Annotated in this window: 110 protein-coding genes and 1 pseudogene (2 of these 111 only partly in view); 64 read left to right on the forward strand and 47 right to left on the reverse strand. The window is 37.1% G+C overall.

The genetic code is table 11. The features are described from left to right. Positions 1–27, reverse strand: the 5' end (the start) of a protein-coding gene (locus ACFSQJ_RS08350) for an oxidoreductase (RefSeq protein WP_377766491.1). The gene continues 1011 nt to the left of window position 1, outside the view; only the first 27 of its 1038 coding nucleotides appear in the window; the start codon lies at positions 25–27; its stop codon lies off the left edge, out of view. Between the two features lie 51 nt (positions 28–78). Between ACFSQJ_RS08350 and ACFSQJ_RS08355 the strand changes: the two genes are divergently transcribed. The 6 genes from ACFSQJ_RS08355 (at position 79) to ACFSQJ_RS08380 (ending at position 7567) form a co-directional block, all read left to right on the forward strand. Continuing rightward, positions 79–1302, forward strand: a complete 1224-nt coding sequence (locus ACFSQJ_RS08355; protein ID WP_377766492.1) for an RsmB/NOP family class I SAM-dependent RNA methyltransferase — start codon at positions 79–81, stop codon at positions 1300–1302. Positions 1303–1377: 75 nt separating this feature from the next. Continuing rightward, the gene (locus ACFSQJ_RS08360) at positions 1378–2079 is read left to right on the forward strand and encodes a class I SAM-dependent methyltransferase (RefSeq protein ID WP_377766493.1); all 702 of its coding nucleotides are present in this window, start codon (positions 1378–1380) and stop codon (positions 2077–2079) included. Beyond that, positions 2079–2621, forward strand: a complete 543-nt coding sequence (locus tag ACFSQJ_RS08365) for a CIA30 family protein (protein WP_377766494.1) — start codon at positions 2079–2081, stop codon at positions 2619–2621. Before ACFSQJ_RS08360 ends, ACFSQJ_RS08365 begins: the two co-directional genes overlap by 1 nt. Positions 2622–2741: 120 nt before the next feature. Beyond that, positions 2742–6413 carry a phosphoribosylformylglycinamidine synthase gene (gene purL / locus ACFSQJ_RS08370; RefSeq protein ID WP_377766495.1) on the forward strand — a complete coding sequence of 1224 codons (3672 nt, stop codon included), beginning with the start codon at positions 2742–2744 and terminating at the stop codon, positions 6411–6413. Between the two features lie 29 nt (positions 6414–6442). Next, complete coding sequence (locus ACFSQJ_RS08375; RefSeq protein WP_377766496.1) at positions 6443–7099, forward strand: DinB family protein; 657 nt, start codon at positions 6443–6445, stop codon at positions 7097–7099. Between the two features lie 6 nt (positions 7100–7105). Next, a complete protein-coding gene (locus ACFSQJ_RS08380; protein ID WP_377766497.1) occupies positions 7106–7567 on the forward strand; it encodes a GNAT family N-acetyltransferase in 462 nt (153 codons plus the stop codon). Between the two features lie 80 nt (positions 7568–7647). Here ACFSQJ_RS08380 and ACFSQJ_RS08385 read toward each other — a convergent pair whose 3' ends face one another. Continuing rightward, a complete protein-coding gene (locus ACFSQJ_RS08385; RefSeq protein WP_377766498.1) occupies positions 7648–10248 on the reverse strand; it encodes a DUF6923 family protein in 2601 nt (866 codons plus the stop codon). Positions 10249–10484: 236 nt separating this feature from the next. Here ACFSQJ_RS08385 and ACFSQJ_RS08390 point away from each other — a divergent pair, with 236 nt between their 5' ends. The 20 genes from ACFSQJ_RS08390 to ACFSQJ_RS08485 all read left to right on the forward strand — a co-directional run bounded on the left by ACFSQJ_RS08390 (position 10485) and on the right by ACFSQJ_RS08485 (position 35430). Further along, a complete protein-coding gene (locus tag ACFSQJ_RS08390) occupies positions 10485–12254 on the forward strand; it encodes an AMP-dependent synthetase/ligase (RefSeq protein WP_377766499.1) in 1770 nt (589 codons plus the stop codon). A 355-nt stretch (positions 12255–12609) separates the two neighbouring features. Then, complete coding sequence (locus ACFSQJ_RS08395; protein ID WP_377766500.1) at positions 12610–13059, forward strand: MarR family winged helix-turn-helix transcriptional regulator; 450 nt, start codon at positions 12610–12612, stop codon at positions 13057–13059. A 9-nt stretch (positions 13060–13068) separates the two neighbouring features. Next, on the forward strand, positions 13069–15474 hold the full coding sequence (locus ACFSQJ_RS08400; protein WP_377766501.1) for a 3-hydroxyacyl-CoA dehydrogenase/enoyl-CoA hydratase family protein: 2406 nt from the start codon (positions 13069–13071) through the stop codon (positions 15472–15474). Between the two features lie 37 nt (positions 15475–15511). Next, the gene (locus ACFSQJ_RS08405) at positions 15512–15859 is read left to right on the forward strand and encodes a four helix bundle protein (protein WP_377766502.1); all 348 of its coding nucleotides are present in this window, start codon (positions 15512–15514) and stop codon (positions 15857–15859) included. Positions 15860–15897: 38 nt separating this feature from the next. Beyond that, positions 15898–17088, forward strand: coding sequence for an acetyl-CoA C-acyltransferase (locus ACFSQJ_RS08410; protein WP_377766503.1), 1191 nt, complete (start codon positions 15898–15900; stop codon positions 17086–17088). Between the two features lie 14 nt (positions 17089–17102). Next, complete coding sequence (locus ACFSQJ_RS08415) at positions 17103–18914, forward strand: acyl-CoA dehydrogenase family protein (protein ID WP_377766504.1); 1812 nt, start codon at positions 17103–17105, stop codon at positions 18912–18914. Between the two features lie 200 nt (positions 18915–19114). Next, positions 19115–21043, forward strand: a complete 1929-nt coding sequence (locus tag ACFSQJ_RS08420) for a tetratricopeptide repeat-containing sensor histidine kinase (RefSeq protein WP_377766505.1) — start codon at positions 19115–19117, stop codon at positions 21041–21043. Beyond that, entirely contained in the window at positions 21040–21675 is a 636-nt protein-coding gene (locus ACFSQJ_RS08425) for a response regulator (protein ID WP_377766506.1), read from the forward strand. Before ACFSQJ_RS08420 ends, ACFSQJ_RS08425 begins: the two co-directional genes overlap by 4 nt. A 108-nt stretch (positions 21676–21783) precedes the next feature. Then, entirely contained in the window at positions 21784–23598 is a 1815-nt protein-coding gene (locus tag ACFSQJ_RS08430) for a Kelch repeat-containing protein (RefSeq protein ID WP_377766507.1), read from the forward strand. 7 nt (positions 23599–23605) lie between these two features. After that, on the forward strand, positions 23606–25324 hold the full coding sequence (locus tag ACFSQJ_RS08435; protein ID WP_377766508.1) for a hypothetical protein: 1719 nt from the start codon (positions 23606–23608) through the stop codon (positions 25322–25324). 83 nt (positions 25325–25407) lie between these two features. Continuing rightward, positions 25408–25836 carry a hypothetical protein gene (locus ACFSQJ_RS08440; protein WP_377766509.1) on the forward strand — a complete coding sequence of 143 codons (429 nt, stop codon included), beginning with the start codon at positions 25408–25410 and terminating at the stop codon, positions 25834–25836. A gap of 171 nt (positions 25837–26007) precedes the next feature. After that, positions 26008–27438, forward strand: a complete 1431-nt coding sequence (locus tag ACFSQJ_RS08445) for a pyridoxal phosphate-dependent decarboxylase family protein (RefSeq protein WP_377766510.1) — start codon at positions 26008–26010, stop codon at positions 27436–27438. A 72-nt stretch (positions 27439–27510) separates the two neighbouring features. Next, the gene (locus ACFSQJ_RS08450; protein WP_377766511.1) at positions 27511–28701 is read left to right on the forward strand and encodes a nuclear transport factor 2 family protein; all 1191 of its coding nucleotides are present in this window, start codon (positions 27511–27513) and stop codon (positions 28699–28701) included. A 9-nt stretch (positions 28702–28710) separates the two neighbouring features. After that, positions 28711–29334: a TMEM175 family protein gene (locus ACFSQJ_RS08455; RefSeq protein ID WP_377766512.1), complete on the forward strand. Its 624-nt coding sequence runs from the start codon at positions 28711–28713 to the stop codon at positions 29332–29334. A gap of 1 nt (position 29335) precedes the next feature. Continuing rightward, positions 29336–30667, forward strand: coding sequence for a M28 family peptidase (locus ACFSQJ_RS08460; RefSeq protein ID WP_377766513.1), 1332 nt, complete (start codon positions 29336–29338; stop codon positions 30665–30667). A 10-nt stretch (positions 30668–30677) separates the two neighbouring features. After that, the gene (locus ACFSQJ_RS08465) at positions 30678–32291 is read left to right on the forward strand and encodes a M1 family metallopeptidase (protein WP_377766514.1); all 1614 of its coding nucleotides are present in this window, start codon (positions 30678–30680) and stop codon (positions 32289–32291) included. Next, complete coding sequence (locus tag ACFSQJ_RS08470) at positions 32291–33097, forward strand: arginase family protein (protein ID WP_377766515.1); 807 nt, start codon at positions 32291–32293, stop codon at positions 33095–33097. The genes ACFSQJ_RS08465 and ACFSQJ_RS08470 overlap by 1 nt, the downstream gene beginning before the upstream one ends. A 2-nt stretch (positions 33098–33099) precedes the next feature. Continuing rightward, on the forward strand, positions 33100–34029 hold the full coding sequence (locus tag ACFSQJ_RS08475) for a carbon-nitrogen hydrolase family protein (RefSeq protein WP_377766516.1): 930 nt from the start codon (positions 33100–33102) through the stop codon (positions 34027–34029). A 22-nt stretch (positions 34030–34051) separates the two neighbouring features. Then, on the forward strand, positions 34052–34846 hold the full coding sequence (locus tag ACFSQJ_RS08480) for an ABC transporter substrate-binding protein (RefSeq protein WP_377766517.1): 795 nt from the start codon (positions 34052–34054) through the stop codon (positions 34844–34846). A gap of 11 nt (positions 34847–34857) precedes the next feature. Beyond that, the gene (locus tag ACFSQJ_RS08485; RefSeq protein WP_377766518.1) at positions 34858–35430 is read left to right on the forward strand and encodes a YdeI/OmpD-associated family protein; all 573 of its coding nucleotides are present in this window, start codon (positions 34858–34860) and stop codon (positions 35428–35430) included. Here the strand turns inward: ACFSQJ_RS08485 and ACFSQJ_RS08490 are convergent, their stop codons facing one another. Together ACFSQJ_RS08490 and ACFSQJ_RS08495 are read right to left on the reverse strand one after the other, a co-directional pair. Beyond that, entirely contained in the window at positions 35431–36675 is a 1245-nt protein-coding gene (locus tag ACFSQJ_RS08490) for an MFS transporter (protein ID WP_377766519.1), read from the reverse strand. A gap of 7 nt (positions 36676–36682) precedes the next feature. Further along, on the reverse strand, positions 36683–36973 hold the full coding sequence (locus ACFSQJ_RS08495; protein ID WP_377766520.1) for a DUF1272 domain-containing protein: 291 nt from the start codon (positions 36971–36973) through the stop codon (positions 36683–36685). 95 nt (positions 36974–37068) lie between these two features. Here ACFSQJ_RS08495 and ACFSQJ_RS08500 point away from each other — a divergent pair, with 95 nt between their 5' ends. The 4 genes from ACFSQJ_RS08500 to ACFSQJ_RS08515 all read left to right on the forward strand — a co-directional run bounded on the left by ACFSQJ_RS08500 (position 37069) and on the right by ACFSQJ_RS08515 (position 44098). Further along, on the forward strand, positions 37069–40356 hold the full coding sequence (locus tag ACFSQJ_RS08500; protein WP_377766521.1) for an amidohydrolase family protein: 3288 nt from the start codon (positions 37069–37071) through the stop codon (positions 40354–40356). Positions 40357–40506: 150 nt separating this feature from the next. Beyond that, complete coding sequence (locus ACFSQJ_RS08505) at positions 40507–41274, forward strand: CDP-alcohol phosphatidyltransferase family protein (protein ID WP_377766522.1); 768 nt, start codon at positions 40507–40509, stop codon at positions 41272–41274. Positions 41275–41309: 35 nt separating this feature from the next. Next, complete coding sequence (locus ACFSQJ_RS08510) at positions 41310–42725, forward strand: amidohydrolase family protein (RefSeq protein ID WP_377766523.1); 1416 nt, start codon at positions 41310–41312, stop codon at positions 42723–42725. Positions 42726–42727: 2 nt separating this feature from the next. Further along, positions 42728–44098: an amidohydrolase family protein gene (locus ACFSQJ_RS08515; RefSeq protein ID WP_377766524.1), complete on the forward strand. Its 1371-nt coding sequence runs from the start codon at positions 42728–42730 to the stop codon at positions 44096–44098. A 72-nt stretch (positions 44099–44170) separates the two neighbouring features. Here ACFSQJ_RS08515 and ACFSQJ_RS08520 read toward each other — a convergent pair whose 3' ends face one another. The 6 genes from ACFSQJ_RS08520 to ACFSQJ_RS08545 form a co-directional block, all read right to left on the reverse strand. After that, entirely contained in the window at positions 44171–44968 is a 798-nt protein-coding gene (locus ACFSQJ_RS08520; protein WP_377766525.1) for a DUF6090 family protein, read from the reverse strand. Positions 44969–45475: 507 nt separating this feature from the next. After that, entirely contained in the window at positions 45476–46528 is a 1053-nt protein-coding gene (locus tag ACFSQJ_RS08525) for a S41 family peptidase (RefSeq protein WP_377766526.1), read from the reverse strand. Between the two features lie 97 nt (positions 46529–46625). Further along, the gene (locus ACFSQJ_RS08530) at positions 46626–47618 is read right to left on the reverse strand and encodes a helix-turn-helix domain-containing protein (RefSeq protein ID WP_377766527.1); all 993 of its coding nucleotides are present in this window, start codon (positions 47616–47618) and stop codon (positions 46626–46628) included. Positions 47619–47808: 190 nt separating this feature from the next. After that, positions 47809–48405, reverse strand: coding sequence for a mobile mystery protein B (locus ACFSQJ_RS08535; RefSeq protein WP_377766528.1), 597 nt, complete (start codon positions 48403–48405; stop codon positions 47809–47811). Continuing rightward, positions 48396–48857 carry a mobile mystery protein A gene (locus tag ACFSQJ_RS08540; protein ID WP_377766529.1) on the reverse strand — a complete coding sequence of 154 codons (462 nt, stop codon included), beginning with the start codon at positions 48855–48857 and terminating at the stop codon, positions 48396–48398. Before ACFSQJ_RS08540 ends, ACFSQJ_RS08535 begins: the two co-directional genes overlap by 10 nt. A 212-nt stretch (positions 48858–49069) precedes the next feature. Then, positions 49070–49756 (reverse strand): DUF6090 family protein, encoded by a 687-nt coding sequence (locus tag ACFSQJ_RS08545; RefSeq protein ID WP_377766530.1) that lies wholly within the window; start codon positions 49754–49756, stop codon positions 49070–49072. 97 nt (positions 49757–49853) lie between these two features. Between ACFSQJ_RS08545 and ACFSQJ_RS08550 the strand changes: the two genes are divergently transcribed. After that, a complete protein-coding gene (locus tag ACFSQJ_RS08550) occupies positions 49854–50459 on the forward strand; it encodes a methyltransferase domain-containing protein (RefSeq protein ID WP_377766618.1) in 606 nt (201 codons plus the stop codon). A 166-nt stretch (positions 50460–50625) separates the two neighbouring features. Here ACFSQJ_RS08550 and ACFSQJ_RS08555 read toward each other — a convergent pair whose 3' ends face one another. Beyond that, the gene (locus tag ACFSQJ_RS08555) at positions 50626–51159 is read right to left on the reverse strand and encodes a hypothetical protein (RefSeq protein WP_377766531.1); all 534 of its coding nucleotides are present in this window, start codon (positions 51157–51159) and stop codon (positions 50626–50628) included. A gap of 157 nt (positions 51160–51316) precedes the next feature. Here ACFSQJ_RS08555 and ACFSQJ_RS08560 point away from each other — a divergent pair, with 157 nt between their 5' ends. The 10 genes from ACFSQJ_RS08560 to ACFSQJ_RS08605 all read left to right on the forward strand — a co-directional run bounded on the left by ACFSQJ_RS08560 (position 51317) and on the right by ACFSQJ_RS08605 (position 62811). After that, a complete protein-coding gene (locus ACFSQJ_RS08560; RefSeq protein ID WP_377766532.1) occupies positions 51317–54553 on the forward strand; it encodes a WD40/YVTN/BNR-like repeat-containing protein in 3237 nt (1078 codons plus the stop codon). 3 nt (positions 54554–54556) lie between these two features. Further along, the gene (locus tag ACFSQJ_RS08565; protein ID WP_377766533.1) at positions 54557–55261 is read left to right on the forward strand and encodes a DUF2490 domain-containing protein; all 705 of its coding nucleotides are present in this window, start codon (positions 54557–54559) and stop codon (positions 55259–55261) included. Further along, positions 55258–56475 (forward strand): bifunctional alpha/beta hydrolase/OsmC family protein, encoded by a 1218-nt coding sequence (locus ACFSQJ_RS08570; RefSeq protein WP_377766534.1) that lies wholly within the window; start codon positions 55258–55260, stop codon positions 56473–56475. The genes ACFSQJ_RS08565 and ACFSQJ_RS08570 overlap by 4 nt, the downstream gene beginning before the upstream one ends. Next, a complete protein-coding gene (locus ACFSQJ_RS08575) occupies positions 56475–56960 on the forward strand; it encodes a YdeI/OmpD-associated family protein (RefSeq protein ID WP_377766535.1) in 486 nt (161 codons plus the stop codon). Before ACFSQJ_RS08570 ends, ACFSQJ_RS08575 begins: the two co-directional genes overlap by 1 nt. Positions 56961–57028: 68 nt before the next feature. Then, positions 57029–59863, forward strand: a complete 2835-nt coding sequence (locus ACFSQJ_RS08580) for a M16 family metallopeptidase (protein WP_377766536.1) — start codon at positions 57029–57031, stop codon at positions 59861–59863. A 134-nt stretch (positions 59864–59997) separates the two neighbouring features. Beyond that, positions 59998–60597 carry a superoxide dismutase family protein gene (locus tag ACFSQJ_RS08585; RefSeq protein WP_377766537.1) on the forward strand — a complete coding sequence of 200 codons (600 nt, stop codon included), beginning with the start codon at positions 59998–60000 and terminating at the stop codon, positions 60595–60597. A gap of 71 nt (positions 60598–60668) precedes the next feature. Then, complete coding sequence (locus ACFSQJ_RS08590) at positions 60669–61199, forward strand: RNA polymerase sigma factor (protein ID WP_377766538.1); 531 nt, start codon at positions 60669–60671, stop codon at positions 61197–61199. 1 nt (position 61200) lies between these two features. After that, positions 61201–61992 (forward strand): anti-sigma factor, encoded by a 792-nt coding sequence (locus tag ACFSQJ_RS08595; RefSeq protein WP_377766539.1) that lies wholly within the window; start codon positions 61201–61203, stop codon positions 61990–61992. A 2-nt stretch (positions 61993–61994) separates the two neighbouring features. After that, positions 61995–62561: a cysteine hydrolase family protein gene (locus ACFSQJ_RS08600; protein WP_377766540.1), complete on the forward strand. Its 567-nt coding sequence runs from the start codon at positions 61995–61997 to the stop codon at positions 62559–62561. A 64-nt stretch (positions 62562–62625) separates the two neighbouring features. Further along, a complete protein-coding gene (locus ACFSQJ_RS08605; protein WP_377766541.1) occupies positions 62626–62811 on the forward strand; it encodes a hypothetical protein in 186 nt (61 codons plus the stop codon). A gap of 1 nt (position 62812) precedes the next feature. On the opposite strand, the gene ACFSQJ_RS08610 is transcribed toward ACFSQJ_RS08605, so the two are convergent. Next, positions 62813–63805: a VOC family protein gene (locus ACFSQJ_RS08610; protein ID WP_377766542.1), complete on the reverse strand. Its 993-nt coding sequence runs from the start codon at positions 63803–63805 to the stop codon at positions 62813–62815. Then, positions 63802–64521, reverse strand: coding sequence for a TIGR04283 family arsenosugar biosynthesis glycosyltransferase (locus ACFSQJ_RS08615; protein ID WP_377766543.1), 720 nt, complete (start codon positions 64519–64521; stop codon positions 63802–63804). The genes ACFSQJ_RS08610 and ACFSQJ_RS08615 overlap by 4 nt, the downstream gene beginning before the upstream one ends. Positions 64522–64662: 141 nt before the next feature. On the opposite strand from ACFSQJ_RS08615, the gene ACFSQJ_RS08620 reads away from it, so the two are divergent. Next, positions 64663–65451 carry a DUF547 domain-containing protein gene (locus tag ACFSQJ_RS08620; RefSeq protein WP_377766544.1) on the forward strand — a complete coding sequence of 263 codons (789 nt, stop codon included), beginning with the start codon at positions 64663–64665 and terminating at the stop codon, positions 65449–65451. 1 nt (position 65452) lies between these two features. On the opposite strand, the gene ACFSQJ_RS08625 is transcribed toward ACFSQJ_RS08620, so the two are convergent. From ACFSQJ_RS08625 to ACFSQJ_RS08640, 4 genes are all read right to left on the reverse strand, one after another. Next, positions 65453–66556 (reverse strand): BamA/TamA family outer membrane protein, encoded by a 1104-nt coding sequence (locus tag ACFSQJ_RS08625; RefSeq protein WP_377766545.1) that lies wholly within the window; start codon positions 66554–66556, stop codon positions 65453–65455. A 110-nt stretch (positions 66557–66666) separates the two neighbouring features. After that, positions 66667–67950, reverse strand: a complete 1284-nt coding sequence (locus ACFSQJ_RS08630) for a tetratricopeptide repeat protein (protein ID WP_377766546.1) — start codon at positions 67948–67950, stop codon at positions 66667–66669. Between the two features lie 80 nt (positions 67951–68030). Continuing rightward, entirely contained in the window at positions 68031–68672 is a 642-nt protein-coding gene (locus ACFSQJ_RS08635) for a DUF4331 family protein (RefSeq protein ID WP_377766547.1), read from the reverse strand. 22 nt (positions 68673–68694) lie between these two features. Next, positions 68695–69378: a DUF4331 family protein gene (locus ACFSQJ_RS08640; RefSeq protein WP_377766548.1), complete on the reverse strand. Its 684-nt coding sequence runs from the start codon at positions 69376–69378 to the stop codon at positions 68695–68697. A 179-nt stretch (positions 69379–69557) separates the two neighbouring features. Between ACFSQJ_RS08640 and ACFSQJ_RS08645 the strand changes: the two genes are divergently transcribed. After that, the gene (locus tag ACFSQJ_RS08645) at positions 69558–70748 is read left to right on the forward strand and encodes an LETM1-related biofilm-associated protein (protein WP_377766549.1); all 1191 of its coding nucleotides are present in this window, start codon (positions 69558–69560) and stop codon (positions 70746–70748) included. Between the two features lie 79 nt (positions 70749–70827). On the opposite strand, the gene ACFSQJ_RS08650 is transcribed toward ACFSQJ_RS08645, so the two are convergent. From ACFSQJ_RS08650 to ACFSQJ_RS08675, 6 genes are read right to left on the reverse strand one after another with little or no spacing between them, the layout of a single operon-like run. Continuing rightward, complete coding sequence (locus tag ACFSQJ_RS08650; RefSeq protein WP_377766550.1) at positions 70828–71583, reverse strand: LytR/AlgR family response regulator transcription factor; 756 nt, start codon at positions 71581–71583, stop codon at positions 70828–70830. A gap of 41 nt (positions 71584–71624) precedes the next feature. After that, positions 71625–71975: a 2TM domain-containing protein gene (locus ACFSQJ_RS08655; RefSeq protein WP_377766551.1), complete on the reverse strand. Its 351-nt coding sequence runs from the start codon at positions 71973–71975 to the stop codon at positions 71625–71627. After that, a complete protein-coding gene (locus ACFSQJ_RS08660; RefSeq protein ID WP_377766552.1) occupies positions 71972–72358 on the reverse strand; it encodes a 2TM domain-containing protein in 387 nt (128 codons plus the stop codon). Before ACFSQJ_RS08660 ends, ACFSQJ_RS08655 begins: the two co-directional genes overlap by 4 nt. Then, positions 72295–72597, reverse strand: coding sequence for a 2TM domain-containing protein (locus ACFSQJ_RS08665; RefSeq protein ID WP_377766553.1), 303 nt, complete (start codon positions 72595–72597; stop codon positions 72295–72297). Before ACFSQJ_RS08665 ends, ACFSQJ_RS08660 begins: the two co-directional genes overlap by 64 nt. A gap of 44 nt (positions 72598–72641) precedes the next feature. Then, positions 72642–72929 (reverse strand): 2TM domain-containing protein, encoded by a 288-nt coding sequence (locus tag ACFSQJ_RS08670; protein ID WP_377766554.1) that lies wholly within the window; start codon positions 72927–72929, stop codon positions 72642–72644. Positions 72930–72984: 55 nt separating this feature from the next. After that, positions 72985–73263: a 2TM domain-containing protein gene (locus ACFSQJ_RS08675; RefSeq protein WP_377766555.1), complete on the reverse strand. Its 279-nt coding sequence runs from the start codon at positions 73261–73263 to the stop codon at positions 72985–72987. A 162-nt stretch (positions 73264–73425) separates the two neighbouring features. Here ACFSQJ_RS08675 and ACFSQJ_RS08680 point away from each other — a divergent pair, with 162 nt between their 5' ends. From ACFSQJ_RS08680 to ACFSQJ_RS08690, 3 genes are all read left to right on the forward strand, one after another. After that, positions 73426–74301, forward strand: coding sequence for a helix-turn-helix domain-containing protein (locus ACFSQJ_RS08680; protein WP_377766556.1), 876 nt, complete (start codon positions 73426–73428; stop codon positions 74299–74301). Positions 74302–74407: 106 nt separating this feature from the next. Next, positions 74408–75853, forward strand: coding sequence for a nuclear transport factor 2 family protein (locus ACFSQJ_RS08685; protein ID WP_377766557.1), 1446 nt, complete (start codon positions 74408–74410; stop codon positions 75851–75853). Positions 75854–75880: 27 nt separating this feature from the next. After that, positions 75881–76321, forward strand: a complete 441-nt coding sequence (locus tag ACFSQJ_RS08690; protein WP_377766558.1) for a cupin domain-containing protein — start codon at positions 75881–75883, stop codon at positions 76319–76321. 16 nt (positions 76322–76337) lie between these two features. Here ACFSQJ_RS08690 and ACFSQJ_RS08695 read toward each other — a convergent pair whose 3' ends face one another. The 4 genes from ACFSQJ_RS08695 to ACFSQJ_RS08710 form a co-directional block, all read right to left on the reverse strand. After that, entirely contained in the window at positions 76338–77660 is a 1323-nt protein-coding gene (locus ACFSQJ_RS08695; RefSeq protein WP_377766559.1) for a 2TM domain-containing protein, read from the reverse strand. Between the two features lie 3 nt (positions 77661–77663). Beyond that, positions 77664–78287, reverse strand: coding sequence for a hypothetical protein (locus ACFSQJ_RS08700; protein ID WP_377766560.1), 624 nt, complete (start codon positions 78285–78287; stop codon positions 77664–77666). Positions 78288–78403: 116 nt separating this feature from the next. Then, on the reverse strand, positions 78404–79822 hold the full coding sequence (locus tag ACFSQJ_RS08705) for a C-type lectin domain-containing protein (protein ID WP_377766561.1): 1419 nt from the start codon (positions 79820–79822) through the stop codon (positions 78404–78406). A gap of 115 nt (positions 79823–79937) precedes the next feature. Beyond that, positions 79938–82100, reverse strand: a complete 2163-nt coding sequence (locus tag ACFSQJ_RS08710; RefSeq protein ID WP_377766562.1) for a TonB-dependent receptor — start codon at positions 82098–82100, stop codon at positions 79938–79940. Positions 82101–82231: 131 nt separating this feature from the next. On the opposite strand from ACFSQJ_RS08710, the gene ACFSQJ_RS08715 reads away from it, so the two are divergent. The 8 genes from ACFSQJ_RS08715 (at position 82232) to ACFSQJ_RS08750 (ending at position 88621) form a co-directional block, all read left to right on the forward strand. After that, positions 82232–83530, forward strand: coding sequence for a DEAD/DEAH box helicase (locus ACFSQJ_RS08715; RefSeq protein WP_377766563.1), 1299 nt, complete (start codon positions 82232–82234; stop codon positions 83528–83530). A gap of 21 nt (positions 83531–83551) precedes the next feature. Further along, entirely contained in the window at positions 83552–84265 is a 714-nt protein-coding gene (locus ACFSQJ_RS08720; RefSeq protein WP_377766564.1) for a Type 1 glutamine amidotransferase-like domain-containing protein, read from the forward strand. Positions 84266–84486: 221 nt separating this feature from the next. Further along, on the forward strand, positions 84487–85884 hold the full coding sequence (locus ACFSQJ_RS08725; RefSeq protein WP_377766565.1) for a glycoside hydrolase family 113: 1398 nt from the start codon (positions 84487–84489) through the stop codon (positions 85882–85884). After that, entirely contained in the window at positions 85881–86006 is a 126-nt protein-coding gene (locus ACFSQJ_RS08730; protein ID WP_377766566.1) for a hypothetical protein, read from the forward strand. The genes ACFSQJ_RS08725 and ACFSQJ_RS08730 overlap by 4 nt, the downstream gene beginning before the upstream one ends. 176 nt (positions 86007–86182) lie before the next feature. Further along, positions 86183–87040 carry a DUF4382 domain-containing protein gene (locus ACFSQJ_RS08735; protein WP_377766567.1) on the forward strand — a complete coding sequence of 286 codons (858 nt, stop codon included), beginning with the start codon at positions 86183–86185 and terminating at the stop codon, positions 87038–87040. Positions 87041–87138: 98 nt separating this feature from the next. Further along, entirely contained in the window at positions 87139–87753 is a 615-nt protein-coding gene (locus ACFSQJ_RS08740) for an FMN-binding negative transcriptional regulator (protein WP_377766568.1), read from the forward strand. Positions 87754–87760: 7 nt separating this feature from the next. Beyond that, a complete protein-coding gene (locus tag ACFSQJ_RS08745; RefSeq protein ID WP_377766569.1) occupies positions 87761–88135 on the forward strand; it encodes a hypothetical protein in 375 nt (124 codons plus the stop codon). Between the two features lie 3 nt (positions 88136–88138). Further along, complete coding sequence (locus tag ACFSQJ_RS08750) at positions 88139–88621, forward strand: GNAT family N-acetyltransferase (protein WP_377766570.1); 483 nt, start codon at positions 88139–88141, stop codon at positions 88619–88621. A gap of 1 nt (position 88622) precedes the next feature. Here ACFSQJ_RS08750 and ACFSQJ_RS08755 read toward each other — a convergent pair whose 3' ends face one another. Continuing rightward, the gene (locus tag ACFSQJ_RS08755; RefSeq protein ID WP_377766571.1) at positions 88623–89831 is read right to left on the reverse strand and encodes a hypothetical protein; all 1209 of its coding nucleotides are present in this window, start codon (positions 89829–89831) and stop codon (positions 88623–88625) included. 145 nt (positions 89832–89976) lie between these two features. Between ACFSQJ_RS08755 and ACFSQJ_RS08760 the strand changes: the two genes are divergently transcribed. Together ACFSQJ_RS08760 and ACFSQJ_RS08765 are read left to right on the forward strand one after the other, a co-directional pair. Continuing rightward, positions 89977–90393: a DUF2141 domain-containing protein gene (locus ACFSQJ_RS08760; RefSeq protein ID WP_377766572.1), complete on the forward strand. Its 417-nt coding sequence runs from the start codon at positions 89977–89979 to the stop codon at positions 90391–90393. 138 nt (positions 90394–90531) lie between these two features. Then, positions 90532–91275, forward strand: a pseudogene (locus ACFSQJ_RS08765) (LysR substrate-binding domain-containing protein); the annotation flags it as partial. A gap of 36 nt (positions 91276–91311) precedes the next feature. Here the strand turns inward: ACFSQJ_RS08765 and ACFSQJ_RS08770 are convergent. Further along, on the reverse strand, positions 91312–91686 hold the full coding sequence (locus ACFSQJ_RS08770; RefSeq protein WP_377766573.1) for a lipocalin-like domain-containing protein: 375 nt from the start codon (positions 91684–91686) through the stop codon (positions 91312–91314). Positions 91687–91766: 80 nt separating this feature from the next. Continuing rightward, entirely contained in the window at positions 91767–91964 is a 198-nt protein-coding gene (locus ACFSQJ_RS08775) for a hypothetical protein (RefSeq protein ID WP_377766574.1), read from the reverse strand. A gap of 150 nt (positions 91965–92114) precedes the next feature. Here ACFSQJ_RS08775 and ACFSQJ_RS08780 point away from each other — a divergent pair, with 150 nt between their 5' ends. Further along, positions 92115–93386 carry a D-alanyl-D-alanine carboxypeptidase gene (locus ACFSQJ_RS08780; RefSeq protein WP_377766575.1) on the forward strand — a complete coding sequence of 424 codons (1272 nt, stop codon included), beginning with the start codon at positions 92115–92117 and terminating at the stop codon, positions 93384–93386. Here ACFSQJ_RS08780 and ACFSQJ_RS08785 read toward each other — a convergent pair. From ACFSQJ_RS08785 to ACFSQJ_RS08800, 4 genes are all read right to left on the reverse strand, one after another. Beyond that, on the reverse strand, positions 93361–93882 hold the full coding sequence (locus ACFSQJ_RS08785; RefSeq protein ID WP_377766576.1) for a peptide-methionine (S)-S-oxide reductase: 522 nt from the start codon (positions 93880–93882) through the stop codon (positions 93361–93363). The genes ACFSQJ_RS08780 and ACFSQJ_RS08785 overlap by 26 nt on opposite strands. A gap of 21 nt (positions 93883–93903) precedes the next feature. After that, positions 93904–94488 carry a GDP-mannose pyrophosphatase NudK gene (gene nudK, locus ACFSQJ_RS08790; RefSeq protein ID WP_377766577.1) on the reverse strand — a complete coding sequence of 195 codons (585 nt, stop codon included), beginning with the start codon at positions 94486–94488 and terminating at the stop codon, positions 93904–93906. 17 nt (positions 94489–94505) lie between these two features. Further along, positions 94506–95159, reverse strand: coding sequence for a DUF2461 domain-containing protein (locus tag ACFSQJ_RS08795; protein ID WP_377766578.1), 654 nt, complete (start codon positions 95157–95159; stop codon positions 94506–94508). Between the two features lie 76 nt (positions 95160–95235). Beyond that, positions 95236–96033: a TIGR00266 family protein gene (locus ACFSQJ_RS08800; RefSeq protein WP_377766579.1), complete on the reverse strand. Its 798-nt coding sequence runs from the start codon at positions 96031–96033 to the stop codon at positions 95236–95238. 188 nt (positions 96034–96221) lie between these two features. On the opposite strand from ACFSQJ_RS08800, the gene ACFSQJ_RS08805 reads away from it, so the two are divergent. Continuing rightward, the gene (locus ACFSQJ_RS08805) at positions 96222–97670 is read left to right on the forward strand and encodes an SEL1-like repeat protein (protein WP_377766580.1); all 1449 of its coding nucleotides are present in this window, start codon (positions 96222–96224) and stop codon (positions 97668–97670) included. A 115-nt stretch (positions 97671–97785) separates the two neighbouring features. Here ACFSQJ_RS08805 and ACFSQJ_RS08810 read toward each other — a convergent pair whose 3' ends face one another. Beyond that, on the reverse strand, positions 97786–98115 hold the full coding sequence (locus tag ACFSQJ_RS08810) for a YegP family protein (protein WP_339333520.1): 330 nt from the start codon (positions 98113–98115) through the stop codon (positions 97786–97788). 74 nt (positions 98116–98189) lie between these two features. Then, positions 98190–98645: a DUF4442 domain-containing protein gene (locus tag ACFSQJ_RS08815; protein ID WP_377766581.1), complete on the reverse strand. Its 456-nt coding sequence runs from the start codon at positions 98643–98645 to the stop codon at positions 98190–98192. 200 nt (positions 98646–98845) lie between these two features. Between ACFSQJ_RS08815 and ACFSQJ_RS08820 the strand changes: the two genes are divergently transcribed. The 6 genes from ACFSQJ_RS08820 (at position 98846) to ACFSQJ_RS08845 (ending at position 103355) form a co-directional block, all read left to right on the forward strand. Continuing rightward, on the forward strand, positions 98846–99328 hold the full coding sequence (locus ACFSQJ_RS08820) for a DUF4870 domain-containing protein (RefSeq protein ID WP_377766582.1): 483 nt from the start codon (positions 98846–98848) through the stop codon (positions 99326–99328). Positions 99329–99483: 155 nt separating this feature from the next. Beyond that, a complete protein-coding gene (locus ACFSQJ_RS08825; protein WP_377766583.1) occupies positions 99484–99828 on the forward strand; it encodes a PadR family transcriptional regulator in 345 nt (114 codons plus the stop codon). Beyond that, positions 99825–101564, forward strand: coding sequence for a PspC domain-containing protein (locus ACFSQJ_RS08830; RefSeq protein ID WP_377766584.1), 1740 nt, complete (start codon positions 99825–99827; stop codon positions 101562–101564). The genes ACFSQJ_RS08825 and ACFSQJ_RS08830 overlap by 4 nt, the downstream gene beginning before the upstream one ends. 95 nt (positions 101565–101659) lie before the next feature. Beyond that, complete coding sequence (locus tag ACFSQJ_RS08835) at positions 101660–102379, forward strand: head GIN domain-containing protein (protein ID WP_377766585.1); 720 nt, start codon at positions 101660–101662, stop codon at positions 102377–102379. A 169-nt stretch (positions 102380–102548) separates the two neighbouring features. Further along, entirely contained in the window at positions 102549–103001 is a 453-nt protein-coding gene (locus tag ACFSQJ_RS08840) for a hypothetical protein (protein ID WP_377766586.1), read from the forward strand. A gap of 231 nt (positions 103002–103232) precedes the next feature. After that, complete coding sequence (locus ACFSQJ_RS08845; protein ID WP_377766587.1) at positions 103233–103355, forward strand: hypothetical protein; 123 nt, start codon at positions 103233–103235, stop codon at positions 103353–103355. A 52-nt stretch (positions 103356–103407) separates the two neighbouring features. Here the strand turns inward: ACFSQJ_RS08845 and trxB are convergent, their stop codons facing one another. The 11 genes from trxB to ACFSQJ_RS08900 all read right to left on the reverse strand — a co-directional run. Then, complete coding sequence (gene trxB, locus ACFSQJ_RS08850; RefSeq protein WP_377766588.1) at positions 103408–104385, reverse strand: thioredoxin-disulfide reductase; 978 nt, start codon at positions 104383–104385, stop codon at positions 103408–103410. 143 nt (positions 104386–104528) lie between these two features. After that, positions 104529–104942, reverse strand: a complete 414-nt coding sequence (locus ACFSQJ_RS08855; RefSeq protein ID WP_377766589.1) for a RidA family protein — start codon at positions 104940–104942, stop codon at positions 104529–104531. A gap of 9 nt (positions 104943–104951) precedes the next feature. Beyond that, on the reverse strand, positions 104952–106304 hold the full coding sequence (locus ACFSQJ_RS08860; RefSeq protein WP_377766590.1) for an FAD-dependent oxidoreductase: 1353 nt from the start codon (positions 106302–106304) through the stop codon (positions 104952–104954). After that, positions 106301–107566, reverse strand: a complete 1266-nt coding sequence (gene kynU / locus ACFSQJ_RS08865; RefSeq protein ID WP_377766591.1) for a kynureninase — start codon at positions 107564–107566, stop codon at positions 106301–106303. The genes ACFSQJ_RS08860 and kynU overlap by 4 nt, the downstream gene beginning before the upstream one ends. Then, the gene (locus ACFSQJ_RS08870) at positions 107566–108636 is read right to left on the reverse strand and encodes an amidohydrolase family protein (protein ID WP_377766592.1); all 1071 of its coding nucleotides are present in this window, start codon (positions 108634–108636) and stop codon (positions 107566–107568) included. Before ACFSQJ_RS08870 ends, kynU begins: the two co-directional genes overlap by 1 nt. A 6-nt stretch (positions 108637–108642) precedes the next feature. Beyond that, on the reverse strand, positions 108643–109158 hold the full coding sequence (locus ACFSQJ_RS08875) for a 3-hydroxyanthranilate 3,4-dioxygenase (RefSeq protein ID WP_377766593.1): 516 nt from the start codon (positions 109156–109158) through the stop codon (positions 108643–108645). Further along, entirely contained in the window at positions 109151–110629 is a 1479-nt protein-coding gene (locus tag ACFSQJ_RS08880; RefSeq protein WP_377766594.1) for an aldehyde dehydrogenase, read from the reverse strand. The genes ACFSQJ_RS08875 and ACFSQJ_RS08880 overlap by 8 nt, the downstream gene beginning before the upstream one ends. Before the next feature lie 8 nt (positions 110630–110637). Continuing rightward, positions 110638–111747 (reverse strand): tryptophan 2,3-dioxygenase family protein, encoded by a 1110-nt coding sequence (locus tag ACFSQJ_RS08885; protein ID WP_377766595.1) that lies wholly within the window; start codon positions 111745–111747, stop codon positions 110638–110640. Beyond that, on the reverse strand, positions 111744–112517 hold the full coding sequence (locus ACFSQJ_RS08890) for an IclR family transcriptional regulator (RefSeq protein WP_377766596.1): 774 nt from the start codon (positions 112515–112517) through the stop codon (positions 111744–111746). The genes ACFSQJ_RS08885 and ACFSQJ_RS08890 overlap by 4 nt, the downstream gene beginning before the upstream one ends. Positions 112518–112523: 6 nt before the next feature. Further along, complete coding sequence (locus ACFSQJ_RS08895) at positions 112524–113291, reverse strand: 2-keto-4-pentenoate hydratase (RefSeq protein WP_377766597.1); 768 nt, start codon at positions 113289–113291, stop codon at positions 112524–112526. Positions 113292–113686: 395 nt separating this feature from the next. Next, positions 113687–115343, reverse strand: the 3' portion of a protein-coding gene (locus ACFSQJ_RS08900) for an OmpA family protein (protein ID WP_377766598.1). 290 nt of this gene lie beyond the right edge of the window; 1657 of the gene's 1947 nt are visible here — the last part of the coding sequence; its start codon lies off the right edge, out of view; the stop codon is at positions 113687–113689.

Raw genomic sequence — 115343 nt, forward strand, 5'->3', positions numbered from 1 at the left:
AATCATTAAAAAGAAGTATTTTTTCATAGTATCAAAAATAAGGAACAAACCCTACCTTTGCACCCTTATTTATAAACCATGCGTTTACACAGAAATTTGGTATTTGCCGTTATTGATGCCCTTGGCATGATTTTCAATGAAAATGAATATGCTGACAAGGTTATTGAAAAAGTATTGCGTTATGATAAGCGGTGGGGTGCACGTGACCGTGGTTTTATCGCAGAAACTACTTATGATATCGTTAGATGGAAACGCCTGTATACTGAAATTGCTGAGGTAAATGCACCTTATTCCCGTCAAAACTTGTTCCGCCTTTTTGCCGTTTGGTGCGTGCTTAAAGGTATTGAACTGCCAGATTGGAAACAATTGGAAGAAACTCCGGAACGACGCATTAAAGGTAGGTTCGATGAGTTATCCAAAATTCGAAAATTTAGGGAATCCATACCGGATTGGATGGATGAACGCGGCGCAAAAGCTCTAGGTAACGATTTATGGACCAAAGAAATTGCAGCTTTAAACACCCAAGCCGAAGTTATTTTGAGAACAAATACCTTAAAAACTACTAAAGAAAAACTTCGTGCAGCTTTAAAGGCCGAAGAAATAGAAACCGAAACTATTTCTAGAGTCAAAGATGCCTTAAAACTGGTAGTGCGGAAAAATGTATTCGTTACGCAGGCTTTTAAAGATGGATTATTTGAAGTTCAAGACGCTTCATCACAACTCGTCGCTCCATATTTAGAAGTTGGGCCCGGTCAACGTGTTGTGGATGCTTGTGCCGGCGCTGGAGGTAAAACCTTGCACTTAGCTTCGCTAATGGAAAATAAGGGGCAACTTATTGCTATGGACATCTATGAGAGTAAACTTAAAAAACTAAAAGTTCGTACACGTAGAAATGGAGTTCATAATGTAGATACAAGGGCTATAGAGTCTACTAAAGTGATTAAAAAATTATATAATTCTGCAGACCGCTTGCTTTTAGATGCCCCATGTTCTGGTTTAGGGGTAATTCGTCGCAACCCAGATTCTAAATGGAAACTACAACCCGAGTTTATAGATAAAATAAAAGGAGTGCAAGGTGACATTCTTAGAAGCTACTCTAAAATGGTAAAGCCTGGCGGCAAGATGGTCTATGCCACTTGCTCCATATTGCCAGAAGAAAACTCCGAACAAGTACAGTCATTTTTAGCTTCAGAAGAGGGTTCAAACTTCACTTTTGAAAAAGAGCAAAACATCTATGCCTCTGAACATGGTTTTGATGGTTTCTATATGGCTTTACTAACTAAAAATAGATTGATATTTTAGAGTTTTCTTAAGTATTTAAGATCTCTAGGCTAAGTACCTTTGAAAACAATCTGACCAAGGAAAATTAGCGTTAACATGACCGGAATAAAAAAATCCCTTGGTATTCTATTGGCACTAAGCTGCGTAAATTGTTTAGCGCAAGATATTTACACCTACAAAAAAGGTGACTATAGCGGAATTGGAAAATGGTACCATGGCAGGGAAATTGCCCATGTCATGGGCTACCAAGGTATGACTTGGCTCGAGCGTACTGAACGTGAAGCGGAAGAAAATACTGCGAAGTTACTTGAGAATATGAACATTTTAGCTACCGATAATATTGCCGATATTGGGGCTGGTTCTGGGTACCACGTATTTAAAATGGCCAAGATAGCCTCCAAAGGAACTATTTATGCAGTTGATATTCAAGATGAGATGCTGGCTGCCATGAAAGAAAAAAGAGTTAATAGAGAATTCAAAAATATAGTCTTGGTAAAAGGAAGCGAGAAAAGTGTGAATCTTGCACCAGATTCGGTGGATAAAGTGCTTATTGTAGATGTCTACCATGAAATGAGTTTCCCTTATGAAATGATGCTATCCATAAAAAAGGCTATGCGAAATAATGGAAGGTTATTTTTAATCGAATATCGCAGTGAAGATGCCAAAGTACCTATCAAAAAACTCCACAAAATGACTGAAAATCAAGCTGTACAAGAATTCAAAGGCCTAGGATTCACATTAGAAAAAAATATGGATAACCTACCTTGGCAACATTGTATGATTTTCACAAAAAACTAATGAAATCAGTAGTAATCTTATTCATTTTAACCAGTACTATGTCCGCTCAAACTATTGTTGATTTTAAAGAAAACCCTACTGTTAAAAATTGGTTTGTTGTGGATGATGTCGTGATGGGTGGGCGTTCTTCAGGAAACTTCGAAGTAACCGATGATGGCTATGGGAAATTTTCAGGAGAAGTTTCTTTGGAAAATAATGGCGGATTCTCTTCAGTCCGTTATAACATGGAAACTATAAAAATTAATCCCAAAAGCAAATTGCTTATTAAGCTCAAGGGTGATGGAAAAAGCTATCAATTTAGAGTTAAAGCTAATAGGGAAGATTATTACAGTTATATCACTAAATTTAATACTACGGGCGAATGGCAAAGCTTAAAGTTCACCTTGGCCGACCTCTACCCAACTTTTCGCGGTAGAAAATTAGACTTTCCAAATTTTGACAAAACCAACCTAGAAGAACTCAGGTTTTTAATTGGTAATAAAAAAGCGCAAAATTTTGAATTGTTCATCAAATCAATTCAAATTATCAAAGCATTAGATTGAAGAAATAGACTTGAGAAACTATCAACAACTTTAGTTAAAAACTGTTTTCAACTCTTACTACGAAAGGGGTAAAAAATCGTAAATTTGCGTTTTCTTAATCTGTACAATAGATAGGCACTTATGATTCACTTCTTTGGGGATATTGCGACTAAAGTTTTCGCTGTCCAAACTGCTCAAGAAATCACCTCTGAAAATGAAAAAAAATTATCTTGGTTATTCGGCAACCAACCTGAATTAAACGCGGCGTCTCTAGACGCCTTTTTTGTTGGCCCGCGTGCGGCCATGGTTACCCCTTGGAGTACCAATGCCACAGAAATCACGCAAAATATGGGCATTGAAGGGATAATTCGTATCGAAGAATTTAAAGCGGTAGAGGAAAATTCTACCGATTTTGACCCCATGCTACTCCAAAAGTACAATGGGCTACATCAAGATATTTATACAATTGATGTTATCCCCGAGGCAATTCTACCTGTTGATGATATTGCTGCTTATAACCAACAAGAAGGTTTGTCATTAAGTGACGATGAAGTTGACTATTTAGAAAACCTATCAAAAAAAATTGGCCGAAAACTAACCGACTCAGAAGTGTTTGGTTTTAGTCAAGTAAACTCAGAACACTGCAGACATAAAATATTCAACGGCACCTTTGTTATTGACGGTGAAGAAATGCCGACTTCACTATTTAAACTTATTAAGAAAACAGCTGCGGAACATCCTAATGATATTGTTTCTGCTTATAAAGACAATGTGGCATTTATAAAGGGCCCTAAAGTGGTGCAATTTGCCCCAAAAACTGCTGACAAGCCTGATTTTTACGGAGAACAGGAGTTTGATTCTGTGCTATCACTGAAAGCAGAGACACATAACTTCCCGACAACCGTAGAACCCTTTAATGGAGCCGCTACTGGTTCTGGAGGAGAAATAAGGGATAGATTGGCCGGAGGAAAAGGCTCATTACCTTTAGCGGGAACTGCAGTGTATATGACCGCATATTCCCGTTTGGAAGAAGGTAGAGAATGGGAAAATGCTTTCCCAGCTAGACCATGGCTCTACCAAACCCCAATGGATATTTTGATTAAAGCTTCCAATGGAGCTTCAGATTTTGGAAACAAATTTGGACAACCTCTAATATCCGGTTCGGTACTAACTTTTGAGCATCAAGAAGGTGAAAGAAACCTGGGGTATGACAAAGTAATCATGCAAGCAGGCGGCATAGGTTATGGTAAAGCGGAACAAGCATTAAAAGACACACCCAACAAAGGTGATAAAATCGTGATTCTTGGCGGTGACAATTATCGTATTGGCATGGGAGGTGCTGCTGTTTCTAGCGCAGACACCGGAGAATTTGAATCTGCCATTGAGTTAAATGCCGTACAACGTTCTAATCCAGAAATGCAAAAACGTGCAGCTAATGCCATAAGAGGCATGGTAGAAAGCCATGAAAATCCAATTGTTTCCATTCATGATCATGGTGCAGGGGGGCACTTAAATTGTCTTTCGGAACTGGTAGAAGATACTGGCGGCCAAATCGATTTAGATAAATTACCCGTTGGTGACCCTACCCTATCTGCCAAAGAAATCATTGGCAACGAGAGTCAAGAACGTATGGGTCTGGTTATTGGACAAGAAGATACATCGCTCTTACAACGAATTGCAGACCGAGAACGCTCCCCAATGTATGAGGTAGGCGAGGTAACCGGCGAAAACCGATTCACCTTTGAGTCTAAAACAACTCACGAAAAGCCGATGGATTTAGCACTCTCCGATATGTTTGGAAGTTCGCCAAAAACCATTATGGAAGACTCCAAAGTCGAAGTCCACTATAAAGATGCTAGCTATTCGTTAGAATATTTTCATGACTATCTAAATCAAGTTTTACAATTAGAAGCTGTAGCATGCAAAGACTGGCTCACCAACAAAGTTGACCGCTGTGTCGGCGGTAAAGTTGCCAAGCAACAATGTGCAGGCCCATTGCAGCTGCCTTTGAACAATGTTGGGGTAATGGCTCTAGATTTTAAAGGAAAGGAAGGTGTGGCCACAAGTATTGGACATTCACCCGTTTCAGGACTAATAGACCCGGTTGCTGGAAGCAGAAATAGTATTGCCGAAGCCTTGACAAATCTAGTTTGGGCACCCCTTAAAGATGGTTTACAATCAGTTTCACTTTCGGCGAATTGGATGTGGCCCTGTAAAAATGAGGGAGAAGATGCCCGTTTATATGAGGCTGTACAAGCGATTTCGGACTTTTCTATTGCCTTAGGCATTAATGTGCCAACTGGAAAAGATTCTCTTTCTATGAAGCAGAAATACAAAGACCAAGAGGTTATTGCACCCGGTACTGTAGTGATTTCTGCAGCTGCCAATTGCAACGATATTACCAAAATTGTGGAGCCTGTTTTACAGAAAGATGGCGGTGCTATTTATTATATCAATCTATCTAAAGACGGCTTTAAACTTGGTGGTTCTTCTTTTGGTCAAATATTAAACAGTATTGGTAGCGAAGCACCTAGCGTCATTGATGCGGCTTATTTCAAAACAGCTTTTAACACCATACAGAAACTGATTGTTGATGGACACATTCTTGCTGGCCATGATATTGGTTCTGGGGGGTTAATTACAACATTATTGGAACTATGCTTTGCTGATAATAACCTCGGTGCAAAATTAGATTTAACATCACTTGGTGAAAAAGACTTAATCAAAGTGTTATTTTCCGAAAATATTGGTATTGTAATTCAAACCAAAGATGATACAGCTGAAAAAGTGATGGAATCCGCTAAACTAGATTTCCATAAAATCGGTTCAGTAATTTGTGATGGTATAATGTCATTAAAAAATGGTTCAGTAGAGATTGGCCTTAATTCAATAAGCAACCTTCGTGATACTTGGTTTAAGACTTCTTACCTGTTGGACATTAAACAAACGGCTAATGGTTTGGCAAAAGAACGCTATAACAACTATAAGCGACAATCTTTAAATTATAGTTTCCCAGATAGTTTTAATGGTAAAAAACCTGTCACTTCGAGCGGAATCGAGAAGCCAAAAGCGGCCATTCTTCGTGAAAAAGGAAGCAACTCGGAGCGTGAAATGGCAAATGCCATGTTTTTAGCTGGTTTTGATGTAAAAGATGTTCACATGACGGACTTGATATCCGGTCGGGAAACTTTGGAAGATATTCAGTTTTTGGGCGCTGTAGGCGGTTTTTCAAACTCCGATGTACTCGGAAGTGCCAAAGGCTGGGCAGGAGCTATCAAGTACAACGAAAAAGCAAACAAAGTCATCAATGATTTCTTCGCGCGACCTGACACCCTATCCATCGGAATCTGTAACGGTTGCCAGTTGTTTATGGAATTGGACCTTATCAATCCTGAGCACGAAACTCACGGAAAGATGACCTACAATGATTCTGGAAAACATGAGAGTAATTTTACTTCCGTAGAAATTCAAAAAAATAATTCTGTAATGCTTTCTAATCTTGAAGGGGCCAAGCTAGGCGTTTGGATTTCACATGGGGAGGGTAAATTCAGTCTGCCGCATACTGAAGACAAATACGCTATTGTGGCGAAATATGGTTATGAGGGCTATCCCGCAAATCCAAATGGAAGTGATTTTAACACCGCCATGCTTTGCGATAAAACAGGTAGACATTTGGTAACGATGCCACATATAGAACGGTCAATTTTCCCTTGGAACTGGGCTCATTACCCAAAAGACAAACAAGATGACAAAGTTTCACCTTGGTTACAAGCTTTTGTTAATGCCAAGGAGTGGGTGACAAAGAATTCGTAATTTAATAGGGTCAGCAAATAACCTTAAAAATGAATAATCAATCACCATCAGTAGACAGAAGAAATTTCATTAAAAAATCATCATTATTAACGCTTGGTGCTTTCGGTGCCACTGGGGTAATTGCTGCCCCGCATTTACAACCTTTACCAAGTTTTACACAAGATGCTGATGTAAATATTGTTGGCCCGAAAGAGGGTTATACACCTCAAATTGGAACTTTAGTTTCTATGTTGAATTGGATGCGTATGGTTATTCTTGCTCCTGTGCGAGGTATGAGTGTTTCGGATCTTGACTATTTGGTAGATGAAGATGCTAATAGTATAGGAGCTATGTTAATGCATTTAGCGGCTACCGAGCGCTTTTATCAAATACATACTTTTGAAAATAAAAATTGGGGAGATTGGTCTAAGGAAGATTCTGACAAATGGTCCATTGCTTCAGGTTTAGGTGCTAATGCACGTAAACAAATACAAGGCAATACTTTAGATTATTATATAGAAGAAATGACTAAGGTAAGGGCACATACACTTGAAGAACTGAAAAAACGTGATGATGATTGGTTATTTGCTGTTGATAATAATTGGCCATGGGGACCAACAAATAACTATTGCAAATGGTTCCATGTGTGCGAACATGAATCTAACCATAATGGGCAATTTAAATTCATTAAGTCAAGAATCTCATAAATAGTGATGATTCGGCCAGCAAAAAAAGATGATGTTGTCGCCATTGTCGAAATGATTGCCAATGATAAATTAGGTGTGCTTAGGGAAAATTTTAAAATCCCGCTTCCTGATAGCTATTATGAAGCATTCAGTAATATTAATTCGGACCCGAATCAAGAATTAGTAGTGCTAGAAAATGAATCCCAACAAATAATAGGCACCTTACAGTTATCATTTATTCAATATTTAACTTATCAAGGAGGTATTAGGGCACAGATTGAAGCCGTTAGAATTCATGAAGAACATAGGGGAAAAGGTATTGGTCAACAACTTTTTAAATGGGCAATAACAAGAGCTAAAGAAAAGGGAGCCCATGTTATTCAACTGACAACGGATAAAAAGAGGCCCGAAGCATTACGGTTCTATGAAAGCTTAGGATTCAGAGCTTCACATGAAGGAATGAAATTTCATTTAATTGAGAAGAGCTAATCTTTTATTGTTAAAAGGAAAAAGCCGTATCTATTTCTAAAACAGTCAGATACGGCTTAGTGAATTTGTAAAATCCAAAACTATTTTACTAATAATCTACCGCTCCAAATTTTCTCATTTGAACTTTCTAGCCTATATAAGTATAGGCCAGAACCTAAGTTATCCCTATTGATCAGAATTCTATTTTGTCCTCGTTCCGTTGTTCCTTTTTGTGAATGCGAGAGTATTCTTTTCCCACTAAGATCAAACAATTCTAACTCAAAACTTCCCGACTGATCTTCGAAGAAATAAAGAAAAGTAGCTTCAGTTACTGGGTTTGGACTTAGAATAGATTTAGTAGTGTCGTCATCTAAAAATATTCTAGGTTGTTCGGCATTTGAAAACTCTACATTTTTCAGGTTTAGGGTCTTTTGCTCTATAGCACCTGAACTTGATTTTAGGTTAAAAGTTAAAACCTTCAAATCAGAAAAGTCTGTTAATCCTCCTGCCGTAGTTGTAAATGTTTCATTCTTCAAATAGAATGTTCTTTCTGTATCTGAAAGAGAAACCACAGAACTATAAGTATCTCCATTACTCTTTAAAAGTTTAACTTCTAGATTGCCGGTTCCACTTGCTGTAAACGACATGGTAGAATAACTAGATAAATCTACTGCTGCAAACCTCGGACTTAGTGCCCTATATACTCCAACATAACTGCTAGTTGATGCTGATAAATTAATATTTCGCTCTATCGGATAGCCATCGCCCCAATAGGTATCTTGATTTACCTTAACCTCGTAGTGCATTACATTGGTGTTCTCCGCACTATCATCAAGACCCCAAGGGGCATCAGCTACAAACAAATCATCTGGTGTATCACCATTTCCATTTGAAATTCGAAACCCAAAATCAAACATATTTCCTGTTTCTAGTGAAACAGTATCTAAATAACCATCAATTGTAGATGTTAATCCAACAATTTCTGTAGAACTAGTTTCTGTTCTTTTAATACCACCTTCTAAGGTTAAGTTTTCAGACTTATTATTATTGACAATATTCATTAAAACTTGACCTTTCTCATATTTGGCAGACTTCACAAAAACTGGTGGAGGCATAGAAGTTTTATAATCCTTAATTTTGGTATTACTTTCCAAAAGGTTTAATACCTCTTCTGCTAAAGAAAGAAGGTCGTCAATAGAATTAGACCAAATTTGAAAATTATAATACGCCTCTTCTTTTTCGTAAGAATCGATATTCCAATGTGATTCTATTATAAATTTAGATTCTTCATTTAAGCGAGCAGAAAAACTAATTGCAAATTCTAAACTACCATCTGGTTGTTTTATGATTGACTTAATAAAATCTTTTTCTCTTAATTGTATTGTTGAAACAGATAATAACTGAGCACCTAGAAAACGATCACATATAAATTTACTATGTTCATAAACTTTCTCGTTTGTTTTAATTACCATCATTGCGCTCACAGTTTCATTATCTCTTAAATAATCGACTGCATAAATATCGCTAGCATTGGTCAACTCTAGTAAATCTGAAGGTGCGGATTCAATAGTATTTGACTCTCCAATGACATCTAAGGGAATTAAGGTATTTAAAGGAATGTTGTTTGGTGAATGTTTACCACTTTTCATATAAGCTTCAGTCTTAAATACTTTTAAAGCCGCTGTTTTATCGAACTCATAGTTATTTTTAACTCGTTTATAATTTCTGTTACTAATTAAATTGGCAAGCCTATCATTACTTTCTAATCCTCCATTATTTCCGGTAGAAGCAGTGAATGTTACAGGACAACTTGCAACTCCTGAACAAGAAGGATCATCACAATCGACTAATCCATCACCATCATCATCAATACCATTTTTACAATCTTCTTGAGGTACGGGCGCGGTAGGGCATCTAGCTCCATCGTTACTGGCGGAAGCAGGTCCAAAAGCAAAAATATTTGAATTGATATTACCAGCTGTAATGTTTTGTACTTCTCTTATAACATAAACACTACCAGTCTGGTTAGCGGAGACATAAAAATTACCATCTAAATCAAAATATACAGCCCCATAAGTGTAATTGTTTCCTGCCAAAATAGGAACTTCACCTAAATCCTCTACCTCACCAGTTTCAACTTCTATTCTGTATAATCGATTTGTAGCCTTTTCTACAGCATAAAGCATATTATCTGCAGCATTAAAAGCCCAATCATGAATCTTTATATTCCTACTTAAAACAGTGCTACCCATATATTGCAGGTAGGTAGGTGACTCTGGATTTAAGTCAACATGATAATATGTAGAAGAACCTGCCCGAAAGTAATACTGTCCATACAAAGAAATATCTCCAACATAATTCATTCCGGTAACTGGTATCTCTGGTATGGTATACGTTTCGGTATTAAAATCTTTACCTATTCTTATTATTGATTTTGGTGCGCTATCTGTATAGCCCCATAGATATCCATCTGCAGAATTATAAGCAGCACCATTAATTTTGCCAGGCACAATGTTCTCCTTTACCAAAAAGGAGCTTCCCGAAGCCAAGTCTATTGCATAAATATCATTATATTGAAATAAATAGGCATTGAAATCGCACTCAAATGACTCACTTTGAGCGGATAAAGCTATAGCAAAAAGAAAAATCTGAAGGGTACATATTTTTTTTAAAGGTTTACTTAGTAGGTAGTATTTTTTCATAACTAATGATTTGAGAAGGCTAATATAATATTGTTTCATATGTTTTTTCCTACATATCTATGTGCGGCTAAGAACTGTAGGTCAGTAGTCTATATCTATAGATTAAAAAAATTAGGCCTTATATTTTCATGTATTTATAATAAATAATCACAAAAATTTATGAACTGTCATCGGTAAATACATTTTTCAATCCCGCTTGCTTTCCCTATTTTGCAATTACTTAATAGAAACTTGGTATGCAAACGGTAACTAGACTCTTCGATTTTCCTTATTATCAATTAGAAAAATTCAATTTAAAAAAGGCCCTAGTATCCAAAATAGATGGGAGATGGGTGTCTACCTCCTCCCAAGAGTACATAAATCAAGCAAATGCCATAAGCAGGGGTTTATTGCGATTGGGTGTCAAACCCAATGATAAAATCGCCATCATCTCAATGACCAATAGAACGGAATGGAATATCTGTGATATTGGCATTTTGCAAGTAGGAGCTCAAAACGTGCCTATCTATCCTACAATTTCTGAGGATGACTATGAATATGTGCTTAATCACTCAGAAGCAAAATATTGTTTTGTTTCTTGCCAAGAAGTTCTAGATAAAGTGCTTGCCATCAGTGGTAAGCTAAAAAAATTAAAAGATGTGTTTTCCTTTGATGACCTACCCAATTGTGAAAATTGGGGCAAAGTATTAGAAAAAGGCAAAGACACCAGTAATCAAGACGAAGTTGAGGCTAGAAAAGCTGCTGTACAACCTCAAGACCTAGCAACTTTAATATACACTTCTGGCACAACTGGCAGACCAAAAGGGGTTATGTTGTCACACAACAACATTGTATCGAATGTTATTGCGAGTAAAGAGCGAGTTCCATTTCAAGCGGGGGCCAGCGCCCTAAGCTTCTTACCAGTTTGTCATATTTTTGAGCGTATGATCCTTTACTTATATCAGTATTGCGGTATTCAAATTTATTTTGCTGAGGGCTTGGATAAAATTAGTGACAATCTAAAAGAGGTCAAACCAGAAGTGATGACGGTAGTACCTAGATTGCTTGAAAAAGTATATGATTCCATTATCGCGAAAGGAACCGCCCTTGAAGGCATCAAGAAAAAATTATTCTTTTGGGCTGTTGAATTAGGGCTTAAATATGAACCGTATGGTCAAAATGGCTGGTGGTACGAAAAACAGCTAGGTCTGGCCCGAAAACTAATCTTTAGCAAATGGCAAGAAGGTCTCGGTGGTAATCTGACTACGATGGTCTCTGGCAGTGCAGCATTGCAGACCAGGTTAAGCCGAGTATTTGGTGCAGCAGGTATACCAGTAATGGAAGGCTATGGTTTAACCGAAACCTCTCCCGTAATTTCAGTAAATCAAGAAGAAAACAAAGGTTGGAAAATCGGTTCGGTAGGTCGCATCATAAATGATGTAGAAGTAAAGATTGCAGAAGATGGGGAGATTCTTTGTAAAGGACCGAATGTAATGATGGGGTATTATAAAGATCCGGACAAGACCGCAGAGGTTCTTAAAAATGGATATTTCCATACTGGGGATATTGGCGAAATAGATGACGATGGATTTTTAAGAATTACCGACCGTAAAAAAGAGATGTTCAAAACCTCAGGCGGTAAATACGTCGCCCCTCAACTTTTAGAAAACAGATTTAAACAATCACGTTTCATTGATCAGATTATGGTCGTCGGCGAAGGAGAAAAAATGCCTGCAGCTCTAATACAACCTAACTTTGAATTTTTATATTCTTGGGCAGAAAGAAACAACATATCCGTTGGTGAAAATTCAGATATTGTGCTGAATGAAAAAGTTATAGACAGAATTCAAGAAGAAATAGATTCGGCCAATGAAGACTTTGCAAAATGGGAAAAAGTAAAACAGTTTAGACTTACCCCCGATGTTTGGAGTATCGATGACGGGCATCTTACCCCTACTATGAAACTTAGAAGAAAAATTGTAAAAGAAAAGTACATTAAGTTGTATAACGATATTTACAATCATTAATGGGTTTTCATAAATACGAGGATGCCAAATTAATCCAGACGGCAAATAGGATGAAGACAATAACTATTGTGTTTGGTATTATTTGGTTGATTTTAATAACTTTTTTAATCGGTATTCAAATTTATAGTGTCGAAAAAGGAAACTTTCAATTTACCACATTGGTTCCAATACTTGTAGGGCCTATGACCATGCTTCCTATCTATGTCAATTACCGGAACTTCAAAAAGGAAATTAAAAGAAGGGGACTTTAGACCCATTTTTTAACGCGCTTAGTTAGCTTTCAAAGCTGTCTTCTCATTAAATTTATTATGCATGCATAATAAATTTTCCTATATTTGGTATCGATTTTTATTCTATGAAAGATTTAACCATCGACTATGCATTAAGAGCAACCTGGCAGGCAGTTATCAAAATGTATAATGAAGAAGCTAAAAACTATGGCCTCACCATGGCAATAGGTTTTACCTTGTTAAGTATTGACCCAAAAAAAGGAACACCAAGTACAGCGCTTGGGCCAAAAATGGGCATGGAGTCTACGAGTCTTTCTAGAATATTAAAAAGTATTGAAGAAAAGGGCTATATCGAAAGAAGACCCAACCCGAATGATGGTAGAGGCGTGTTAATTCATTTAACATCGCTTGGGCTTGCGAAAAGAAAAGATTCGAAAGAAGTAGTACTTCGATTTAATGAGGCCGTAAAAGATGATATTTCAGAAGAAGATTTAACGGGTTTTTTCAATACCATTGAGGTTATCAATAAATTGATTTTAGACAAAAAAATATATTCAAAAACAACAACTAATTAACACGTATAAATGAAAAGGCATATCAATAAAGTAGCCGTCATTGGTTCTGGTATTATGGGAAGTGGCATCGCTTGCCACTTTGCCAACATTGGTGTTGAGGTCTTATTGCTTGACATTGTCCCTAGAGAATTAAATGACAAAGAAAAAGCTAAAGGTCTTTCTCTTGAAGACAAAGTAGTTCGTAATCGTTTAGTAAACGATTCGTTGACAGCTGCATTAAAATCAAAGCCCTCTCCTATTTACCATCAAAAATTTGCTGATAGAATCACTACTGGAAATTTAGAAGATGATATTGCTAAGGTTTCTGCTGTAGACTGGATTATTGAGGTGGTTGTAGAAAGACTGGATATTAAAAAAATAGTTTTTGAGAATTTAGAAAAACATAGAACTCCTGGTACCTTAATTACATCGAACACCTCCGGTATTCCTATCAATTTTATGAGCGAGGGAAGAAGTGATGATTTTCAAAAGCATTTTTGTGGAACGCACTTTTTTAACCCAGCACGATACTTAAAACTATTCGAGATTATTCCAGGTCCCAAAACTTCTTCAGAAGTATTGGAATTTTTAAACGGCTATGGAGAGCAATTCTTAGGTAAAACCTCGGTAGTTGCCAAAGATACCCCAGCCTTTATCGGTAACCGTATCGGTATTTTCAGTATTCAGAGCCTTTTCCATGCGGTTAAGGAAATGGGCATGACCGTTGAAGAGGTCGATAAACTTACAGGTCCGGTTATTGGTAGACCAAAATCAGCGACGTTTAGAACGGTTGATGTAGTTGGTTTGGATACTTTAGTACATGTTGCTAATGGAATTGCAGAAAATTGTAAAGATGACGAACGTCATGCTTTATTTTCCCTACCAGATTTCATCTCCACAATGATGGAAAACAAATGGTTGGGCAGTAAATCAGGACAAGGTTTTTACAAAAAATCAAAAGACGCCAAGGGTAAGACTGAAATCTTGACACTTGACTTGGACACGATGGAATATCGATCTAAAAAAAGTGCAAAGTTTGCAACACTGGAGCTTACGAAAACTATTGATAATGTAGTTGATAGATTTGCTGTTTTATGTGGAGGAAAGGATAAGGCTGGAGAATTTTATCGTAAGAGTTTTGGTGCACTATTCGCTTATGTTTCACATCGTATTCCGGAAATCACCGATGACCTTTATAAAATAGATGATGCCATGAAAGCTGGTTTTGGCTGGGAACATGGTCCTTTTCAAATTTGGGATGCTGTAGGATTGGATAAAGGTTTAGAGTTTATTGCTGCTGAAAATCAAGAGGCTGCCTCTTGGGTAGCAGAAATGAAAGCCACTGGCATTACTTCATTTTACACTGTAAAAGATGGTGCTACTTACTTCTATGATATTCCTAAAAAAGAGATGGTTAAAATTCCTGGACAGGATGCCTTCATCATTTTAGATAATATCAGAAAATCAAAAGAAGTCTTTAAAAATAACGGTGTGGTTGTCGAAGATTTAGGAGATGGCATTTTAAATGTTGAGTTCCAATCTAAGATGAATACCATTGGTGGCGATGTTTTGGCCGGATTAAACAAAGCCATTGACTTGGCCGAGAAAGATTATCAAGGCCTAGTAGTTGGTAATCAGGCTGCTAATTTCTCTGTTGGTGCCAATATCGGAATGATTTTCATGATGGCCGTCGAGCAAGAGTATGATGAGCTAAATATGGCCATAAAAATGTTCCAAGATACCATGATGCGCATGCGTTATTCATCTATTCCGACAGTGTCTGCCCCACATGGCATGACTTTAGGTGGAGGTTGTGAACTTTCATTGCATGCAGACAAAGTAGTTGCTGCAGCTGAAACATATATTGGTCTAGTAGAGTTCGGAGTTGGGGTTATTCCTGGTGGTGGAGGTTCTAAAGAATTTGCTTTACGAGCATCAGATTCTTTTAGAAAAGGTGATGTTGAATTAAATATTTTGCAAGAGTACTTTTTAACTATTGGAATGGCAAAAGTATCCACTTCAGCCTATGAAGCTTATGACCTAGGTATTCTTCAAAAAGGAAAAGATATTGTTGTAGTTAACAAAGACAGACAAATCGCGACTGCCAAAGCGCATGCTAAATTAATGGCTGAAGCGGGCTACACAAAACCACCAACCAGAAAAGATGTTAAGGTACTCGGTAAGCAGGCCTTAGGTATGTTTTTAGTTGGAACTGATTCTATGGAAGCAAGCAATTACATTAGTGAGCACGACAAAAAAATCGCAAATAAGCTAGCTTATGTTATGGCAGGTGGTGATTTATCTGAACCGACCTACGTTTCTGAACAATACCTTCTTGATATTGAGAGAGAAGCGTTCTTATCGCTCTGTACCGAACGTAAAACATTAGAGCGTATTCAGCACATGTTAAAAACTGGTAAACCATTGCGAAACTAGTTTCGTAGTATTGAGAAATGAGTAATTAAGAACTGAGATGCACAAAGTTGAAAATCTTAAAATTTGGAGTAAAGCAATAGAACTTGTAAAAAAGGTCTACTTGCTTATTTCTGAATTGCCAAAAGATGAAAAATACGGACTGGTCTCTCAAATTAAAAGAAGTTCAGTATCAATTCCTTCTAACATAGCTGAAGGGGCTGGTAGAAATTCTAATAAAGAGTTTAAACATTTCTTGAGTATAACAAATGGCTCTGCTTATGAGCTTCAAACCCAAATAATACTTACAATTGAATTAAAACTATTAACTAAAGAAAAAGTACAACCATTAATAGATAATTGTATTGAACTGCAAAAAATGAATTATTCATTTCAGCAGAAACTGTAACTCAGTACTAAAATCTATTTACTCAATACTAATAGCAAATGAAAACAGCATATATAGTTAAAGGATATCGCACAGCGGTTGGCAAAGCTCCTAAGGGCGTATTCCGTTTTAAAAGAACAGACGAATTGGCCGCGGAGACTATTGAACACATGATGAAAGAGCTACCCCAATTGGATAAAAAAAGGATAGACGATGTTATTGTGGGCAACGCTATGCCTGAAGGTTCGCAGGGCTTGAATATGGCACGTTTGATTTCTTTAATGGGATTAGACATTGTTGATGTTCCGGGTGTAACCGTAAATAGATTCTGCTCCTCAGGAATTGAGACTATTGGTATTGCAACAGCAAAAATTCAGGCAGGGATGGCAGATTGTATTATCGCAGGAGGCGCTGAAAGCATGAGTTCAGTACCTATGACGGGGTATAAAACGGAATTAAACTACGATATAGTAAAAGCAGGTCATGAGGATTACTATTGGGGAATGGGAAATACTGCAGAAGCAGTAGCTCAAGAATACAAAGTGTCCCGAGAAGACCAAGATGAGTTTGCCTACAACTCACACATGAAAGCTTTAAAAGCACAAGCTGAAGACCGCTTTCAAGACCAAATAGTACCTATTGAAGTGGAACAAACCCTTTTGGGTCCTGATGGTAAAAAAACCACAAAAAAATATACGGTGACCAAAGACGAAGGTCCCAGAAAAGGAACTTCAACAACGGTATTGAACAAATTACGTCCTGTTTTTGCTGCCAATGGTAGTGTTACTGCTGGTAATTCATCTCAAATGAGTGATGGCGCAGCCTTTGTAATGGTCATGAGTGAAGAAATGGTGAAAGAGCTAAACCTAGAACCGATTGCAAGACTGGTGAATTATGCCGCAGCGGGTGTTCCGCCAAGAATTATGGGCATAGGTCCGGTTGCCGCAGTTCCTAAAGCGCTGAAGCAAGCGGGCTTAAAGCAAGATGACATAGAACTTATTGAGCTTAATGAAGCTTTTGCTTCGCAGTCTTTAGCAGTTATACGTGAATTAGGTCTAAACCAAGACATCGTTAATGTAAATGGCGGTGCCATTGCGCTGGGGCATCCTTTAGGTTGCACTGGAGCCAAACTGTCTGTTCAGTTGTTTGACGAAATGCGTAAACGTAATATGCAAGGAAAATACGGTATGGTTACGATGTGCGTGGGAACTGGTCAAGGAGCTGCTGGAATTTTTGAATTTTTGAATTAGATAAAAAAATAGTTATGAGTACTGATACAATGCAAAAAGAAATTCTTCGCGGAGGACAATTTCTTGTCAAAGAAACGAACTGTGAAGATGTTTTTACGTTAGAAGATTTAAATGAAGAGCAGCGCATGATGCGCGAAAGCACCAAGGAGTTTGTAGATAGGGAGCTTTGGGCGCATTGGGAACGATTTGAAAATAAAGATTATGGTTTCACTGAAGAAACCATGCGCAAAGCTGGCGAGCTTGGTTTGCTAAGCGTGGCTGTTCCAGAATCATACGGTGGCATGGGAATGGGATTTGTTTCTACCATGTTAGTTTGTGATTATATCTCTGGTGCAACTGGTTCTTTTAGCACGGCCTTTGGTGCACATACCGGTATTGGCACAATGCCGATTACCTTATACGGCACAGAGGAACAAAAACAAAAATATGTTCCAAAATTAGCCTCTGGCGAATGGTTTGGTGCTTACTGTTTGACCGAACCTGGTGCAGGCTCCGATGCTAATTCTGGTAAGACAAAAGCAGTTCTTTCTGAAGATGGTAAACATTACCTGATATCTGGTCAAAAAATGTGGATATCCAATGCTGGTTTTTGTAGCTTATTTATTGTTTTTGCACGTATTGGTGATGATAAAAATATTACAGGCTTTATTGTTGAGAATGACCCATCAAATGGAATTTCTCTTGGCGATGAAGAAAAGAAGTTAGGTATACATGCCTCTTCTACGCGTCAGGTTTTCTTCAACGAAACTAAAGTACCTGTTGAGAACATGCTATCTGAGCGTGGCAATGGCTTTAAAATAGCCATGAATGCTTTAAACGTTGGGCGAATAAAGCTAGCTGCCGCTTGCTTAGATGCGCAACGAAGGGTGATTAATGAAGCGACCAAATATGCAAACGAACGTATTCAGTTCAAAACGCCTATTATGAATTTTGGTGCTATAAAAGCGAAAATCGCTGATATGGCCACCAACGTTTATGTAGATGAATCAGCTTCATATAGAGCTGCCAAAAATATTGAGGATAGAATCGCAATAAGAGAAGCTGAAGGAAATACACATCAAGAGGCTGAATTAAAAGGCGTAGAGGAGTATGCCATTGAATGTTCTATTCTTAAAGTAGCAGTTTCAGAACACGTGCAACAAACCACTGATGAAGGAATCCAAATTTTTGGAGGAATGGGCTTCAGCGCAGATACCCCGATGGAATCTGCATGGAGAGATGCCCGAATTTCTAGAATTTACGAAGGCACCAATGAGATTAATCGTATGCTTGCAGTTGGTATGCTAGTTAAAAAAGCTATGAAAGGCCATGTTGATTTATTGGGTCCGGCCACAGCAGTTGGTGAAGAACTAATGGGAATACCTTCTTTTGATAGCACGGACTTTTCGGAACTTTTCGCCGAAGAAAAAGACCTTATTAAAAGGCTTAAAAAAGTATTTTTGATGGTGGCCGGTAGTGCAGTGCAGAAGTTTGGTCCTAAATTAGAAGAGCATCAGCAATTGTTGATGTCAGCTTCAGATATTCTAATTCAGGTTTATTTAGCGGAATCCGCTATATTGAGAACCGAAAAGAATGCCAAACGTTTTGGTGAAGAAGCTCAGGCTACCCAAATTGCAATGTCTAAACTTTATCTGTATAGAGCTACGGACACAGTTGTTCAAAAAGGAAAAGAAGCCATAGTATCATTCGCCGAAGGTGACGAGCAAAAAATGATGCTAATGGGCCTTAAACGTTTTACGAAATATACAAATCAACCCAACGTAGTAGCATTGCGCACTCAAATTGCGGATAAAGTCGCTGCCGATAATGGGTATACCTTTGACTAATTCAAATAGCTTGAGACAGAAGCTGAAGAGACCGCCTCCATTGAGGCGGTTTTTTTGTTTATTGGTTTGTCTAAATAGAACACTAGGGTTAACCCTAATTTTATTTTTAGCATTTCACCCGTAAAAACGTATCTTTTAAGTGTTCTACTTTTGAAAAACAACTTAATACTCAAAACGTGCGTTTTAAAATTAAAATATTTTTGTTATTAACATTATCTATATTCAGTCAGCTTTTTTCTCAAGAGCGTAAGACAGATAGTCTCATACAAGCCCTAAAAAATGTCAAATCAATTGGCGAAAAACTTTCCTTATTTGATGCAATAACAAAAGAGTACATTAATATTGATATTGAACTTTCAACCACTTACAATGATTCTCTGTTTTTTTTAAGTAACCAGTTAAACAATAAAGAAATGGAAATGTCTTCCATCTTGAACAAAGCTGTTATAGCAAGAATGAATGGTAATTATGCAGATGGAATTGCCCCTATAAAAACGTATATTAACTATAAAGAAAGTAAGAATGATAGTAGTGGCTTATGCACTGGATACTATCAACTTGCTTCTTTGAACGTATACTTAAGTCAATATGAAAGTGCTATTTCAAACTATGTGAAATCCCTGTCATACTTGGATAAAACAGATATTAAGCAACAGGGTAAAATATTGAATGGGATGGGTATTGTATTCCGTCAAACTAGCCAATATGAAAAAGCAAAGGAAACCTATAAAAAGTCAATAAAGCTTTCTATAAAAGCAAAAGATTCCAACAATCTGGGAATAGCATATAATAGCTTGGGTATTGCTTTAAAAGAGCAAGATAGCATAGATAAAGCAATGTATTTTTTTAAAAAATCTTTAAACATTGCAGAACTGACTGGAAACATGAGATTAATGGGCTACCAATATAGAAATATTGGAATTGTGCATGTTCTTAATGAAAATTATGAAAGTGCCGTTCCTTATTTAGAAAAGGGATTGAGTATCAGAAAGAAAATGGGTAACGAACAAACGATAGCAGGGTCTCTTTCTGATTTAGCAAATGTTTATATAGAAACGGGGAAACTAAACCAAGCTGAAAAACTGTTGGATGATGCTACAAACATTTTCAAAAAGTCAGGAAATCTCTCAGGAGAAAATACTATGTACTACTACTATGGCGCTCTTGAAGCGAAACGTGGTAATGCAAAAAAAGCTTTTGATTATATAGATCGTCACCATCTCACCAGAGATAGCCTTGAAAATATTGAGCTTCAGGAAAGAATTAATGATATTTCAATTAAATATGATTCGGAAAAAAAAGAACGTGAAATTGCCGAACAACAAATGACCATTGCAAAACAGGAACTTTCTCTGGCAGAAAAACAGCGGCAATTGGCCCTTTGGGGTGGTTTGGGAGGTGTTTTGGCAATAATTTTAGCTGTTAGCTTTTGGTTGAACAAAGAGGGCCAAAAAAGAAAGGAACAAGAAATTACGAACCTCAAAAACCAACATGAAATCATTCGATTGGAGTCACTGGTTTCCGGTGAAGAGAAAGAACGAATCCGGTTGGCACAAGACCTGCATGATGGTATCAATGGCGATTTATCTGTAATCAAGTTCAAGGTTGACTCCTTAGGTCGCAAAAAACTAAATAAAGGCGAACTGGAGACTGTTGAAAATACATTGGGCATGCTTGATAATGCCATTGATCAGGTACGTCGCATTTCGCACAATTTAGCGCCACCATCCCTACAGAACTTTAACCTCAACGAGGCCATACAGCAGCATTTGAGAAAAATTCAACTGGCCCACCAAATGGACATTGATTTTCAAACCTTTGGCCAGGTCCCCAACTTTTCAACGGAACAGGAAACCGCCCTGTACCGTATTGTTCAGGAATTGTTGAACAATATCGTAAAACACGCCGAAGCTACGGAAACTTTAGTTCAACTCAATCATACCGAAGAATTCACTCAATTGGTCATTGAGGACAATGGAAAGGGGTTTGACACTAAAATCTCCCAAAACGGAATCGGTCTCCAAAACATCGCTTCTCGGGTTGCCTTTTTAAAAGGGGATCTCAACATAGAATCCTCGGGTGAAGGAAGTACCTTTACCGTCACCCTCTCCAAAGCTAATATCACATGATTCAAGTAGGTATTTTAGATGACCATGAAATGATTTTAGAAGGTTTAGCGACCATGCTTTCCGAGTTTGATGACATTCGGGTAACTGGTAGCTGGACCAATCCTGTTTTATGTCAAGAAGCTTTACAAAAAATGAGGCCAAATGTGCTTCTTTTAGATATAAACTTAAAAACGGCCAATGGTATTGAACTCTGTGCGATTCTAACGGAGCAGTATCCACAAATGTATATCATAGCGGTTTCTAATTACAACGAGTCGGGATTTATAAAGAACATGCTCCGTAACGGGGCAAAAAGCTACTTATTAAAGAACACCAATAAAAACGAACTGACCCAGGCTATAAGAAGTGTCAGTAAGGGCAATCAGTTTTTACCAAGGTCAATTGAAAATATCTTATTGCAAGAATCTTTAGGAGTTGCAAAACCTAAAACTTCCATCCCTAAACTGACCCGTCGAGAAAAGGAAATTCTACAACATATCTCTGAAGAATTCACCAATGCCGAAATTGCGGAAAAACTGTTCGTAAGTATAAAAACTATAGAAAGTCACCGAACGAACCTATTGTCCAAATTTGGTGCAAAAAATACTGCAGGCCTCATAAAGGCGGCTATGAATGCAGGACTTATCTCTTAACTATCACAAACCTAGGGTAAACCCTATATATCTTTTTCCGTCTTTTTACTGATATGCCGCTTGCCTTCATTTTAGACCTTGGCTTCATAATTAGAAACCATAACAAAAATGAAAAAGATTCTATCAATTTTTACACTAATAGTAGCTTTAGGCTGCAGTAAAGAAGATTCCTCTTCAGAACCAGAAAACAGACCACCAGGAGATTTTACCATAACTACGTCTGTTAATTTAGATACGGTAACTATAAACTGGACGACAGCTACAGATCCAGATGGCGATACTGTAAGTTACTCGGTTGAATTAGATGGAAACAACATTCTTGCCAATAGTTCGGAAAGAACAATAAGTCAAGATGGATTAGATTATAGCACCTCATATTCTGGTAAAGTAATAGCAAAAGATTCAGAGGGGTTAAGTACTGAGAAAACATTTTCATTTACTACAAGTGAAGAACCAAACAGCTCACCACTATCCGCTGTATTAAAAACGCCAGAAAATCAATTAAAAAGTGTCGTCTTACTACCAGAACTTACATGGGAGCAAGCCACAGATCCTGACGGAGATACTGTTGTCTATGATGTTTATTTAGATACCACTACCGACCCTACCACACTTATTAGCTCGGAGCAAACTCCAATAAGGCATACACTTACAACTAGTTTAGAATTGGATACTACCTATTACTGGAAAGTAGTTGCAAAAGACGGTCGTGGTGGTGAATCTACTAGTGAAATTTTTGCATTTTCAACCAATGTTGCACCAACAGTTCCTGTACTGGTTACCCCTGAAGACAATACTCAAAATCTTCCTCTTAAACCAAATCTGTCTTGGAACACTGTTTCAGATCCAGATAATGATGCGGTTACGTATGATGTTATTTTAGATACCGATGCAAACCCATCAACCAAAATAGCAGAGGGCATATCTAGTACGAATTATACCATAGCTCAAGATCTTGAAAATGAAACCCGATACTATTGGAAAATCATTGCTTCGGACGGTAAAGAAGGGGAAACGGAAAGCGAAGTACGTTCTTTTGTAACACGCGGTATGGCTAGTGCTACACAAGTTGTTGAATCTGCTGATTTTAATATTAGGTACGGGCATACCTCAGTGGTGTTTAATAATAAAATGTGGGTGATTGCTGGTGTTGGCTGTTGTGGAAACTCCTATAGCGATGTCTGGTCTAGTGATGATGGAGAGAATTGGACCTTGGTAACTGAAACTGCACCTTTTGGAAAACGATGGGAACACGCCTCTGTGATTTTTGATAACAAAATGTGGGTAATAGGTGGGCGATCTGCTTTTAACGATGCAGGTCTTAAAAATGACGTATGGTATACCGAAGATGGAGAAAACTGGGTGGAAGCTACAAGCTCTGCGCAATTTACACCACGGTACATTCCCCAAATTCTTAGTTACGATAATAAGTTGTTTTTAATTGGCGGGCGAGATGCGTCATCTACTGCTGACAATGAAGTTTGGAGTAGTGAAGATGGTGTCACATGGACATTACTTCAAGACAATGCCAATTTTTGTTGTAGAGGCTTCAAGGCATCGGTATTTCAAAACAAAATGTGGTATATAGCAGGCTTTAGCAAGAATATTTATAGTTCTACCAATGGTATTACGTGGAGTTTAGTTACATCTGAGGCAGAATTTGATGTGCGTGTTTTGCACTCTACTGTGGTATTTAATAATAGGCTATGGCTAATAGCAGGACGTAGAGAAAATAGTAGTAGAACAAATGATGCATGGTATAGTGATGACGGTGTTAATTGGATCCAAGCGAATTCCAATCTAGGGTTTGGTGCTCGCTCTTCCCATACATCTGTAGTGTTCGATAATAAAATCTGGGTTATTGCCGGTGATAATAATGGTACAGCAGCTTACAATGACGTGTGGACAATAGAACAAAACTAATAAGGCAATGAAAAAAAGTAATATAGCAATCATGATAGGCATCTTTGCATGCCTATCATGCTCAAAAGAAGAAGCAATTACAATTGCTCCAGAACCAGAAATAATTGTTGAAGAAAACGATGAAAGAGCAAATAATGCGGCACCCTTAAAAGTCGAAATTGTTAGCCCTATAAATGATGAAGTCGTGCAGCAATTTTTGGAGGTCATGCTTAGCTGGGAAGGTAACGATCCCGACGAAAACGATACTTTAAAATATACCTTATTGTTTGGTCAAGACCCTACTGCTTTAGAGGTTTTAGCCACAGAAATTGAAGTGGAAAATTTCATTTTAGAACGCCTAATAACAGGAGAAACTTACTACTGGCAAATACAATCCACCGATTCAAAAGGCGCAACGAGCCTATCGGATTTAAGTGGTTTTAAAGTGTATGAAAAAGTATTTGAGGGAGATTATGTCATAAGTGATCAAGCAACCGCAACTATATTTTCCACAGAAGGGTATACCCGTGTAACCGGGTCATTACAATTAAATGGTGAAAACATTGATATTACCGGACTGGCAAACCTTAATCATATCGAAAAAGGGCTATTAATAGTCAATACAAATCTTTTTGATTTAACTGGTTTACATCATCTGATAAACGCAAGTAGTTTAACCATAATCAACAATCCTGTTTTAAAACAAGTTGAAGCACTCCAAGGTGTCCGTGATTTCAATATCGGTATATCTATAGCAAACAATACCGTTTTAAGTAGTCTAGAGGGCATTAAAGCGAGTAATTCTCTTGAAAGGAATTTAGAAATTATAAACAATCCTGCAATTTCCGATCTATCGGTGTTTGCTAATGTAGCAGCAGTAGGAGGACAACTGTTTATAGCAGAAAACAACAGCTTAACTAACCTTGCTGGTTTAGAAAATGTTCGAGAGGTTGGTGATTTCGTAACGATTGATCAAAACGAAAATTTATCAAGTTTAAATGGTCTAAATAATCTTGAAACCATACTAGGAGACCTTAGCATATTGGAGAACAAAAATCTAAAAGACCTAAGCGCATTGAGCCAATTAAAGCGTACCAGAAACCTTATCATATTTAATAATGATAGCTTAGATGAACTTTCCGATTTTTCCCTTCTAGAAAGTGTGGAAATTGAACTTATCATAGAAGGCAATAAAGATCTTGAAACTATAAAAGGGTTTGACAATCTCAAAAATGTACAATTCGTTCAGATTGCAACAAATCCAAATCTTCTTGAAATAACTGGGTTTAATGAAATTAACATTCTAAAGAATGGCCTTAGAATCTATCAAAATCCGGCGTTAACGATCTTTAATGCTTTCGATACGCTTGAGGAAGGCTCTATTGGAGTAACTAACTTAGATAAACTTAGAACAATCAGTTTCCCTAAACTTAGAACAAGTGACGGCATATTGCTACAAAACAATAATAGTTTAGAAAACTTTGAAGCAAACAACTTAACTTATGCTAATCAAATAGTTATAACGGTTCAACCCAGCTTAACGAGTTTTGGACTCGCCGTTCTTGAAAACGTTGGAAACGGATCTATAAACATATCTGAAAACGAGAAGCTCTCCAATTTTTGTAGCCTTATTGGCTATGCAAAAATAGCTCTCGAAGAAGGTGAAGAAGGTCAGGATATCCTTATTAGGGATAACGCCTATAACCCCACCATTAGAATGATTGCAGCAGGGGATTGCAAACGTTAATACAATTCAAAGAAAACTTCATAAATCTATAATCCGAAGTTATAAAACGCCGCTTCATTTTCAACATTTAAAAAACTTAAAAAATGACAAAGAATTTAATTTTAATAGGTCTATTTCTAATTTTTGGTTTAGGGCTACAAACTACAAGCGCCCAACAAAATAAGATTAACAAAATACGTAGTGCACCATTACATTCCGGGGAATCTAGAACCTACGAAGCCCCTTATAAAAACATGGTAAAATACGCACGAGAAGCTACAACAGAGGCGGGTCTTAGTATTGAATCTTCAGAAAAGATTGATGATGCCACCTATATGATTATTGGCAAAGCAAAAGCTTCAGCTTGGAGTTGGGGAGAATTGGTTCGGGTAGTGCTTATTGATAATGCAGACAAAGTAACTGTGCGTGTTTACTCAAAACGCGCCATTAAAATTAATGTTACAGCCAAAGGTAACTATACCAATACCATCCTTTCTAATATTGAGGCTAAGATTGATTTTGAAACAGAATAATAAGCACTTAGATATACAGTAATTCATAGAATAAATATTACTGATTAATAGAATTATCATATTTGACCATTTCAAGTAGCACGAGACAATGACTGTAAAAACCGCTTTAATTAAGGCGGTTTTTTTGTATATATACGTTACTTTCCGCGACTAAGACTTTAATTTTGTGATATGGGCAATTCTTTATTAAAAAAACTATATTCTCCCGAAGAATTTAAAAAGCAGGGAGAAAAATTACTTACAGAAATTACTACTCATATTTCCAAAACTACGACCGGTAAAAGCTCAAAAACTTTAACCTGGAATACACCTGACAAAGAGTTACTATTTTGGAAAACCTTTTTAAAAGAAGGAAAAGAAGAAGATTTCTTTCCTGAAATACTGAAACGTACAACACATACACATCACCCTAAGTATGTTGGGCATCAGGTATCCGCACCGGCACCAATAACCTTGCTTACGGCAATGACAAGTGCCCTTTTGAATAATGGTATGGCGGTTTATGAAATGGGTATGGCACCTTCTGCTATAGAGAAAGTGGTCACGGGTATTATTTGTGATAAAATAGGTTATGATGACCAATCAAGTGGTTTATTGACCTCCGGAGGAACTTTGGCCAACTTAACTGCATTGTTATCTGCTAGAAAAGCAAAAATTCCTCAAGACATTTGGAATGAAGGTTATAATAAGCCTTTAGGTATTATGGTTTGTGAACAGGCGCATTACTGCATAGACAGAGCAGCAAAAATTATGGGCTTGGGTGAAAAAGGTATTGTAAAAATACCATCTAAAACCAATTTTTCGATGGATATTTCACAATTAGAAGTATCATACCAAGCGGCAACGGAAAAAGGAATTAAGGTTTTTGCTATTGTAGGTAGCGCACCTTCTACGGCAACAGGAGCTTATGATGATTTAAACGCAATAGCCAATTTTGCCAATGAAAAAGATATATGGTTTCATGTAGACGGCGCACATGGAGGTGCAGCTATTTTTTCAGATAAATATAAACACTTGCTAAGTGGCATAGAAAAATCTGATTCCGTGGTCATCGATGGGCATAAAATGATGTTAATGCCTACTATTACCACAGCTTTACTTTTTAGGAATAAACTACGTGCACAGCATACCTTTAGCCAAAAAGCCGACTATTTGTTAAATGATGAAGTTGAAGAGGATTGGATAAATAGTGGTAAAAAGACTTTTGAGTGTACCAAAACCATGATGTGTATGCACTGGTACATTCTTTTTAAATTTTATGGCGAAAAAGTATTCAATGAGTATGTGACACGACAATATGATTTAGCAAAAGACTTTGAGGAAATTCTTGTTGCCGACCCAAATTTTGAACTAGCTGCTTCTCCCATGTCCAATATTCTTTGTTTTAGATATCTAGACTCCTCAAAAAATGATAAAGATTTAAACGATTTGAATGCAAGAATACGCCAAAATCTATTAGAAGATGGAGAGTTCTACTTAGTGCAAACTAGACTTTCGGGAGTTCATTATCTCAGGACTTCTTTAATGAATCCATTTACGACCATTCATCATCTGACCGCGCTTTTAAGTAAAATAAAAGAGGTTGCGCTCACGATAAAGTAATCTGTGATTAGCGTAAAAAATGATATCTTCATACGGTAACTAGAGGTTTCATCGCAACTAATATGTCTTAAAATGATTTTAAAAAAAATAGGGTTGTCCCTTGTTTTAGGCTTTTCGTTTTTATTGAATGCCCAACCTAGCACAGAAGTATATGTTTTTGATTTAAGCATTGAAGGCAACAATGTACTTCTGTCTAATCCGAAAAATATCTCCAACAACGATGGTTACGATAATCAACCATCTTTTCTAAATGATACAGCTATTCTGTTTGCCTCTACAAGGTCGGACCAAACGGATATTAGATTGTTCGATATTGAGGCAGGTAGCATTAGTTCTTGGATTACGGATACGCCTACGGGAAGCGAGTATTCTCCATTAAAAATTCCGAATAAAAATGCCGTATCTGCCATTCGCTTGGATTTAGATGGCTTGCAACGACTTTATGAATACGATATCCGAAACGGTAATTCAAAACCAATTTTAAAAGATTTGAAAGTTGGGTATCACGTTTGGTATAGTGATCATATTTTGGTTTCTACAGTTTTGATTGAAAACAGAATGGATTTGGTTGTTAGTAACCTAAAGGATAAAACCAATTACACTATTCAGAAAAATGTAGGTCGTAGTCTTTCAAAAATTCCCAATTCTGATTTAATAAGCTTTGTGAGTAAAACGGGTAAGGCTTGGCAAATAAAATCGTTGAACCCTATTACCAGGACTGTGGAAAACATAGCAAATACATTTCAAAAATCTGAAGATATTTGTTGGTTAAATGATGGTAGTATCCTTACCGGCTATGATAAATCCATTCTAAGAATTCATCCAAAATCAGATGCACAATGGGAACCTATACAAATCTTTAAAGAACAAGAGATTAATAACATAACCCGAATTGCTGTTAGTGAAAATTCTAAAAGACTAGCGTTTGTAGCTGAAGAATCGCCGGCTAAAATTGTCCAAAAACAGTTAGACGCCTATAATGCCCGAGATATTGATGCCTTTATGGCTACCTATACAAACTCCGTAACAGTTGTAAATTTTCCTGATAAGGAATTGTTTAAAGGGCAAGAGAAAATGCGCGAAAGTTACGCAGCTTATTTTGAATCGACTCCAGACCTGAACTGTAAAATTGTAAATCGAATAGTCATCGGAAACAAAGTCATCGATGAAGAATACATAACCGCAAATGGTATAAATTTTAGCGCCGTCGCTATTTATGAAGTAGAAAACGGTAAAATTTCCAAAGTCACATTTATTCAGTAATTTTCCTAGGTGAAATTTGCACACAATATTTCTCGAATTGAAGCTTTCAGTGATGCGGTTTTTGCTTTTGCTGCAACGCTGTTGGTAGTTTCGCTCGGCGTAGAGAATTCTGATTCTATCATCGAAGTAGATTTTAAGTCCTTTATAAGTTTTGCAGTAAGTTTTTTTGTTCTTGTAATGCTATGGTATCTCCATTATAACTTTTTTAGAAGAACGGATTATATGGACAATACCATTATTGCGATTAACGCTGTTCTGCTCTTTGTTGTATTATATTACGTATTTCCATTAAAATCATTAATCAATTCTTGGTTTATGACCAAGGGGATGACCCCTAACAAGCTTGCCAGCCTCTTTGAGCTCTACGGAATAGGCTTTGCGCTTATTTTTCTTTGTCTGTCCCTAATGTATTTTAGAGCATTTAAAAAGACCAGACATTTAGAGCAGGCCATGACATTGCTTTTTTATACGCGCCATTTCGCCATATTTGTCGCAGTGGCACTACTTTCAATAGGCGTCGCTTACGTACAAATTGGATTAAATTTTGGCTTACCAGGTATCATCTATAGCCTACTAGGCCCTTTTTGCGCACTACACAGCTATCTATTTTTCAAAAAATTTAAAATCAGTTAGAATGAAGAAACTACTTTTTATCGGGCTATTGTTCATCGGCCTAAATTTAACGGCCCAAACAGATTCTCGAATCTATGATATCATTAATGCCGTATCAGCTGAACGAATAGAAAGTGATATTACTACCTTGGCTAATTTTGGTACTAGACATACCTTAAGTGATACCATATCAGAAACAAGAGGTATTGGTGCAGCGAGAAGGTGGATAAAAAGTGAGTTCGATAAAATTTCTGCTGATTGCTCCAATTGTCTAAATGTTTTTTATCAAAAAGACCTCGTTAAAAAAGGGGAGAACCAACGCATTGTTAAAGATGTTTGGGTGGTTAATGTAGTAGCAATACAGAAAGGAACAAAATATCCGAATCGATATATCATTATGAGTGGCGACATCGATTCAAGGGTTAGCGACCCTACTGACTTTGAGTCAGACTCACCAGGGGCAAATGATAATGCAAGTGGTATGGCCGGAACGATTGAGGCTGCACGGGTACTTTCAAAATACAAATTTGAAAGCAGCGTCATTTATCTAGGCCTTTCAGGGGAAGAGCAAGGTCTTTTTGGAGGTAAAGGGCTGGCTGCCTTCGCTAAGGAAAAAGGTTGGGACATTATTGGTATTATCAACAACGATATGATCGGTAACATAAAAGGAGTAGATGGTGTGGTAAGTAATCGTGACTTTCGTATTTTCTCAGAACCTGTACCCCCAACCGAAACCGAAAGACAGCGCCGAGCTAGACGTTTTTATGGAGGTGAGGTAGATGGCATTTCACGTCAACTTGCTCGTTATGTTCATAAAACTACAAAAACGTATATGCCCGAAATGAACCCGACCATGATTTACAGATTAGACAGGTTTGGTCGCGGTGGACATCATCGCCCTTTTAACGATGCCGGGTATGCAGGAATCAGAATCATGGAATCACATGAAAACTATACACAGCAGCATCAAGATATTCGTGTAGAAAACGGTATTGCCTACGGAGATGTGTTGGAACATGTGAATTTTGAATACGCCAAAAAACTTACCGCCGTAAATGCCATTAATCTCGCCTCCATTGCATGGGCGCCACCTGCACCCGAAACTGTTGAAATCGGAGGTATTGTAGAACCTTCGGCCAAACTAAAATGGAATAAGGTTGATGGCGCCAGGGGATATAAAATTTACTGGCGAGAAACCACCTCCCCCACCTGGGATAATTCAAGATATGTAGGCGACCTTACAGAAGCCACACTTGATGGAATAGTTATTGATAATTACTTCTTTGGCGTTGCATCGGTTGGGGCAGACGGTCATGAAAGCATGGTGGTTTTTCCAAATAAAATTTTTAGATAAAATATAAGGAATGAAGAAAATAGTAATTGCATTTTTAGTAGTCGGAAACCTTTTTGCCCAAGAGGACAAAAGTTTTACAAAAGCTGATTATTTAAGAGGTAGCATTACCCCAGAACGTGAATGGTGGGATTTGAATTACTATCATTTAGACATTGAGGTAGAGCCTGATAAAAAATATATTTCAGGAAAAAATACTATTCGCTACAAAGTGCTTAAACCGGAACAGGTAATGCAAATTGACTTGCAGCCACCTATGAAAATTGAAAAAATTCTCAATGAAGGAAAAGAAGTGGCCTTTAAAAGTAGTGGCAATGTACATTTGGTATTACTAGATGAAAAACAAGAAGTAGGTGATTTTAACGAAATCGAAGTATACTATTCCGGGTATCCAAAAGAAGCGGTTCGCGCTCCTTGGGATGGTGGATTCTCATGGAAAAAAGATGGCAATGGCAATGATTTTATAGCTACCTCATGTCAAGGTTTAGGCGCAAGTGTTTGGTGGCCAAACAAAGACCATATGTACGATGAAGTTGATAGTATGGCCATTAGTGTAACTGCACCTAAAAATCTAATGGATGTCTCTAATGGAAGGTTGCGTTCGGTAAAGGATAACGGTGACACCAAAACTTATCATTGGTTCGTAAATAATCCTATAAATAACTATGGTGTAAACGTTAATCTGGCAGATTATGTCCATTTTGATGAAAAATATCAAGGTGAAAAAGGGGAGCTGGATTTAGATTATTATGTACTTAGAGATAATCTAAAAAAGGCAAAAAAACAGTTTACACAAACTGCAAAAATGATGGAGGCCTTTGAACACTGGTTCGGCCCCTACCCTTTTTATGAAGACGGTTTTAAATTGGTTGAAGTACCATATTTAGGTATGGAGCACCAAAGTTCCGTAACCTATGGCAATCAGTACATGAACGGATACTTAGGCAATGACCTTTCTGGTACCGGATGGGGGCTGAAATTTGATTTTATAATCATACACGAAGCGGGTCATGAATGGTTTGCCAATAATATTACCTATAAGGATATTGCAGACATGTGGGTCCATGAAGGTTTTACGGCCTATTCTGAAAATCTATATTTAGACTATCATTTTGGCAAAGAGGCTGCTGCAGATTATGTTATTGGCACCAGAGCCAATATAAGAAATGACAAACCTATTATTGGGCGTTATAATCTGAACAAAAGAGGTTCTGGTGACATGTATTACAAAGGAGCGAATATTCTTCATACCATAAGACAGCTCATTGAGGATGATGAAAAGTGGCGCCAAATACTTAGGGGACTAAATAAAGAGTTCTATCACCAAACGGTTACCACAGAACAAATTGAGTCTTATATATCAAAAGAAACTGGGATAGATTTAACCGAGTTTTTTGAACAATATTTAAGAACAACCATGATTCCGAAGTTGGAGTATAAAATAGACGGTGAAAATTTAAAATATCGCTATACCGATATCATCAAAGGTTTTGATATGCCCGTTCGCGTTGCGATTGACAAAAAAGAAAAATGGTTATTTCCGACGGCTGACTGGAAAACGGAAGAATTTAGCGGTAAAGAACTCATCGTAGACCGTAATTTTTACATTGATAGCGAAGCACTCTAATGAAGGTTTATTTTCCGCAATGGCAAGGTTCTGGAATTGGAACGAATATCGAACCAGGAGCCAAAGCGGTATTGAATTTTTTAAACGATGATGATTTTTTAGAGATACCATTATCTAAAATTGAAGCAGGGCCTCAAGGCAAACAGCTTTATGCCATCAATAACTATGAGGCGATTGTTGAACAGCTAACACGTTTCAAAGAAATTTTAGAAACTGAGCAGCCTAATATCTTAAAAACCATAGGCGGTGATTGTGGTTTAGAGATAGTACCTGTCTCTTATCTCAACAAGAAGTATCCAAACTTGGGGGTCATTTGGTTCGATGCCCATGCAGACATCAATAAACCTTGTGACTCTGCTAGCTGTAACTTTCATGGGATGCCTTTACGAACTTTATTAGGTGAAGGTGAACCATATATGAATTCGCTCTTATCATCTACAATTTTAGCATCACAGATCCATTATGTTGGCTTGCGTGATATTGATGAACCAGAGCAACTAAGAATTAACGAAGGAAATATTTATGCTCCAAAAACGCTGAACATTCCTGAATTAATCCAAACCCTCAAGGCTAAAGAAATTAAACATTTATACCTGCATTTCGATTTTGATTGCTTAGAACCGAACGACTATAATAAAACCTATTACCAAGTTCCAAATGGTCTAAAAATCAAAGACGCCGAAGAATGCATTGTAAGGCTACAAGAACAATTTGAAATTGTCGGAAGTAGTGTTTTAGAATCTATAACAACAAAAACGGAAGAGTTAGCCCCAATAAGCAAAATTATTAAGCTTTTAATGCACTAAAAATGAAGTTAAAAGTAGGCTTGGTTCAAGACAGTCCTGTTTTCTTTGATAAAGAAAGAACCTTGGACAAAATGGAAGCACTAATAAAAAACGGTGCCGCAAAGGCTTGTAATCTGCTTGTATTTCCAGAGTCATTTGTTCCAGGGTATCCCAGGGGCTTTTTGTTTGGCGCAAGAGTAGGCAGCAGAACCGCCGAAGGCAAAGCATTATATGCCAAATACTACAAAAACAGCATGTCGCTTGATGGTAAGGAGATGACGAAATTGCTATCATTGGCAAAAGAGCACAATTTATATTTGGTTGCAGGTATTACAGAAAAACAGGAACAGCACAATAGTCTGTATTGCAGTATGGTCTATATTTCTCCTACAGATGGTTTGCTAGGTGTGCACAGAAAAATAAAACCCACAGGAACAGAACGGGTTATCTGGGCCGAAGCCGCAGGTGAATCTCTGGTCAGCTTTGACACAAAAATTGGAAAGCTAGGAGGGCTTATCTGTTGGGAAAACTATATGCCCCTTGCCCGAATGTCTATGTTTAAAAAAGGAGTTGAAATTTATATCGCACCCACCGCTGATTCTAGAGAAGAATGGACTGCCACTATGAAACATATTGCTCTTGAAGGAAGATGTTTTGTGTTAGGGTGCAATCAACATTTTACAAAATCAATGTACCCCGAAGAATATCAGGCTTTAGCACAAGGTGAACCGGAAGATATGTGCCCTGGGGGCAGTATTATAGTATCGCCATTTGGTAAAGTTTTAGCTGGTCCACTTTTTGGGAAAGCCGATTTGCTGACGGCCGTGTTGGACTTAGACGAAATAGTACATAGCAAAATGGATTTTGATGTAAACGGACACTATAGCAGAAAAGACATTTTTGATTTTAAGGTAAATAATCAGCCCGAAATACAAAAAGAAAAAAACCTCTAGCACATCAATCTGAAATGTAACTATGCCTTTAAGAGTTAAAGACCAACTTGAGAGAACACTCAGCTTTAAAAAATATCCAAGTCGTATCGTTTCATTAAATCCTTCGCAAACCGAAACTATTGTCCACTTGGGCTTAGAAGAACAATTAGTCGGAATCACAAAATTTTGTTTACATCCTAAACATCTAAGAAAGAACAAAGTAGTAGTTGGCGGCACTAAAAAAGTTAATTTCGATACGATTCGAGAACTAAAACCAGATGTTATTCTGTGTAATAAAGAGGAGAACACACGAGAAATCGTTTCCACTTTAGAAAAAGAGTTCCCCGTCCATGTTACCGATGTAGAGACTATTTCGGACGCACTGGAAATGATTGCACAATACGGCACACTCTTCAATAAAGAAACTAAGGCTCAAGACATGTGTACTCAAATAAATGAACAACTACAAAAATTCAACCTGTCTATCAAAGGTCACCATTACAAAAGAACGGCCTACCTTATTTGGAGAGACCCATACATGGCTGTTGGCAGCAGTACGTTTATCAATGAGATGCTGACTCTTAACAGACTAAAAAATGTCTATCAAGAAAAAGAAAGGTATCCTGAAATAACGCTTGAAAGCTTAGCAAAACTAAACCTTGATTATATTCTACTATCGTCTGAACCTTTTCCGTTTAAAACGATACATAAAGAAGAATTAGAGAAAAAATTTCCTAAAGTGACCATTAAATTAGTTGATGGTGAATACTTCTCTTGGTACGGTTCCCGATTACTTAAAGCTTTTCATTATTTTAATGAGCTACAAAAAGAACTTTAAAAGATTAGTTAATGGAAAAGCAAGAACTCTATTTCAAAAATGATAAAGAGTTCAAGCAGTGGTTACAAAAAAATTATAGCTTGTCTGAAGGTATTTATCTAATATTCTATAAAATCTCCCATGAAATGCCAAGTATGCGCTGGGAAGAAGCCGTGCGCGTGGCGCTTTGCTATGGCTGGATAGATAGCACTGTAAAGAGTTTAGGCAACGGTAAACGTAAACAATATTTTTGCCCAAGAAAACCAAAAAGTGTTTGGAGCAAAGTGAATAAAAATCATTTAAAAGAACTGGAGAAGGCAGGCCTTATTCATGAAAGTGGATATAATGCTATTAAAATTGCAAAAGATAACGGCTCGTGGGAAGCTTTAGATGATGTGGAGAATGGAGTAATACCCAGTGATTTACAACAAGCATTTGAGCAAAACCGAAAAGCTCTAGAAAACTATCAAAACTATACACAAGGACAGCGTAAGAGCTATCTGTATTGGTTAAACCAAGCTAAAAGAGAGGAAACGAGGCAAAAACGAATTACAGAGATAATTTCACTATGTGAGAAGGGGGTGAAATCGAGAAATACCCGATAATTATTTTTGATACAAGCGATAATAGGTAAATGCCGCTATAGCACCTACTGAAGAAAAGCTGGTAAGCATCCAAAATACATATCGATGCCCTTGTGCACCAGGATAAGTATCAAGAAAGTAACCGTAAGCAGGGCCCGCAAAAATATCGGGAGTATAGCCTACCAAAGAAATTAAACCAACTGCCGTACCAGTAAGAACAAGTGGAATTCTACCTTCTTTCATAACACCAAAGTACAAAGCTCGTGCCGCATATACGCCCATAGCTATACTAACCACTGCCATAAAAAATAAAATTGTTGTTGAAGGCGCAATACTACCGGAAGCAAAAAGTACACCTGCCACTATACAAAGAACCAAACTTAAGAACAACCAAAACGTAATTTTAAATCGATCTACGATAAGCCCGACCAAAATGCCTGTTGTGGGTCTTAAAAATTGAAGAAAAGTACCTACTTGAGCTGATTCGACCTGATCATAAAGCATCACTTCATTTGCAAATTGTGAGACCACATCGGTAATTTTATACCCAACATAAGCACAGAGAATAATTACCATTAACAACCATACCGAGGGTAATCTTAATACTTCTTTAATCTGCGCGAAGGTTATACGCTCCAATAAAATTTTCTTTTCATCAATACCTGATTTCATAAACACCCAAACCAATATTCCTATAAGCGTTATTATAATGGCCGAAGTATATAAAACATAAGTAAATGCTTCCTGTCTTTCGACCAAAGATGATTCGCCCACATCATCCTTTAAGAAAAGAGAGAAAATAAACACCCCAAGCAGCCCGAATAAAAATCCGGTAAGTCCCCTACCCCCATCCAATAGCCCAAATGCCTTACCTTGTGAGGTATCACCGCCCCAAACTCTTGTGGCCTTTATCATTGGTGCCCAAAACAAAAAAATAGTGGTGAAGCCCCAATATCCGTAGAGTAATTGTAATGTTCTAAAAGATGGGTAGGTAGCAAATAAAACTCCCCCTAAAGCGGTCATCCACAATGCGATAGCTATCAATTTTCGGGGAGGGAACCTATCCGCTAAAGGACCGCCAAAAAGGTATGAGGGAACTGCAACTAAGCCGTAAATAGAGAAACAAAGCCCAAGCTCTACATTACCTAACTCAAAAACTTCTAAAACCGTAGGTCTAAATATCCTCGGAAGCACAAAAGGCAAAATAAATACCGCTTCACCTGCTAAAATCAACAATAAGAGGTAAATCCAACTTGGTTTTTTCATAATGGGCCTACCTATCTTTTGGATGAATATTTTTATTCGTTTCTTTTAAATCTTTAAATGTTTTAAGATTAACGGGCTTATATACGCGGTTTCCTTTAGACGGGTACTTTAGCAATCCTTCTTTTGGTCTTATCGGTCTTTTTTCAAAACCTCCGCCATAATTGGGGCAGACATTTTCCAAAATTTCATTCACGCAATTCACGCAAAACGTACATTCATAAGTACAAATCATGGCATCCTCACTATGGGGTGGTAATGGGCTATCACAATTTTCACAAGTTGGTCGTAATTCAAGCATAAAATTGATTTGTTCCCTAAAGTTAAGGATAAAGAAATGCACTAAAAATTAAAGACTCCTTTTCACTATCTTTAGTCGGCTAATTGACTTCCACAATGAAAAGAATATGTATCCTTTTGGTGTTACTAACATCGATAAGCCTTCTTGCACAAGAAGAAAAGAAAAAAGATAAAAAATGGGATGTTACCAACCCAGGGGAATCCTTTAATTTTAAAGACTATCCACTTTCAACAGATGAAGGTACGTGGATGAATATTGATGTTAGTCCCGATGGAAAAACAATCGTCTTTGATCTTTTGGGCGATATCTATAAAATGCCAATAACAGGTGGAAAAGCAACGGCACTACGTAGCGGAATTCCTTTTGAGGTACAACCACGATTTAGCCCTGACGGAAAACATATTGCTTTTACCTCAGATGCGGGTGGTGGTGATAACCTTTGGGTGATGAAAAGCGATGGTTCAGATGCGAAACAAGTGACCAAAGAAAGTTTTCGTTTGCTAAATAATGCGTATTGGACCCCAGACGGCAATTATTTAATAGGTCGCAAACACTTTACTTCGCAGCGCTCTCTGGGTGCAGGAGAACTTTGGCAATATCATATTACCGGAGGCTCTGGGCTTCAAATCACCAAACGAAAGAACGATCAGCAAAATCTAGGCGAGCCCTGTGTTTCGCCTGATGGCAAGTATGTGTATTATAGCGAAGATGTATACCCAGGTGGCTATTTTCAATACAATATGGATCCTAATAGTCAAATCTACGTTATTAAGCGCTATGATTTTGAAACAGGAAAAACAGTAACCATAACCGGTGGTCCTGGTGGTGCAGTTAGGCCTCAGCTTTCTAGAGATGGCTCAAAACTTGCTTTTGTAAAGCGTATCCGAACCAAATCCGTACTCTTTTTACACGATTTGGAAACTGGTGAAGAATGGCCACTTTTTGACGGTTTAAGCAAAGACCAACAAGAGGCATGGGCAATTTTTGGCGTTTACCCAAATTTTAACTGGACACCAGATGATAAAGCGATTGTGTTTTGGAGTGGTGGAAAAATACATAAGATAGATGTGAATTCTCTAGAAGTCACAAATATTCCGTTTCAGGTAGCAAACAACATCAAAATTGCAGAGCGCGTTCATTTCAATTCCCCGGTGGCGCCTGAGAATTTTGAGGCCAAAGTGATTCGCCATACAATTACTTCCCCTGACGGAAAAACTTTGGTGTTTACAGCAGTTGGGCATTTATGGAGCAAGAAACTGCCTAATGGCAAACCAAAACGTTTGACCAGTAATACAGATTTTGAAGCCGAGCCTGCCTTTTCTCCTAATGGCAAAGAATTGGTCTTTGTTACTTGGAACGATGAAAACCTGGGCGCCATCCACAAGATGCCCGTAACTGGAGGTTCTTCAACAAAATTGACTACAGAAAAGGGTATTTACAGAACACCTAGTTTTAGCCCATCTGGAAACCTAATCACCTACAGAAAAGAAGGCGGAAATAACGATCAGGGAAGAACCTTTACCAAGAAAACAGGCATTTATACCATCAACAGCGATGGAAGCAATCAGAAATGGGTTTTACAAGAAGGGGAGTATCCTACATTTACCAAAAATGGAAAGCGAATCTTTTACCAAACTGGCGGTACTTATTTTGGTAATTTGACCAAAAGTTTAAAATCGGTTGACCTTAACGGTAAAGAAGCGCGCACACATGTGAAATCTAAATACGCCAACAGACTGGTCCCGAGTCCTGATAATCAATGGATTGCCTTTACCAACTTACATAAAGCATATATCGCCCCTTTGGTCATGACAGGTAAAACGATTGATTTAGATAACAACTCTAAATTCGTTCCTGTTTCCCAGCTATCAAAAGATGCCGGCATCAATCTACATTGGTCGAAAGACAGTCAAAAAATTATGTGGACCTTGGGAGACGAATATTTCTCAAACAACATCAAAGACAGGTACACCTTTTTAGCAGGCTCTCCGGAAAAGGTAGCGAAGCCCGATTCTACAGGAATCAAAGTTGGACTTCAATTAAAACATCATAAACCTTCTGGAAAGATAGCTTTTACCAATGCCCGAATCATTACTATGGAAGGTGATGTGGTTATTGAAAATGGAACTATCATCATTAATGAAAACCGAATTGAACAACTGGGAGCGTCTTCTGATATTTCAGTGCCGAATAATGCTAAAGTATTTGATGTTTCAGGTAAAACAATAATGCCGGGCATTGTTGATGCGCATGCACATGTTGGCGGATTTAGATATGGACTAACCACGCAAAAGCACTGGCAGCTCTATGCCAATCTTGCTTTTGGGGTTACTACCTCGCATGACCCCTCGGCCAATTCAGAGTCTATTTTTGCAATGTCTGAACTGATCAAAACTGGAGAAATGATAGGCCCACGACTCTACTCCACTGGTATCATACTGTATGGGGCAGATGGTGATTTTAAAGCCGTTATTAACAACCTAGATGATGCACGTTCCTCCATCAGAAGAACAAAAGCTTATGGAGCAAAATCCGTTAAGAGTTATAACCAACCAAGGCGTGAACAACGCCAACAAGTAATGCAGGCTGCCCGAGAATTGGGCATTAATGTGGTACCTGAAGGTGGTTCTACTTTTTACCATAATATGAGTATGCTTATGGACGGTCACACCGGAGTGGAACATAATATTCCCGTTGCTCCTGTTTACAAAGACGTTATCGAACTATGGAAAAATAGCAAATCAGGCTATACCCCAACGCTTATTGTCAACTATGGCGGGCTCAATGGAGAATACTGGTTCTACCAAAAGGATAATGTTTGGGAGAACGAGAAACTACTAAAATATACCCCTAGAGGGTTAGTAGACGCGCGTTCTAGACATCGGACCATGGTGCCCGATGAAGAATATGAAAACGGCCATATTCTAGTCTCTAAAGATGCGACCGCATTGACCAATAATGGGGTTAAAGTAAATTTAGGGGCTCACGGTCAGTTACAGGGGCTTGGCGCACATTGGGAGCTCTGGTTATTACATCAAGGTGGCATGACCAATATGCAGGCTTTAAGGGCTGCAACACTAAATGGCGCTGAATACATAGGTGCAGGTGGTGAAATTGGGTCTTTAAAAGTTGGCAAACTTGCCGATTTAATTGTTTTGGATAAAAATCCGTTAGAAGATATTAAGAATACGGAAACTGTAAGGTACACTATGGTGAACGGCCGTCTATTTGATACGGACACTATGAATGAAATCGGTAATAAAGAAGAAAATCGAGGTCGATTTTGGTGGGAAAACAACAAGTACAACCAAGCCTTTGCATGGCACGAATCTTCTAAGAGTTTTACTGTGCCAGGTTGTGGTTGTGAGTTAGGGCATCAATAAACGATTCAAACAAAACGGGCTTAAATAAATACTATAAAACCCGTAACACGCTACATAAAATTGTTGAATTTAATAGTACTTTCGTACTTGTCGTAGCAAGAGTGCAAGCTAGCGTGTTTTCGTTATTGTAGGGTTGTTAAGGCGCCTCAAATGTCAAAATTACCCAAAGAAAACCAGTTTTTAGACCTATCGGATTATGGCAGGCCAATAGCTGTAATCATCGCAAAATCGCTAAAAAATACTGCGTTTACCCCTATTCATGTTACCATTGGTTTCGTTATTTGCGGTCTGCTTGCCATTTACTGCATTTTAAACCAGCATTATTGGGCAACGGCATTCTTTTTGGTTTTAAAATCCATTTTAGATGCGGCTGACGGAGAGTTGGCACGCGTCAAAAAAACCCCATCATATACAGGCAGGTATCTCGATTCTGTTTCTGACATCATCTTAAACCTGCTCCTTTTAATAACGATTTGGTACGTTACCGATGGTTCATTACTCTACACACTCTTAGCTTTTGTTGGTATTCAATTACAAGGTACCTTATATAATTATTATTACGTTATTCTCAGAAACAAACACGATGGCGATACTACAAGTAGGGTTTTCGAAAATAACCCACCTATAGCTATGGAAGGTGAAAAACAAATAAACGTTGATATTCTTTTTGGGCTTTACACTTTTTTCTACGGTGCTTTTGATAAGATTATCTATACCCTGGATAAAAAGGCTTCAGAGAGCAAGAAATTACCCAATTGGCTGATGACCGCTGTTTCTACCTTCGGTCTTGGTTTTCAATTGTTACTGATAGGCCTCATGTTGGTCTTAGGATTTAAACAATACATCATACCTTTTTTTATTGGGTATTCCATATTTATTCTAGTTTTTATTGGGCTTCGTCGCTATATTAACCGATAGTCATTATCTTGTAATCAACTCTTTTTACAAATCTTATGCGTACCGTTTTTCTCTTTTTGGGGTGCCTGCTTTTATGGGGTTGCCCCCCTTTGCCAGATAAGTCTGACATCATCATTAAAAACGTAAACCTTATCGATATTGTAACAGGCACTATTGAAAAGAAAGATATTTTTATTACCGATGGTCGCATTACGCAAATCATTACAAAAGGCGAAGAACGAGCTTATTACAAGGCAACCGCTAAGATTATTAACGCGAAAGGAAAATATGCCTTGCCTGGCTTTTGGGACAATCATGTGCATTTTCGAGGTGGTGATTCTTTAATCGATGCCAATAAAAATTTATTGAAGCTTTTTATTGCAAACGGGATCACGACAGTTCGTGATGCTGGGGGTGATTTGACCCCAGCGGTAATGGTATGGAAAGCGGCCGTCGAAAAAGAAGAACTACTAGGGCCAACGATTTTTACTTCAGGTCCTAAACTCGACGGACCAAATGCTACTTGGGCAGGTTCTTTAGTGGTGGAAAATGACAACGACATTAAGAAAGCACTGGATTCCTTACAAAACATACCAACGGATTATGTAAAACTCTATGATAGCCGAATAAGTGCTGAGGCATATTTAAATACCATAAAGGAAGCTGAAAAAAAAGGAATTACTACATCTGGTCATATGCCATTTACTGTGGAATTAGATGAAGCTATAAATGCAGGTATAGATGGTATTGAACATCTCTATTATATCATGAAAGGCTGTTCTAGCAAAGAAGCCGAGATTACCGAGCAACTTCGAAAAAAGGAAATAGGTTTTTGGGAGGCTATGCCTGCTTTGCAAGCTTCCTATTCCGAGGCAGTAGCTGCAAATACTTTTGCTAAAATGAAAGAGAAGCAGGTGTACTCCATCCCTACCCTACATATTGGTAAAGTATTGAGTTATTTAGATGAAGTAGACCACTCACAAGATGATTATCTAAAGTATATGGGCAATGGCATTATAAAAACTTATGAAGGGCGAATTAACAGGGCGAAAAAATCAAGCCCTGAAACCATTCAAAAACGTAAAGACTTGGACTTGTTTTTTGGGCAATTGGCAAAAGCAATGTCCGATGTTGGTGTATCACTTTTAGCAGGTTCGGATAGTGGGGCATTTAACTCCTACACCTACCCTGGAATTTCTTTACATCAAGAATTAGAAGCAATGGTCGCTGTGGGCATTTCTCCGTTGCAAGCCTTGCAGAATTCAGCATACAAAGGATCTCAGTTTTTAAAAAAAGATAATGACTATGGCAGATTAATAGAAAATAATATTGCAGATATTGTATTGCTTAATGAAAATCCTTTAGAAGATATTACGCAAACCCGCAACCTTGCCTACGTTATTAAGGGGAATCAGATTTTGAACAAAAAAGAGCTTGAAGAACTCTTAGCTTCGGCTATAAATAAAAACTAATTATGAAAAAACTAGCACTTTCCATCTTAATATTAATGTTGGGCTCATGTGGTCAATCACAAAAAATGGTTAGTGAAACGGCTACTCTACTATCTAATGTACATATTGTAGACGTTGAGAATGGAACCATAATTAAAAATAAACATGTGGTAATTGATTCTGCAAAAGTTCAATTAATTCTTGATGAAGTTTTAAACGCAGACCAATACCAAAATGTAATTGATGGTAAGGGCGGATATTTAATTCCTGGTCTAGCAGAAATGCACGCCCATATTCCACCGCCAACCGCATCAAAGCAACGACTTGAAGAGGTGCTTTTTCTATACCTATCCAATGGCATTACTACCATAAGGGGAATGCTCGGCCATGAGACCCATTTAAAGCTCCGTGAGGACATTGCCAACGGAAAAGTACTAGGGCCACGGGTATTTACCTCTAGCCCTTCCCTAAACGGAAACTCTGTGACATCCAAAGAAGAGGCCATAGCTAAAGTAAGGGCCTATAAAGAAGCTGGTTTCGATTTTCTAAAAATCCACCCTGGTATCCAACGTGATGTTTTTGATCAAGTGGTCGCTACTGCCAACGAAGTAGGTATTCCCTTTGCGGGCCATGTTCCCGTAGATGTGGGTATTCGGCATGCTTTAGAAAGCAACTATGCTTCCATTGACCATATAGATGGTTTTTTAGAAGGTCTGGTCCCTGAATCTGAAAATGTGGACCCCACCGCCAATGGTTTTTTTGGGTACAATTTTACACCGCTGGCAGATACGGAGAAGATAGATGAGTTGGTTTCCCTTTCCAAAAAACATAAAGTTTGGATAGTACCTACACAAAGTCTTTTTGAACGTTGGTTCGCACCAATTACTGCTGATGAATTATTAAAGCAACCTGAAATGCAATACATGCCAAAGGCAACTTTGGAGAATTGGAAGCAGGTAAAAGAGCGTTACATGGCGGACAATAGTTTTTCTGCGGAGCAATGGCAGCAATTTGATAATATTAGAAAGCAACTGCTAGCGGCATTAAATAAAAACGGACATGGAATTTTATTGGGTTCCGATGCGCCGCAACTTTTTAACGTTCCAGGGTTTTCGATTCATCATGAGATTGATGGCATGTTGGGAGCGGGAATGACACCGCTGGAAATACTAAAATCTGGAACACTTAACCCGGCTATATTCTTTGATATGGAAGACACTTTTGGACAAGTAAAAGAAGGTTTAACAGCAGATTTGGTTTTGCTTGAGGCTAACCCCTTAGAGGATTTAAAAGCACTAAAAACAATACAAGCTGTGATTTTAAAAGGACAGCTTATCACTAAAACAGAAATCGAAGAACGGCTTGAAAAAATTGCTGAAAATGCTTTGAGATAACGGCCAAGTGTATGGGGCGGACGCAGCGATAGCAAGTCTGATCTCATATACATTGTTGTGCTTTCGTTACTTTTATTTATGCTGTTCTAATTCCTTTTTTAGTTCTATTAATCTTCTTTGAATGGAATTTACCATTGTAAGTTCTGAATACATGTTACCTGCAAGATAATTCAGGTTATTTATAAGTTCTGAATCCTTCAATAAGTCTGTTAAGACCGTTTTTGCTTCTTTTTCATCAATATCTATTTGACAATTTTCTTGAAGTTTAACAGATAAACTATTCCCTGTTTCTATTACAATGTCTCCACAATTGATTCTAATTTCTTCTTGAATGTTATTTGGCATTCTTCTTCTTAAATATTCTCTATAACTGTTTGGATAATTGGCTGTGTTTGAATTTGACCAATTTGATTCATAAAAGTTTATTAGCCTTGTTCTTAATTCGTAATTGCTTATGAGATTAATTTGCCCTGAATTTTTAAGTTCTTTATATGTTGAAGCCGGCTGTCTCGCATCAATATCCTGACTTGCTTGGTAAAAATCAATAAGACTTTGATTGGGCATATTAAGAGCCAAATCAGGGTTTAAGAAGTGTTGCTGTACTCTGTTAGTAAAATCCTTGACTTGCTTGTTATAGTGTATATAATTATCAATAAATGATATTTCTTCATTTATATCATCTAAAAGTCTCGTAATAAACAAACTTTCCAATTTGTTATTCTTTCTATTTTCATTCCAATTATTAATGGATAACGCAATTAAAATTCCAATAACGACAAGGATGATTTCTCCAATTGCGTAAATCAGATACTTGCTGAATTTATTTTCAGAAAGAAGTCTTTGTCTAATTTTTCTAAAGAATTTTATCATAGGTTAGTAGTTGGTTATAACCGAGCACAACGCCGCGCTATGTGCGACCGCTGGGTTAACAGTTTACAAGTTGTGGCTTAGGCGGCTAATTTTAAGGGAATATAGCAAAATCAAATCAACTATGTAGCGGACATTTGTCATGCTTATAGATTCGCTATATAGTTCGTCAAGAAGTCCGTGCTAGTGGATGTTGCCTTGTTGTATTTTGCGTTATTAGAATTAAAATAAACGTACAACCGAGCATAACGACCGATGAACACCCGTAAAATAAAAAGCAATAGTGAATAAACTATGGTATAGCGTGCTGATATGTTGCGTTAATAGCCTAGTGGTGATTTTAGCAAATGATCCCTTTATTCTCCGTATTAAGTGACCTAAAAAAGCGCAGTGATAATGTAGCAAATTTACACACGAAATTTTTGAAGTATAACAGATTTTATTTTTATAAAAATCACTTTAAATGAAGCACTTAAGTCGCTATTTTCATATATCTTGTTGGTAATAGTATTATTCTTTTTTATCAAAAAATTCAAAAGCCCTAATAATATTTTCGTCTTTAGTTAAATCTTTAAAATTATCTTTTTTAGAAATTTCAATATCAGGTGTAATGTATTCACGGTATTTATTTTCTTCATCTACTACATAAGATAGTGTAAGTGCTATTTTGTTATTAAATGGTAGTTCAAACATGTCATTACCTGTTAGAAGGCCATAAGTTGGTTCCCCTATAAAAATGACATCTTTCCTGTTTTTAAAAGCAACAGCTATATCTTCTCCAGCGCTACCCGTCATTTTACCAGTAATTAAGGCCACTGGTATTTTTAAATTTGGTTTTGAACGGACTTCAACTTTAGCCTTCAGACTATCATTAGAATAAAAAGTGCCATTTTCAAGTCTATTCGAGCCAATAATCTTTCCATGTGTATCCATTGAATTGTACACAACGCTATCTCCTAATAAATCATACAATGCAGTCAACATAACATAAGCGTTTCCTCCAATATTAAATCGTAAGTCTATAACCCAACCTTTAACACTTTCTTTATCCTTAAGGTGTATAATTGTATCATACATCTTTTGTGTTTTTAAATTCAAGGAATCCTGAGGTATATTAATCAGAAGCATTCCTGGCATATTTATATAACCTATGTTTTTCTTAATAAGTTTTACTTCAAATTCGTACCCAGAGTTGTCCTGTAACTTAGTAATAAAGTCTTCAGAAAAATCATCCGCATATAGCGCTTTGTTTAATGTGCTTTTATACGAACCTGTATCAGCAAATAATTCGCAATGATTGCAACCTATAGTGTCTAATAATTTAGGAACGGTATGTAAAGATTTTTCAAAACTTTCCGATTTAGTTGCATTATTAATAATGAAGGGTTTTATGGAGTTCCAATTTACCTCCTCACGTTTTAGGTATTTGGTCTCCAGTTTTTCGAATAAATCATTATAGAAAAATGTAATGCTATCCTTAACCGTATGCAGTTTATTTTGTCCTTGTATATTTAGTGTTATAAATAAAAAGCCAAGTAAGGTAATCCTAAGTATTGTTTTCATAAAAAAATTATTATTATGAAGACAAAACTAATTTAGGAATAGATTGTTTCTATTAAAAAAAGGCGGAAGAATGTCCATAAAAAAAATATTGGACGTATTATTTTTTAAGTGTTGACTTGTACTGAGAAGGTGTTAATCCGGTAAATTTCTTGAACACAGCATTAAAAGAAGATTTAGAACTAAAACCAGCATTTTCAGCGATAGCTACAAGGGTATATTTCTTTTGGTCATCGGATTGTAACTGTTTTTTTACTTTTTCTACTCTTTGTTGGTTGATATAATCAGAAAATGACATATCGAAAGTTTCGTGTATGTATAAAGACAATTCTTTTTCCGTTACATTTAATAAAGGGGCAAAGTCGGATACTTTTAAACTCTTGTTAGTAAATATTTCTTCTTTCGCTATATAATCTTCAAATTTATGAGCTAAAGAATGTGATGGTTTTGAGGTGTTATTGCTATGCTGCTTTAAGCTAAATTGGTTAAATAAGAATTGTGATTTTGTGAGAGATTCTAATCCAACCCAATAGATATATATGGTGTTTATGACCAAAATAATCAAGTAAAGTTGGCCATTATCTTGCAGGCCAGCAATAGTAACTAGAACTTGATGTATTAAATTTACTATTGTGAATGCTGTGAAGACATAAGAAAATTTTAGTAGCCAATTCCAATTTTTCCGAACCTTGCGTAAGCCCTTAATTTCTGTACTATTTCTTCTTAAGAAACGTATGCTAAAAAAGACTAATACAAGATTAAAAATTAAATATGCGAATTCATTGTAAACAAAAAAACCAGTTTTGTATACCTTAAAAAAAATATCTTTATCTATACCAGTATGAAGATTCACATACCAATACATTCTTAGAACACCATAAAATAAAGCTGGTAGAAATAAAAGATATTCTTTTTTAAGAATTGTGTTTTTATCCTTGAATACTTGGGATTTTATATAGAAATAAAATCCTACTCCAATTAGGTATTTATATGGAAACGGAAATGAACTTACCGGTATACCTGCAAACTTTTCTATACCAAGAATATGAAAAGCATAAATCAGATTAAAAAAAGATAGCGAAAAAAGAAACAAAGCATAAAAAATAAATGCTTTTTGGTTTTCCTTATTCTTAAAAAAGAAAAACAAGCATAATGCAAAGCCTTGTATGGCCCCAAAGAGAATGATACTATTTATTAATGAAATATTGATTTTCTAGTTAAGTTTATTGTTTTTCAATTTAATTTAGAAAAGAGTTGTTTTTTATCTCAGTTCTTTGTTGGCTTTAGTTTTTTGCAAATTCAATTAATGGATTAATATTTCCATTATCAGCTTGCTTAAGTGAATTTATATATTCTTTCCTTATTTCGTCAGCTCTGACCATATTCGATTGGTGCCACGTAAAAATCTCTTTCTTAAATATTGATTCCATTATTATATCTGCCATCATTCTTGAATGTCTTCCATTCCCATTGGGAAAACAATGAATAGAAACTATTCGATGTTTGAATCTGATTGCAATTTCTTCTGGCGAATAAGTTTTATTCTCAATCCAATATTTTGTATCCTCCAATAGATTTTTTAACTCTACTGCAATTTGGATCCATGGAATACCAATGTTTTTTTCAGTCCTTCTGAATTCACCTGCCCATTTCCATACATCTCCATACATTCGTTTATGCAGATTTTTGACAAATTTTTCTGTGAGTATTTTTTCGCGTTTCAAATTTGCATGAATAGTCCATTCAACCGCTTTTTCAATATTCAACTGTTCAAATTCGTCCAGTTCACCTTGAGTTGTAATTGTTTTTATTTTCAACCCTTCCTTTTCCTCTTCTTCTAATGGTGTTTGTCCGTCTTTGTAGTTGAATTCTAATCCCATAATGACCTTCTCATTTCTCGTTTTATTTCTTGAGCAAGTTCATTTATAGTTTTGGCTATCTTTTCATCTCCAATTCCCTGATCCTCTAGTTTCATATTTTGATTTGTCCGCAATACAATCTTTTGGGCCAGTTTCTCCGCTTTAATTTGTATTAAATCGTTGATGGTCCCATTTTTTGGGACCAGTGCATATACCAATTTTAAGTCCATTGCATTGGCTACATCTTTTAAGGAGTTGAGCGTTATCCCGCCGTTAGCTTCACTTTCTTCAATTCTTCTTACTCCTTGTCTTGTTATATTTAACTTGGTCCCAAGTTGAGCCATAGTCATGTTGAGTGTGGTCCGAATTGTATTAATCCATCCACGTTCTGGTACCAGGACTTTTCTAGATTCTGAGAATGGTTGTAGTTTTTGGTCCAATTGCTCAATTAGAAGTTTTTGCTTGCTCCTCATTTTATGTAAAAATTTGAGTTTACAAATAAAACTTTTTGTAAACATATATAGTTACAAATATATTAAAATGTAAATATATAAGTTTACATAAAACGAAAAAAGTAAACTTTAAAGTTTACTTTAGAGGATTGACTAAATTAAAGCTAACGGTGATGATAAGCGGAGGACGCAGCGATAGCGAGTCTTCTGTCTTATCTATTGTTGTGCTTTCGTTATTTTTCTTCGATTATTCTATCTATTTCAGTCATAGCTGACTCTAACTGTTTTAAATAATAAATCATTTGTTTATTATGATGAAATATGTCATCCAGAAATTCAGTTATTTGCTCAGATTTCATTTCACGGAATTTTCCAGTTCTTCTTTCATAGCTATATTTCTTACTTAAAAATGCCCATCTTTTATCTACTTCCGCACCATTTACAATTAGTCTTTTATAAGTTGTGTTGTATAGTTTCACTACTTTTTGTGCAAATTCATCGTTCTTGAAAAGAGTTATTAGGTTGCCAGAAACGGCCGATTCATAAGAGCCAGAAATTGGGTAAAATGTTGGTTGACTTATAAAGTATTCTTTGAAAAGAGAATCACACAATTTTCTATCATTTTCATAGAGCTTGAGCAAGTCATTATTGAGAATTTCGTAAGTCTCTGTTCTCGGTATATTATGCTCAATAACCTTTATAATATAATCCTTATCTTGTTTTAAGTCTTTATTTAGGCTTAAAGTAAATTGCTTTTCAGTATCAGTTAGCTTTCTTGATTCATTCCAATTATTAATCTGAAGCGCAATTAAAATTCCAATAACAACAAGGATAATTTCGCCAACTGCATAAATCAAATACTTACTGAATTTATTTTCAGAGAGTAGCTTCTGTCTAATTTTCCTAAAGAATTTTATCATTGGTTATTTTGGTTTATCCTAATGAAGCACAACAATTCGCTAAACGTACTAGTACGTTTATTTCTTATATATGTGTAATTTACATAATCAAAAACAACTGTTGTCTACTAAAGAAGAAAAATACTGGTCACAGCGTTACCAAGAAGAACGTACAGGTTGGAATATCGGTTATCCTTCTACACCGTTAAAATCCTATATTGACCAGTTAGCTGATAAGTACATAAAAATTCTAATCCCTGGAGCCGGTAATGCCTATGAAGCGGAATACCTATGGCAGCAAGGTTTTACCAATGTGTTTGTTATGGATATCTCTTCAATTCCTTTAAAAGCCTTTCAAAAACGAAATCCAGATTTCCCAAGTCAACAATTGCTGCAAGAAGACTTTTTCAATCATAAAAACCTATACGACCTCATCTTGGAGCAAACCTTCTTTTGTTCCTTTATCCCCACAGCTGAAAATCGCTTTGCCTATGCCAAGCACATGAACACACTTTTAAAACGATCAGGCAAATTAGTAGGCCTTTGGTTTGATATTCCGCTTACGGGAAATATGGAAAAACGTCCTTTTGGTGGTGATAAAGAGCTCTATCTAAAATACCTTGCCAAACATTTAGAAGTCAAAACTTTTGAAAAATGCTATAATTCCATTGCCCCGAGGCAAGGCAATGAACTGTTCGGAATTTTTACCAAGAACCAAGCATAAACCCAAGGTGTCAGGTCGAGCGGAGTCGAGACCTCTTTAGAGTATCTATCTTTAAAAGCTTCTCCATTTTGATTTATCTTGAGTAAAGTCAAAAAACTCGAAGTGACATTGCCCATATTTGTTGATACTTAAAGTACAAGTGCTAAGAATTTATATCGAACCCGCCTTATTTAAATTTTGGTTTTACTAAACCACCAACCCCAATTCCCACCTTATAAAAAATAAATAAGAACAAGCAAAAAAGGCTTCCAAATGCTATGGGGATTATGGCTCCAAAGGTAAATGAAGAACCTAAAACCCAACCTAACAAGTATTCTGCTTTATACAAGGGCTTAAAGAAGGCCAGAATAAATAAAGAACCCATTATATAGTCTATAATGTCAATCTCATTCATAAAACAGATAGCTATAGAGATTGCAACTAGTGCCGAAGCTAAAAATGACAAAACAACTTGCTGTAACTTCTCTTTACAATTTGGTCTATCAATTCTTTTATGTATTCGGTACAATAAAAAATAAGTGAAAAAGGGAAGCACTAAGCCTCCTATCCAATTGGGAATACCGGGCATGTCCTTGCTATGAAATAAATAGTGAGTAGGAATACCGCCATGGAAATAATCCCAAGCGATATGTCCCCAAACTAGAAATGTTGCTAGTACGGTAATTAAAATACGGCGATTTAGACCTAATTTAAGCGTCATGATTTTTCGGTTTTGATCGATTTGATATAGTAGACGTCAACTTTCCTTTTTCGTTACCAATTCTCCTCGAAAGTGTAAGTTTCTATTAACACCTTTTTAAGATATCACACTAGCCTTTTGGTTATCTTTAGGCGACTAATTCCAACTAATTCCGATAATGAAAAAATTACTACTTCTAGCCCTAGTTTTGGCTTCAACTTCTTTATTTGCCCAAGAATTTACAATGGACCTTGTTCAAGACCTAAAACCACGGAACATTGGCCCTGGCGGTATGAGTGGCCGTGTTACCGCAATTGATGTGGTTACGGAAAATCCAGATGTCATGTACGTAGGTACGGCCTCTGGTGGTCTTTGGAAATCTACTTCGGGCGGTATCAAATGGGATCCTATTTTTGACAAAGAACTTACTGCCTCAATCGGTGCCGTAGCTATACAACAATCCAATCCATCCGTAATTTGGGTAGGAACTGGTGAGGGTAATCCGCGTAACAGTTTAAATGGTGGTTTTGGGGTTTACAAGTCTTTGGATGGTGGTAAAACCTGGAAAGCCATGGGCTTGGAAAAAACCAGACATATTCATCGTGTGGTTATCGACCCTACAGACCCTAATACGGTTTATGTGGGTGCTATTGGTTCCCCTTGGGGCGTTCACCCAGAACGAGGGGTTTATAAAACTACGGATGGCGGCCAAACTTGGGAGAAAATTCTATTTGTAAACAATAAAACGGGGGTTGCAGATTTGGTAATGGACCCAACAAATCCGAATAAATTAATCGCGGCCATGTGGGAACATAAACGTGATCCATGGTTCTTTAAATCTGGTGGTGAAGGCGGTGGTCTGCATATGACGCACGATGGCGGTAAAACTTGGAAAAAACTGACTGATGAAGATGGCCTGCCAAAAGGCGAGTTAGGTCGTATAGGTATTACCATAGCTAAAAACAAGCCCAATATTGTGTATGCTTTGGTCGAAGCGAAAAAGAATGCCCTATACAAATCTGAAGACGGTGGTTTTAAATGGAAAAAAATCAATGACAAGAATGATATAGGCAATAGGCCTTTTTACTATTCAGATATTCATGTAGACCCAGAGAATGAAAACCGGGTGTTTTCGGTGTTTACTTACGTAAACGTTTCTGAAGATGGCGGCAAAAACTTTAAAGAGTTAATGCCGGCTTACGGCGTGGACAACGGGGTACACCCAGACCACCATGCCTGGTGGATTCACCCAGATAACGGGCAATTTATGATAGATGGTAACGATGGTGGTATGAATATCACCAAAGATGGCGGTAAAACATGGCGTTTTATTGGTAATCTTCCTGTCGCACAGTTTTATCACATTAATGTAGATAATGAATACCCCTACAATGTGTATGGAGGAATGCAAGATAACGGTTCTTGGAGAGGGCCTGCCTATGTTTGGAGAGCACAAGGTATTCGCAACAGCTACTGGCAGGAGATTGCCTTTGGCGATGGTTTTGATGTAGTACCAGATTTAGATGATAACCAATTTGGTTATGCTATGAGCCAGCAAGGATTTGTATCAAGATATGATTGGAAAACAGGTAACAACTATATTGTTCGCCCTACGCCACCAGATGCAGAAACGAAACTTCGTTTTAACTGGAATGCCGGTATTGGGCAAGACCCCTATGATAACAGCACAGTTTATTTTGGCAGTCAGTTCGTACACAAATCCACCGATAAAGGTTTGACATGGGAGGTTATTTCTCCAGATTTGACCACCAATGACCCAGAAAAACAAAAACAGAGCGAAAGTGGTGGACTAACAATGGATGCTACAGGTGCAGAAAACCATTGTACGATTCTAGTCATAGAACCTTCACCTGTTGAAAAAGATATGCTTTGGGTAGGTACCGATGATGGTCGTGTTCATGTAACTCAGAATGGAGGCGCCAACTGGGTCGATGTTACTAAAAATATTAAAGGGCTACCAGCAGGAAGTTGGATTCCTCAAATAAAAGCTTCCACCAAAAATAAAGGAGAGGCTTTACTCATTGCTAATGATTACCGTAGGTTCAACTATACACCTTACGCTTACAGAACTAGAGATTATGGTAAAACTTGGACTCGTATCGTTGATGCGAATGACGTGGAAAGCTATACCTTATCGATTGTTGAAGACCCTGTCAACTCGAACTTGGTGTTCTTGGGTACGGATGATGGTCTTTATATTTCTTTTGATGCCGGAAACAAATGGCAAAAGTGGACGGAAGGCTTCCCAACTGTTTCCACTAAAGATTTGGTGATTCAGCCACGAGAACATGATTTGGTGATTGGAACTTTTGGTCGTGCGGCATGGGTTCTAGACGATATTCGTCCTTTAAGAGCATTGGCATCCAACAAAAATATTTTACAAAAAGACATCAAACTATTTGATAGTCCAGATGGATATCTTGCAGCTTATCAGCAGCCTACTGGCAGCCGTTTTGGTGGAGATGCCCTATACAATGCCGAAAACAGAAAATATGGCGCTATGATTACCTATTACCTAAAACAAGGTAAAAAGGAAATGAAAAAAGACAAGAAAGAGGATGAAGGGGACGACCAGGAAAAAGAGAAAGAAACCCCCAGTAAAGCTGAGGGTGAAAAAGAACTGACCGGTGTTCAGAAAAAAGACTCCGTACAATTCGATTTTTACGATGGCACCCATTTAATAAGAACCCTCAAATATAAAACGCCTGAAAAAGCCGGATTCCATAGAATTTATTGGAATATGGACGAAAAAGGGCCGGACAGACCTGCACGAAAAATAAGTAAAAACAAACGTGAAAGAGGCGGAACCGAAGTGAAACCTGGTACTTATAAAGTAAAAGTGAGCTTTGGTGAAGCTACCGATTCTACAAGAGTCACCGTAAAGACCGACCCGAGACTTAATGTATCCTTGGCTTCCATAAATGAAGTTTACGAGCATAGTAAAAAGTTGGAAGGCTACACCCAAACGGCGGCAGATGCTGTAAAACAGTTGGTCAAGAACAAAGATTTGGCCAATAAATTCTCGAAGGAGATGAAAACTTTGGATAAGGACAAATACAAAGACCAAATAAAAGCTTCCGATGCTATTGTGAAAGCTATAGATTCTGTAGTCGCAATTTATATTGGTAAAGAAGATAAAAGACAGGGTATTACCCGCAATCCAGAAATCAACGTGATGCAGCGAATCGGTAATGCCAGTTTTTATGTAGGTACACGAAAATCTGGCCTTACAAAAACCGAAAAAGACCTTATTAAATACGCTGAAGATGATTTAAAATCCGCTTTGGATAAAACGAACTCCTTTTTCAATGAAAAATGGAAAGCCTATCGTGAATCGATAGAAGCACTAGACCTGTCACCGTTTAAGGAAACAGAAACATTTAGTTTGAATTAATTTATGAGAAAAGTATTCTTACCGCTTCTTTTATTGGCGACTCTTAGCGTAAACGCGCAGCAAACAGGTGAAAACAAAACCGGAATTTGGTATATGTATTTTGGCATGAATCAGATTGCCGAACGCTGGAGCCTACATACAGAAGCACAATTTCGTTATTATGAAACATCTGGCAATTTTAATCAGCTACTCCTTAGAACCGGGGCAAATTATCATATCAACCCAAACGCAATTGCAACTTTAGGTTATGCCTATATCGATACTGATCCCACGTTTGAAGAAAGCCCTAAAGATGCAAATGCCTTAGAACATCGAATTTTTCAGCAATTCATTCTAAAAAATAAAGTTTGGGAATTCCTTTTTGAACATCGTTATCGATTGGAACAACGTTTTATCTCACAAACGGACATTCTTAGTGACCCTGAGATAGATTTGGACAGAACAGAACATCGTGCGCGTTACCGTATTCAGGCAACCTTACCGCTTACAGATACTTTTTTCTTGAATTTCTATGATGAATTGTTTATCAATTTACAGGATAATTTGTTTGGTCAAAATCGCTTGTACGGTGCATTTGGTATTCATATCACAGAAAATAGTAGTATTCAGCTAGGTTGGCTTAGAAACCAATTCTCCAATGCGGTTTTTGACCGTTTTCAGATAGGATTCTTCTTTAATCCCGACCTACGTAAAAAATCAAAATCATGAATCTTCAAAAAGTAAGTTTTAAAAATAAAGCAGGGCAGTCATTAGTTGGTCGTTTAGAATTGCCTGCAGATAGACACCCTCATAATTTTGTGCTTTTTGCGCATTGCTTTACTTGTAACAAAAACTTGCTTGCAGTAAAAAATATCAGTAAATCTCTTACGTCTAACGGTTTTGGAGTATTGCGTTTTGATTTTACTGGTTTAGGAGAAAGTGATGGTGATTTTGCCGACACCAACTTTTCTGGCAATGTTGAAGATCTAATTGCCGCAGCCAACTTTTTAAAAGAAAATTATACCGCCCCTACCCTGCTCATTGGGCATTCTTTGGGTGGTGCGGCCGTTGTGTTTGCAGCTGGTGAAATTCCTTCAGTACAGGCCGTTACTACTGTTGGTGCCCCATCCAATCCTATACATGTAAAGCATCTTTTAAAAAGTGGTCTCGAAGAAATTAAAAAAGAAGGCGAAGCCGTGATCAATCTTGGAGGGCGAGATTTCAAAATAAAAAAGCAATTTGTAGATGATCTGGAAACTAAATCTTTACCTGAAACTGCTAAAAATTTAAGAAAGCCATTACTCGTTATGCACTCTCCGCAAGATGACACCGTGGGAATTAAAAATGCCGAAGAAATCTATATCGCCGCAAATCATCCTAAAAGTTTTGTCTCTTTAGACGGCGCCGACCATTTGTTGACAAGAAAAGAAGATTCGGCTTATGTGGGCGATGTCATTGCAGCATGGGCAAAAAGATACCTCAATTGCGATATTCCGGATAAAAGTTTAAAAACAAAACATCAAGTTGCGGCCAGTTTAGATGCCGAAGATGGTTTTACAACAAGACTTAAAGTAGGCAATCATTATATGACTGCAGATGAGCCAACCAGTTTTGGGGGCAATGATTTTGGGCCTTCACCATATGAATATGTCTCAGCTGGCCTTTCTGCATGCACCGTGATGACCATTCAGATGTACGCCAAACGAAAGGGTTGGCAAATTGATAACGTTGAAGTTCATACCTCTTATAGTAAATCTCATGCCCAAGATTGCGAAAATTGTGAAGACAGTACGGCAAAAATTGACACTTTTGAACGTGAAATTAAATTAACCGGAAATCTGGATGAAAGACAGAAAGCGAGAATCATGCAGATTGCCGATAAATGCCCCGTGCATAAAACACTTCATAGTGAAACTCAGGTGATAACCAAGCTCATTGCGTGATGCAAAGCCCTGTTTTTGAAATTTCAATAACCGGAAGTTTCTACTCATTATTACTTCCTGAGGATATTATTAAGCCTTTTCTAGAAAAAAACTTAAGAAGAGTAAAAGCAAAGGCGAGTTTTAAAGGCAAAGAATTTTGGTTTCATGGGGCCATTCAAAAAAGAAATGGTAAACATTACATGATGTTCGGCAAACGCTATCAAAAAGAATTAGGTGTCTTTCCTAATGATTATTTTGAGCTACAATTTTTTGAAGACACTTCTAAATATGGTGTTGAGCTTCCTGAAGAATTTGAAGCAGTAATGCTTAGTGATTATGAAGCCTATCAAATTTTTGAATCACTTACCGACGGCAGAAAGCGTGGTCTTATATACGCCATAGCGCGCTATAAAAATCAGCAGACCCGAATCGACAAAACCCTGCTTCTTTGTGAGAACCTCAAACGCGGTATTCGCGATCCTAGAGAAATGCTAAAATCTCTTTAAAAATACCCAAAGTTTCACAGTTTTATAGAATTAAGCTTTATATTCCAAGCTAATTAAAAAGCTAATTCATGACAAAATGTTTAAAAGCTTTCAGCCTTGTTTTTTTATTCGCTGTTAGCGCTTTCGCTCAAACCGATACCGGGTTACCGAACACTACCATTCCTGAAGGTAATATACCGACCAATCCTAATGTAAAAGTTGGTAAACTTGATAACGGTTTAACTTACTATATCAGAAATAACGGCAAACCCGAAGATAAAGTAGAATTACGTTTAGCTGTAAATGCAGGTTCTATTATGGAGACGGACCGTCAATTAGGTTTGGCTCATTTCATGGAGCATATGAATTTTAATGGCACTAAGAATTTTGAAAAAAACGACTTGGTAGATTACCTACAAAGTATCGGTGTAAAGTTTGGTGCAGATTTGAATGCCTATACCAGTTTTGATGAAACGGTATATATTTTGCCTATCCCAAGTGATGACCCTGAGAAACTTGAAAAAGGTTTTCAAATTCTAGAAGATTGGGCACATAACACCACTTTATCTGAAGAAGCCATAGATGGTGAACGAGGTGTTGTTTTAGAAGAGTTACGCCTTAGATTGGGTGCCAATGAGCGCATGCAACGCGTTACGCTACCTAAGATGATGTATGGTTCTAAATATGCAGACCGACTGCCTATTGGCACCAAAGAAAATCTAGAGAATTTTTCTTATGATGATGTTCGTGATTATTACAATACGTGGTATCGCCCTGATTTAATGGCTGTTGTTGCCGTTGGAGATTTGGATGTCGCTACCATGGAACAAAAAATAAAAGACCATTTTTCTGGAATTTCGAAAGCAAAAAACCCTGTAAAGAGAGAAGCTTATGAGCTACCCAACCATGAAGAGACTTTTATTGCCATTGCATCTGATAAAGAAGCGGCTTTCAGTCGCGTTCAGGTAATGTACAAAGATAGGTATGAAGCTCCTGAGGTTAAAACGGTTAGTGATTACCGAGAATCCCTGGTGAAAAATCTATTTTCAACGCTTATTAACAACCGCTTGAACGAATTGAGAAATAGTGCAAATCCACCTTTTGTTTTTGGTTTTTCATATTATGGAGGAACCTTCGCCAGAACTAAAAATGCATATCAATCCATAGCTAATACAAGTCCTGACGGACAACTTAAAGGCCTCCGTGCTATTTTAGAAGAAAATGAGAGAGTTAAACGTTTCGGATTTCAAGAAGGAGAATTCGATCGTGCAAAAAAGAGTCTTTTAGCCCGTCTAGAAAAACAATTTAATGATAGGGATAAACAAGAAAGCGGTAGAATAGTCGGGTCTTATGTAAGCAACTATTTAGATAATACACCGATACCTGGTATCGAGTGGTCTTTTGATATGACCAAAAAATTACTTCCTACTATAAAATTGGAAGAAATAGGGGCTTTGATCAATGACTTTTTACATGATGACAACCGGGTCATTATTTTAACAGGCCCAGAAAAAGAAGGCTTAAAACAAGTAACCGAAGAAGAAGTAAAGGCGCTTTTAAATGAAATTCAAACTGCCGACATCAAAGGTTACGAAGATGAGGCGGTAAGAAATGAGTTAATTGAAAAAATGCCGACTCCAGGTGCAATTTCAAAAACAACCCAGAATGAAAAATTAGGAACTACAACACTTGTTCTTAGCAATGGCGCTACCCTAACCTATAAGAAAACCGATTTTAAAAATGATGAAGTGCTATTTAGAGCTTATAGTCCGGGGGGTACAAGTTTGTACTCCGATGAAGACTTTTTAGCAACTTCTTTCGCAAACGGTGGACTTTCTCAAGCAGGTATTGGCGGTTTATCTTTAACCGACATCAATAAATTCATGAGTGGTAAGATTGCCAGTGTTTCACCCTCTATTGGAAGTTTTAGTGAAAATTTTAGAGGTTCAGCTGCACCTAAAGACCTAGAAACCTTATTTCAAATGGTTCATCTATACTTTACTGCTTTAAATAAAGATGATGAAGCCTATAACTCCTTTATTACGAAGCAAAAGAGCTTTTTAGGTAACCTTATGGCCAATCCACAGTTCTATTTTCAAGATCAAATCGGTAAAATCAGAAATGAAGGAAATTCTAGGTATACCGGTTTCCCTAATGCTGAAAAAATGGATGCAGCCGACTATGATTTGGCCTATAAAAAATATCAAGAACGCTTTGCAGATGCTGGAGATTTCCATTATTTCTTAGTAGGTAATGTAGCTGAAGCTCAAGTAGCCGATTTTGCCAAAAAATATTTGGCTTCTTTACCTGGCACGAACAGTAATGAAAAATTTGTTCCAACAAAGTTCAGAAGAAAAGATGCATTTCAAAAACACATTGTAAACCGAGGTAAAGACCCTAAAAGTAATGTGTCTATCGTTTGGGAAGAAGAGATTCCTCATGATGGTAAAACAGCTTTGGCCGTTGCTGCCCTAGGTGAAGTATTAACCATTAAGTTGGTAGAGAAATTACGTGAAGAAGAAGGTGGTGTTTATGGTGTTGGTGCGCGGGGTAGTTTGAGTAAAATATCCTTCTCAAATCTAACCTTTAGTATTTCATTCCCATGTGGCCCTGAAAATGTAGACAAACTTGTGGCCGCAGCCTTGGCCGAAGTGGAAAAGATCAAGAATGAAGGGGTTTCCGATGAGGATATGGCAAAAGTTAAGGAGACCTATCTAGTGCAACGCAAAGAGGCCATTAAAACCAACAAGTTTTGGTTAGATAATCTCTTAACCGCTCACCAAGAAAATAGAGACCCAAATGCTATGCTATCTTATGAGGACAAAGTAAAAAAGCTGAAACCAAGTGATTTACAAAAAGTTGCTAAAACTTACCTTGATGAAAATTATTTCTTGGGCATCTTAATGCCTGAAGAAGCAAAATAAAAGCGGTCATTGTACTGTAAAAAGACCATCTATCGATGGTCTTTTTTTATTCTAAATACACCTAGATGCTATGAAAACTATGGACACTCTCGATATATTCTGTAAATTAGTGCCAAACCTATAAAACGTTTACGATGAAAAATATAAAACTAGCCACACTAGTACTTTTGATAACAGTATCATACCAATGTAAAGATTTCAAAAAAGGATATGAAGATGGAAAAAAGGCAGCGGAAGAATCTGCAGCAGCTAAGGAAGCAATGAAAGAGGTTACCGAAGAAGTGAATACTATTAAATTCACGATGGAACCTAAAAATGATAGCGGTATTAGCGGAGAAGTCACCTTTACCGAAGAAAATGGTGAGGTGAAAATGATGGCCTCCCTTTCAGGTCTAACCGAAGGTGAACATGCGATACATATTCACGAAAAAGCGGATTGCTCCTCAGCTGACGGAAAGTCCACAGGAGGACATTGGAATCCGACTTTTCAACCTCATGCAGCATGGGGATCCGAAGGCGGATACCACAAAGGCGATATCGGAAATTTTGACGCTGATGCGGAAGGAAACGCCAGTATCGAATTTGAAACTAGCGAATGGTGCATTGGATGTGATGATGAAACCAAAAATATTGTTGGCAAAGCGGTAATTGTACACCAAGGTGTAGATGATTTTACCTCGCAGCCCAGTGGCGCAGCCGGTGCAAGAGTTGCATGTACCGGTATTATCCAATAAAAAAGAGCATAGAAAGCGTTTAAAAAAGGCTTCCATAAAGGAAGCCTTTTTTATATTTGTGAAGCAACACTATGGATCTGGATTTACTCATACAAAAATTTCAAAATAAAGAAGTCCCGGCTTTTGAAAAATTGTATGCGATGTACTCAGAAAACATATTGGGAGTCATCAATACCATAGTACAAGAACCTGAAAGAGCCCAAGAAATATGTCAAGATGTGTTTATGAAAATCTGGGACAAATCGGATACATATAATGCATCAAAAGGGCGTTTTTTTACATGGATATTAAATATAGCACGTAACGCCGCTATCGACGAAGTGCGTTCTAAATCCTTTAAGCAGCAAAAGAGAAACCTAAGCACAGATTACTTCGTAGATATTTTAGAGGGCAGTGAAGATTTAAATAGTAAAATGGATACTATCGGCTTAAAAAGTTTACTGCAGAATCTTAAGAAGAAGTGCGTTCAAATCATAAGTTTACTGTATTTTCAAGGGTTGACCCAAAAGGAGGCCGCTGAAGAATTAGATATTCCAATTGGAACGGTAAAAACACGTAATAGAAGTTGTATTTCTCAGATACGAGAAAATATGAACAAATAAAATGGATATAGAAAAGTACATTGCATCAGGTATCTTGGAACTTTATGTTGCAGGCTCACTCTCTGAGGAAGAAAACCTAGAGGTGCATGCTAACGTGCAAAACTATCCAGAAATTAAAGCTGAAGTAGAAGCCATTGAGGCTTCAATTCTTGAGGTAACAAGAAAACTATCTCCTGGTCTTTCGAATACCGGTTTTGACGCTATTAGATCAGACATTGAAAAAGTAATACCCATAGCCCCTAAAGAAGAGTCAACAAAACCTTGGGCAAGCTATTTGGGCTGGGCAGCTTCGTTGATTTTTGCCCTAGGTTTAATTTGGATGTATCTCGAAAATGATAAACTCAAATCGGAAATTGAAATTACCAATCAACAAAAGCAAACTTTAGAAGAGCAAATCATAGAAGCCAGAGAAGAAGTAGCAGGAACTTCAACTATGCTTGAGGAACTTAGAGATAAAAATGTTACTGTTGTTAGTCTAGGCGGCCAAGCAGCATCACCAACATCTTTTGCAAAAGCATACTGGAACACGGAAGAACAAAAAGTATATATAGATGCCCAGGGCTTACCTGAACCGCCGCCAGGATTCACCTATCAAGTTTGGTCTTTAAAATTAAATCCTCTAACGCCGACCAGTGTCGGTTTGTTAGCTGATTTTTCCGATAATACTGCTCGTGTTTTTGAACTGCCCAACAATAATGATACAGAGGCATTCGGTATAACCCTAGAACCAGAAGGCGGAAGCGAATCTCCAACCTTAGAACAACTTTATACCTTGGGGGCAGTAGCCTCTTAACGATGAACTTAGCTCAAAAAAAACCAGCTTTACTTTTAATCGATATTCAAAAAGGATTCGAAAATGAAGCCCATTGGGGCGGAAACCGAAATAATAGAGATGCTGAAGAAAAATGTGCTTTGCTACTTGAAAAATGGCGTAGTCTCAAACTACCTGTATTTCATGTAATGCATGGCTCTCAAGATTCTAACTCCCCCTTACACCCTACCAAGCCAGGCTTTGAGTTACATGATTTGATAAAACCAAATCAAGATGAACCGCTTATTGTCAAAGATGTAAATAGTGCTTTCATTGGAACGGATCTAGAGGACCAATTGAAGGAAAAAAATATTTCTACCTTAGTTATCGCTGGATTAACAACAAATCATTGCATTTCTACCACAACCCGCATGGCCGGAAATTTAGATTTTAAAACGTATTTAGTTTCAGATGCCACCGCAACTTTTGATAGAATTGGGTTGAATGGTGAAGTTTTCGATGCAGAGCTCATACATCAAACTGCACTGGCAAGTCTCAATGAAGAATTTGCAACGGTCGTAACTATGAATACGCTTCTAAACGATTTGTAGCAATATGTTTCTCTACAGCGCAGAAAATAAAAATCCAATTAATAATTTTTAGTATTTTTCAGCCATGGATATAAAGAAAATTTTTGGCACAGTTTTGACACTGGCAGGTATAGGCGGTTTAATTTACACTGCCATTTTATACGGAAACGGAAGTGAGAATACGAGAGCGATGGTGATTTATGGAATTTTAGGGGCTTTGTTCTTCTTTTCAGGAATAGGTTTGATCAGAAATACTTCTAAAAGCAGCTAACCTATAAATCCTTTTTTTTGCGATGAATTCGCATTGCTTTTACAATCCAATTTGGTAAGGGTTTTCCGAGCGTTCTATGCCTTAGATTGATAAAAATTCCAAGTTTTTTACAAATAGGAACTTTATGGGTTTCGACCACTTCTATCAATGTGCCATCGGGGTCTTCGATATAACCGAAACGTCCGGCAGCCTCACCCATATCAAAGCTATTGGCGCTATCTACCGTAAAAGGGTATCCAAGACCTTCTGACTTCTTTTTGAGCTCATTCATACCCGAAACGTCGAAACACAGATGAATATAGCCTAAATCGCCCCACAATCTGTTCTTATATATTTTGTTGGGCCCTCGCTCTAAACATGATATTAATTCTAATTGAAAAGGCCCTAAAAGCTTTCCAAAACCTCCTACCCTTGTTGTATTGCGGGCAAGCAATACCCTCCTAAATTTTTGTGTACCTCCTGGAAGGTTTTCAAACTCTTTAAAAACACCGATCTCATCGAAAGCAATAGCATCTAAACCAAAAAGTGTTTGGTAAAACTTTATTGACTTTTGCATGTCAGAAACTCCTATCACGGCACCCATAACACCTCCTTTTCCATCGCTACCTTTAGAAAACGCATAAGAATCTTTGACCACTTGTATCCAATTGCCCCAAGAATCTTTGGTATAATTAGTCTCAGAAATGTTTGCGCTACGCAGTTTCATCATATTGATACCTAAATCTCCCAATCTAAAATCGGAAACCTGGGCCAAAGGCTTTCTATTTGTAAATTGCCATAATTCTAGACCGCCTCCGCCCCGCATATTCATAGCAAGTAAAGCGTAACGTTGCATAACCTCATCATTGGTATATTGTGCCATTAACTTAGCTTCTGACCTATCTTCAAAGACCAGAAGGTCAAAACCATAGTTGTTTTTATACCAATTGAATGCTTGTTTAGCATTGGCCACCCCAATTCCAATCTGCTGAATTCCGTTTATGATATAGTTCAAATTTTCTGAGGCTTATGTTGATAGGGCAAACGTAATAGTCTATTGTGCAATCTTTTAAGCTTTTCGGGTGCCAAACCCAATCTAAAAAGAAGCACGAGTAAAAAGTTGGTGAGATTTACTCTTAAGTATGAATTATTCTGGTATTTTCTTGAAGAAACCACCAAGTCATTTTTCACGATTCTATATGGAACTTGTAGGGTTTTCATTCTTTTAAAGAATTCAAAGTCTTCCATAAGCACCTGCTTTTCGTTAAAACCACCTAGGGTTTCAAAAACGGATTTTTTAATAAATAGACACTGGTCGCCGCCGCCGGTAAATATGCTTTCTTTAGAGGTAAAAGAAGCATTTAAATTTAAAAAGAAGCTTTCTTTATCAAACTTATATGAGAAAAATCCCGCATCGTTTCCATTTTCAATGGTTCGTTTAATGTCAGAGAAAAAATCTATCGGAGGTTTTACATCCGCATGTAAAAAAACCAAGATTTCTCCTTTTGCCAAAGCGGCCCCTTTATTCATTTGAACGGCTCGACCTTTTTTTTCGCAACAGAGATATTTTACCATTTCAAAACCCGATATCGCTTGAGAATCATCGGCGTTATCCTTTGATAAACAGACCAAAACCTCAACATTAAACCCTGCTGCCAGTTGTGATAATTTAGGCAATAATGCTTCTAAATTAACCTTTTCGTTATGTGCAGGAACAATTACACTGATCATTGTTAAGAATGCTTTGAACTATTTACGTAATTTAGGTATTTAAGGTTTGAAAAAGAAAAAGTGAAAGATTGGTACATATTTAACGACAAAACCTTAGCTAAGAAATTTCCGTAGATATTAGCGAATCTAACAAGAAATAAAATGAAAAATAACGTAATCTTTCTACTTTTTTTAGTCATACTAAGCTGCTGTAAGGTTAAGGAGGCTCCCCTTAAAAATTCTGGCATAAAAACCACAGATTTTAACAAGCTATCAGAGCAGTTTCTAGAATTTGCTCGAGACGGAAAAGATACCAAGGGTATTCAAGAGCAATTGGCCACGACCACTTTAAAAGAATTAAGTGATGCTTTAAAAACGGATGAACAAAAATTTGCCTTTTGGATAAACATTTACAACGCTTACATACAGGTGATTCTTAAAGAAAACCCTGAATTTTATAATGACCGTAGAGATTTCTTTTCTAAAGAACAGATTACAATTGCGGGTGAAACCGTGGCTTTTGCCAAAATTGAACACGGAATCATCAGAAAATCGCAATGGGAGCTGGGCCTCGGCTATTTTAGAACTTGGTTTCCCGATAAGTTTGAACGAAAATTACGCGTCAACAAACGTGATTACCGCATTCACTTTGCACTTAATTGCGGAGCAAAGGATTGTCCGCCGGTAGCTATTTACACCCCAAAGCGAATTAAAGAACAATTGGAAAAAGGTACCGAGATGTATTTAAAAAGAACCTCCAATTATGATGCGTCTAAAAATGAAGTTGGTGTAACTTCTTTATTTAGCTGGTTTAGAGGAGATTTTGGCGGTAAAAACGGTGTCAAAAAAATATTGAAAGAACAAGGTATTATTAAAGATACCAAAGGAGTAGACTTATCGTATAAGAACTATGATTGGACCTTGGACCTAGATAATTTTATTGATCTTTAAACTAAAAAGCTTCTCGTATCGTAAAATAAAGATTTCCACCTTCTGCGGTATATCCGTAATCCACACGAATACGTATACCGTCTTTTTTGTTTATAATGTATCGAAGCCCCAAACCGGCCGCATTGCGATATCTTGAAGCGAACAAATCGCTGAAGTTCGAAGCTACCGTTCCTGTAGAGCCGAAAACGGCTCCTCCAAATCTTCCCGAGATAGGAAAACGATATTCCAACACCGTACTAAGCTCGGCATTGTCTTGATAACGTCTATCATTAAAGCCTCTTGTGCGGTTAGAGCCTAAGTAATTAAGATTAAAAAAAGGGGTTCCTTCTCCGTTATTCGCAATGAAAAGATTAGCCGCTAAAATATGTTTCCCTTTAACAGTTTTATAGAATCTATTATCTAAACTAAATTTGAAATACGAGAAAGAAGAGCCCAAAAACCTCGCTGCAGAAAACACACTACCCTGAATAAAAAAACCTTTGGTCGGATAAAAAATATTATCGCGAGAATCATAAAAAGCTTGAACACCAATATTCGATACAGTACCTCCCCCCTCTTTGCCGATAACGTCTGAAGCCTCTAAAATTCCGCCTTCAGTAATACCTAAATTTGAGAAGATATCAAGCTCATAACCTACGCCTAAGGATATATTTGGCAAAACTTCTTTGAGAATAGAAAATCGAAATCTGGGAAAAGTTACGTCGTAAGTATCAAAATCCGCTTCGTCGGAGTTTATACCTACCCCATAAAAATTATAGAAATATTTATAAAAACCAAGTTCACCAACAATACGCCATTTCTCATCATCCCAATACAATTCATAGGGTGCAAAGACAAGCAACTGATTTTTTGTAGTATAGCTTACACCTAATTGAGCCGATGATGGCCTGCTCGTTTCAAGTTCATCTTTAAATCGAAAAGTGGCAATACCAAGTCCGCCGAAACCTAGACCTGTTTCCGGCAGATAAAAGACTACGGGTAGTGCGGTAAGATTAAAATTCTTGATTGAATCTTGTTTGACACCTTGGGTATTCGTCTGACCAAAAATAGCGGTGCCGAATAGAACAAAAATTAAAGTCAAAATACCTAAAGTATAGCTGCGCATTTTTACAAGGTACATATCTCAGGTCAAGTACTAAAATTAGAACCTAAAAAGCTCTCCGACAATATCGGAGAGCTACTTAAAAACAACTAAACATCCTACAATCGGATATCTTATAAACTTAAAATTTCATTTTTAGATGCCGGACCCAACTCGTATACAGCCCCTAAAAGTTCTTGCTTTAAGGCGTCTACCTTTTCTAACTTATTGTTAGCCTTATAAATTTCGGCGGCCTTATATAAAATGGCCGGTTCAAAGGTTTTGCCTTTTATGCGATTCTCCACAACCTCTAAGGCAGCCTGATATTTGCCCATTTTATAATATGTTTGGGCCAAAAGGCCATAAGCCTCGGGAGTTGGTCTATTCATTACTTCTTTTAAGGCCAGGTTTAATGCTTTTTCATACTGCTCTGTATGGTTTAGGTAAAACTCTACTTGATAAGCATTATACATATCCCCATAAGCATGTGCTTCTGATTTAATAGCCGTGTAATATTTATCCATATTTTCTATTACGGCCACTTCATTATTCATGAATTCGGAAATTTCTGCCTTCAATAAATAATAATCTGGAGCATTATAATTTTCCGTAACGGCATCCAAAATGCGAAGTGCTTCTTTTCCATTTTTCTCATAGGAAAAGACAATCCAAGCGATACCTTTTTTAGCATATGCATTTTGGGGGTCGAGCTCTAATGTTTTTAGATAATAATTATAGGAGTCTTTTATTCTACCTGCATGACCATAATAATCAGCAATATTGCTATATGACCAAAGTAGAAGTGTTTTGTTTTTAGATGATTCTGCTTTTGCCATAGCCTTTTCCATGAATGTGATGGTCGTATCAAGGTTTCCCTTGTAATCGTTCCATTTTGCAATTCGGATAAGGTATCCAAAGCTGGACATGTCTTTAATACTGTCTAGATAGGCTTCCGCTTTTTTGTAGTTGCCCAGTTCCATATGAACATCAAAAAGTAGGCTTTGTGTTTCCGTTTTTCCTCCACCGATATTTGAAGCCTCTTCAGCAAGTGTGAGTGCCTCCTTAAAACGGTGTTGTGAAATATAATTGCGTGCTAAAGCTCTTCGATACCCCGCTTTATTCATATTAGCGATTTCAACGGCTTTCACTAAAGCTTTTTCGGCTTTCTTTAAATACGTAATTTCACCTGTTTTTTTAAAGAAACGATTGTATTCGCCCGCAATGTTAGGGAAACTTAATAATTGAACACTGTCCGGTTTTATCTTTGAATTCCATAATTCAAAATGTTTTGAAGTTGTTTCCACTTGGTGAGGAGACAAATAGACCTCGTAGTCTTTTGAATTGGTCGCAAATTTTGTATTTGTAACGTTGCAAGAAACGATAAGCAGAACAGCTATACTATAAACTATGTTTTTCATTGTAGTGATTTTAGTTGTTAAAAAAGAAGGAGAGCTTTTTAAAACTCCCCTTCTACCTCCTTTTCATAGCATACATCATCTTACTCAGGAGACCCTATATAAGGGAATGTAGTAGTAATATTATCTGCGGTGAGCCCAACGCCATCGGTGACTAACTGTGGTAAACCTCCTTCGCCATTAAAACGTGCACCGTCGCGACCTCCAAAAAGAAGAATAAGCGAAATATCAATCACATCATCTTGTAATTTTCTGCCGGTAAAACCAACAGGTACGCTGCCATCAAAATAAACCGTTTGTGCATCCGGGGCGACTTCTAAAACATCGCTAGCAAGTACACTGGTTAATATTTCCGCGGTCACATCAAAACCAAGAATACCACTTAAAATATTAGGTTCATAGTCTACATCTTCTGCTGTTAGCCCTAACGCAATGGCATAGGCATCATGTAATGCCTCTAAACGTTCTTGGTATGCCATTTGAAAAGCAGCTCCCTGATTTGCCGGAATTGAAATATTGTGTGCATCCTTTGCATCACCGTCGGCACCTAACACCGTATTGATACCCGGACGGCCCATATGATCCACTTGAGCAAATGTTCCTGAAAAATCTGGCCCTACCATCATGTCGTCATCCATCATCATATCATCATCATTATTGCAACTTACCACTACAAAGGACAGTAATAACCCTACAAATATGTGTTTTATACTATTTAATTTCATGTTCTTAGTTTTTAGATTGTAATTACTGTTTTCTGTTTGTCGTTATCCAAGTTTTATAAACTGGCAGCCCTATTACATTGGTCCCAGTAGCCTCACCTATCATGCTATTCGGTATTTCAATTGCAATGGACATTGTATTTGCGCCGTCAAAAGTATCTTCCCCCGGCACATTAAAACCACTATTATCCATAGGGCTAGGAGCTAAAACCTCATTAAAACGGAAAAAGTCGAAAAAGAAAGGATCTTGTCGTGGACCTGCAAAAAGCGATACACCTTCTGAGGTCGTTTCTGTTATAGCCGAAGTAGCAGAGATTTCGACATCGCCTAGAGGGCTGTCTACTAAAACTTGACTATTTAGCCCCGTTTGATCAGGGGTAATAGGGCCAAAGAAATACATTCTTCCGTCGCGAGGAATAGCCTGTATAACCATGTCTTCGGTAAGATCACCATCTAAATCAATGTTTATTTCTGTTAAAACATCTTCGTCAAATGTTCCATAAGCCAATCCATCCACAACATTAGACTGCAGGTCAACTATAAAAACTGTATTATCTGAGCCCATAGTAGGCTCAAACGCAAAATAGTCCGCGATATCGGCTGTTGTTCCCATACTAGCCGGTGCGTCAATGTGGTCTGCAGCAATAAAAATGCCCGTTGCGAGGGCCAACAGCCCAAAACCAGTGAAAAACTTAGTTGTTTTTTTCATTTCTTATAATTGTTTGAAGATTAATACAACCCTACCTACGGGACATCACAGTTAGGGGTTTGGTTTAATATGTTAAAATTGTCTTAATGAAAATTCTAGCTGAGAATCATATACTTTGTATAGAAGTGTAGGTGAAGTCCTATATTTTCATTTTCTTTGAGTTTTAATTAACCTACCTTATGAACCCTTCAGCCTCAGGATGGATTTCTAAATTTGGCTCTTTAGCAGATGAATACTCCAAAGCTTACAAAGATTTTGATGCCCTTTATGATGACCTTTTATTAAACGGGTTTATTTATGGTGTGCATTTGGCCGTACCTTCATTTATAGAAACGGAGCATAAATTATCTGAAGACGAAGTAGCAAAAATCAATCTGTTATCCGCGCTATACTGCTCCTATCGCTTTGATACGGGTAACATTAATTTTGAAGAGTTTGTAAATACGGTATTTAGCTATTACAATACCCTAGACCTAGGCAAAATTTCTTTTTTAAATAAAATACTTACCGGAAGTAAGACAGATGCTCAGTTAGAGCAATTGATAGATTCAAGAATCTATTTGAATGGCAATATATTTAACAGAGCATTCGGAAATAGCATCACCAATTCACTGCTTTTTATAGATGTTTTGTTATTTAGGGCCTATCTATCGGATAAAACCAATTTGATTCGGCACGCGCAACTGTTGGAATATGTGACCGTAAATATCGCTTATCAGGCCTTGAATTCTAAGAAAACGCGTAAGTCAGATGAAAAACTAATTCAACTTCTTGCTTCTTCATTAACTTATGTTGATATCGAAAATGCAAATTTTGATAATAACCATCTAAACATTCTTTACACCAACTTTACTTTCTGCGAAAAAAAATACCTGCTCGATATCGCTTGCCTGACCGTTTGGGAAGACCACTCATTAGATTATACCGAATCGGAGTACATAGACCGTCTTGGGAAGGACCTAAATCATGAAGAAAACACCATCAAAAATGCATTAAAAAATGTGCGGATTTTCTTTGAAGAAAATTTTGAAAAAATACCCTATTTAAAGGACACCAATCTAGCCTCTAAATTCTACGATGGAATGACGAAAAATGTCAGTAAAATAATTCTAAGAAATAGTAAAAGATTAAAGAAAGAATTGTCTGAAAGTAAAGAATTGGTTTTATTATTGACAAAAGCTACCACTAAGGAATTAAATGAAGAGGAGCGAAAAAAAATACAATTACAATTACTGGATATTTTTAAATCTATTCCCTCATTAGCTATTTTTATATTGCCCGGAGGAGCCGTTTTATTGCCTATCTTTATAAAATTAATACCGAAGTTATTGCCCTCTGCATTTGATGACAATCGTATTGATGAAAAGTAGCAAAAATCTCAAAAAAAGCTACTATAAGAAAAATCTATTGATAGATTTAATCTATTTTAAATCAATATTTTAAACACTATTATTCTAACCAAAGCTTAAAATCTTTGACACGCTCTCTACTAACGATGATTTCTTGCTCTTTAAAGTGGTTCAGCTTGATTTGAAGCCTTGAATTGGTGTACGAAATAATGTCATTAATGTGATTAATGTTCACATAGAATTTTCGGCTTACTCTAAAAAATATTTTTGGGGCCAGCTCTTCTTCCAAATTCTCTAAAGTAGTATCCAACAAATAATTTCTACCATCTATAGTTGCGGCATAAGTACCTTTGTTCTCGCTGTAAAAACATTCCACCTCATCTGCGTTAATGATTTTTAAGTGCTGCCCTACCCTAGCCGTAAATCGTTTTTTATACTCCCTTTCCAAGGGGTTTACAAGTAGCTTTTTTATATCTTCAAAATCTACTGAAATTCTATCTTTTTCAGGCTTAAAATCACGGTACTTTTTTACCGCTTTTTCTAGGTCTTCATCATCAATGGGTTTTAACAAATAATCAATGCTATTTAACTTAAAAGCTTGTAGTGCATATTCATCAAAAGCGGTAGTAAATATGATGGCACTTTTAACCTCGATAACATCAAAAATTTCAAATGAAAGCCCATCTGAAAGTTGAATGTCCAAAAATATCAGTTCGGGGTGTTCATTGTTTTGAAACCACTCGATAGATTCTTCTACCGAATGCAACATTGTAGAAACCTGAACATCAAGTTCGGCCAATAGCCTGCCCAATCTTCTTGCCGCGGGTTTTTCGTCTTCTATTACAATTACGTTCATTATAGCTTTCTATTGGTTTGCTAAACATTAAATATAGCGCATTAACGATATCTTTCCGTTTTCTCTTTATCTTTTTTAATAAATTTCTGGATTTGCCTTTCTTCCCACCTTTTAAACGGACTATTCATAAAAACATAAGCTGCATGTATCAGCACAACTACACCCCATATAATCGGAGTTCCAAAGAGGTTCCAATTGATCCATTCTAAAAACTCTGGATTGCCTAGCGCCTCTTTGCTTAAAAGAACGAATGTCACCCTGCCCGAAAGTATAAGCAGCATGGCACTTACAAGAATATAAGCCGTTAGATGTTTATAAAACGATTTTAGTTTTCTCACCCTCTCTTTTGCTCTAATGAGAGGACTAATTGGTTGTTTATTTTCAGTTGTCATTTTGTGAATTTATCAGCTTCTTCCTTATCTTTTTCTATATACTTTTCTATCTGGCGTTGCTCCCAATCCTTATTGAAAAAAGGATTTAACCTAAACACCTTTGAAGCATGAAAAAACAAGCCTATACCCCAGAAAAACAAGGTGAAAAAATGTTCAATCTGCCAGAAACCGCTGCCATTGTATCCACTTTGTATAAAAATATTTACTAAAATAAAAGCATTGATTACCGTGTAAATTGTGGCATGTATATAAAATCCTTTTAGCTCATCCACCCTCTTTTTTGCTTTAACGTACTTATCCTTATTATAATTTTTCATGATTACCTCCATTTTTCCTGTTCTTCCTGCTTTTCCATATACTCCTTGATCTTTCTTTGCTCCCATTCTTTATTGAAGAAAGGGTTTAGATTAAATGTACGTGAAGCATGGGCCAAAATACCTATACCCCAGCCAAAAGCAGCCCATAAAAACCACATATATCGCCATCCATCTACCCAATAGTTTAATATAGCTAGACTGCCTATTACCAAAATGTAAGAGGTTAAATGACCGTAGAACTTTTTTAGCTCTTCAACACGTTCTTTTGCTCGTTGGTATTTGCTTTCGGTTCTATTGGTTTCCATTTTAACTTGTTTTGATTGCCCTTTTGATTAAAATTACAAATAGTTTAAAAATTATCTTTTTCCATGAATTGTCTTACTTTTTGTTCTTCCCAGTCTTTTCCAAATAAAATAGTTGCACCAAAAAGTCTTATAGCCCTTAAAATGGTCAAGACTACAACGCCGAAAACTACCCATAAAAACCAGGGATGACTCCATTCGTTAAGATAGTAATTAATAGCACCTGTTATTAGAATCGCCAACAAACCTCTTAAAGCTTGTCCATAAAACCGCTTTAGTTTGGCAACTCTATCTAATACCCTTCTATATTTAGTGTCATTTGTATTGAATTCCATAATAATTGTTTTAACCTGAATAGTTACCCAGATGAATAGTGTTTAGTTACAGTTTTTAGAACTCATCGCAGTTCATTAATTCTTGAATTTTTCGTTGTTCCCAGCTTTTGCCAAACAATGGATTATAACCAAAAGCGCATATTCCATGAAATAAAAGCCCAAGACCCCAACCTAATACCGGAAATATAACCCATGGGAAATCCGTAGTTTGATAATTTAAATATGCCAGAAGGGGAATAACAATTGCGTAAGCCGTTAGATTACTGTAAAATCCCTTTATTTCTTCTACACGCTCTTTTGCTTTTTGATATCTGAGGTCGTCTCTATTTTCCATCTTTTTATGTTTTTTAATTACATATCAAATGTCTTAATAGATAGGGGGTTTTAAAAAACTGTGTGGCCGAATTGTAGTTTTCGGTGGATGGATTGTCAAAGTATTAGGCTACGCATCGTTTTGAGTATTTTTTTGAATACTTTTATCTAAATCACGAATAAAATGAATCAAAAAATACCCAATGTAGTCTTCAAAAAAAATCAGGAGCTCTGCGTTGAGGTAATGGATTTTCAGGTGCTCTACAAAAAATTAGTGGAGTCGAAAGATCATGATCCATTTGAGACACATCAAATAGGTTTCTACTTAATACTTGTGGTCATCAAGAACTCATACACTCATTTTCTTGACTTTCACTTTTACCATTTACAAGAGGGAAGCGCACTTTTTGTGGCCAAAAACCAAATCCAACGTTTTTCAAAAAGTATTACAAAAGCAAAAGGCTATGGAATTGTTTTCAATACCGAATTTTTAAACAAACATTATTTTCTTACCAACAAATTACAACTTAATCGATTATTTAATTATCATATAGAATCCCCTTTGATTCACCAAAAGGAGCTGGGTAACAATGATTTTTTTGGTATCGCAAAAAAGTTACATGAAGAATATGCTACTCCAAACAATCTTGGAAAATCAGAGATTCTGGGCTCACTTTTAAATGTACTACTTATTAAAGCTGAACGAGCCAAAGAGTTTAGAAAGGTTATTGATGTAAATCGGCACCGGTTAAAGCTATTCGGACAATTCAAGGTATTACTTGAAAAAAAGTACATGGAGACCCGGAATTCAAAAAAGTATGCCGCTATGCTTAATATTTCATACAAGTTTTTGAACGATGTAGCAAAAGAGTTGACTGGAAAGACGGCCAAAGCTTTTATAGACACCTATGTCACCATTGAAATAAAAAGGTATTTGGTGACCACTCCCTTATCCATAAAAGAAATCAGTCACAAAACAGGATTTGACGAACCAGCCAATATGATTAAGTTTTTTAAAAAGAATACGGGCGCGACTCCTCTTAAATTTAGGAAGCAATAAATACAAAATGGTTATTCTTTTACCATTTTTGCTCTCATAATGATAGTGTCTTGTAGGCCCGTCTACTCTAATTTTACAAACGAAAATCTAACATAAAAATACTATCATGAATTTCAAGTCAATTTTGTTGGCAGTACTTGTATTATCAATAGCGAGTTGTGAAAAACCAAAACCAAATTTAGTTCTCGAGGTAACTACATTCAACCTCAAAACGACTTCAAGTCAAAAAACATTTAACGAACTGGATGCCATGGTTGAAAGTAATTTTACCATCAAACAGCCAGGTTTTATAAAAAGACAAAGCGCTGTGGACAAAAATGGCAATTATATGGTCATTGTATATTGGAACACACTTACCAATGCCAAAGCTTCTATGGATAAATTTATGACTGATGCTTCTGTGGCCGATTACGCCGGCATGATAGAAGGGGCAACCATGAAAATGAACCGTTTCAACATCCATGAGGGTTTTACCGCCGAAAACAGTGACTTTATTGAGGTAATGGAGTTCAATTTAGCAGATGAAGCTAATCTTGATAAATTTAACAAAGTAAATGAAAAGGTTGCTGTAAAGGTAACGGCTCCCAAAGAAGGCTTTGTACAGCGAGTCACAGGAGCAAATGATAAAGGTGAGCAAGTGGTCGTAGTCTATTGGGATACCGAAAAGAATTCTGATGCTGCCCTACAGCCCTTTATGAGCAACCATATCTCAAAAGAATTTATGGGCATGATGGATCAACCTACGATAAAGATGTTTCGCTGTTCAACTCTCGGTTCTATAAACACTCCAATGTCGAACAAAGACAAAGCTATTGCATTACTGAACAGTTTCAATACAGGGGATACGAGCGCAATGGCGTATGTGAATTCTGAAAACTACATTCAACATAATTTGGGAGCACCTGATGGCGCAAAAGCCTTTGAGGGAATGCTTAAAATGGCACCCGATAGCGGATTCAAAGCTAAAGTGATTAGGGCTTTCGAAGATGGTGACTATGTGTTCACCCACAGCAAATATAATTTTTTTGGCCCCAAAGCTGGTTTCGATGTGTTTCGTTTTGAAGACGGACTGATTGTAGAACATTGGGACAATATGTTAGAGGTTCAAAAGCCAAACCCAAGCGGACACACGCAATTTGACGGTTCGACTGTTATAACCGACTTGGACCAGACCGATGCCAACAAGGGCAAGGTAAAAGAGTTTGTAGATACCATTCTTTTGAATGGAGAAATGGACAAAGTGGTTAATTATATCAACCCTAACGCCTATGTTCAGCACAACCCTGCCGTGGCAGATGGACTGAGCGGTTTTGGTGATGCCATGACGTATTTTGCTGAAAATGGTTTGGTAATGGAATATGAGACCCTACACAAGGTGTTAGGTCAAGGCAACTTTGTTTTAACACTAAGCGAAGGCAAATTTGGCAAAGCGCAACACACAGCATACTATGATCTGTTTAGATTGGAAGATGGTTTAATTGTAGAGCACTGGGATGTAATTGCACCTATTCCCCAAAAATCGGAATGGAAAAATAAAAATGGTAAATTTTAATTCATATACCTAGTATAAAGTAAATTTATGAAAGAAAAGGAAATTATTAAAGCTGGTGAGGGTGACAACTATCCCTACGCGCAAGACCACTGCTTCATCAAACTTTCATCAAATGAAACCAATGGCGAACTTTGTTTTGTAGAAGATACCTTAAAACCCGGTTTTTACCTTGCGAGGCACCATCACAAAATAATGACTGAAGTATTTTACATTCTTGAAGGTGAAGTTCAATTGATTTTTGATGATGAAACTGTCAACGCTAAACCTGGCGATACGATTACAGTTCCTCCTAACGTATGGCACGCTGCAAGTTGCAAAAAAGGCGGAAAAATGCTCACTATATTTAAAAATGGGCAGTTTGATCTTTATTTAAACAGACTTTCAACAATGTCTGATGAAGACTTTGAGAATACTGAACTTATGAAAACTGTTTCAGCGGAGTTTGATATTTATGAGGAAGAAAACTAAAATGGTAAAATCTATTTTAAAAATCCTCCTTGTCCATAAGTTCCTTGATCTTCTTTTCTTGCCATCGTTTTCCCCAAAGTGGATTGTAGCCAAAGGCCTCCATAGCATGGGCGGTAAGACCAAAACCCCAACCAAGTGTAGGGAAAATCGCCCATAAGAAATCCGTGGTTCTAAGATTAAGCCACCACAGAAAGGGAATAACAATTAAATAGGCGAAAAGATTACTGTAAAACCCTTTTATCGCATCTACACGTTCTTTTGCTTTTAGATAGCGCTTTTCTTCAATATGTGTTTCTTGGGTTTCGAGTATGGATACTTTTTTACTCAACATAGGCAAAGCAACGCTGAACTCATCAGTTTTTTTGTCTATACTTACTTTTCTATCGGTGAGAATGTCATAGCGCTGCCTAATATTTTGCAGACCAACACCACTACTTTTTTTAACGACCTGTTTCTCTTGAAGATTATTCTTTACAACAAGATTACCATTCTCTTCAAAAACGCTTATATGCAAAGGTCTTGACGAAGTAACTACATTATGTTTGACCGCATTTTCCAGGAGCAACTGAAGTGAGAGGGGTACTATTTTAGCTTCAGGGTCTGAAGATGCCTCAGGAATCTCAAAAACGATGCTATCTTCAAAACGCATTTTTAGTAACCGAACGTAAGTTCTTGCGAAATTCAATTCTTCATCAACCGTTACCAAGTCTTTGTTCTTCTGCTCTAACACATAGCGATATACTTTTGATAACGAAGTGGTAAATTTTTGGGCCTGATGTGGGTCCTCCTCTATTAAACTGGTAAGTACGTTTAAGCTATTGAACAAAAAATGTGGGTCTAACTGGTTTTTTAAAGCATCAAAACGTGCAGATGCCGTACCTGCAATTATCTTTTGTTCTTTGACCTGCTTTTTCTGAAGGGCCCTGTAAAAATAGAAGGCATGTATAAAAAGCGAAGCGATCAGGGTTATGATCAGTGCTATCAGATAAGGTGTGAATTCTTCTTTTTCAATGAACTCACCCAATGATCTACCAGTATAATAAAACGTTAGAAAGTAGCGAAGAATCGCAAAAACAACAATGGTGATTACTATAGAACCTATTGCGCCGAACCATAAGCGTTTTTTAGGGTCTTTCTCCCAATCGTACTTTAAGCTTATACCATCGTAATAATAGGAGTTGGCAGCCGTAAGGGCTAGTGAAAATATAAAGCTTATAATAATCTGCCTTATCGCATTTTCGATACTATAATCACCATCATTAAAAATGAAAATATTCATTAAAGAGATAAAGACCGTTATAATCAACGAAACCTTAAGAACCTTAATAAAATTCTTCATAAACTATGATTTACATTCTTCAGCAATCTGCTCAGCACGTTCTTTACCCCAGTTGGGATGAAACTCTGTTTCTGGTTTAAAAGTAGCAAAAAGTTGTAAAGCCCTTTCAATATCTTTACAATATGGGGCAGTATCCTTTCCAAAATACCTTGCAGCTCCCATATCCCACTCCGCCTTTCCAAATACTACTCTGGGGTTTTCTGGTGCCAATTCTGCTGCCTTTTTATAAAGTTGTACATTTTTTCCTGAAAGTGTCATCCCATAGGTAGCACCATCAAAAGCTATCCAAGCGGTATTCATCATTGCTTCTAAAACCAATATTTCTACATTATCCGGCGAAATATTTTTAGCCATATCTATATATTCCTTAGCTTTTTCGAGTTGCAAACTCAGCTTTTGTTCGTCTTCCTCTCCAAATGATGCTGTAATATTAACCATTGCTACATAATAGTAAGGAAGCCAATTATCCATTTCTGCGGTCGCTATGCGCTCGAATAAGTTCGAAGCATCTACTGTTTTTTGTTCAGACCACAATTCCATTGCTTTTTGCATACCCTTAGAATATTGATCTTGAGCCTTTATTCCATTAATTGCTACAATTAATATTACAAGTACTAATTTTTTCATGACTTTTATTTTATGCTTCAAAAATCAGAACAACAGCCTATAAAAAAAAGTTAAAATAACCGAGTTGTAAAATTTAAATGACGAATTGTAAAAATTTTAATCTTAAAGAAAATAGATTAATTTCTTTTAACCCTATAAGTAATTCGCCTATTGGTTATAATTGTACAGGAAAATATTATTTTAGTTGTAAGTGTTATGTTAAGAACGGGGTCACCAGGCATACCCCCATATTCCACTACATAACCTTGAGATGCATATGCGCCACCGCCTCCAGTATTTGGCAAATCGTTCCATGCTCCAGTCGGAGCACCCCCTCTAATAACTGAAGGGTCAGCAATATGGGCATAATTTTCACCTCCACAACAATTATTGGGTTCGCTACCATTCCAATTAGCATAGGTTAGTTCAGTACCACTTACACCGCCACTCCAAAATTGTGTACCCGCTTCAGGTCCTGTTACCCATCTCCATTCTCCTTCAACTGCTGAATCATTTGCCCCAATCCATCCAAAGCCAGCTGCTTGAGATCCTGAAAAATCTGCTTCCTCCTGTGATGTTAAAGTGGCTAGATATCCCTGTAATCCAAAATATGAGCGACTTGCAGCTGCTGTTTCAGCAACAGTCCATGTAATTCCTGGGGCAGCTACAAATTCGTAATAATGTTGCGATGCTGGTAAAAAATTTGCCTCTCCAACTGTTATTGAAAATTGTCTTGTCCCACTTGGATTTAATCCGCTGCTTGAATAAACAACATCAAGAATAGCTGCCTCAAATTCTGTGTAAAGGGCAGGACCTGTTAGTGTTAATTTACCTTCAACTATGTCCCAACTTGCAGTTATATTTGGGTGAGAACCTGTTAAAGTTAGCAAATCCTCTCCATTTACATAGCCTGAAGAAATTTGTACACTTACATTTTCTGTAGAAGTATCATCTGTATCTGATATAGATATAGATTTAGCAATAGGTTTACTATCGCCAGGACACATAACATCATCGCCAAAGCCAACTATATCAGGTGGGTTGTTTGGAAATTGTACATTAAATAAAATATCATCTATCAATATTTCTTCTGAACCATTCCAATTTCCACTTCCAGATTGAAATCTAATGCTTGTATTTGGACTTATTTCATTAGGATTTAAAGAGTAACTTAAAGAGCCCGAACCATTTAAAGTAGTTATTACCGAGTATGAAGTACCATCAAAAAGTAAAACCTCTAAAGTTTCATCCCCATTAGTTCTATTGTATGTAAAAGTAAGTGTTGCTGCTATTGCATTTGTTAAGTCAAGGTCTCGCGTAATAATTACATCATCTAAGTTACGAAAACGTAGTTGATTGCTAGTGATTTGAATTTTCCCGCTGGTTGGACTAGTTGTTTCATTTGATTCTATCCAGTTTGAAGAAAAAGATGAGTTTCCAGTATTATTGCTATACGCAAGAGTATTAAAGTCATCAGCATAAGTATTTTGGCAGTAAGACTCTGTATGCCATAACAATATCAACAAAATCAATAAAATTTTCTGAATGGTCTGCATTACTTTAATTAAGTTCCAAAACTATTTAAAAAAAGTTTTCGACTAAATATTATGTTGTGTATGTAATATTTACCCTTGCAAATTTCAATTTATTGATGGTGAGATGTTTATACTTTTATAGATTATCTAACTGATTACTCTTATTATCCGTACTTATTGTCCAAAAGAACCCAACAAATAAAAAGCTATCCGCTGCTGGTCTAATTGCCTGCCTATCAAAAACACCATCAATATTTGGCGTATTTGCATACTGATAGTTATTAATGTTATTAAAACCCAAGATATTATTTACGGATAAGTACAAAATCTTTTGTTGGTCTATTAGATAAGCCCAATTGAGACTTAGATTATTAAAAGACTTTGTTTTTTCAGCTAAAAAATCTGCTGTATTTGGGTTATCATATGGTCTTCCTGAAGCATAGTTATAAGATAAGCCCACTTGAGAACGTAACTTATTAACCCAATACTTGGTAACCACAGATAGATTATGTTTCGATGCAAAATTTGGGGTTGCTTGCTCTCTAAAGTTTCTAAAATCTCGTTCCGTATCTAAACAACTATAGGATACCCAGTAATCTAAATTGTCTATGCTCTTGTTATCTCTCCAAAAAAGGTCCACTCCACTCGCATAACCTGAACCGTTATTTGAATACTGCGAATCAAACTGTGGTAATTCTGTATTATACTTGACTAAACCACTATAATCTTTATAATAAGCTTCAGCACGAAAGGTTTTACCATTATCTAAATACTGATAGTTTAGTATATAATGTGAAGTCTTTTCGGCATTTAAACTTTGGTCGTAGCTTAGAATGGTACTTTGCGGATTCTGGTAAAAATCTCCAAAAGCAAAGGAAAACTGTCCCTTTTCACTACTTTGATATGCTAAAGAGAGTCGTGGAGAAAAAGAAAACTCATTCAATACAGAAGAGTTTTCAATTCTAGCTCCTAATTTCATTGCAAATTTGTTGCTAAAGAAAATATCACTCTCAACAAAACCAGCAAATAGTTGGTCATCATAATCACTATCAAATTCAAATCCATCAGGAGCTTTAAATGTTTCCTCATAATCAAGATTGAATAATTCCGTACCAAAACTCAAAGAAAATCTATTGGTAAAACTCTTCTTTAGTTTCAACTTTAAATGCGAGCCTGTTTCTTTTACGTCAATCCTATTTTCAACTATTCCAATAGCATTAGAATCCCAAGAAATGCTAGCACCAGAAGTTAATGTCCAATCTTTTGCAAAAAAGTGTTTGTATGACGAATTGAAATATAGGTTGTTATTGGTAAGCTGAAAACGAACAAAATCATCAAAATTGATATTCTCTTGCTCAATATCAAGATCAGCGTGGTTAAAGCCCGTGTAAAGCTTGAATATACCTTTCTCTCCTTTACTTCTGAAGACTGCCTCACCAGAGATAGATTCGTACGGACTGTTCCAACGAATACCCTGATTAGACGGTATTAATGATTCATAAGGTGCAAGATTGATGTATTGGGTATTAAAACTCAAAGATTCGTCACCCCAAATTTCGGTATGACCCACTCCCCCGCCAACTGACATTATTGAAATATCCGTTTTCTCCTGGTCAGGAACATCGGTTGTGTTCAGTAGAAGTACGCTTGATAAGGCTTGGCCATATTCCGCTGAATATCCCCCGGTACTAAAGGTAATCCCTTTAAATAGAAAAGGAGAAAATCTTCCCCTAGTGGGTATATTATTGGCCGTCGCATTAAAAGGCTGAAAAACCCGAAGACCGTCAATAAAAACTTGAGTTTCACCGGCATCGCCACCCCTTACAAATAAACGCCCATCTTCATTTACAGTACTGGTGCCTGGTAAAGTCTGCAGCGCTGCTACAAAATCGCCTGCTGCCCCTGCCGTAGTAACAATATCTAACGGTTTAAGAACGGAAACTTTTGAATTGTCGCCTGCCTCAAATGTTCCGGCGGTGAGCGTTACACCAGTAAGCGAATTTACCGCTTCTAAAAGCCTAATATTCAAATTTTTGAGATAAGAAACATCGCCTATCTCGTAATGTGGTTCATAGGACAACATGGAAATTATAAGGGTTTGTGTGCCCGTTTCAGAGGTTTCAAAAGAGAATTTACCATTATCGTCGGTAGAAGAACCATCATAGGTGCCTTCTAAATACACATTGGCACCCGCCACTGGCACGTTTGATTTATCGGTGACAGTGCCATTAATGGTAAGCTGTGCTGATGAGACACAGGCCATTAGAAAAAGAAGACTAAATGTAACTTGGCTTTTCATGTTTATCGTTTTTGATTGACAGGTCAAAAGTCGAAAGACATGTGTTCTTTGGGCAATAAGAATTACCCAACTGTAATTTTATGCGACTGGATTGTTACAAATTCCAGTACCTTCGCCACTGATAAAATAATATGACATTTAAAGACCTCGGCTTAGCCGAACCAATACTAAAAGCTTTAGAAACCGAAGGCTACACACATCCTACCCCGATTCAATCACAAGCAATCCCAATTTTACTAAAAGGAAAAGACCTTTTAGGTGTAGCGCAAACCGGCACTGGTAAAACCGCTGCATTCGGTATTCCTATCTTGCATCATTTATTTCTTGCAAAAAATCAGCAAGAGCGAAGAAGAAGCATAAAGGCTTTGGTCGTCACCCCCACTCGAGAACTGGCCATACAAATAGGTGAAAGTTTTACGGCCTATGGTAGGCATACCGGGCTAAGGAATACAGTAATTTTTGGAGGGGTAAAACAAGGCAAGCAGGTAAATACCCTTAAAAATGGAGTAGACATTTTAATTGCTACCCCGGGGCGTCTGTTAGATTTAATGAATCAAGGATTTATATCGCTACAGGATATCGAATATGCCGTGCTTGATGAAGCGGACCAGATGCTGGATATGGGGTTTATTCATGATATCAAAAAAATCATAGCCAAGCTACCCCCTAAACGCCAATCACTGTTTTTTTCTGCAACAATGCCCAAAACCATTGTTGAACTTTCAAGAAAAATATTGGGAGATTTTGAACAGGTGACCATAAAACCGCAACAAGCGACCGCAGAGAAAGTGGAGCAGGGGGTTTATTTTGTGAGCAAATCTGATAAACCCAAACTTTTAGTGCATATACTTCAAGATAAAACCAAAGAATCTGTATTGGTATTCTCAAGAACCAAGCACGGTGCCAATAAAATTGTTAAAAAGTTGGCCCAAGCGGATATCGAATCTGCCGCAATACATGGCAATAAATCACAGACTGCACGCCAAAAAGCTTTAGGTGCCTTTAAGGAAGGACAGCTAAAAGTACTGGTAGCAACCGATATTGCCGCCCGTGGAATCGATGTTGAAGAGCTTTCTTTGGTTGTCAATTACGATTTACCCAATGTACCGGAAACATACGTGCATCGTATCGGAAGAACAGGTCGTGCAAGTGCTAGTGGGATAGCATTGTCTTTTTGCGAGGTTGAGGAGCGACCGTACCTAAGGGATATTGAAAAGTTGATAAAGCAAGAAGTACCTCGAATTGCCGAGAACCCTTATGTTGACGATTCTAAAGAACCTGCAAATCCAAAACAGGTTAAAAAATCCAACAACTCTGGTAATAGAAATCGAAACCGAAATAAAAATCGCAACAAGTCGGGAAATCAGAATCATCGAGGTCGAAATTCAAGAAGTAAAAACGGCCAGAATCGCAGGGCTTCTGGCGAATAAGGTTTTTTTATTTTAGTATTCATGAAAAGACAGTTATTAATTTATGGCAGTGGTCGCCATACCGTACCTTTCTTAAAGTATATGGCACAAATGACCGGAAAAGAAAATCCGAACATTTGTTTTATACCCACCGCCAGCGGAGATGATGAGGGCTATATTGCCAGGTTTTATGAGGTTTGTAGCCAAATTAAGGTGAAACCTCATGTTTTAAAGGTTTGGATAAACTCTTATGACCAAAAGGAAACCTTTGAGGCCATTATCAATAAAATGGATGCCATCGTAGTCGGAGGAGGAAACACCTTAAACATGCTAGCTATATGGAAAGCCCAGGGTATTGATGTTCTCTTGCGCAAAGCTTATGAGAATGGTACCGTGATGGGGGGTGGTAGTGCAGGCTCTTTATGTTGGACCAGCGGCGGAACTACAGACTCGCGGCCAGTAGAACTTAGTATTGTAGAAGGATTAGCCTTTATAAAGAAAAGCCATTGCCCGCATTACAACTCAGAAAAGTCTCGAAGACCGCTTTATCATAAAAATATTTTAGAAGGAAAATTAACCGATGGTTACGCCTGTGACGACCGTTCAGCAATTCATTTTATTAATGAAAAGGTAGAAAATTCCGTGGCTTTAGATAGCGACAATCACTCGTACTACGTTTACAAAAAAAATGGAACAATTCGCGAGGATAGAATTCCGGGTGAAGTAATTGGCCAATCATCAACAAAACAGGACTAATGTGGGTGTATTTTGGGATTTATTGCAGCAAGACGAACTAGAAAAGTAACAACAACAAGCCGACAATATTGAAGACCGCGTTACACATTTAGAGCTTGAACTTGAAAAAACTAGAGCCTTGCTTAAAAAAACATTGGTCGCTTTAGAAGAACATTTGAATAAAGATATTGATGGCGATGGGCAGACGGGTTAAGGTCTTATTTCAGTATCTTTAAAAGGCAATGTTTCATCAATCATCATTAAAAAACGAAATCCGGAATACTCTTGTCATCTATTTGTTGACATGGCTTGGTGTTTTTATACTGGTTACAAGCATAATTTCACGAGGCAAACGAACATTTTATGAGGCGGCCGGTTTGTTTCTCGAATTTTTGTCAAATTCTAGTTTTATTGTAGCCATTCATATGCTTTTTGCAGTGGCTTTAGTTCTTTTCTTAATTATTAGATACTTTATCAGAACCTATAAAAAGAAAGGTGCTAAAATTGCCCTTAAACAATTGGCCATTCGGTTTCTTGCCCCCGTACTTATCGTTTTTATTGTGCTTAAAACTTTGATTTTCGCCAATTCTAACGAAAACTATTCTTATGATTGGGCAGAACATTTTATGAATAACAAAGGTGCACCCAATGCTTTGTACGACGTAGACAAAATGCATCGGGGCATGAGTACTTTTGGCTGGGGTTCGGTAGACAATGAAATTGCTACCGATGCCCTTATTAAAGCCAATATAGAATGGGTTGCCGTTATTCCGTTCATCGATCAAGAAGATGAAACCTCTAAAACCGTTAGAAGACCGGTAGACGCCGATGCCCCGTGGTTGTATAGAGATTTTGTTTTTATAAAGTCTATAAAGGCGATGCATAAGAAAGGGCTACATGTACAATTAAAGCCCCACTTATGGACCTTTAGCGGTTGGCGCGCGAATCTCAGCTTAGCCTCGGACGCAGAATGGGATACTTGGTTCGACTCTTATGAAAATTATATGTTGTACTATGCGCGTTTCGCAGAACATACCGGGGTTGAATTATTTTGTGTAGGCACCGAGCTTAAGACATCGATAAAAAAACAACCCGAACGCTGGAAAAAACTCATACGGAAAATAAGGGGAATTTATTCAGGGAAGTTAACCTATGCCGCAAATTGGCATGACGAATATGAATATATCGATTTTTGGGGAGATTTAGATTATATAGGAATTCAGGCCTATTTTCCCCTTACGAAAAACAAAAGTCCTGATTTAGAAACTATAGAAAAAGGTTGGGACAGGCATATCGCTAAACTTGAGAAACTGCACCTAACCTACAAAAAACCGATTCTATTTACCGAGGTCGGATATAAAAGTGATGTTTCAGCTACCATAAAGCCGTGGGAGTGGGGCTCAAATTTTGGAATTTTATATAACAAGAAATCTGATAAAACCCAACAGCTCGCTTTTGAGGCATTATTTAAGAAACTATGGCGTAAAGATTGGTTTGCAGGAGTTTATATTTGGCAATGGGACCACCGAAGTACAGAAGAAGGAGCGGCAAAAAATTTAGACTTTTCCCCCCGTTTTAAACCCGCTGAAAACGTAATCGCAAAATGGTTTGGTAAAGTTGCTAAAAAAGAGAAGCTATGAACACAATTGATATTATTACCCTTATTGCAATAATTCTATTTGCCCGACTTGGTTTTAGACTCTATTCGAAATATCAAGAAATGAAGAAAGAGAATAAAGAGAATAAAGATAAATTCGACTAGTTTTAACTCTTGTAGGTGCTGTGAGCTCCGACTTTTACTTCAAAATTAGACTTTGCTCGTGATAGAACTAAAAAAAGTCAAGTTTTAATGAGGATATTTTCATTTTCGGTTGTTCTATATACATAACCTTAATAGAAAGAGTACTTAACCTCTTAAAAACAATTAAAACACGTAAAATGAAAAAGAATTTAATTTTTAGTTTTTTCCTGGCTTCAGCCTTACTTTTTATAGGCTGTTCAGACGATTCAAATACCAATAGCGAAACAGGCAGATTAAGTGTACGCTTAACTGACGCCCCTTTTCCGTATGCTCTGGTAGCCGAGGCAAATGTGACGATTTTCAAGATTGAGGCGAGGCTTCAATCTGATGACGATGAAGAAAATGATGACTCTTCTTTTGTCGTATTAATGGAAGATGAGATAGATACCAACCTTTTGGAACTGACCAATGGTGTTACCGAACAATTGGCCAATGTAGAAGTACCTGTTGGGACCTATGACTTATTTAGGGTATATGTAAGAGGTGTAAATGTGGTATTGACCGATGGTAGAACATTTGATTTAAAGGTGCCAAGTGGTGAACAGAGTGGTATAAAAGTATTTATCAAGCCTGGCCTCACCGTCGCAGGCGGGCTTTCTTCAGATTTACTGTTAGATTTTGATGTAAGTCGCTCTTTTGTGGCAAAAGGAAATACGAAAAGAGTTGATGGTATCAACGGGTTCAATTTTAAACCAGTCATAAAAGCAAGTAACATTGCTACCTCAGGTACACTTGCCGGCACAATCACAACAATAACCGAGGATGTGGAAACAGCCCTAGAAGGAGCTCAAATTTCAGTAATTGTTGCAGACACTTTAAACACCTCTGCATTTTCAGACGTGGATGGAAATTATATGATTATGGGTCTCAACCAAGGAACTTATAAGGCTATAGCCGAATTGGAAGGATATATAGCCAGCGACACGGTGGAAGTTCAAATAGTAGCATCTAACAAAACCATTCAAAATTTTATTTTAGAGGAAGAAGCTAATTAAACTTATACCCATTAAAAAAATTAAGGCTCGTCAAATTTTGTCGGGCCTTTTTCATTAATATTGATATGAATTTTCTTCTATAGCCTAATATAAACCGTATGTATATACCACACTATTACAAAAATGAAAACATAGCAGAGGTAAAAAAGTTTATTCAAGAAAATAGTTTTGGTATTCTTGTAAATCAAGTGGATGGAAAACCATGGGCAACACATATTCCTTTAGAGTTGGATCATGATGAACATGGAAAGGCTATTTTGGTAAGCCATATTTCAAAGGTGAATCCGCAATGGAAAGAATTTGAAAAGCAACCCGAAGTATTATGCATATTCAATGGCCCCCATTCGTATATCTCATCATCATGGTATAACGAGGAAGAGGTGCCAACTTGGGATTATATCGCAGTACATGTATATGGAAAATTATCAATTCTTAGCGAAGAAGAAGTTATGAAGTCGTTACATAAGCTGGTGAACAAGTATGAAAAAGAGTCTGAAAATCCCGTTTCGCTGCATGATATGTCTTCTAAGACCTTGAAACAAGTAAAAGGTGTGGTAGGCTTCAAAATTGAGATAAGAGATATTCAAGCCGCTTTTAAACTTTCACAAACGAGGCAACAAGACCACGCTGCGATAATTAAAAATTTAAATGTTAAAGATGTAACAGCACAAGAAATTGCAAGACATATTGAAAAGCAATCTAATTTAAAATAAACGAATCATGTTGAATAGTAAATTTTGGCAAGCTTTTTTTGCCTTGACCCCTATCATAGTTTTCTTTGGATTTTTTATAGTCTACTTTTTATTTATTTTCTCCATATTCTCAAATATAGAAGACTTTGAAGCAAATGGAAATATTTCCACTTCTTTAATCTTTGGAAATATTATCTGGTTTTTTGCCTTTATTATTTTGACCATTTTAATTTCATTTGGCAGTCTTATCTTTTACATCGTCCACGCCGTACAAAACCCCAATCTAAAAGAAAACAACTTATTGGTTGTTTGGGTCTTACTTTTTGTATTCGTTAGCGGAATAGGTCAACTGATTTATTGGCTGGTCGAAATCGTGGGCAAAAGAAAAAGCTTGACTACTTAGCAGGTGCGTACTTCAAACAAGGAAAATATTGTCATTGTGCCTTTTGAAAGTATGTATAGTCGGGCTTTCAAAGATTTAAACCAATGGTGGATCGAGAAGTATTTTAAGATGGAGGAAGCCGATTACAAATCGCTAGACAATCCTCAAAGTCATATTATCGATAATGGTGGTTACATTGCTGTGGCGTTACAAAATGAGAAACCTGTGGGTGTTTGCGCACTTATTAAAATGCAAAATACGGGCTATGATTATGAGTTGTCAAAAATGGGTGTTTCGCCAAAGGTACATGGAAAAGGTATTGGCCATTTACTTGCTACTTGCATCATTGAAAAAGCTAAGGAATTGGGTGCCAAGAAACTATTTCTTGAAACGCATACCTCTTTGGCACCGGCAATCAATTTATATAAGAAACTAGGCTTTAAAGAAATAAAAGGAGTAGCAACACCTTACGAACGTTCGGACTATCAAATGGGTCTGGAACTCTAAATCAGTTCTTGGTCGGAGCAAAATGACTTGAACCAATAACAAAGTGCTCATTATCTTTGGGGTAAAGCCCAAAGAAAAAGGCTTCCTCCACTCCATTATTATATTTTAACGTGATGGTATATCCATCAATTTCATAAGTACCTGCAGAGGTACTCTTTGAGAAAATAGGCTTCCAATCGGTATTGCCTCCTTTTATTGTTTTCCAAGCGAATCGACCTTGCTGGTCAAAAACAACCGTACTGGCGTTAATCACGGTTGCTCCTCCAAACCCATCTGAAGTATTATACCTGCCGGATAGTTTGAAACTCTTAGAAGCCGAACGGACCTTGAACCATTTTTTCCAATCGTACGTCTTTCTCTTTCTTGGATCGGTAACATAGAGTATGTTTCCTTGTTTCTTCCATCTTTGCCATTTTTTCGGATTCTTTCTTTTTGACTCGGCAATATTCAATCCATTCAAAGGTTCGGATGGATTGGTGAAAATATCTCCATTATTGTAAAGCACGCTCACGTCATTTGCTACGTATACTCCATTTAAACAATACTTGGTTGCTGTTCTCAGTATAATGTCATTCACCTTTTCGGTGGTATTGCCATTTGGTGACGGCTTTTTAACAGTCGGGGGTGTCGTATTTATTTCTTTTACTACTGTATTATCATCAACCTCAGAAGGTTCTGAAGTAAACTCACCAGATTTTCTTAATAAGGATGCCGCTATTTTTTGAACTTCCGTGCTTTTCTTTTTAGATAACTCAAATACCGTGGCTACCCATAAAGCCCTCACAATCATAGCATCATACTTTTCTTGTTTTCGGCTTGAGCTTAGCCCAGCATCTATCCTGCCTTTAGCATAATCAGATTTTGTTTTTTCGTAAATTTCCTCGACTTTCTCTTCGGTAAAAGTGGTGGCAGAAACAGTTTCCCTTAATACTATATCGTAAAAAGCTACAACCGTCGGCAACTCATAAGGTTTCCAGCCATACTTTTTAGCGGCATCTTCATAAAGCCCAAAACTATTGTTTGAATTGAATATCAAGCCTGTCATAAAACGATATTTCTGAGGGGTTTGCTCCTTTAATTCTTTCCAAACAGTCTTTCGTATTTGACTTCTTAATGTGGTATTCGGGAAGTACGAATCTTGACAAAATCCGTTAACACCAAAAAAAAGAAAGCATACCAAAAGTGTTTTTTGAATGTTGACCGGCTTCATGGTTATAATTTTCAAATAAGGTAACAAAAATGAGACCATATTACAATTCAGCTATAAATTACTACAGTTCAGTAATAGACATTAGAAATTTAAAACTCCTAGTTGCACTTTTGGTTCATCATTAACAATCAAAACAAATAAAAAAATGAAAAACTTAGCACTTACTTTAGGAATATTACTTATCGCTTTTACCGCTAAAGCCCAGTCAGAAACCGTTACTGTAAAAGTGACCATTGAAAATGTGTTAAATGATAATGGAAGTGTATTGGCTTCATTACATAACACCGATACTTTTATGAAAGGAGCTGGAGTTATCGATTTAAAGGAAACAGCAAAAAAGGGCGCGATTACATTGAGCTTCGAAAACGTAGAACCAGGCACCTACGCCATTATGGTGTTACATGATGAAAATAATAATCAAAGAATGGATTTTGAGGCCAATGGAATGCCAAAAGAAAACTATGGAATGTCAAACAATGTAATGGTTATGGGCCCACCAACATTCGCCGATGCAAAATTTGAAGTTGCAAATGAGGATATGGAATTAACCATTAGGTTCTAGTATTAAAAAATTCATCAATCACTAAAGAAAGCCCAGAATTATCTGGGCTTTCTTCATTAGGCATATTGATACTTATTAGAGATAGCAATAAGATTTATCAATGGTTTTTCGTATTTTTATTCTTTAAAGTTATAGCTAATGACAATTACCCAATTACAGTATGTTTTAGCAGTTGCCGAGTACCAAAATTTTACCCTCGCAGCGCAGAAGAGCTTTGTCACCCAGCCTACCTTAAGTATGCAAGTGCAAAAGTTGGAGGATGAACTGGATGTATTACTTTTTGATAGAAGTAAAAAGCCTATCGCTATTACCGAAGTTGGTAAAAAAATAGTTGCGCAAGCAAAAAATATTGTTGCCGAGGCTGAACGTATCAAAGATATCGTAGATCAAGACAAAGGCTTTATCGGCGGTGACTTTACCCTGGGAATTATTCCTACGGTAATGCCAACTTTACTTCCTATGTTTTTACCCACTTTTATTAAAAAATATCCCAAAGTAAATCTGATTATAAAAGAACAGGCCACCGATACCCTAATAAGAAACATTCAAGATGGGCATATAGATGCGGCCATAGCAGCCACACCATTAGAGATAGAATTTATTAAAGAAAGACCCCTGTATTATGAACCTTTTGTAGGTTATGTGCCACCTAATCACCGCCTTTCCGGTTCAAAAGAGTTAGCCACCGATGATTTGGAAATCAATGATGTGCTTTTGCTTCAAGATGGGCATTGTTTTAGGGATGGTGTCATAAATCTATGCAAATCACCAAAAAATAGAACCACAGATCATTTTCAAATCGAAAGTGGAAGCTTTGAAACTTTGGTCAATCTCTCCAATGAGGGCATGGGTATGACATTACTGCCATATTTGAATACTTTGGANTAAAAATTATAAGTCCTTTAAATAAATAAACTATTAATTGATCCGCATATACCGAAAAGAACATTCTTCTATACACCCTATAAAACCTAAAATAAGCTTTCCCTCTTGTAAAGAGCCCCTATAATTATTGGTTTCTGAAAAACGTATCGAAATACCATCTTCTTCAATCTTGTAAATACCTATTTGCTCATTTTCAGAATTACTTACTTCCACAAAACCATTTGGCTTAAATTCAATAACAGCACCATCGGTAACATTAGACCAATCGACTGGCCCACCAGGACTTATCTTGGTAGCTTCAAGTTGCCATTTTCCAATAATATTTACCCCAGAAAGTTCTACCGTGCGCAGCTCACTTTCAGAACAACTTAAACTAAACAGTATTAAAAAGAGACAACTATATTTCATTTCCTTTTTTTAATAAGAAGCATGTTCTCTGAAAAGGTTGCGCGATTGAACTAAAAAGCCACCCGTTTGGGTGGCTTTATTTATGATTTTAATAATAATAAACTTTGATGTAACTCTGGTTTGTCATAGATAAATTGTTTTAACCAGATTTTTAACTCTTCAATTTCTTGTGGTAATAGTAAAGAAATCGCTTTTTTCACTTCTTTTGCGAATAATCTCGCATCAAAACTAACCTTTTGCAAGACAGTCTTGGTGTATTCCAACATAGCTCTAGCCATAATGTCAAAAATGATTATTTATGTTATTAGGTTCTGTACTAAGTTACCTATAAAAGGTATATCTTGAATTATTATAACAGTTAAATATTGGATAAATTGTTGTTAAAGTCGATAAAATACATTTTTCAAATAGCTTTAAGCCAGTCTGTTATGCATAAATTTTTGCTTCTGATAATTGTATCAATAGTGCTTTCGGCATGCACCGCTGCACGATTACCTCAGGTAAAAAGACAAATAACCGCAGAGCTAGAGCGTGAACAATATAGTGAGCAATTCACAGGTCTTTTGGTGATTGACCCCCAAACAAAGGACACTATTATCGCCAAAAATTCCGCTAAATATTTTATACCCGCTAGTACCGTCAAACTTTTTACTTTATATGCGGCTAACAAGCTTTTAAGCGATAAAATACCAAGCCTAAATTATGTTGAAAGTAACGATTCGCTATATATAAAAGGTACCGGTGACCCAACTTGGCTTCACCCTTATTTTAAGGATAGTACGGCACTATCCTTTTTAAAAAATACGCCAAAACCTGTAGTACTTTATCTAGATAATTTTGAAGATGGTCCGTTTGGACCTGGATGGGCCTGGGAAGATTATCAATACTATTTTTCCCCCGAGCTCGGGCCTATGCCTTTATATGGAAATGTAGTTACGATTTATGAGGGGGAGACCCTAGAAGTTTCTCCAAGTGATTTTGCCAAACATATAAAAAGAAGCAAACCAACAGCGCTTCGGGCATTGCATAGAAATGAATTTACCATACCAAAGTTTCTAAAAGACACCTTGCAAATACCTTTTATTACAAGCCCTGAACTAACGAAAAAATTCCTTCAAAAAAGTCTTAAAAGAGAAATCTATCTTTCAAAAAAAACTAGTAACGAACCTTATAAAGTGCTCTATGGTATTTCTACTGATTCACTCTTCAAGAGAATGTTATACGAGAGTGATAATTTCATAGCTGAGCAATTAATGCTCTTAGCCTCTTCTTCCCTATCCGATAGCCTAAGTTTTAAGAATACGAGAAATTTTATTCTAGACAACCACCTTTCTAATTTGAGACAAGAACCCAGATGGGTAGATGGGTCGGGATTATCAAGATATAACTTATTTACACCAGAATCCATGGTCAGCGTATTGCATAAACTTTATGCTGAAATAGACAGACAACGTTTGTTTGACTTGCTTCCCGCATGGAACAGTAATGGAACGGTTAAAAAACCGAATTCAACGACCGAGTATTTTATTTTTGCTAAATCGGGTTCTATGGGGAATACCTATAATTTAAGTGGATACTTAAAAACCAAATCTGGAAGGATTTTCATTTTCAGTTTTATGAACAACCATTTTAGGATTCCTTCTAAAGAAGTACGTTTACAAATAGAAAAGACCCTCACTTCACTTCATGATGCCTATTGATTTTATTTTTATCTGCGTAGGAAGCAAACTTTGTAAGCAACACTTCTAGTTTTGGTGAAATATACGTCTCACAAAAAGGTTTTTCTGGGTTGGAATAAAAATAATCTTGAAACGCTTCTTGAGAGGGTTTAAAGGCTTTAAAATGACAAACTTTAGTAATTAGATTTTGGCCAAAATCAGACTGCAGTTCCTTCAAATATGATTCTGCATAACCGAACATGCCATCATTAAAAGTATAAATAGCGGAACGATATTTTCTTCGCATAGCATGGGCAGAGGTACTATTGTGTGTACGTAAATGAACTTCAATAAGAACTTTTAAGGGTATTTCTTCGGCATTATAGCTTACGATTACGGCTTCTGAAAAAGAACTATTCTCATCTTGCCCTGCTATAAAACCTTGTTCTACCTTATGCACCCCTTTCAGCGATTGAAAAACGGCTTCTGTGCACCAATGACAGCCACCACCAAAACCTATTTTAGTTATTCTTCGCACTTTTATATAGTCGTAAAAAACTCACCCAAATAACGAATTGATTTGCGCATATTGCAACAGGAGTATTGTTTTCGCATCACAAATCTCACCAGATTTTATCATTTCGAGCGTCTTGGTAAATGGCAATTCTAGAACCTCGATATTCTCCGTTTCATCCTCAGCACCACCACCCTCACTAATTTTCATTTTTGCTTCGTAGGCACCAATGAATAAATATAAAATCTCAGTTACTGAACCTGGCGACATATACGTTTCAAAAACGCGCTGGACATTGTCAATTTTATAGCCCGTTTCCTCTTCGGTTTCTTTTCTGATACAATCCTCAGGATTATCACCATCTAACAGACCTGCACAAACTTCTATCATCATTCCATCTTCATTACCATTAACATAGGTTGGCATTCTAAACTGTTTGGTCAATACAACCGTTCCTTTATGTGTATTGTACAATAAAATACCGGCACCATTACCGCGGTCATAAGCTTCACGATGTTGAGTCTCCCAGCTACCATCGTTTTTTTGGTAATCAAAAGTGAACTTATTTAACGTATACCAGTTATCTGACAACAACTTTTTTTTAATATTCTTTATCTTCTCGTTTTTCAAATATCTTTTTTTATCTGTTATACCGTTACGGCTTTATTCAAATACCTGCGAAATGGAAGCATCTCTTTGTACACCCCAACTACCATTTCTTCAAAATCATCTTTTAGTACTTCGTTTGTGGAAAACTCCATGGCCACGGCGAAGGTTTTGTTCCGCAATAAATCTATATGCGGATGATCATTGAAAAACCCTTTAGGCGAATTCGTCAATTTTACATCGTCGTACAGTCCACCAAAAATCTGCTTAAACGATTTTTTCTTTAAAATCTTTTTTAGCTCTTCGCCGTCATAGTCGATTGCCTCACGAATACTTTTTAGCCTCTTTGGGTCAGGGCGCCATAAACCTCCAGCGAACATGGAACGTTCAATGCCAATTTCAATATAAAAGTCTCCTGTATTGGGGCGTTTATCCAATCCTGCTCCAAAATGGTCTTTATAAATTGGTTTATTGGGGTGAAACATTAAGTTGTTATTGATGCGATTAATGCCTTTTTTACCCGGGGTGTCATAATATTCGTCATCAATGGCGGCAAGCTTGGTATTCATCATATCTAACCACTTGATAAAATCATTACGCACCTCTTTGTACCATTTGCGATTGGCATCCATCCACTCTTTTGAATTATTTTTTTGAAGCGCTTTTAGAAAATTGATCTGGTTTTTAAAATCCATAAAACGAACATAATAAAAAACACCCCTAAAGTTTCTTTTAGGGGTGAAAAATCCTCCAATTTTTAACTAACTATTTTTAAAATCCACGGTCGCCCATTGCAATATCTCCTAAAGTGCCCAAAATACTTCCCTCGCCTTTGTCCTTACCTCCTCTAGGTATAGCCGCTAAAACACGACCAGCCAATCTACTAAATGGTAAAGACTGTACGTATACTGTACCCGGACCTTTAAGGGTAGCAAAGAATAATCCTTCACCGCCAAAAACGGTATTTTTAATTCCACCTACAAATTCTATATCATAGTCAACAGTATGGGAAAAACCAACAATACAACCAGTATCCACTTTTAATACTTCACCAGCAGCCAATTCTTTTTTTGCCATGGTACCACCGGCATGTACAAAAGCCATACCATCACCTTCCAATTTTTGCATGATAAAACCTTCACCACCGAATAGGCCACGTCCAAGACGTTTTGAAAATTCGATACCAACGGAAACACCCTTAGCCGCACATAAAAAGGCATCTTTCTGACAAATAAATTTTCCTCCTTTTTCTGATAAATCTATGGGTAGAATTTTACCAGGGTATGGGGAAGCAAAACTTACTTTCTTTTTACCCTGCCCTATATTTAGAAAGGCCGTCATAAAAAGGCTTTCACCGGTTAGCATTCGTTTACCTGCGGAGAATATTTTACCCAAAACACCTTTATCTTGATTAGAACCATCGCCAAAAATGGTATCCATTTTAATATCGGTATCCATCATCATAAAGCTACCGGCTTCTGCTACAACTGCTTCTTGTGGGTCTAACTCTAGCTCTACATATTGCATTTCTTCTCCAAAAATCTCGTAATCTATTTCATGTGCGTTCATGTTTCTCTTTTTTTGTTGATAATTGTTAGTTGTGTTCTTCCCTATTTTGTTACAACGCTTATAATTCTACCGAATATAAGACGTCTATTTTAAAGTAAATTTGCATATAATATGTGGTATGTCAACTTATTGTAGAGCAAGATGAAATCATCATTTATTTATGAGTAAGTCACAAAAATAGTAAGGTTATGAAATTAAAACTTATACCATCTCGCAGCCAATTTGAAGATTGGTCTATGCCGAGCAAAGTTGGTTATATTGCATTTTGGTTAACTGTATTAGGTATTTTGCTAACTATTATATTCCATATAACTGCTCCCGATTACTCTAAACCTATGTCAGAATTAATTGAAAACAACAGAGTTCTGGAAACCAAAAATTCTAAATTACTTCAACAAGAGGTAGAATGTAGATTGAGATATGAACAATTAGAAAAAACTATAGAATGTAGAAATAGTTTTGATGTAACCAATGATGAAATAAAGAGATTAGCAAGAAAATTGGAAAATGCATCTAAAAACCTTTTGGTTAAGGGAAACTCCAAATTTCTATTAGGAAAGTATGACGAAGCAAAGGAATGGTGGACTGAGGCTGCTAATCAAGGTAATAAATATGCACAATTCAATTTAGGACTATTATACGATTATGGTTTAGGATTTGAAAAGAATGATAGTTCAGCTTTCCACTGGTATCAAAAAGCTGCTAAACAAGGATATTCTAACGCACAAAATAGTTTAGGGATTAGTTACCTTGAAGGTATAGGTGTTTCTCAGAACTACAACATGGCTTTCCATTGGCTAGAAAAAGCTGCTAAACAGGAAAATGCAAAGGCACAGAACAATTTAGGTATTCTGTACTTTGATGGCAAAGGCGTTAAACAGGACTACAATAAGGCTTTTCACTGGTTTCTAAAAGCTGCAGAACAAGGGTATGTTAACGCCCAAAATAGTTTAGGGATTAGTTACCTTGAAGGTACAGGTATTTCGCAGAACTACAACATGGCTTTTCACTGGCTAGAAAAAGCTGCTAAACTAGGATATGCGAAAGCACAAAACAATTTAGGACTTATGTATTTTAACGGTAAAGGTGTTAAACAGGACTACTATAGGGCTTTTCACTGGTATCAAAAAGCTGCTAAACAAGGACATCTTGACGCACAATACAATGTAGGACTTATGTATTTTCAGGGTAAAGGTGTCAAACAGGACTACGATATGGCTTTTCATTGGCTGGAAAAATCTGCAAAACAAGGATTTAGAGAAGCACAATACAACGTTGGACTTATGTATTATTACGGCAAAGGCACTGAACAGGACAATGGAATGGCTGTCTATTGGTTTCAAAAAGCTGCAGAACAAGGATTTGCAAACGCGCAAAACAATTTTGGAGCCATGTACTTTGAGGGTACTGGCGTTGAACAGGACTATGAAAAGGCTATCCACTGGTTTCTAAAAGCTGCAGAACAAGGGTACGTTAACGCGCAATACCATTTAGGACTAGTTTATTATAAAAGTAAAGGAGTAGAACAGGATTATGACATAGCCTCCAAGTGGTTTCGAAAAGCTGCAGAACAAGGAGATATAAAATCAATTAATTATTTAAGAGAGATAGAATCAAAAAGAAAACTAAAGAAATAAAGCAAGAATAAAAATAAATAAAATTAGTTGTGGAAATTATGTTATGTTCCGCCATATAGCAAATACAAAAGCAGCCCCATAGGCTGCTTTTTCTATTCTATCGCTGTTAAGATGACTAAGAATTATCATCCACATCAGCATCTGGTGCATTTTTCTTTACAGATGCGATTCCATTTTCCATAGCATCATTAGAAGAATACATTTCGCTTTTACCAATTATTTGTCCGTTAGTAGAAGTTAATGTAAAGAAAGGACTGCCATCTTTAGCTACTTTGCGGTCAAAACGAGCATCATCTTGAGAATTTTTCTTAACAGACTCAATACCGTTCTTACATCCGTCTTTACTTTCATATGACTGGCTTGTTAATATCACCTGCCCGTTACCTGCTTTTAGGTTGAACATTGTTTTACCTGAACTACCAGTTTTAATTTCGAATTTTCCCATGTTATATTTTCAATTTATTGTTACAATTGATTTTGAAATTACTAAAAAGATTGTGAATTGCCCAAAAATTCTGGCTAACTCTTTAGCCTAACCGTCCATTCAAAGTTGAACGTGCTTACCACAATTCCCTCTTTATTTACTCCTACAGCCTTCATCCAAATGGTTTGTCCATCTCCAGTTGCGATTGTTCTTTCTAAGGCCTGGGCTATTAAATGACCATCTTCACAAGTAAATGTAATCTTACCGGTTGCTTTCTTTGAAAAGTTCGCATTATTATTTTGAACGAGCATTGATATTTTTTTTCCCGTATTCCTAATTTGAGTGCTTACCATGGCACCTGTGGTCAGTTCTGCAGCCATGCCTTGTACGGCCCAAAACATCGACTTAAAAGGGTTTTGGTTGAACCATCTATGGGTAACTGTTGCTACGGCTTTCTTTTCATCTAAATATTTTAAACGTACACCACACCACCACGCAGATGGTAATTTAAAAAACACAAACGTATTGATTTTACTAGAGTTAACAGCCATATTCAGTTTATAAGTTCTTCAAAAATACTCAAAATATATAGTATTTAAATATGTTAAATAAATGTTAATATTAAGTACTATGTGTTGCATAGTACCATCTTTTGGATATATATTTGCATGGTAAGCTATTAGGTTAGCTATTCAATCAACACAAATCATCAATCAATCCTGAGCGGCGTAACAGGGTAAAAAAACGAATCATGACCGAATCATTAACCAAACACGAGCGAAATTTATCTGCCATCATACACGCATCTACTTTTTCGAAGTATTTTGTTCCTTTTGGCAATTTTATCTTTCCGCTTATTTTATGGACAGCAAATAAAAAAGAATACAGTTTTGTAGATTATAATGGAAAACAGGCTTTAAACTTTCAGATAAGCATGTTACTTTATTCTGTCGTGGCAGGTTTAATAAGCATTCCATTTTTTGTTGGATTCTTGCCCGATTTGTTCGATGGAAACTTTTTTAGCTTGAATAGACTAAATAACCTAAATAATCTAGACATTCATATTAGTAGTGACGATTTCCGGTTTGGTCGTTGGTTATGGCCCGCCGGTATTACTGGGGTGCTACAAGCCGGACTCGTCATTGTGAATGTCGTTTACACCATTTTAGCCACCATAAGAACCAATGAAGGTCAAACTTTTAAATACCCGTTCACTATAAAATTTATTAAATAAAAAAAGGAGTTTAATCATCAATCAAAAAACGAAAACATCAATCAACCAAAAAACGTTTCCGTGTCCGCTGCTCATCACAGCGGATAGGCACGGAGGCAAAACGAACAGTTAATCAGACACCGAACCGGGTTCGGCAAAATTAGACCCACAAAATTATGAACATAGAAAACACAAAAGCACAAATGCGCAAAGGGGTTCTAGAGTATTGCATTTTGTCCATTTTAAAAGATAAGGATAAATATGCATCAGAAATTCTAGGAGCCTTAAAAGACGCTAAGATGCTCGTAGTAGAGGGCACTATCTACCCTTTGCTTACAAGGCTCAAAAATGCAGGTTTGCTCAACTATCGTTGGGAAGAATCTACCTCAGGGCCACCACGAAAATATTATGCACTCACCGAAACGGGCCAGTTATTTCTTAACGAACTTAACGGCACGTGGGATGAACTTAGAAACGCAGTGAACTTAGTAACCAACACAAAACAATCAGCAACAAAATGAACAAGACAGTAAACATAAATCTAGCAAATACGCTCTTTCATATCGATGATGAGGCGTATAATAAGCTTAGGCGTTACTTAGAGTCTATAAAACGATCATTCTCAGGTACCGCAGGAAGCGATGAAATTATAGCAGATATAGAAGCCCGTGTCGCCGAACTTTTCCTTGAAAAAATGGAGAACGAGCGTCAGGTAATTACCCAAAAAGAAGTAGACGCGGTAATCACTATAATGGGGCAGCCTGAAGATTATGTGGTCGATGAAGATATCTTTGAAGACCAGCCTAGAACATCAGAAGCTAAATCTCAAACGAAAGCGAAGAAATTATATCGCGATGTAGAACAAAAATACATCGGCGGGGTATGTTCCGGTCTTGAGTACTATTTAGGTTTCGATGCTGTATGGATCAGGTTGATTTTTATCCTTTTGGCCGTATTTACAGGCTTTGGATTTATAGCTTATATTTTACTTTGGATTTTGGTTCCCGAGGCTTCATCAACTTCGCAGAAGTTGGATATGACGGGAAAGCCTATAAACATCAGCAATATAGAACGCAAAGTTAAAGAGGGGTTTGATGATGTTTCTGACGCAGTCAAAAGTGTAGACTACGAAAAAGTAGGTAACAAGGTTAAAAGCGGCTCCAAAACCTTTTTTGATACTATAGGTGATATTATCATGTTCTTTTTTAAAGTATTTGGTAAATTCATTGGCATACTCTTGATCATAATTGGTGCCACTTCGCTTATAGGATTATTTATTGCACTATTCTCTGTCGGTATTATAGATGCGGTACATTTTCCAGGCGTAGACTTTTATGAAATAGTAAATACCACTGGTTCGCCGGTTTGGTTAATTTCATTGCTCCTGTTTTTTGCCGTTGGTATTCCGTTTTTCTTTGTGTTGTACCTAGGGCTAAAAATCTTGGTTACCAATCTAAAGTCTATAGGAAACATAGCAAAATTCTCTTTATTGGGCTTATGGTTAATTTCAATTGGGGTCTTAACAGCTTTAGGTATACGTCAGGCAGCAGAATTTGCGACTGTTGGCAGTATTAACGAAAAATCAGAGTTAGTAGTTACAGATTTAAACGATACTATACGTATTAGAATGAAAGAGAATGAATATGAGTATGGTTCAGATAGAATTCACTTTGGTCGCATGGTATTGTCTTATGATGAGAATGATAACCCAATTTTAGTATCCGATGATGTGCGCTTTAATATTAAAAAGTCAGATGATTCGATTGTTCGCATCAATGTGCGCAAAGATAGTCATGGCAGTACCTTTCAAGTAGCTAGAGATAAGGCAAAAGAGGTTTCGTATGGGTATACGGTTTCAGGCAATGAAATTGTTTTAGATGATTATTTGACCACCTCAACAGCAAATAAAGCAAGACAACAAGAGGTTCGCTCTACCATTTACATCCCTGCCGGAAGTTACATCTCATTCGATGAATCTACCAAGAGACATATTGGTCGTAGTACAAAAAATGATCGTGACTATTACAGAAGTAGTATCGCAGATCATACTTGGTTAATGGGCGACGATGGAGAGTTACAATGCCATGAATGTCCTATTGAAGAAGATGACCAAGACTGGAATGACGACGATGACGGAAACGGTAAAATAATCATTAATAAAGACGGAATTGACATTGACATTAATGACGAACAAGATTCTTTTGAAATGAAAATTGATGAAGATGGCGTTCAAATAAAGGCAGAAGAAAAAAACTAATTACAATTCGGTCACCCGATACGACAGTTGGGTGACTTTTATAAAAAAACAACAAACAAAAACACGAATTTTAATCAATCTAAAAAACAACAATCATGACAACACTAGTAAGAATTGCAATTGGCCTTGTTTTGGCGCTATTTGCTTCATCATGCGTCAATATCAGCTTTGGTGATGGCAAAAAAGGAAATGGAGTGGTTACCGAAGAAACCAGAAAGATTACAGAAGAGTTTACAGAAATATCCGCGGCCGAAGGCCTTGATGTTTTTGTTACGCAAGGTGATGAATTTAAGATTCTGGTTGAGGCCGATGAAAATGTAATCGAGCTTATTGCAACCGATATCAAAGAGGGAAAACTTAGAGTGCACACTTTGGAAAATATTGGAAGGGCAACTAAAAATATTTATGTCTCTCTACCAGAAATAACAGTGCTTAAAAGTTCAAGTGGTGCAGACCTTATCGCGCAAAATGAAATTAAAACCGAAAAACTTGATCTAGATGCAAGTAGTGGCTCGGATATAGAGGTTGAAGTGGTTGCTGCAGAAATTGAAGCAGATGCCAGTAGTGGTGCCGATATAAAGATATCTGGACGTACGGAAGTTTTTTATGCTAATGCCAGTAGCGGTGCGGATATCAAGGCACGAGCTTTACTTACCAAACGTTGTAATGCTGACGCAAGTAGCGGTTCTGATATTTCGGTCAATGTTTCAGAATCTTTAACGGCCAATGCCAGTAGCGGTGCCGACATTTCATATTCAGGAGATGCACAGGTTTCAAAGAAAAAATCAGCTGCGGGCAGTGTACATAAGTACTAAAAACATCAAACCAATCTAACCTTCCAAAAGCCTCAAGTTAAACTTGAGGCTTTTTGTTTTTACGGTAGCCTAAAAAAGCTATTGGTCCAATTTATTGGCTTCATAATTAAGTGTTTAACAATTTTTTGTACCTTAAAAGAACTTTATTGCTCACTTAAAACTATCGACCATGAAAAATCTCCTCACCTCCGTTTTTTTACTTGTAGTTCTCGTGTCTTTCACCATGCTTACCTCAGCCAAGCCTAACCCTAATTATCATTCCATTGAAGGCACTTGGGAATTGGAAAGCTTTTACAATTATGATGACGGCGAAAACGTATCGGACACTCTACCAAAAGAAGCAGGTTACCGACAAGTTAAAATGTATTATAATGGTAAAATAATGTGGTCGCGTTATGTACCGGAAGAACCTAACGGAAGGTTTGGTTATGGTTCTTACAAGATTACAGACGACCAACTGATAGAAACACTTGAATATGGTGATGCGGAAATGATGAAAGCTATGGATACCATGCGAGTGTTTACATTTGATCTTGTATTAAAAGACGATACCTACAGCCAAATAAATATTGATGAAGAAGGTAACCGAACTTTTTCAGAAAATTATAAGCGTATCGATTAATTTGTTTTTATTAAAAATACAATATTTGTAAGTTTTTTAATTCAATATGTACGGCTCATTTAAACAGTGTTCATTCTAAAACCTTACAACCTAGTACTACTTTAAAAAGTCCCCTTGGGATACTATTATTGTTTATAGTTACGGTAGCGGCAACTACGCCAAACCAGAAACTACAACACAAAACGACCAAGTCCATAAATGGGACCTGGGAATTGATAAGCCATTATTTATATGATGGATAGTATTCAAGTGTTTGAATTTGAACTCATTTTTAATGAGGATTCCTTTAGTCAGATTACTTTAGATGGTGAAGGTAAACGAGTACATTCAGAAAACTATATAAGAATAGACTAATAAAAAAGCCGCACTCTATAATGCGGCCTTGTTATTTCAAAAAATGTTATTCTTAATCCCAGCGGGCAGTAACTTCTTCCGTTGAACCTACTTCCGCTAAATATCGTTCTGCATCTAAAGCTGCCATACAACCTGTTCCTGCAGCGGTTACCGCTTGTCTATATTCTTTGTCTTGAACATCTCCGCTAGCAAACACTCCCGGTTTATTTGTCTTGGTCGATTTGCCCTGGGTAATAATATACCCGGCATCGTCCATATCTATCTGACCTTTAAAAATATCAGTATTTGGTTTATGCCCAATGGCAATGAATAAACCAGTAATTTCAATATCCTCTTTCTCACCGGTTTTATTATTGACCATTCTAAGCCCTTCAACAACCTGGTCTCCTAAAACCTCATCTACTTCCGTATTGTAACGCACCTCTATGTTCTCTAAACTATTGACACGATGCTGCATTGCTTTTGAAGCCCGCATATGGTCTTTTCTGACCAACATGGTAACTTTATTACAAATATTTGCCAAATACGAGGCTTCTTCGGCAGCTGTATCACCTGCACCTACAATTGCCACGTCTTGCCCTTTATAAAAGAATCCATCGCAAACGGCGCAGGCAGAAACGCCCCCACCACGCAATTTTTGTTCGCTCGGAATGTTTAGATATTTTGCAGTGGCGCCAGTTGAAATAATAATACTTTCCGCTTCAATGGTTTTATCATTGTCGACAACAACTTTATGTATTCCTCCTACCTCGTCGCTAAAGTCTACCGAAGTCACCATGCCTATTCTTACTTCGGTTCCAAAACGTTCTGCCTGTTGCTGTAATTGTACCATCATTGTGGGCCCGTCTATTCCCTCCGGATATCCTGGAAAATTATCTACTTCGGTAGTAGTCGTTAGTTGTCCGCCTGGTTCCATACCGGTATACATTACGGGTTTTAAATCTGCTCTTGCGGCATAAATAGCTGCAGTATATCCTGCAGGTCCAGAGCCTATAATTAATGTTTTTAATCTTTCTATTTGTTCTGACATAACTAAAATATCCTCTAAAATTCTGTAACTACAAAAGTAGGTTTTTTGGTCAAAACCTTACAAAAAGCTATTAAAGCTTATAAACAAATAAGAACAATTGAGCAATACTTTTCAGAACCACAGAAGTTACTAAATGTATTATACTACGGCAAGGGTTTATAAACCAAAGCTTTTATTTCTATTAACAGGTTAGGGTGTGGTAGTTGATGCACGGCAACTGTAGTTCGCGTTGGCCCAGTACTATCAAAAAATTGTCCGTATACCTCGTTGTAACCTTTAAAATCATCCATGTCTACCAAAAAAGTGGTAATATCCACTACATCTTTTAAGGTTGCATCCATATTTTGGATTAAGGCTTCAATATTCTTGATAACCGCATGGGTCTGTAATCTTATATCGAGGTCCCAAGAACCATCTTCTTTTTTTGTAGCCCCGATATGGGTATTATCTAGCCTGCGACTACTTGTGCCCGAGACAAAAATATAATCGCCTACCCTCTTCATATGCGGATAATTACCTAATGGTTTGGCTTTGTCCTTAATCGTTTTACTGCCCATTTTTTTATTTTATATGGTCAACTGCTTCACTTGTTCATAAATAGTCTCTATAGGTATAGTATCCCAGTCTACAGACGAACAGATTTTCAGTAACAGCTCATCTTGTTTTCGACCTCGTATCATAGCCTCATGGTATGGTAGGTCTTCTTGAAAAGTAACCAAAGAATATTTGGAATAATAATCGGGATAGGTCTGTTCTAATTTCATTTCTATGGTGCGTTTTCGAATAAAAATCTCATCAGAGACCTTATCCTGCATTTCATAAAAATTATCAACTGCTAAATCTGCAATGGCATTTGTATTATGAACCCTTATTTCTTGAAATTTTTGAAATGCCTTTTCAAAATCATCATTGCATTCATCTAAAGTCTCGTCAAAAATACGCACATCCTCAAAAGAAGCATTCATTCCTTGACCGTAAAAAGGAACAATGGCATGCGCAGCGTCACCCATTATCAAAGTTTTTCCGAAAGCCTGCCAAGGATAGCACTTTATGGTACCCAACATTCCGACGGGATTATTAAAATACTCTTCGGCCAAATTGGGGAAATGCTCTAAACTATCTGGATAGTATTTCTTAAAAAAATCAACTACTTTCTCCTTCGTGTTCAAAGTATTAAAACCGCCTTCGCCTTCATAGGGGTGAAATAGTGTAACCGTAAAACTACCATCTAAATTAGGCAGTGCAATCATCATAAATTTACCTCGTGGCCAAATATGTAGCGCGTTTTTTTCTATTCGATAACCGCCTTCATCAGTAGCAGGTATTTCTAATTCTTTATATCCTGAACGAAGAAAATTCTGAGAATAATTGAACAAAAGCTCGGGCGTTCTTGCCATCATGCTCTTCCTGACTATAGAGCCTGCTCCATCTGTCCCTAAAATAACATCGGCTTTAACCGTTATTGCCTTTCCACCTTTATGGACAAATTCGGCAACTGCGTTGTCTAAGTCGATATGTTTGCATTTAGAATCGAAATGGATGTTCACATTATCAAATTCATCGGCTTTATCCAACAAGGTAATATTGAGGCCTGTTCTAGAAACCGAGTTTATTCTTTCCCCTTCCCTACCGCTGTAACTTGAAAACCGTTCTTCTCCGTTAATACTATGAATCATACGACCATCCATACCTATGCATTCTTCAAGTATTTCTTCTTTAAAACCAGCACTCTTAATTGCCTTAAGTCCACGGTCTGATAGCGCCAAATTAATGGAGCGACCGCCGGCAAGAGGTGTTTTTCGCATATCTGGCAGGCGTTCGTAAACTTCAACTTTATGACCCCTTTGCGCCATGCGAATTGCCAATAAAGAACCACACAACCCAGCGCCAACTATTACTATTTTTTTAGTCTCCTTCATTGGGTATTATCTAATTCTTCTTTTAAAATCATAACAAAATGATATACGTCTTGGTAAGAGTTATACAAGGGGGCCGGAGCTATTCGGATCACATTTGGTTCACGCCAATCAGCAATGACACCTCTTTTTGTTATTGCTTCGAACACCTTTTTACCTTCTTTTCTAATTAACTGAAGGGATAGTTGACAACCACGTTCCTCAGGATTTTTAGGAGTGATAATTTCGACCTCGTTTTCTAAAAAAAAGCTCAATAAATACTCTAAATAACCTGTAAGTTGAATTGATTTTTTATGAAGTTTTTCCATACCTACTTCATCAAAAATATCGAGTGAGGCCTTTATTGCGGCCAGAGATAAAATAGGCGGATTACTCAACTGCCAACCTTCGGCCCCGGTAATAGGGCTAAACTCATCGCGCATACCAAAACGTGTCGCTTTGTCATGGCCCCACCAACCTGCAAATCGCGGCAAATCAAAAGACCTTGCGTGCCGTTCGTGTATAAAACAAGCGCCTATACTGCCAGGGCCACTATTCAAATACTTATAGGTACACCACGCTGCAAAATCTATGTTTGAATCATGTAGTTCTAGCTTTAGATTACCAGCGCCGTGCGCCAAATCAATACCTACCATGCAGCCTTTATTGTGACCTAATTCGGCTATACTTTTAATATTAAAAACCTGACCTGTGTAATAATTCGGACAACCAATAAGAATTAGGGCGATTTCATTTCCTTCCGTCTCAATTTTGCGTTCAATATCCTCAGGTCTTAGAAGTGTTTCACTGTTTCTTGGTTTGAGTTCTAATAAGCCATCTGGATATCCATGAAATTTTAATTGTGATTCTACTGCATACCTATCGGAAGGAAAAGCATCGGACTCTATTAAAATCTTATAACGATCTTTGGTAGGTCTATAAAATGTCGCCATTAATAAATGTAGGTTGACACTCAAAGTATTCATCACAACAACCTCTATAGGCTTTGCCCCTACTATTTTCGCCATTTTATCGGTTAAAAACTCATGGTAAGGCAACCAGGGGTTCTTAGCATTTAAATGCCCCTCTACACCATAATTTGCCCAATCATCTAACTCTTGTTGAACATATTCCTTTGTTATCTTTGGCTGTAGCCCCAAAGAATTGCCACATAAATACGTGTGCAATGCTCCATTTTCTTGTTTGGGAATATGAAATTTTTTCCTGTAAGAACCCAATTCGTCTTGCGCATCTTGTTCTTGAGCGTAAACCAAGCTATGCTTCATTATATCTTTTCCTTAACTCTGTTATAAAAGGCATCAATATTGTCTCCGCACAACCATCTTGCAACGTTTTTATCCCAAATTTCTTCGTGCTGTTTTTCAGTGATGATTGCTTCCTCTACTGCTAAATCCAATAATTTACCTGGGTATGATGATTGTTTTTCGCTCTCCATTTCCCCTAGTGGATAAGGATCATCCAACCCAAGTATTAACTGATCCGTTCCTTTTTGACGGCGTACCATCAACTCAAATGAAATAGTATCATGTACGAGTGTATCAAAATAAATATTTGGATGACCTAGGGCTTTTCTTGGGCGCGACTGTCCTTCAAAAAGGTCTGGTCTACCATCGAATCCTTGTGTTCTTCTGCCAATATTCAAGTGATTTAGTTGACCACCATGAGCGAAACAAACCCGTATATCAGGATACTTGTCATACAAACCGTCTAAAGTGTAAAAGTGGTAGGCATCTGCGCACTGCGCCAACATCCAAACCAAGTGAAAACGCCAAGATTGGTTTTCTAGTTGAATAAATTTCTCTCCATCATATGGATGAATTTCAATGGCCAGTTTAAATTTGTTGGCCAGTTCAAAAATTGGTGCTGTCTCTTTATCAAAAATTCCGCGCCAGGTGCCTATAGAATCCATATAGTGCGTTGGCAAACACAATACCTGCATACCAAGTTCTTCAACGCAACGCTCTATTTCCCAACATGCCCCATCGATAAAGCCAGCGTGTACAACAAAGCCACAAGTAAATTTTGTAGGATGATCGTGCTGCACTTTTGCATTAAAATCATTTTGAAATCTTAAAGCATATTTCATATCTCGAATACGGAGCCCATTTCCATACAATTGTGAAAGATTCAACACTACGGCATGATCAATTTTGTTGCGGTCCATCCATTGTAGCTTCTCATCTAAGAAAAAACTGGAATCCGTTACAGGACGTTTCCATCCTTTTTGTAACATATGCTGCCTATCCTCATCTATCCAAAAAATTTCTTTTTCTTTTAGATATGTCGGTATTTGTTCAGGATAGGGTAAAAGATGGGAATGTCCGTTAATTCTCATAAGTCTTTATTTGGGTGATTGCATCTTGGTACCGCAATTATCACAGGTTTTCAATTCTTCATTCGAATAAAACCTATCAAAAATAACTGGCATATCTGTCTCTATATTATCTAGCTTAAAGGGTTCTCTGTAAAGCTCATTATCACAATTTTCGCAAAACCAAGCTAAACCATCCATCATATCATCAGATCGTTTTTGTTCGATAACCAAACCCACGGTATTAGCACCGCGTTGAGGAGAGTGTGGGATGTTTGGAGGTAGATAGTAGATTTCTCCTTCCCTGATATGCACATCTTCAGGAGAACCGTTCACCATCAATTTTAAAACAATATCTCCCTCAACCTGATAAAAGAATTCTGGCGTTTCGTTTAAATGGTAATCTTTTCTTGAATTTGGCCCACCAACGACCATAACAATGTAATCTTCATTGTAGATAGCTTTATTACCAACCGGAGGCTTTAAAAACTCACGATTATCATCTATCCACTTTTTAAAATTAATTGGACTGAATGTTTTAGACATGATAGTTATTTTTTAAAAATTGACTTTTATTTTCATATGCAATGCAAACGTTTTTGGGTTCCGTAAAAAAGCGTAAGGCCTCAAAACCACCTTCTCTGCCAACACCGGAATTTTTCATTCCTCCAAACGGAGTTCTCAAATCTCTTAGTAACCACGTATTTACCCAAATAATACCAGCTTCAATCTTATTTGACAAACGATGTGCCCTACTCAAATTCTCAGTCCATATGGTTGCCGCTAGGCCGTACTCATTGTTATTCGCCATATTAAGAACTTCCCCTTCAGTTTCAAAAGGTATTAGCGTAACAACTGGGCCAAAAATTTCTTCTCTATTTGTTCTACAATTGTTAGCTAGACCTTCAATAATTGTCGGGTCAATAAACCATCCATTTTCATTACCCGTAGGCCGTACCGAATTTCCACCTGAAAGTACTTCCCCTCCCTCCTCTTTTGCCAAGTCAATGTAAGACATAATTTTATCAAAATGGTCTTTAGAAACTATGGCGCCTATTTTGGTGGCAGCATCTAACGGATTGCCTACTTTGAGTTCTTTAGTTTTTTTAATGAAATCACGTTTAAATTTTTCGTAGATAATATTTTCTACAAAAATTTTTGAACCGCATAAACAAATTTGACCTTGATTGGAAAAAGAGGAGCGCAACGTGGTTTGTAACATCTTGTCATAATCACAATCTGCAAAAATTATATTTGGATTTTTACCACCCATTTCCAAAGAATACTTCTTAAATAAGGGTGCAGCCTTCATTGCAATATCGGCGCCGACCTTTGTACTTCCGGTAAAAGAAATTGCCTTGATATCTTTATGAGCGCTTAAAACCCTGCCTGTATCTGTACCTTGCCCGTGCACAATATTCAGCACTCCGGCTGGCAATCCTGATTTGATGACGATTTTTGAAAGTAAATAGGCCGTCATCGGGGTTACTTCAGACGGTTTTGCCACTACTGTATTCCCCGCCGCTAAAGCGGGAGCAATCTTCCAAGTAAATAGATATAAAGGTAGATTCCAAGGTGATATACAAGCTACTGGCCCTAGTGGTCTTCTTAACGTATAATTAATTGCCTGTTCGTTCATTTCATGCGCTTCAGAGGCAAATTGCATGATTGCGGTGGCAAAAAACCGCATGTTACTTGCAGCACGAGGTATATCTACCATTTTTGCCAGCCAAAGCGGCTTTCCATTATCTATAGACTCTGCAAGGGCCAGTTCTTCTAGTTCATCTTCAATAGCTCGACTGATTTTCATCAAATAATCGTGTCGCTCTTCAACTGTTGTTGCAGACCAAGAAGGGTATGCTTTTTTAGCGGCAGAAACTGCCTCTTCAATATCTTCCTTTTTAGAGTCAGGAACCGTTGCATATACCTCACCGGTTGCAGGGTTAAAAACATCTAATACAGCCCCTGCTCTAGCGTTTTTTAATACTCCCCCTATATAGTTCTGTATAGTTTCCATTTTAGCTATTATTTTGCAGTAAAAGAAAAACTTAGTTCTTGTTTTAAATCTGGTGGCAAATCGGGTAACTCAGAGCGCGGTATTAACAAGGTGGAAATGTTATGTAAATCTCCAAAAAACTTATGCTTTTGTGCTGTTTCATTTAAATAATCATGTCCGCTTGAACCTCCAGTGCCAATCTTTTTACCTAGCATTCTCAATACCATTTGCGCATGTCGGTAACGCCATGTGGTGAATTTACTATCTATTTCCATTAATTTGGATAGTAATTTAAAAGGAAGATGCAAAATAGGCTCGTCTCGATATAAATTTATAAATAATGCGGCAACGGTAGCATCATAAGAAAATCTCAGCTCCCCTGCGGCCTTTAATTTCTTATGAATTTTTTTATCTAAAACAGATTGAAAGTAAGTGTCTTTCGAGCCCAGCATTTTTAAACGCATTTTCTTTTCTTCCTCTTGTAAGTATGAAGATGTTTTTATCGCTTCTTGTTCTTTTCTAACCATTTTATCTACGGCAACTTCATAACTTTCTAAAAAGGCAAATTTGCCAAATTGTATAAATGGGGTACGTTCTAACCATTTCTCAATAGCATCAAATAGGGTTCCATTGGCGTAAATGGCATCTAATCGTTCTTGCTGTTCTTTAGGAAAAAAAGCCGCATAGTGGTGATTATTATAGGTAATGCGTTCTTCTTCGGGCAGACCCAATAAGCTTTCGACTAATCTAAACTGAAAACTCTGAAACCCTGAAGCCGGAAAAAGATAGTTTCTAAAATCCAAAAAATCCAATGGTGTCATAGTCTCCATAATCTCGATTTGTTGAATCAACAAATCCATTATTTTCTCGATACGCTCTATTCTTGAAACTACGGTACCAACACTGCGTTCATCTACCTGCTCATTACCGAACATGGCTAAGATAGAGGCCAACTCATGAACAATCTGTTTAAACCATAGTTCATAGGCCTGATGGGTAATAATAAAAAGCATTTCTTCATGCGCTGGGGCTCCTATTGCCTCGCTTCGCGGATGTTGGGCCTCTAAAATTTTATCCAATTCCAAATAATCATGGTAATGAATGGTGCTATATTTTTTGGAATTGTTTTGTCCCTTCATGTTATATTCAATTTAAAATCACCTATATTATTTTGGATTTGTAAAGCCCCTTTTTGCAGTTTTTTCACATAGTTCGGAAGTTCCTCTTTTTTAAATCTATTGGCGGGGCCTGCAGCGCTTAAACTAGCAACAATCTCATTTTTCTGATTTAGAATGGGGACAGCTACACAAATCAGCCCTATTTCAAACTCTTCATAATCGACAGCATAGCCATCCTTTTTTATTTTTTTGAGTTCTTCTTTCAGCTGCCCGCAATCGGTTATTGTATTTTCTGTGTACCTTTTCAATCTTTGGACAAAACGATTTTCATCATAAGAAGAAAAAGCAAGGAGCACTTTTCCTAAACTTGTCGCATGTGCTGGACTATAAGACCCTATCGTTGTGCTAATTCTTAGCCCTTGCGGACTTTCAACCTTATCCACATAGTATACTTGTTCATCTTTAAACACTCCAATATGCACAGTCTCCGTAATGTTTTTTGCCACCTCCATTAATACAGGATGGGTTTTATCCGTAAAAGCAGATTTAATTCTAACTCGATTACCAAGTTCAAATAGTTTCAGCCCAAGACCGTATTTTCCAGAAACTGGATCTTGATACATAATTCCTCTTTTTTGCATATCTGAAAGAAAGCGATAAACCGTACTCTTACTTGCATCAAGTTCTTTGGCCAATTCAGTTACACTCCATTCCGCTCGGTCAACCGTAAAATACTCCAGTATCGCAAAGGTTTTATCGACGGAACTTTTAAGTGCTTTAAGAACAGCCATAGATTTTTAATTTACTTTCAATGTTACTTTACCAAGTTCCTCTACCTCAACTGCTACAACATCATTCTTGTGCACATATACTGCTGGAGTAGCCGCACCTGCCAGAATAATCATGTTTTTCTTTAAATCAACATTGTACTGTTTTGCCAAACGAAAAGCCTCTAATAACGAGTTCAATGGATTACCTAAAATTGCCTTAGAATTTCCGCTTTGCACAAGTTGCTTGTTTACCATCATCTTAATTTCCAAATTTGACGCATCAATTGAAAAATCTTTCCAGTCACCAAGCACATAGGCAGATGAAGAACAATTATCAGCTATAACATCTTCTAAAGAAAATTTAAAATTCTTGTATCTAGAATCTATAATTTCAATAGCTGCAGCAACGTTAGATACGTATTCAAGAACATTATCGTTCGTCACATTTTGATCAACATCCTTTTTTAAAAGATAGGCCACCTCAGGTTCGGCTCTTGGATGAATAAATCTTTTACTATCTAAATATCCATGATTTTCAATTTCCATCTTATCGGTAAGTCTGCCCCAAATTAAATCATGAACTCCCATTTGTTCCATCTTGGCCTTGCTGGTAAACCCAAGTTTAATACCTGAAAGAACTTCTCCCCTTTGCATTCGCAAGTTAATTGCGGCCTCTTGAATCTCATAGGCGTCACCCAATGACAGCTCAGCACGTTCACTTAATTGTGGTATGGGGGCTGCATTCTTTGCAGCATCATCTAAAATCTCGGGAAACTCAACAATATTTTGTTTCATTATATGAAATGCAATTTTATTATATGAAAATAAATAAAAAAATGTCATCTGCCTAATCGAGAATCAAATTTTTAGGATAGAAATGGTATTAAATTCTACTATTGGGGGGTATAAGAAACAGATTTAATTAGGGTGGATTATACTTTAATTCATCTACTCTGATAATTAAGAGATGTTTAAAAATCAAGTAGTAAAAATAAAAACCCCACTAATCTATAAACTAGCAGGGTATTGGTGCGTTACAAAATAATTTAAAGAAATGCTACTATTACATCTATCTCTATGATTTTCATTTTTCACTTACATATTAAGTAGTCTCCTTCATTATGTTTTTATGACAAATAATTACAATTAATCAATCTTTTAGTTACGAATTAATCTTATGATAAAAGCATTTACTCAATGATAAACTCAGATCTGCGGTTGATATCATGTTCCTCATTTGTACAATCAATCCCATTTGTGCATCTGTTTAATAATTGCTTCTCACCATAACCTTTGGCTTTTAGCCTACTTGAACTTATGCCTTTGTTTACCAAATAGTTTAATGTAGCCTTAGCACGTCTTTTCGAAAGGCTCAGGTTATAACTATCATCTCCTCTACTATCCGTATGTGACTTAATAGTAATTTTAGATTTCGGAAATTGACGCATATAGTCCCGAACTTTTTCCAGTTCGACTATGGCATCGGGTCTTATCGCTGATTTGTCCAAGTCAAAATAGATAGGCCTGAGTTCTAATAATTTTGTAAGGTCTGTTCCTTCTTTTGCTTGTTTTTCTTCAGGTTTCAGCAACAGTTCCAGGTTGTTGATTTCTTTCGATGTTTTAAGGTTGAACTGTGTCTTACCGTCATCGAAGCCTCGTTTTGTACCTACAATAGTGTAATCTGTTCCATCGCATTCGAAAGCGGCCGAGAATTGCCCTTTTTCATTTGATTTTGTGGAAGTGAGAACATTACCATTGGTCCCGAAAATCTCTACACTGGTATTTGCCAAAATGCTGCCGTCGTCGCTATTTTTTACAATACCCGAGATATTCGAAATACATTTGAAGACCAGAGGTTCGGTTTCCTGAAAAGAATAGATATCATCACTTCCCAATCCATTAGGTCTGTTCGAAGCAAAATATCCCTTTTTGCTTTCCGTATCAATTATAAAAGAAAAATCGTCCTCATCACTATTTACAGGTTCTCCCAAGTTCAGTACTTCTTTTGGTCGATTGGGCAGTATTTCCGAAGCAAAAACATCCAGACCGCCCAGACCGGGATGACCGTCGGAAGCAAAGTATAAGATATCATTGTCTGTAATAAAAGGGAAGGTCTCTCTACCTTCTGTATTAATTTCCGGCCCAAGGTTAACGGGCTCGCCAAAGTTACCGTCATCGAATAGTTCTACAACCCATATGTCAGATGCCCCGAACGTACCCGGTCTATCGGATGCAAAAAATAGTCTTTTTTCATCACGGTCCAATGTGGGGTGGGCAGTGGAATAATCATCTCCATTGAAAGGCAACGCTATGATGTTTTTCCATTCTCCTTCAACAAGATCGGCCCTAAAGATTTTCAACCTGCTAACGCCTTTTTTGTCCCTTGAAAATCGTCTGCCATTATCAGAATTGTTCCTGGTAAAATAAATAGTCTTTCCATCTTTTGTGAATACAGTAGAAGATTCGTGGGTCTTGGCGTTCAATGTTTTGGAAAAACGTTTTGGGTTATTGGCATTACCGTTTTCATCCATGGTTCCTGAAAATAAATTCAGGAAAGGAGTATCGTTCCATTCATGGATTCTTCTTGTGGCAATACCAGTGTCCCTGGCACTGGAGAAAACCAATTGATTTCCAAAAAACGAGGGTGCAAAATCCGAACTTTTAGAGTTGATGTCCGCTAATGATATTTCATAACGCCCAGAACGCTTTTTGATATCCTCTAGATAATTTCTGTTGTTTGTAAACTTTGATGCTCTTCCGTCGACCTTGGACCTTTTTATGAACTGTTCCATCCACTCATGGGATTTTTCATATTGCTTTAAACTTTTAAGACTCTGGGCATACCTG

The sequence above is a fragment of the Croceitalea marina genome (assembly GCF_042684265.1).
Classification (GTDB): Bacteria; Bacteroidota; Bacteroidia; order Flavobacteriales; family Flavobacteriaceae; genus Croceitalea; species Croceitalea marina.

Coding starts and splice junctions, on each gene's coding strand:
- ACFSQJ_RS08355 (WP_377766492.1), top strand. CDS start 79: ATGCGTTTACACAGAAATTTGGTATTTGCCGTTATTGATGCCCTTGGC.
- ACFSQJ_RS08360 (WP_377766493.1), top strand. CDS start 1,378: ATGACCGGAATAAAAAAATCCCTTGGTATTCTATTGGCACTAAGCTGC.
- ACFSQJ_RS08365 (WP_377766494.1), top strand. CDS start 2,079: ATGAAATCAGTAGTAATCTTATTCATTTTAACCAGTACTATGTCCGCT.
- purL (WP_377766495.1), top strand. CDS start 2,742: ATGATTCACTTCTTTGGGGATATTGCGACTAAAGTTTTCGCTGTCCAA.
- ACFSQJ_RS08375 (WP_377766496.1), top strand. CDS start 6,443: ATGAATAATCAATCACCATCAGTAGACAGAAGAAATTTCATTAAAAAA.
- ACFSQJ_RS08380 (WP_377766497.1), top strand. CDS start 7,106: ATGATTCGGCCAGCAAAAAAAGATGATGTTGTCGCCATTGTCGAAATG.
- ACFSQJ_RS08385 (WP_377766498.1), bottom strand. CDS start 10,248: ATGAAAAAATACTACCTACTAAGTAAACCTTTAAAAAAAATATGTACC.
- ACFSQJ_RS08390 (WP_377766499.1), top strand. CDS start 10,485: ATGCAAACGGTAACTAGACTCTTCGATTTTCCTTATTATCAATTAGAA.
- ACFSQJ_RS08395 (WP_377766500.1), top strand. CDS start 12,610: ATGAAAGATTTAACCATCGACTATGCATTAAGAGCAACCTGGCAGGCA.
- ACFSQJ_RS08400 (WP_377766501.1), top strand. CDS start 13,069: ATGAAAAGGCATATCAATAAAGTAGCCGTCATTGGTTCTGGTATTATG.
- ACFSQJ_RS08405 (WP_377766502.1), top strand. CDS start 15,512: ATGCACAAAGTTGAAAATCTTAAAATTTGGAGTAAAGCAATAGAACTT.
- ACFSQJ_RS08410 (WP_377766503.1), top strand. CDS start 15,898: ATGAAAACAGCATATATAGTTAAAGGATATCGCACAGCGGTTGGCAAA.
- ACFSQJ_RS08415 (WP_377766504.1), top strand. CDS start 17,103: ATGAGTACTGATACAATGCAAAAAGAAATTCTTCGCGGAGGACAATTT.
- ACFSQJ_RS08425 (WP_377766506.1), top strand. CDS start 21,040: ATGATTCAAGTAGGTATTTTAGATGACCATGAAATGATTTTAGAAGGT.
- ACFSQJ_RS08430 (WP_377766507.1), top strand. CDS start 21,784: ATGAAAAAGATTCTATCAATTTTTACACTAATAGTAGCTTTAGGCTGC.
- ACFSQJ_RS08435 (WP_377766508.1), top strand. CDS start 23,606: ATGAAAAAAAGTAATATAGCAATCATGATAGGCATCTTTGCATGCCTA.
- ACFSQJ_RS08440 (WP_377766509.1), top strand. CDS start 25,408: ATGACAAAGAATTTAATTTTAATAGGTCTATTTCTAATTTTTGGTTTA.
- ACFSQJ_RS08445 (WP_377766510.1), top strand. CDS start 26,008: ATGGGCAATTCTTTATTAAAAAAACTATATTCTCCCGAAGAATTTAAA.
- ACFSQJ_RS08450 (WP_377766511.1), top strand. CDS start 27,511: ATGATTTTAAAAAAAATAGGGTTGTCCCTTGTTTTAGGCTTTTCGTTT.
- ACFSQJ_RS08460 (WP_377766513.1), top strand. CDS start 29,336: ATGAAGAAACTACTTTTTATCGGGCTATTGTTCATCGGCCTAAATTTA.
- ACFSQJ_RS08465 (WP_377766514.1), top strand. CDS start 30,678: ATGAAGAAAATAGTAATTGCATTTTTAGTAGTCGGAAACCTTTTTGCC.
- ACFSQJ_RS08470 (WP_377766515.1), top strand. CDS start 32,291: ATGAAGGTTTATTTTCCGCAATGGCAAGGTTCTGGAATTGGAACGAAT.
- ACFSQJ_RS08475 (WP_377766516.1), top strand. CDS start 33,100: ATGAAGTTAAAAGTAGGCTTGGTTCAAGACAGTCCTGTTTTCTTTGAT.
- ACFSQJ_RS08480 (WP_377766517.1), top strand. CDS start 34,052: ATGCCTTTAAGAGTTAAAGACCAACTTGAGAGAACACTCAGCTTTAAA.
- ACFSQJ_RS08485 (WP_377766518.1), top strand. CDS start 34,858: ATGGAAAAGCAAGAACTCTATTTCAAAAATGATAAAGAGTTCAAGCAG.
- ACFSQJ_RS08490 (WP_377766519.1), bottom strand. CDS start 36,675: ATGAAAAAACCAAGTTGGATTTACCTCTTATTGTTGATTTTAGCAGGT.
- ACFSQJ_RS08495 (WP_377766520.1), bottom strand. CDS start 36,973: ATGCTTGAATTACGACCAACTTGTGAAAATTGTGATAGCCCATTACCA.
- ACFSQJ_RS08500 (WP_377766521.1), top strand. CDS start 37,069: ATGAAAAGAATATGTATCCTTTTGGTGTTACTAACATCGATAAGCCTT.
- ACFSQJ_RS08505 (WP_377766522.1), top strand. CDS start 40,507: ATGTCAAAATTACCCAAAGAAAACCAGTTTTTAGACCTATCGGATTAT.
- ACFSQJ_RS08510 (WP_377766523.1), top strand. CDS start 41,310: ATGCGTACCGTTTTTCTCTTTTTGGGGTGCCTGCTTTTATGGGGTTGC.
- ACFSQJ_RS08515 (WP_377766524.1), top strand. CDS start 42,728: ATGAAAAAACTAGCACTTTCCATCTTAATATTAATGTTGGGCTCATGT.
- ACFSQJ_RS08520 (WP_377766525.1), bottom strand. CDS start 44,968: ATGATAAAATTCTTTAGAAAAATTAGACAAAGACTTCTTTCTGAAAAT.
- ACFSQJ_RS08525 (WP_377766526.1), bottom strand. CDS start 46,528: ATGAAAACAATACTTAGGATTACCTTACTTGGCTTTTTATTTATAACA.
- ACFSQJ_RS08535 (WP_377766528.1), bottom strand. CDS start 48,405: ATGGGATTAGAATTCAACTACAAAGACGGACAAACACCATTAGAAGAA.
- ACFSQJ_RS08540 (WP_377766529.1), bottom strand. CDS start 48,857: ATGAGGAGCAAGCAAAAACTTCTAATTGAGCAATTGGACCAAAAACTA.
- ACFSQJ_RS08545 (WP_377766530.1), bottom strand. CDS start 49,756: ATGATAAAATTCTTTAGGAAAATTAGACAGAAGCTACTCTCTGAAAAT.
- ACFSQJ_RS08555 (WP_377766531.1), bottom strand. CDS start 51,159: ATGACGCTTAAATTAGGTCTAAATCGCCGTATTTTAATTACCGTACTA.
- ACFSQJ_RS08560 (WP_377766532.1), top strand. CDS start 51,317: ATGAAAAAATTACTACTTCTAGCCCTAGTTTTGGCTTCAACTTCTTTA.
- ACFSQJ_RS08565 (WP_377766533.1), top strand. CDS start 54,557: ATGAGAAAAGTATTCTTACCGCTTCTTTTATTGGCGACTCTTAGCGTA.
- ACFSQJ_RS08570 (WP_377766534.1), top strand. CDS start 55,258: ATGAATCTTCAAAAAGTAAGTTTTAAAAATAAAGCAGGGCAGTCATTA.
- ACFSQJ_RS08575 (WP_377766535.1), top strand. CDS start 56,475: ATGCAAAGCCCTGTTTTTGAAATTTCAATAACCGGAAGTTTCTACTCA.
- ACFSQJ_RS08580 (WP_377766536.1), top strand. CDS start 57,029: ATGACAAAATGTTTAAAAGCTTTCAGCCTTGTTTTTTTATTCGCTGTT.
- ACFSQJ_RS08585 (WP_377766537.1), top strand. CDS start 59,998: ATGAAAAATATAAAACTAGCCACACTAGTACTTTTGATAACAGTATCA.
- ACFSQJ_RS08590 (WP_377766538.1), top strand. CDS start 60,669: ATGGATCTGGATTTACTCATACAAAAATTTCAAAATAAAGAAGTCCCG.
- ACFSQJ_RS08595 (WP_377766539.1), top strand. CDS start 61,201: ATGGATATAGAAAAGTACATTGCATCAGGTATCTTGGAACTTTATGTT.
- ACFSQJ_RS08600 (WP_377766540.1), top strand. CDS start 61,995: ATGAACTTAGCTCAAAAAAAACCAGCTTTACTTTTAATCGATATTCAA.
- ACFSQJ_RS08605 (WP_377766541.1), top strand. CDS start 62,626: ATGGATATAAAGAAAATTTTTGGCACAGTTTTGACACTGGCAGGTATA.
- ACFSQJ_RS08615 (WP_377766543.1), bottom strand. CDS start 64,521: ATGATCAGTGTAATTGTTCCTGCACATAACGAAAAGGTTAATTTAGAA.
- ACFSQJ_RS08620 (WP_377766544.1), top strand. CDS start 64,663: ATGAAAAATAACGTAATCTTTCTACTTTTTTTAGTCATACTAAGCTGC.
- ACFSQJ_RS08625 (WP_377766545.1), bottom strand. CDS start 66,556: ATGCGCAGCTATACTTTAGGTATTTTGACTTTAATTTTTGTTCTATTC.
- ACFSQJ_RS08630 (WP_377766546.1), bottom strand. CDS start 67,950: ATGAAAAACATAGTTTATAGTATAGCTGTTCTGCTTATCGTTTCTTGC.
- ACFSQJ_RS08635 (WP_377766547.1), bottom strand. CDS start 68,672: ATGAAATTAAATAGTATAAAACACATATTTGTAGGGTTATTACTGTCC.
- ACFSQJ_RS08640 (WP_377766548.1), bottom strand. CDS start 69,378: ATGAAAAAAACAACTAAGTTTTTCACTGGTTTTGGGCTGTTGGCCCTC.
- ACFSQJ_RS08645 (WP_377766549.1), top strand. CDS start 69,558: ATGAACCCTTCAGCCTCAGGATGGATTTCTAAATTTGGCTCTTTAGCA.
- ACFSQJ_RS08650 (WP_377766550.1), bottom strand. CDS start 71,583: ATGAACGTAATTGTAATAGAAGACGAAAAACCCGCGGCAAGAAGATTG.
- ACFSQJ_RS08655 (WP_377766551.1), bottom strand. CDS start 71,975: ATGACAACTGAAAATAAACAACCAATTAGTCCTCTCATTAGAGCAAAA.
- ACFSQJ_RS08660 (WP_377766552.1), bottom strand. CDS start 72,358: ATGGGAGCAAAGAAAGATCAAGGAGTATATGGAAAAGCAGGAAGAACA.
- ACFSQJ_RS08665 (WP_377766553.1), bottom strand. CDS start 72,597: ATGGAAACCAATAGAACCGAAAGCAAATACCAACGAGCAAAAGAACGT.
- ACFSQJ_RS08670 (WP_377766554.1), bottom strand. CDS start 72,929: ATGGAATTCAATACAAATGACACTAAATATAGAAGGGTATTAGATAGA.
- ACFSQJ_RS08675 (WP_377766555.1), bottom strand. CDS start 73,263: ATGGAAAATAGAGACGACCTCAGATATCAAAAAGCAAAAGAGCGTGTA.
- ACFSQJ_RS08680 (WP_377766556.1), top strand. CDS start 73,426: ATGAATCAAAAAATACCCAATGTAGTCTTCAAAAAAAATCAGGAGCTC.
- ACFSQJ_RS08685 (WP_377766557.1), top strand. CDS start 74,408: ATGAATTTCAAGTCAATTTTGTTGGCAGTACTTGTATTATCAATAGCG.
- ACFSQJ_RS08690 (WP_377766558.1), top strand. CDS start 75,881: ATGAAAGAAAAGGAAATTATTAAAGCTGGTGAGGGTGACAACTATCCC.
- ACFSQJ_RS08695 (WP_377766559.1), bottom strand. CDS start 77,660: ATGAAGAATTTTATTAAGGTTCTTAAGGTTTCGTTGATTATAACGGTC.
- ACFSQJ_RS08700 (WP_377766560.1), bottom strand. CDS start 78,287: ATGAAAAAATTAGTACTTGTAATATTAATTGTAGCAATTAATGGAATA.
- ACFSQJ_RS08705 (WP_377766561.1), bottom strand. CDS start 79,822: ATGCAGACCATTCAGAAAATTTTATTGATTTTGTTGATATTGTTATGG.
- ACFSQJ_RS08710 (WP_377766562.1), bottom strand. CDS start 82,100: ATGAAAAGCCAAGTTACATTTAGTCTTCTTTTTCTAATGGCCTGTGTC.
- ACFSQJ_RS08715 (WP_377766563.1), top strand. CDS start 82,232: ATGACATTTAAAGACCTCGGCTTAGCCGAACCAATACTAAAAGCTTTA.
- ACFSQJ_RS08720 (WP_377766564.1), top strand. CDS start 83,552: ATGAAAAGACAGTTATTAATTTATGGCAGTGGTCGCCATACCGTACCT.
- ACFSQJ_RS08725 (WP_377766565.1), top strand. CDS start 84,487: ATGTTTCATCAATCATCATTAAAAAACGAAATCCGGAATACTCTTGTC.
- ACFSQJ_RS08730 (WP_377766566.1), top strand. CDS start 85,881: ATGAACACAATTGATATTATTACCCTTATTGCAATAATTCTATTTGCC.
- ACFSQJ_RS08735 (WP_377766567.1), top strand. CDS start 86,183: ATGAAAAAGAATTTAATTTTTAGTTTTTTCCTGGCTTCAGCCTTACTT.
- ACFSQJ_RS08740 (WP_377766568.1), top strand. CDS start 87,139: ATGTATATACCACACTATTACAAAAATGAAAACATAGCAGAGGTAAAA.
- ACFSQJ_RS08745 (WP_377766569.1), top strand. CDS start 87,761: ATGTTGAATAGTAAATTTTGGCAAGCTTTTTTTGCCTTGACCCCTATC.
- ACFSQJ_RS08755 (WP_377766571.1), bottom strand. CDS start 89,831: ATGAAGCCGGTCAACATTCAAAAAACACTTTTGGTATGCTTTCTTTTT.
- ACFSQJ_RS08760 (WP_377766572.1), top strand. CDS start 89,977: ATGAAAAACTTAGCACTTACTTTAGGAATATTACTTATCGCTTTTACC.
- ACFSQJ_RS08770 (WP_377766573.1), bottom strand. CDS start 91,686: ATGAAATATAGTTGTCTCTTTTTAATACTGTTTAGTTTAAGTTGTTCT.
- ACFSQJ_RS08775 (WP_377766574.1), bottom strand. CDS start 91,964: ATGGCTAGAGCTATGTTGGAATACACCAAGACTGTCTTGCAAAAGGTT.
- ACFSQJ_RS08780 (WP_377766575.1), top strand. CDS start 92,115: ATGCATAAATTTTTGCTTCTGATAATTGTATCAATAGTGCTTTCGGCA.
- ACFSQJ_RS08795 (WP_377766578.1), bottom strand. CDS start 95,159: ATGGATTTTAAAAACCAGATCAATTTTCTAAAAGCGCTTCAAAAAAAT.
- ACFSQJ_RS08800 (WP_377766579.1), bottom strand. CDS start 96,033: ATGAACGCACATGAAATAGATTACGAGATTTTTGGAGAAGAAATGCAA.
- ACFSQJ_RS08805 (WP_377766580.1), top strand. CDS start 96,222: ATGAAATTAAAACTTATACCATCTCGCAGCCAATTTGAAGATTGGTCT.
- ACFSQJ_RS08810 (WP_339333520.1), bottom strand. CDS start 98,115: ATGGGAAAATTCGAAATTAAAACTGGTAGTTCAGGTAAAACAATGTTC.
- ACFSQJ_RS08815 (WP_377766581.1), bottom strand. CDS start 98,645: ATGGCTGTTAACTCTAGTAAAATCAATACGTTTGTGTTTTTTAAATTA.
- ACFSQJ_RS08820 (WP_377766582.1), top strand. CDS start 98,846: ATGACCGAATCATTAACCAAACACGAGCGAAATTTATCTGCCATCATA.
- ACFSQJ_RS08825 (WP_377766583.1), top strand. CDS start 99,484: ATGAACATAGAAAACACAAAAGCACAAATGCGCAAAGGGGTTCTAGAG.
- ACFSQJ_RS08830 (WP_377766584.1), top strand. CDS start 99,825: ATGAACAAGACAGTAAACATAAATCTAGCAAATACGCTCTTTCATATC.
- ACFSQJ_RS08835 (WP_377766585.1), top strand. CDS start 101,660: ATGACAACACTAGTAAGAATTGCAATTGGCCTTGTTTTGGCGCTATTT.
- ACFSQJ_RS08840 (WP_377766586.1), top strand. CDS start 102,549: ATGAAAAATCTCCTCACCTCCGTTTTTTTACTTGTAGTTCTCGTGTCT.
- ACFSQJ_RS08845 (WP_377766587.1), top strand. CDS start 103,233: ATGATGGATAGTATTCAAGTGTTTGAATTTGAACTCATTTTTAATGAG.
- trxB (WP_377766588.1), bottom strand. CDS start 104,385: ATGTCAGAACAAATAGAAAGATTAAAAACATTAATTATAGGCTCTGGA.
- ACFSQJ_RS08855 (WP_377766589.1), bottom strand. CDS start 104,942: ATGGGCAGTAAAACGATTAAGGACAAAGCCAAACCATTAGGTAATTAT.
- ACFSQJ_RS08860 (WP_377766590.1), bottom strand. CDS start 106,304: ATGAAGGAGACTAAAAAAATAGTAATAGTTGGCGCTGGGTTGTGTGGT.
- kynU (WP_377766591.1), bottom strand. CDS start 107,566: ATGAAGCATAGCTTGGTTTACGCTCAAGAACAAGATGCGCAAGACGAA.
- ACFSQJ_RS08870 (WP_377766592.1), bottom strand. CDS start 108,636: ATGAGAATTAACGGACATTCCCATCTTTTACCCTATCCTGAACAAATA.
- ACFSQJ_RS08875 (WP_377766593.1), bottom strand. CDS start 109,158: ATGTCTAAAACATTCAGTCCAATTAATTTTAAAAAGTGGATAGATGAT.
- ACFSQJ_RS08880 (WP_377766594.1), bottom strand. CDS start 110,629: ATGGAAACTATACAGAACTATATAGGGGGAGTATTAAAAAACGCTAGA.
- ACFSQJ_RS08885 (WP_377766595.1), bottom strand. CDS start 111,747: ATGAAGGGACAAAACAATTCCAAAAAATATAGCACCATTCATTACCAT.
- ACFSQJ_RS08890 (WP_377766596.1), bottom strand. CDS start 112,517: ATGGCTGTTCTTAAAGCACTTAAAAGTTCCGTCGATAAAACCTTTGCG.
- ACFSQJ_RS08895 (WP_377766597.1), bottom strand. CDS start 113,291: ATGAAACAAAATATTGTTGAGTTTCCCGAGATTTTAGATGATGCTGCA.